At 71.2% G+C, this 92,543-nt stretch carries 75 protein-coding genes, 1 pseudogene and 2 riboswitches; of the genes and pseudogenes, 44 read left to right on the forward strand and 32 right to left on the reverse strand.

The features are described 5' to 3' along the window. Positions 1 to 308 precede the first annotated feature (308 nt). Both FE633_RS19310 and FE633_RS19315 read left to right on the forward strand, forming a co-directional pair. Positions 309 to 1,628, forward strand: coding sequence for an ATP-binding protein (locus tag FE633_RS19310; protein ID WP_138046426.1), 1,320 nt, complete (start codon positions 309 to 311; stop codon positions 1,626 to 1,628). Continuing rightward, positions 1,625 to 2,395: a LuxR C-terminal-related transcriptional regulator gene (locus FE633_RS19315; RefSeq protein WP_138046427.1), complete on the forward strand. Its 771-nt coding sequence runs from the start codon at positions 1,625 to 1,627 to the stop codon at positions 2,393 to 2,395. The genes FE633_RS19310 and FE633_RS19315 overlap by 4 nt, the downstream gene beginning before the upstream one ends. Positions 2,396 to 2,402: 7 nt before the next feature. Here FE633_RS19315 and FE633_RS19320 read toward each other — a convergent pair whose 3' ends face one another. Further along, positions 2,403 to 3,227: an L-histidine N(alpha)-methyltransferase gene (locus FE633_RS19320; protein WP_138046428.1), complete on the reverse strand. Its 825-nt coding sequence runs from the start codon at positions 3,225 to 3,227 to the stop codon at positions 2,403 to 2,405. Between the two features lie 28 nt (positions 3,228 to 3,255). Between FE633_RS19320 and pdxR the strand changes: the two genes are divergently transcribed. Then, positions 3,256 to 4,824, forward strand: a complete 1,569-nt coding sequence (pdxR, locus tag FE633_RS19325) for a MocR-like pyridoxine biosynthesis transcription factor PdxR (RefSeq protein ID WP_138046429.1) — start codon at positions 3,256 to 3,258, stop codon at positions 4,822 to 4,824. Between the two features lie 154 nt (positions 4,825 to 4,978). Here the strand turns inward: pdxR and FE633_RS19330 are convergent, their stop codons facing one another. Continuing rightward, the gene (locus tag FE633_RS19330) at positions 4,979 to 6,034 is read right to left on the reverse strand and encodes a C40 family peptidase (RefSeq protein WP_138046430.1); all 1,056 of its coding nucleotides are present in this window, start codon (positions 6,032 to 6,034) and stop codon (positions 4,979 to 4,981) included. Between the two features lie 424 nt (positions 6,035 to 6,458). Between FE633_RS19330 and FE633_RS19335 the strand changes: the two genes are divergently transcribed. Next, positions 6,459 to 6,812, forward strand: a complete 354-nt coding sequence (locus FE633_RS19335; RefSeq protein WP_138046431.1) for a hypothetical protein — start codon at positions 6,459 to 6,461, stop codon at positions 6,810 to 6,812. A 96-nt stretch (positions 6,813 to 6,908) separates the two neighbouring features. Here the strand turns inward: FE633_RS19335 and FE633_RS19340 are convergent, their stop codons facing one another. Then, the gene (locus FE633_RS19340; RefSeq protein WP_138046432.1) at positions 6,909 to 8,069 is read right to left on the reverse strand and encodes a C40 family peptidase; all 1,161 of its coding nucleotides are present in this window, start codon (positions 8,067 to 8,069) and stop codon (positions 6,909 to 6,911) included. Between the two features lie 7 nt (positions 8,070 to 8,076). Continuing rightward, positions 8,077 to 8,249: riboswitch (cyclic di-AMP (ydaO/yuaA leader) on the reverse strand. Positions 8,250 to 8,737: 488 nt separating this feature from the next. On the opposite strand from FE633_RS19340, the gene pcrA reads away from it, so the two are divergent. Then, a complete protein-coding gene (gene pcrA / locus FE633_RS19345) occupies positions 8,738 to 11,224 on the forward strand; it encodes a DNA helicase PcrA (RefSeq protein ID WP_138046433.1) in 2,487 nt (828 codons plus the stop codon). A 99-nt stretch (positions 11,225 to 11,323) separates the two neighbouring features. On the opposite strand, the gene FE633_RS19350 is transcribed toward pcrA, so the two are convergent. Together FE633_RS19350 and FE633_RS19355 are read right to left on the reverse strand one after the other, a co-directional pair. Then, complete coding sequence (locus FE633_RS19350; protein WP_246113710.1) at positions 11,324 to 12,922, reverse strand: M23 family metallopeptidase; 1,599 nt, start codon at positions 12,920 to 12,922, stop codon at positions 11,324 to 11,326. A 226-nt stretch (positions 12,923 to 13,148) separates the two neighbouring features. After that, a complete protein-coding gene (locus FE633_RS19355) occupies positions 13,149 to 14,060 on the reverse strand; it encodes an esterase/lipase family protein (RefSeq protein WP_138046435.1) in 912 nt (303 codons plus the stop codon). Between the two features lie 481 nt (positions 14,061 to 14,541). Here FE633_RS19355 and icmB point away from each other — a divergent pair, with 481 nt between their 5' ends. Continuing rightward, on the forward strand, positions 14,542 to 14,958 hold the full coding sequence (gene icmB, locus FE633_RS19360; RefSeq protein WP_138046536.1) for a coenzyme B12-dependent isobutyryl CoA mutase small subunit: 417 nt from the start codon (positions 14,542 to 14,544) through the stop codon (positions 14,956 to 14,958). A gap of 343 nt (positions 14,959 to 15,301) precedes the next feature. On the opposite strand, the gene FE633_RS19365 is transcribed toward icmB, so the two are convergent. Together FE633_RS19365 and FE633_RS19370 are read right to left on the reverse strand one after the other, a co-directional pair. Then, positions 15,302 to 16,924 (reverse strand): DUF5691 domain-containing protein, encoded by a 1,623-nt coding sequence (locus FE633_RS19365; RefSeq protein ID WP_138046436.1) that lies wholly within the window; start codon positions 16,922 to 16,924, stop codon positions 15,302 to 15,304. A 74-nt stretch (positions 16,925 to 16,998) separates the two neighbouring features. Beyond that, positions 16,999 to 18,351 (reverse strand): SWIM zinc finger family protein, encoded by a 1,353-nt coding sequence (locus FE633_RS19370; protein WP_138046437.1) that lies wholly within the window; start codon positions 18,349 to 18,351, stop codon positions 16,999 to 17,001. Between the two features lie 144 nt (positions 18,352 to 18,495). Here FE633_RS19370 and FE633_RS19375 point away from each other — a divergent pair, with 144 nt between their 5' ends. The 7 genes from FE633_RS19375 (at position 18,496) to sucD (ending at position 29,391) form a co-directional block, all read left to right on the forward strand. Further along, on the forward strand, positions 18,496 to 19,686 hold the full coding sequence (locus FE633_RS19375) for an ATP-binding protein (protein WP_138046438.1): 1,191 nt from the start codon (positions 18,496 to 18,498) through the stop codon (positions 19,684 to 19,686). Further along, positions 19,683 to 22,148 (forward strand): DUF5682 family protein, encoded by a 2,466-nt coding sequence (locus FE633_RS19380; protein ID WP_246113711.1) that lies wholly within the window; start codon positions 19,683 to 19,685, stop codon positions 22,146 to 22,148. The genes FE633_RS19375 and FE633_RS19380 overlap by 4 nt, the downstream gene beginning before the upstream one ends. A gap of 14 nt (positions 22,149 to 22,162) precedes the next feature. Further along, on the forward strand, positions 22,163 to 23,368 hold the full coding sequence (locus FE633_RS19385) for a VWA domain-containing protein (protein ID WP_138046538.1): 1,206 nt from the start codon (positions 22,163 to 22,165) through the stop codon (positions 23,366 to 23,368). Positions 23,369 to 23,625: 257 nt separating this feature from the next. Continuing rightward, on the forward strand, positions 23,626 to 24,651 hold the full coding sequence (locus tag FE633_RS19390; protein WP_171060027.1) for a hypothetical protein: 1,026 nt from the start codon (positions 23,626 to 23,628) through the stop codon (positions 24,649 to 24,651). Positions 24,652 to 24,901: 250 nt separating this feature from the next. Further along, positions 24,902 to 26,770 (forward strand): hypothetical protein, encoded by a 1,869-nt coding sequence (locus FE633_RS19395; RefSeq protein WP_138046440.1) that lies wholly within the window; start codon positions 24,902 to 24,904, stop codon positions 26,768 to 26,770. Between the two features lie 535 nt (positions 26,771 to 27,305). Then, on the forward strand, positions 27,306 to 28,484 hold the full coding sequence (sucC, locus tag FE633_RS19400; RefSeq protein ID WP_138046441.1) for an ADP-forming succinate--CoA ligase subunit beta: 1,179 nt from the start codon (positions 27,306 to 27,308) through the stop codon (positions 28,482 to 28,484). A gap of 22 nt (positions 28,485 to 28,506) precedes the next feature. Further along, positions 28,507 to 29,391 (forward strand): succinate--CoA ligase subunit alpha, encoded by an 885-nt coding sequence (sucD, locus tag FE633_RS19405; RefSeq protein ID WP_138046442.1) that lies wholly within the window; start codon positions 28,507 to 28,509, stop codon positions 29,389 to 29,391. A 61-nt stretch (positions 29,392 to 29,452) separates the two neighbouring features. On the opposite strand, the gene FE633_RS19410 is transcribed toward sucD, so the two are convergent. Continuing rightward, positions 29,453 to 30,769, reverse strand: coding sequence for a helix-turn-helix domain-containing protein (locus tag FE633_RS19410; RefSeq protein WP_138046443.1), 1,317 nt, complete (start codon positions 30,767 to 30,769; stop codon positions 29,453 to 29,455). Between the two features lie 69 nt (positions 30,770 to 30,838). Here FE633_RS19410 and FE633_RS19415 point away from each other — a divergent pair, with 69 nt between their 5' ends. After that, positions 30,839 to 32,545, forward strand: coding sequence for a cell division protein PerM (locus FE633_RS19415; RefSeq protein ID WP_138046444.1), 1,707 nt, complete (start codon positions 30,839 to 30,841; stop codon positions 32,543 to 32,545). Positions 32,546 to 32,598: 53 nt separating this feature from the next. On the opposite strand, the gene FE633_RS19420 is transcribed toward FE633_RS19415, so the two are convergent. Both FE633_RS19420 and FE633_RS19425 read right to left on the reverse strand, forming a co-directional pair. Further along, complete coding sequence (locus FE633_RS19420; RefSeq protein ID WP_138046445.1) at positions 32,599 to 33,585, reverse strand: aldo/keto reductase; 987 nt, start codon at positions 33,583 to 33,585, stop codon at positions 32,599 to 32,601. A gap of 306 nt (positions 33,586 to 33,891) precedes the next feature. Then, positions 33,892 to 34,866 (reverse strand): hypothetical protein, encoded by a 975-nt coding sequence (locus FE633_RS19425; protein WP_171060028.1) that lies wholly within the window; start codon positions 34,864 to 34,866, stop codon positions 33,892 to 33,894. A 422-nt stretch (positions 34,867 to 35,288) separates the two neighbouring features. Between FE633_RS19425 and purN the strand changes: the two genes are divergently transcribed. Next, on the forward strand, positions 35,289 to 35,912 hold the full coding sequence (purN, locus tag FE633_RS19435) for a phosphoribosylglycinamide formyltransferase (RefSeq protein WP_138046447.1): 624 nt from the start codon (positions 35,289 to 35,291) through the stop codon (positions 35,910 to 35,912). Further along, positions 35,909 to 37,471 carry a bifunctional phosphoribosylaminoimidazolecarboxamide formyltransferase/IMP cyclohydrolase gene (gene purH, locus FE633_RS19440; RefSeq protein ID WP_138046448.1) on the forward strand — a complete coding sequence of 521 codons (1,563 nt, stop codon included), beginning with the start codon at positions 35,909 to 35,911 and terminating at the stop codon, positions 37,469 to 37,471. The genes purN and purH overlap by 4 nt, the downstream gene beginning before the upstream one ends. 110 nt (positions 37,472 to 37,581) lie before the next feature. Here purH and FE633_RS19445 read toward each other — a convergent pair whose 3' ends face one another. The 7 genes from FE633_RS19445 to FE633_RS19470 form a co-directional block, all read right to left on the reverse strand. After that, complete coding sequence (locus tag FE633_RS19445) at positions 37,582 to 39,405, reverse strand: protein kinase domain-containing protein (RefSeq protein WP_246113713.1); 1,824 nt, start codon at positions 39,403 to 39,405, stop codon at positions 37,582 to 37,584. Between the two features lie 182 nt (positions 39,406 to 39,587). After that, positions 39,588 to 39,992 (reverse strand): peptidase inhibitor family I36 protein, encoded by a 405-nt coding sequence (locus tag FE633_RS19450; protein WP_138046449.1) that lies wholly within the window; start codon positions 39,990 to 39,992, stop codon positions 39,588 to 39,590. Positions 39,993 to 40,176: 184 nt separating this feature from the next. After that, positions 40,177 to 41,553, reverse strand: a complete 1,377-nt coding sequence (locus FE633_RS19455) for a serine/threonine-protein kinase (RefSeq protein ID WP_138046450.1) — start codon at positions 41,551 to 41,553, stop codon at positions 40,177 to 40,179. Next, entirely contained in the window at positions 41,550 to 42,290 is a 741-nt protein-coding gene (locus FE633_RS19460; RefSeq protein WP_138046451.1) for an FHA domain-containing protein, read from the reverse strand. The genes FE633_RS19455 and FE633_RS19460 overlap by 4 nt, the downstream gene beginning before the upstream one ends. Before the next feature lie 137 nt (positions 42,291 to 42,427). Then, positions 42,428 to 44,122: a protein kinase domain-containing protein gene (locus FE633_RS19465; protein WP_246113714.1), complete on the reverse strand. Its 1,695-nt coding sequence runs from the start codon at positions 44,120 to 44,122 to the stop codon at positions 42,428 to 42,430. Continuing rightward, positions 44,119 to 44,865, reverse strand: a complete 747-nt coding sequence (locus FE633_RS48445; RefSeq protein WP_246113715.1) for an FHA domain-containing protein — start codon at positions 44,863 to 44,865, stop codon at positions 44,119 to 44,121. The genes FE633_RS19465 and FE633_RS48445 overlap by 4 nt, the downstream gene beginning before the upstream one ends. Before the next feature lie 135 nt (positions 44,866 to 45,000). Then, entirely contained in the window at positions 45,001 to 45,645 is a 645-nt protein-coding gene (locus FE633_RS19470) for a hypothetical protein (RefSeq protein ID WP_138046453.1), read from the reverse strand. 277 nt (positions 45,646 to 45,922) lie between these two features. Here FE633_RS19470 and FE633_RS19475 point away from each other — a divergent pair, with 277 nt between their 5' ends. The 8 genes from FE633_RS19475 to FE633_RS19510 all read left to right on the forward strand — a co-directional run bounded on the left by FE633_RS19475 (position 45,923) and on the right by FE633_RS19510 (position 54,945). Beyond that, positions 45,923 to 46,777 (forward strand): bifunctional methylenetetrahydrofolate dehydrogenase/methenyltetrahydrofolate cyclohydrolase, encoded by an 855-nt coding sequence (locus tag FE633_RS19475; RefSeq protein ID WP_119100592.1) that lies wholly within the window; start codon positions 45,923 to 45,925, stop codon positions 46,775 to 46,777. A gap of 451 nt (positions 46,778 to 47,228) precedes the next feature. Continuing rightward, on the forward strand, positions 47,229 to 47,882 hold the full coding sequence (locus tag FE633_RS19480; protein WP_246113716.1) for a DUF3017 domain-containing protein: 654 nt from the start codon (positions 47,229 to 47,231) through the stop codon (positions 47,880 to 47,882). Between the two features lie 367 nt (positions 47,883 to 48,249). After that, a complete protein-coding gene (locus FE633_RS19485) occupies positions 48,250 to 49,110 on the forward strand; it encodes a helix-turn-helix domain-containing protein (protein WP_138046454.1) in 861 nt (286 codons plus the stop codon). Continuing rightward, on the forward strand, positions 49,107 to 49,895 hold the full coding sequence (locus FE633_RS19490; protein ID WP_171060030.1) for a helix-turn-helix domain-containing protein: 789 nt from the start codon (positions 49,107 to 49,109) through the stop codon (positions 49,893 to 49,895). Before FE633_RS19485 ends, FE633_RS19490 begins: the two co-directional genes overlap by 4 nt. Positions 49,896 to 50,147: 252 nt before the next feature. Beyond that, positions 50,148 to 50,732: a helix-turn-helix domain-containing protein gene (locus tag FE633_RS19495; protein WP_138046456.1), complete on the forward strand. Its 585-nt coding sequence runs from the start codon at positions 50,148 to 50,150 to the stop codon at positions 50,730 to 50,732. A 396-nt stretch (positions 50,733 to 51,128) separates the two neighbouring features. Beyond that, positions 51,129 to 52,463 (forward strand): helix-turn-helix domain-containing protein, encoded by a 1,335-nt coding sequence (locus FE633_RS19500; protein ID WP_138046457.1) that lies wholly within the window; start codon positions 51,129 to 51,131, stop codon positions 52,461 to 52,463. 950 nt (positions 52,464 to 53,413) lie between these two features. After that, positions 53,414 to 54,403 carry a malate dehydrogenase gene (locus tag FE633_RS19505; RefSeq protein ID WP_138046458.1) on the forward strand — a complete coding sequence of 330 codons (990 nt, stop codon included), beginning with the start codon at positions 53,414 to 53,416 and terminating at the stop codon, positions 54,401 to 54,403. 209 nt (positions 54,404 to 54,612) lie between these two features. Next, positions 54,613 to 54,945 (forward strand): hypothetical protein, encoded by a 333-nt coding sequence (locus tag FE633_RS19510; RefSeq protein WP_138046459.1) that lies wholly within the window; start codon positions 54,613 to 54,615, stop codon positions 54,943 to 54,945. Between the two features lie 9 nt (positions 54,946 to 54,954). Here FE633_RS19510 and FE633_RS19515 read toward each other — a convergent pair whose 3' ends face one another. Further along, entirely contained in the window at positions 54,955 to 55,842 is an 888-nt protein-coding gene (locus tag FE633_RS19515) for a bifunctional helix-turn-helix transcriptional regulator/GNAT family N-acetyltransferase (protein WP_138046460.1), read from the reverse strand. A gap of 219 nt (positions 55,843 to 56,061) precedes the next feature. Between FE633_RS19515 and FE633_RS19520 the strand changes: the two genes are divergently transcribed. The 5 genes from FE633_RS19520 to FE633_RS19540 all read left to right on the forward strand — a co-directional run bounded on the left by FE633_RS19520 (position 56,062) and on the right by FE633_RS19540 (position 63,419). Beyond that, a complete protein-coding gene (locus tag FE633_RS19520; RefSeq protein WP_138046461.1) occupies positions 56,062 to 57,582 on the forward strand; it encodes an aldehyde dehydrogenase family protein in 1,521 nt (506 codons plus the stop codon). Between the two features lie 144 nt (positions 57,583 to 57,726). Then, positions 57,727 to 59,256, forward strand: coding sequence for a GMC family oxidoreductase (locus tag FE633_RS19525; RefSeq protein ID WP_138046462.1), 1,530 nt, complete (start codon positions 57,727 to 57,729; stop codon positions 59,254 to 59,256). Next, entirely contained in the window at positions 59,256 to 60,482 is a 1,227-nt protein-coding gene (locus FE633_RS19530) for a quaternary amine ABC transporter ATP-binding protein (RefSeq protein WP_138046463.1), read from the forward strand. The genes FE633_RS19525 and FE633_RS19530 overlap by 1 nt, the downstream gene beginning before the upstream one ends. Beyond that, entirely contained in the window at positions 60,482 to 62,458 is a 1,977-nt protein-coding gene (locus FE633_RS19535; protein WP_138046464.1) for an ABC transporter permease, read from the forward strand. The genes FE633_RS19530 and FE633_RS19535 overlap by 1 nt, the downstream gene beginning before the upstream one ends. 1 nt (position 62,459) lies before the next feature. Continuing rightward, positions 62,460 to 63,419 (forward strand): ABC transporter substrate-binding protein, encoded by a 960-nt coding sequence (locus FE633_RS19540; RefSeq protein ID WP_138046465.1) that lies wholly within the window; start codon positions 62,460 to 62,462, stop codon positions 63,417 to 63,419. A 33-nt stretch (positions 63,420 to 63,452) separates the two neighbouring features. Here FE633_RS19540 and FE633_RS19545 read toward each other — a convergent pair whose 3' ends face one another. The 3 genes from FE633_RS19545 to FE633_RS19555 are packed head-to-tail and all read right to left on the reverse strand — an operon-like array spanning position 63,453 to position 65,121. Further along, positions 63,453 to 64,175 carry an isocitrate lyase/PEP mutase family protein gene (locus tag FE633_RS19545; protein ID WP_171060031.1) on the reverse strand — a complete coding sequence of 241 codons (723 nt, stop codon included), beginning with the start codon at positions 64,173 to 64,175 and terminating at the stop codon, positions 63,453 to 63,455. Then, positions 64,169 to 64,615: a carboxymuconolactone decarboxylase family protein gene (locus FE633_RS19550; protein ID WP_138046466.1), complete on the reverse strand. Its 447-nt coding sequence runs from the start codon at positions 64,613 to 64,615 to the stop codon at positions 64,169 to 64,171. The genes FE633_RS19545 and FE633_RS19550 overlap by 7 nt, the downstream gene beginning before the upstream one ends. Next, complete coding sequence (locus FE633_RS19555; protein WP_138046467.1) at positions 64,612 to 65,121, reverse strand: carboxymuconolactone decarboxylase family protein; 510 nt, start codon at positions 65,119 to 65,121, stop codon at positions 64,612 to 64,614. Before FE633_RS19555 ends, FE633_RS19550 begins: the two co-directional genes overlap by 4 nt. Positions 65,122 to 65,168: 47 nt before the next feature. On the opposite strand from FE633_RS19555, the gene FE633_RS19560 reads away from it, so the two are divergent. From FE633_RS19560 to FE633_RS19570, 3 genes are all read left to right on the forward strand, one after another. Continuing rightward, positions 65,169 to 66,665, forward strand: coding sequence for an aminotransferase-like domain-containing protein (locus tag FE633_RS19560; protein WP_138046468.1), 1,497 nt, complete (start codon positions 65,169 to 65,171; stop codon positions 66,663 to 66,665). A 157-nt stretch (positions 66,666 to 66,822) separates the two neighbouring features. Continuing rightward, on the forward strand, positions 66,823 to 67,200 hold the full coding sequence (locus FE633_RS19565; protein ID WP_138046469.1) for a hypothetical protein: 378 nt from the start codon (positions 66,823 to 66,825) through the stop codon (positions 67,198 to 67,200). 21 nt (positions 67,201 to 67,221) lie between these two features. Further along, complete coding sequence (locus FE633_RS19570; RefSeq protein WP_138046470.1) at positions 67,222 to 68,442, forward strand: glutathionylspermidine synthase family protein; 1,221 nt, start codon at positions 67,222 to 67,224, stop codon at positions 68,440 to 68,442. A gap of 16 nt (positions 68,443 to 68,458) precedes the next feature. Here FE633_RS19570 and rocD read toward each other — a convergent pair whose 3' ends face one another. Beyond that, on the reverse strand, positions 68,459 to 69,664 hold the full coding sequence (gene rocD, locus FE633_RS19575; protein WP_138046471.1) for an ornithine--oxo-acid transaminase: 1,206 nt from the start codon (positions 69,662 to 69,664) through the stop codon (positions 68,459 to 68,461). Positions 69,665 to 69,795: 131 nt separating this feature from the next. Beyond that, a riboswitch (ZMP/ZTP riboswitch) is annotated at positions 69,796 to 69,883 on the forward strand. A 32-nt stretch (positions 69,884 to 69,915) separates the two neighbouring features. On the opposite strand from rocD, the gene FE633_RS19580 reads away from it, so the two are divergent. Next, complete coding sequence (locus FE633_RS19580) at positions 69,916 to 71,370, forward strand: glycine hydroxymethyltransferase (RefSeq protein ID WP_138046472.1); 1,455 nt, start codon at positions 69,916 to 69,918, stop codon at positions 71,368 to 71,370. Between the two features lie 263 nt (positions 71,371 to 71,633). On the opposite strand, the gene FE633_RS19585 is transcribed toward FE633_RS19580, so the two are convergent. From FE633_RS19585 to FE633_RS19595, 3 genes are all read right to left on the reverse strand, one after another. After that, the gene (locus FE633_RS19585) at positions 71,634 to 72,356 is read right to left on the reverse strand and encodes a hypothetical protein (protein WP_138046473.1); all 723 of its coding nucleotides are present in this window, start codon (positions 72,354 to 72,356) and stop codon (positions 71,634 to 71,636) included. Between the two features lie 149 nt (positions 72,357 to 72,505). Next, the gene (locus FE633_RS19590; RefSeq protein WP_246113717.1) at positions 72,506 to 73,423 is read right to left on the reverse strand and encodes a hypothetical protein; all 918 of its coding nucleotides are present in this window, start codon (positions 73,421 to 73,423) and stop codon (positions 72,506 to 72,508) included. Next, positions 73,416 to 74,018 carry an RNA polymerase sigma factor gene (locus tag FE633_RS19595; RefSeq protein ID WP_171060032.1) on the reverse strand — a complete coding sequence of 201 codons (603 nt, stop codon included), beginning with the start codon at positions 74,016 to 74,018 and terminating at the stop codon, positions 73,416 to 73,418. The genes FE633_RS19590 and FE633_RS19595 overlap by 8 nt, the downstream gene beginning before the upstream one ends. A gap of 99 nt (positions 74,019 to 74,117) precedes the next feature. Between FE633_RS19595 and trpS the strand changes: the two genes are divergently transcribed. The 3 genes from trpS (at position 74,118) to FE633_RS19610 (ending at position 77,167) form a co-directional block, all read left to right on the forward strand. Further along, positions 74,118 to 75,131 (forward strand): tryptophan--tRNA ligase, encoded by a 1,014-nt coding sequence (gene trpS / locus FE633_RS19600; RefSeq protein ID WP_138046474.1) that lies wholly within the window; start codon positions 74,118 to 74,120, stop codon positions 75,129 to 75,131. Positions 75,132 to 75,315: 184 nt separating this feature from the next. Next, positions 75,316 to 75,900 (forward strand): 2'-5' RNA ligase family protein, encoded by a 585-nt coding sequence (locus FE633_RS19605; RefSeq protein WP_138046475.1) that lies wholly within the window; start codon positions 75,316 to 75,318, stop codon positions 75,898 to 75,900. Positions 75,901 to 75,964: 64 nt separating this feature from the next. Beyond that, positions 75,965 to 77,167 carry a hypothetical protein gene (locus FE633_RS19610; RefSeq protein WP_138046476.1) on the forward strand — a complete coding sequence of 401 codons (1,203 nt, stop codon included), beginning with the start codon at positions 75,965 to 75,967 and terminating at the stop codon, positions 77,165 to 77,167. A gap of 29 nt (positions 77,168 to 77,196) precedes the next feature. On the opposite strand, the gene dprE2 is transcribed toward FE633_RS19610, so the two are convergent. Beyond that, positions 77,197 to 77,952, reverse strand: coding sequence for a decaprenylphospho-beta-D-erythro-pentofuranosid-2-ulose 2-reductase (gene dprE2 / locus FE633_RS19615; protein ID WP_138046477.1), 756 nt, complete (start codon positions 77,950 to 77,952; stop codon positions 77,197 to 77,199). 132 nt (positions 77,953 to 78,084) lie between these two features. Continuing rightward, complete coding sequence (dprE1, locus tag FE633_RS19620; RefSeq protein WP_138046478.1) at positions 78,085 to 79,470, reverse strand: decaprenylphosphoryl-beta-D-ribose oxidase; 1,386 nt, start codon at positions 79,468 to 79,470, stop codon at positions 78,085 to 78,087. A 142-nt stretch (positions 79,471 to 79,612) separates the two neighbouring features. Between dprE1 and FE633_RS19625 the strand changes: the two genes are divergently transcribed. The 4 genes and pseudogenes from FE633_RS19625 to FE633_RS19640 form a co-directional block, all read left to right on the forward strand. Beyond that, positions 79,613 to 80,128 carry a phosphatase PAP2 family protein gene (locus FE633_RS19625; RefSeq protein ID WP_138046479.1) on the forward strand — a complete coding sequence of 172 codons (516 nt, stop codon included), beginning with the start codon at positions 79,613 to 79,615 and terminating at the stop codon, positions 80,126 to 80,128. Next, complete coding sequence (locus FE633_RS19630; protein ID WP_138046480.1) at positions 80,121 to 81,059, forward strand: decaprenyl-phosphate phosphoribosyltransferase; 939 nt, start codon at positions 80,121 to 80,123, stop codon at positions 81,057 to 81,059. Before FE633_RS19625 ends, FE633_RS19630 begins: the two co-directional genes overlap by 8 nt. 48 nt (positions 81,060 to 81,107) lie before the next feature. Continuing rightward, on the forward strand, positions 81,108 to 81,557 hold the full coding sequence (locus FE633_RS19635; protein ID WP_138046481.1) for a GtrA family protein: 450 nt from the start codon (positions 81,108 to 81,110) through the stop codon (positions 81,555 to 81,557). Continuing rightward, positions 81,545 to 82,421, forward strand: a pseudogene (locus tag FE633_RS19640) (YihY/virulence factor BrkB family protein); the annotation flags it as partial. The gene FE633_RS19635 and the pseudogene FE633_RS19640, both read left to right, overlap by 13 nt. Positions 82,422 to 82,610: 189 nt before the next feature. On the opposite strand, the gene FE633_RS19645 reads toward FE633_RS19640, so the two are convergent. Beyond that, positions 82,611 to 83,918, reverse strand: coding sequence for a D-alanyl-D-alanine carboxypeptidase family protein (locus FE633_RS19645; protein WP_246113719.1), 1,308 nt, complete (start codon positions 83,916 to 83,918; stop codon positions 82,611 to 82,613). A 91-nt stretch (positions 83,919 to 84,009) separates the two neighbouring features. Between FE633_RS19645 and FE633_RS48450 the strand changes: the two genes are divergently transcribed. The 3 genes from FE633_RS48450 to FE633_RS19655 all read left to right on the forward strand — a co-directional run bounded on the left by FE633_RS48450 (position 84,010) and on the right by FE633_RS19655 (position 86,257). Next, a complete protein-coding gene (locus FE633_RS48450) occupies positions 84,010 to 84,252 on the forward strand; it encodes an SCO4848 family membrane protein (protein WP_246113720.1) in 243 nt (80 codons plus the stop codon). 14 nt (positions 84,253 to 84,266) lie between these two features. After that, complete coding sequence (locus FE633_RS19650) at positions 84,267 to 85,616, forward strand: metallophosphoesterase (protein WP_138046482.1); 1,350 nt, start codon at positions 84,267 to 84,269, stop codon at positions 85,614 to 85,616. A gap of 230 nt (positions 85,617 to 85,846) precedes the next feature. Continuing rightward, complete coding sequence (locus tag FE633_RS19655) at positions 85,847 to 86,257, forward strand: ATP-binding protein (RefSeq protein ID WP_138046483.1); 411 nt, start codon at positions 85,847 to 85,849, stop codon at positions 86,255 to 86,257. A gap of 46 nt (positions 86,258 to 86,303) precedes the next feature. Here FE633_RS19655 and FE633_RS19660 read toward each other — a convergent pair whose 3' ends face one another. Continuing rightward, positions 86,304 to 87,758, reverse strand: coding sequence for a sensor histidine kinase (locus tag FE633_RS19660; protein ID WP_138046484.1), 1,455 nt, complete (start codon positions 87,756 to 87,758; stop codon positions 86,304 to 86,306). Continuing rightward, positions 87,755 to 88,444 carry a response regulator transcription factor gene (locus tag FE633_RS19665; RefSeq protein WP_138046485.1) on the reverse strand — a complete coding sequence of 230 codons (690 nt, stop codon included), beginning with the start codon at positions 88,442 to 88,444 and terminating at the stop codon, positions 87,755 to 87,757. Before FE633_RS19665 ends, FE633_RS19660 begins: the two co-directional genes overlap by 4 nt. A gap of 170 nt (positions 88,445 to 88,614) precedes the next feature. On the opposite strand from FE633_RS19665, the gene FE633_RS19670 reads away from it, so the two are divergent. Further along, on the forward strand, positions 88,615 to 91,092 hold the full coding sequence (locus FE633_RS19670) for an MMPL family transporter (protein WP_138046546.1): 2,478 nt from the start codon (positions 88,615 to 88,617) through the stop codon (positions 91,090 to 91,092). A gap of 74 nt (positions 91,093 to 91,166) precedes the next feature. Here the strand turns inward: FE633_RS19670 and FE633_RS19675 are convergent, their stop codons facing one another. Continuing rightward, the gene (locus tag FE633_RS19675; protein WP_138046547.1) at positions 91,167 to 91,898 is read right to left on the reverse strand and encodes a TetR/AcrR family transcriptional regulator; all 732 of its coding nucleotides are present in this window, start codon (positions 91,896 to 91,898) and stop codon (positions 91,167 to 91,169) included. Between the two features lie 115 nt (positions 91,899 to 92,013). Next, the gene (locus tag FE633_RS19680) at positions 92,014 to 92,520 is read right to left on the reverse strand and encodes a thiol-disulfide oxidoreductase DCC family protein (RefSeq protein ID WP_138046486.1); all 507 of its coding nucleotides are present in this window, start codon (positions 92,518 to 92,520) and stop codon (positions 92,014 to 92,016) included. Positions 92,521 to 92,543: the final 23 nt, after the last annotated feature.

Here is a 92,543-nt window from a genome sequence, read left to right on the forward strand (position 1 = left end):
GCGGCGGCAGGGGCGCCGGCGGCGGGTGTGGTGTCCCGCGGCTCGGCGGCCGGGGCCTCGCCGAGGCCCGTGCCGCGGCGCCGGCCGGAGCCGGGTTCCGGACCCGTCGCGGCGTCCTGCTGATCTGTCATGTGTCCATGGTGACGGCCCCGACGGCTCGGCGGCAGTCGGGACGACCCTGGCCGAACCCTGAAATCGCCCCCGACGTCGAGGAGCGTTCGGCGATCAAATCGATGTCCCATCGATGTCCATCGGCGTTCCCCTCGACGTTCATTCGAAGATCAGGGGAGTCTCGGGGGTCGACCCTGATGCCCGGGGGCGCCCGGCGTGTGAACATCGATGGCATGCCGGAAGCCGCAGCCCTGCCCGTCGAGACCCCGCGGCCGCCGCGCAAGCTCTACCGCAGCAGCGACGGACGCTTGCTCGGTGGCGTCGCGCGGGGGCTCGCCGGACATCTCGGGCTGCCCGTGGCCTGGGTGCGGGTGGTCTTCGTCGGGCTGTTCCTGGCGGACGGGCTCGGGGCGTTGCTGTATGCCTCGTTCTGGTTCTTCGTGCCGCTCGGCGTCGGAGGCGTGGACGCCGGGCGCCCCCCTGCCATCGTCGCCGAGGTCGCGGCCGACGGCCGCCGCAAACTCGTCGCCCGCAAGCCCGACAAGGGCCAGATCGTCGCGCTGCTCGCGATGGTCGTGATCGCCATGGTCTTCGTCGGCAACGTGGACCTGAGCGGCGGGGCCAAGGCGTATCTCTGGCCCGCCGTTCTGGTCGGCGCGGGTGTCGCCCTGGTCTGGCGCCAGGCGGACAACGCGCGGCGTGCCCGCTGGGTGGAGGTGGGCCGCCGCCGGCGCACCCTGAACCTGGCCCGCTCGGCGGCCGGAGTCCTCCTGGTCACGGCGGGGGTCTCCGGGATATTCGTCCTGCAGGGTTCCGCCGCCCACCTCGGCTCGGTGCTGCAGGCGGCGCTCGCCGTCCTGGTGGGCATCGCGCTGCTCGCCGGCCCCTATCTCGTACGCATGACCCAGGACCTGTCCGAGGAGCGGTTGATGCGTATCCGCGCCCAGGAGCGGGCCGAGGTGGCCGCCCATGTCCACGACTCGGTCCTGCACACCCTGACCCTGATCCAGAGGAACGCGGAGAACGCGAGCGAGGTGCGCCGCCTCGCCCGCGCCCAGGAACGCGACCTGCGCTCCTGGCTCTACAAACCGGAGGGCACCGGCAAGGACGAGGCCGACGAACCGGACACCCTCGCCGAAGCGGTCCGGCGCAGCGCGGCGGAGGTGGAGGACAAGCACGGGGTGCCCATCGAGGTTGTCGTCGTCGGCGACTGCCCGCTCGACGACAGAATCGGCGCCCAGATGCAGGCCGCGAGGGAAGCGATGGTCAACGCGGCCAAGTACGGTGGCGAGGGCGGCGCGGTACAGGTCTACGCCGAAGTCGAGGGCAAGTCGGTCTTCGTGTCCGTCCGGGACCGAGGCCCCGGCTTCGATCTGGATTCCATACCCGCCGACCGCATGGGCGTCAGAGAATCGATCATCGGCCGCATGGAGCGCAACGGCGGCACGGCCCGACTGCGCGCGGTGCCGGACGGCGGCACGGAGGTCGAGCTGGAGATGGAGAGGGCGGAGACATGAGCGACGCGAACGGGGCGAGCGAGCCGGTGGAGTCGGCCGAGCCCGCGGGCGGCACGCCTGCCGGCAGCACGCCTGTCGGTGGCACGCCTGCCGGCGGAGCGGTCGAGCGCCGGGTCAGGGTGGTCCTCGTCGACGACCACCGCATGTTCCGTACGGGGGTCCAGGCCGAGATCGGGCAGACCGAACGGACGGGTGTCGAGGTGGTCGGAGAGGCCGCCGACGTCGACCAAGCGGTCTCCGTCATCACGGCCACACGGCCCGAGGTCGTCCTCCTGGACGTGCACCTCCCGGGCGGCGGCGGTGTCGAAGTCCTGCGCCGCTGCGCCCCCTTGATGGCGGACGCCGAGCGGCCCGTACGTTTCCTCGCGCTGTCCGTCTCCGACGCCGCCGAGGATGTCATCGGCGTGATCCGGGGCGGCGCCCGTGGCTACGTCACGAAGACCATCACCGGCACGGACCTGGTCGACTCCGTCTTCCGCGTCCAGGACGGCGACGCGGTTTTCTCCCCGCGCCTGGCCGGCTTCGTTCTCGACGCCTTCGCCTCCACCGACGCCCCACCCGTGGACGAGGACCTCGACCGCCTCACCCAGCGCGAGCGCGAGGTCCTCCGCCTCATCGCCCGCGGCTACGCCTACAAGGAGATCGCCAAGCAGCTGTTCATCTCCGTCAAGACCGTCGAATCCCATGTCTCGGCGGTACTTCGCAAGCTCCAGCTGTCGAACCGGCACGAGCTCACCCGCTGGGCCACGGCACGACGGCTGGTGTGACTGTTCGTCACGCCGGGTTCACCGCCACCGCCTTGAAGAACGTGTAGTGGAACGTGCCGTCCTCGGATGCCGTGCGGTGCAGGTCCGCGATGCCCCGATCCCAGTCCGTGGGGGTGATGAGGTCGGCCTCCAGGGCCTCCTCGCGCACGGACTCGATCATGGCGGTGAACGTGTTGCGGGTGAAGCCGTTGACCAGGGCGGGGCGGGAACGGTCGGCGTAGACCGTGCGGGGGCGGACCGTCACGTCGTCGTATCCGGCGCCGGTGATGAGGGGGTGCAGCTCGCGGCCGATCAGGGCGTTTCCGCCCGATGCCGCCTGGAGTTGGACCTGGCAGTCGATGGCGGCGTGGGCGTACGGGCTGTCGGGGTGGAAGAACGCCGAACCGTGGTCGCCCTCGATGACGGTGAGGGTGCCGCCGGGGCGGAGGACGCGGCGGAGGGCGGTCAGCGCCTGGCGCGGGGCGGCCAGGTGCTCCAGGACGAAGCAGACGAAGAGGTGATCGAACTCGGCGTCCGCGAAGGGGAGTTCGAAGAGGTTCGCCTGGTGCCACGTCACGCGGGCCTCGGGGAACTGGGCCGTGACGCGGGCGCGGGCCTGGGCGAGTGAGGCGGCCGAGATGTCCACCGCCGTGAAGTGCGTCTTCGGGCTGGCTTCGACCAGGTGGACCGTCTGGGCGCCCACTCCGCAGCCGACCTCCAGGACCTTGCTGCCCGCGGGGTAGGCCGTGTCGGCGTGGAGCAGTTGCGCCAGGGTGTCGGCCTGGTCGCCGAGGCGGCGGGACTCGTGGGCGGAGTAGCCGTGGACGTAGTCGATGGGTGTGGTGGTGGTCATGGGGTGAGCCTTGTCCGAGAATGGTCCGATGGACAGGTCCAATGAGGTTGTCCTCGACGGGTCCATAGCCGGAGGTCCGGTGGGTGAGGCCTCGTCCGCCGGCTCGGACTTCCTGCAGCTGGACATACGGGACGCGCCGCTCGGCGGGCGGGCCGACTGGCTCGCGGGGCAGTTGCGGCGCGCGATAGCCGACGGGCGGCTGCCGCTCGGAAGCCGGCTTCCGGCGACACGTGTGCTCGCCGCCGAGTTGCGGGTGTCGCGCGGGGTGGTGACCGAGGCGTATCAGCGGCTCTCGGAGGACGGGCATGTGGTGGGGCGGGGGCGCCAGGGGACGGTGGTGGTGGCCGGGCCTGTGGTGGCCGGGCCTGTGGGCGCCGGGCCGGTGGGTTCCGGGCCGGCGGGCGCCGGGCCTGTGGAGGCTGAGGCAAGCCGGCGACTGGCACCTCAACGGCCCGGATCCACCGACCTGTTCGGCCTTCCCCCGGGTGAGGATGTCTTCGACCTGATCCGGACCGCGCCCGCGCGCATCGATCTGTCGCCCGGCGTACCGGATCTGGCGGCGTTTCCGCGGGCGGCGTGGTTGCGGGCCGAGCGTGAGGTGTTGGGGGAGCTGACGGCCGGTGGGTTCGGGTACGGGGATCCGCGCGGGACCGTGGAGTTGCGGCGGGCCGTCGCGCATTGGCTGGGGCGGAATCGCGGGATCAGGGTCGATCCCGAGGAGGTGCTGATCGTCGCGGGGACCGCGCAGGCGCTCGCGCTGGTGGGCGGTGTACTGCGGGAGGAGGGGGCCGGGGAGATCGCCGTGGAGGATCCGGGGTCGCTGGGGATCCGCCAGCACTTGGGGAACCTCGGGCTTCGTACGCCGCCTGTGGCGGTCGACGGCGACGGCGTGCTCGTATCCGAACTGGCCGATCACCGGGCGGTGTTGCTGACACCGGCTCATCAGTTTCCGACCGGGGTCGTGCTCGGGGGCGCGCGGCGCCGGGAGTTGATGCGGTGGGCCGAGGCGGGCGGCCTGGTCGTCGAGGACGATTACGACGCCGAGCACCGTTACGACCGGTCGCCCGTACCCGCGCTGCGGTCGATGGTGCCGGAACGGGTCTGCTACATGGGGAGCGTGTCGAAGCTGCTCGCGCCCGCGCTGCGTATGGGGTGGGTGGTGGCGCCGCGGCGGTACCGGGACGCGCTGGTGGCGGCGAAGCGGTTCGCGGATCTCGGCAATGCGGTGTTGCCGCAGCTCGTGCTGGCTCGGCTGATGGAGTCGGGGGAGCTGGAGCGGCATCTGCGACTGCTGCGGCGGCGTCATCGGCGGCGTCGGGACGCCATGATCGCGGCGATACGGGCGCACCTGCCGGGGGCGGTCGTACACGGCGCGGCGGCCGGGCTGCATCTCCTGGTTACGTTCGAGGGCGACGAGAGGGACACGGATCTCGCCGGTGCGTCGCTGGCCCGTGGCGTCAAGGTGCACCCGCTCTCGTGGCACCGCCAGCGGCCGGACGGCCCACCGGGACTGCTCCTGGGCTACGCGGCGACCCCGGCATCGGCGATCGAGGACGGCGTGGCGATGGTGGGCGAGGCCCTGCGCGAGCTCCGCTGACCCGCGCCCCTTCAGGGGCGCGGGGAACTGCGTGACCAGCCACAACAGGCCCGCAGCCGACATACGAACCCCGAGGCCTGGGGGCGCAGCCCCCTGTTTCGGGAAGGGGGTGGGGTTGGGGAAAGAAAACCCCACCCCACCCCGCTGCACCCGCTCACACCACCCGGGTCGCCCCGGCGAACGGCATCTCGTCCAGCGGAGCCACCCGCACCGGCGCCGAAGGATTGGGCGCGTGGATCATCTGCCCGTTGCCCACATAGAGCCCCACATGGCTGATGCCCGAGTAGAAGAACACCAGGTCCCCGGGCTGGAGCCGGGACCGGGAGACGCGTGTGCCGGAGTCGATCTGGGCGTACGTCGTCCGGGGCAGGGAGATGCCAGCGGAGCGGTACGCGGCCTGCGTCAGCCCCGAGCAGTCGAAGGCGTCCGGCCCGGTGGCGCCCCACACATACGGACTGCCGAGTTTCTCGTACGCGTACGAGATCGCGGCGGCGGCACGCGAGTTGGGCGCCGCCGTGGTCGAGCCCGGGTCGTGCGGGGCCGACCCGGAACGCGAGGCGCGCGCCGTGGTGGCGTCGTCCGCCCCGATCCGCGCCCGCTCCTCCGCCGTCAACCGGGAGAGCAGATGCCGGGCCTCGCCCAGTTTCCCGGTGACCGCGGTCTTGTGCCGCCTCAGATCCGCCTGCTGGGACTTGAGCGAGGCGAGTTCGACCTGCGCGGCCCCGCGCAACTGCTCGATCTCGCGCAGCTCCTTGCGTACGCGCGAGACGGTCGTCGCCTGCCGGCTCCCGGCGCGCTCGGCGAACGCGGCCCCGTCCAGGTACTGATCGGGATCCGACGACAGCATGAGCCGCAACGCGGGGTCGAGGCCTCCGTCCCGGTACTGCGCCGCGGCCACCGAACCCAGGGCGTCCCGCTCGGAGTTGAGCCGCTCCGTCCTGCGCGCGGCCTCGTCCTGAAGGGAGTCCAGCCGTCGCTCCGTCTTGGCGGCCTTCTCCTTCGACCCGTTGTACTTGTCGGTGGCGACCTCCGCCTCCTGGTACAACTTGTCGACCTTCGCTTTCACCTGATCCGGCGTCAGCTGCGGCTCCGCGTGCCCCGCCCCGTCGAAGGAGGTCGCGCTCGCCGCGCCCGCGAGCGCGATCGTGAAGGCTGTGCGGGTCGTACCCCCGGCCAATGAGCGCTGTCTCGGCTTGCGGTGCGCTGCCACCTGGACTCCACGTCCTTCCGTACGACCGCCGAGGCGTGGATACGTCCCCGGCGGCGGCCCGAGGGCCGGTCACACGTCCGGCGGCGGCCCGCACAGGGGGAGCGGGCCGCCGCCGGACCTTTCTCGGCGGTGGTGTCCGGCTGCCGCCCTGGTCCGGGCGGTGGGTGGGAAGCCGGTCACCTGGTGAAGGACGCTAAACCTGAGAGTGAGGGGTTGGTAACGCCATGTACGGAACTGGCGGGAGCGAGTCGCGCAGTGAACGTTCGCGACCGTGATCCTGGCCTGCCGCCGGCGAGTTGACGAGGAGCGGTGACCGATGCGGCCGTTGTGCAAGCGGGGCAGGCGCGGTGCTGGTATGGGCCCGCCGAGGGAGGCGGGGGGCCGTGCGAGGCGGCCTCAGAGCCTCCGATTAGGCTCCGGCGTCATGGACGTACTCATCCATCTCTTCGTGGCGCTGCACATCATCGGCATCGCCTCACTCCTCGGAGGCTTCCTCACCCAGATGAAGGCGATGGGTGAGGGAACGGCCCGCTTCAGCCCGGCGATGCTTCACGGCGCCCTGACCATGCTGGTCACCGGCGTCGTCCTGGTGGGCCTCAACCAGGCCGACGACCAGCCCGTCAACAACATCAAGATCGGCGTGAAGCTGGCGCTGCTGATCGTGATTCTCGGGCTCGTGTACGTGAAGCGGGACGAGGAGACGGTGGAGAAGGGGTTGTTCGGGTTGGTGGGCGGCCTGACCATCGCGAACATCTTCATCGCGGTTCTCTGGACCTGACAGGGACCTGAAAGCGGCCGCCCTCGCCGGGGCCAGGGCGTCACCAGGTGATGCCCACGCGCGCGTGCCGCATGAAAGCCCGCACGCGCGCGTGGCTCACGCCGGGCGGACGACGCTGTGGATCGGCATGTAGTAGATCGACTCCTCGCGGACGTACGCCCCCGGCTTCGGGGCGTGGACCATCATGCCGTCGCCCTTGTAGATGCCGACGTGGCTGATGTCGTCGTAGAAGAAGATCAGGTCGCCGGGCTGGGCGTTGGCGACCGATACCGTCGTGCCGGCGTTGACCTGGTCCCAGGTGGTGCGCGGGAGGGTGACGCCGGCGGCCTTCCAGGCGGCCTGCGTGAGACCGGAGCAGTCGTAGGAGTCGGGGCCGGTCGCGCCCCAGACGTACGGCTTGCCGGTCTGGGCCTCGGCGAAGGCGAGCGCCTTCTCGCCCTTGGAGGTGGAGGTCGAGGTCGAGGTGCCGGTCCCCGCGGTGCTGCCCGAGCCGGAGGTGCTCGTGGAGTCCTGCTGGGCCTGCTGCTCCTGGCGCTGCCTCTCCTCCTCCGCAGCGGCCTGCTGCCGCGCCAGCTCCTCCGCCTTGCGCCGGGCCTCCTCCTGCTTCTTCCTCTCGATCTCCGCGAGCCGCGCCTTCTCCTCGGCGGTCAGCTGGGAGAGCAGCTCGCGCGCCTCGGCGAGCTTCCGCTGGACCTCCGCCTTGGAGCTCTTCAGGGTGCTCTGCGTCTTGGTGAGCGTCTCCAGGCTCTCCGCGGCCTCCTGACGCTTCTTCGTCGTCGCGGCCTGCTGCGTGGTGTAGTCGTCGACTGCCTGCTTCTGGCGGCTGGTCAGCCGGTCCATCAGCTGGGTCTGGTCGAAGTAGTCCTGCGGGTCGTCCGCGAGCAGCATGGTCGCGGTACCGGGGGTGGAGGCGCCGGTGCGGTACTGCGCGGACGCGAACTCACCGAGTTCCTCGCGCGCTTCGTTGAGCTTCTGCGTGCGCTCGGCCACGTCGTCCAGGAGGGTGTCGACGCGCTTGCGCTGCTTTGTGGTCTTCTCCTTGGCCCCGTTGTACTTCTCTGTGGCGGTCTCCGCCTGCTGGTAGAGGTCGTCCACCTTCTTCTGGACCTCGTCGAGGCTGGGCCTCGGCTCCGCGGCGGGCGCGGCGTTCGCCGACTGCGAGAGCAGGGCCACCGAGGTGAGGGCGGCGGTGGCCAGGGCAGGGGTCCGTATGCCCATGGGACTACTGGGGGTCCGCAATTTGCGGTGCGACGCCACGAGGGCGACTCCTTCCGTCGTCCGCTTACCGAGTTAGCTGTCGGGTTCGGGCGGGTGCTCCGGAAGGTTTGCCCTACGGTCCTTGCTCCCCCAAGGGAGTTGGACCGATTCACCCCAAGGTCGTTGGGTCCCCGGCTCCGTCGGCCCACAAGGGCGTACCGGACTCAGCGGAGGCCGCACGGCCCGGCGACGTTCGCCGGTGGGTGTCGAGCGGCCCACTGGAAAGTTAGCCAACGGGTGTGGCTCCTGTGAAGGTTGGTGAGCGAATTGCCCGATACGTTTTCGTGACCTTTTCCTCAACCGAAGCTCTTCGAGGTCAATCCGGAAGGGTCTGAGGCCAGTTGTCCTGGCTGACGGAGTTCTCCCGATTTCGGGGCACTGGTGCCGAGTCGGCCGGCCCGGGGCGGCCTCGGCGTCGATGCGCGCGCCCAGGGGGGCGCATGGTACCTACGGTACTTATGGTGCAACCTGTGCGCCGCGCCCGCCCTCCCCGGTGGCCGCAAGATCCGCGTACGAGCTCTCTACCCCGTTCGTCGCCGAACGTAACAGAACGGCGATGGAGGGTGAGGGGGCTCTGGGGATCGGATCAGGGAGATCGGCTCCGGTTTCTGGTGGAGTTCTCAGGGGGGCGGCGAGGTGTCAGTGGGGGAGCCTAGACTCGGAGAGCGATGAGCAGCCTCTTTGATGACAGCTTCCTGGCGGACCTCAAGCCCTCGCAGGCCCACGAGGAAGAGCCCCCGCCGCCGCCCGAGGACGAGGCGCCGGAGCCGGTTCCGGACGACCTGTTCGGCGGCCGCTTCGACGTGCCGCCGAGCCGGGACGAGTACTACCGCGACGGCGCCCCGCGGCCGCACGTCGACGCCGCGGCGCTCCTGGAGGGGCTGAACGAGAACCAGCGCGCGGCCGTCGTGCACTCCGGCGCGCCCCTGCTCATCGTGGCCGGCGCCGGCTCCGGGAAGACCCGTGTGCTCACGCACCGGATCGCCTATCTGCTGGGCGAGCGGCAGGTGCACCCGGGCCAGATCCTCGCGATCACCTTCACCAACAAGGCCGCCGGTGAGATGAAGGAGCGCGTCGAGCAGCTCGTCGGCCCGCGTGCCCACGCGATGTGGGTGATGACCTTCCACAGCGCGTGCGTCCGCATCCTGCGCAGGGAGTCGAAGAAGCTGGGCTTCACCTCGTCGTTCTCCATCTACGACGCCGCCGACTCGAAGCGCCTCATGGCCCTGGTCTGCCGCGATCTGGACCTCGACCCGAAGCGCTTCCCGCCCAAGTCCTTCAGCGCCAAGATCTCGAACCTGAAGAACGAGCTGATCGACGAGGAGGACTTCGCGAGCCAGGCGGCCGACGGCTTCGAGAAGACCCTCGCCCAGGCGTACGCGCTCTACCAGTCGCGGCTGCGCGAGGCGAACGCCCTCGACTTCGACGACCTGATCATGACGACGGTCAACCTCCTGCGCGCCTTCCCGGACGTCGCCGAGCACTACCGCCGCCGCTTCCGCCACGTCCTCGTGGACGAGTACCAGGACACGAACCACGCGCAGTACGCCCTCGTACGGGAACTCGTCGGCACCTCCGAGCACCCCGTGGACGTCCCGCCCAGCGAGCACGACGTCCCGCCCGCCGAACTGTGCGTCGTCGGTGACGCCGACCAGTCCATCTACGCCTTCCGCGGCGCGACCATCCGCAACATCCTCCAGTTCGAGGAGGACTACCCGGACGCGACGACGATCCTCCTGGAGCAGAACTACCGCTCCACACAGACGATCCTGAGCGCCGCCAACGCGGTCATCGAGCGCAACGAGAGCCGCCGCCCCAAGAACCTGTGGACCAACGCGGGCGCGGGCGCGCAGATCACCGGCTACGTCGCCGACACGGAGCACGACGAGGCGCAGTTCGTCGCCGAGGAGATCGACCGGCTGACGGACTCCGGTGACGCGAAGGCGGGCGACGTCGCCGTCTTCTACCGGACGAACGCGCAGTCCCGTGTCTTCGAAGAGATCTTCATCCGCGTCGGCCTGCCCTACAAGGTCGTCGGCGGCGTCCGCTTCTACGAGCGCAAGGAGGTCCGGGACGTCCTCGCGTACTTGAGGGTGCTGTCCAACGCCGAGGACTCCGTCCCCCTGCGCCGCATCCTGAACGTACCGAAGCGCGGCATCGGCGAGCGCGCCGAGGCGATGATCGACGCTCTCGCGTCGCGGGAGAAGATCAGCTTCTCGCAGGCGCTGCGCCGCGTCGACGAGGCGTACGGCATGGCGGCCCGCTCCACGAACGCCGTCAAGCGGTTCAACACGCTGATGGAGGACCTGCGGACCATCGTGGACTCGGGCGCCGGTCCGGCCACGGTCCTGGAGGCGGTGCTCGAACGCACCGGCTATCTCGCCGAGTTGCAGGCCTCGACGGACCCGCAGGACGAGACCCGCATCGAGAACCTCCAGGAACTCGCCGCCGTGGCCATGGAGTTCGAGCAGGAGCGCGCGGAGGGAGAGGCAGGCACGCTGTCCGACTTCCTGGAGCAGGTCGCGCTCGTCGCCGACTCCGACCAGATCCCGGACGAGGAGGAGGACGGCTCCGGCGTCATCACGCTCATGACCCTCCACACCGCCAAGGGCCTCGAATTTCCCGTGGTGTTCCTGACCGGCATGGAGGACGGCGTCTTCCCGCACATGCGCGCGCTCGGCCAGACCAAGGAACTGGAGGAGGAGCGGCGGCTCGCGTACGTCGGCATCACACGCGCGCGGGAGCGGCTGTACCTGACGCGGTCGACGATGCGCAGTGCCTGGGGGCAGCCCTCGTACAACCCGCCGTCCCGCTTCCTGGAGGAGATCCCGGACACGCATCTGGAGTGGAAGCGGACGGCATCCATGGGGTCGATGTCCGCCGGCCCGGTGGCCGGGGTGGCGGCCTCCCTCTCGTCCTCCCGCTCCCGGTCGGCGGCCTCGGGCGCGTCCGGCTTCGCGACGCGGCGCGGCGGCGCCACGGAGAAGCCGGTGGTATCGCTGGCGGTGGGTGACCGGGTCACACACGACCAGTTCGGGCTCGGCACCGTGGTCGGCGTGAAGGGCACAGGGGCGAACGCGGAGGCGACGATCGACTTCGGGGAACCGAAGCCGAAGCGGCTTCTTCTGCGGTACGCGCCGGTGGAGAAGCTCTAGCAGCGAGGGCCTCTAGCAGCGAGGGCTCCAGCCCGTTACAGGGGGCTATGGGCGGGGCCCCGGGGACGGGCACCGCGGCAACGGACGCGTACGCGTTGCCTAATTCGGGTTCAAGCCGTGGCTGCGCAGCCACGGCAGCGGGTCGATCGCGTCGCCGCCGCCCGGATGTACCTCGAAGTGGAGATGCGGGCCGGTCGAGTTGCCGGAGTTGCCCGAGAACGCGATCGGGTCGCCGGCCTTCACGGCCGTCCCGGAAGCGACCTTGTAGCTGGAGAGGTGGCAGTACCAGGTCTCCGTGCCGTCCTTGGCGGTCACGACCGCCATGTTCCCGTACGCGCTGTTCCACTCCGTACGGATCGTGCCGTCGGTCGCGGCCATCACGGTCGTGCCGTACGAGACGGGGAAGTCTATGCCGGTGTGTACCGACATCCAGTTGATGCCGGACTGGCCGTAGTAGGCGCTGAGTCCCTTCTGGGCGACCGGCAGCGCGAACTTCGGACGCAGCCGCTCCTTGCGGGCCGCCTCGGCCGCCGCCCTCTTCTTCTCGGCCTCCTGCTGGGCCTTGAGGTCGATACGTTCCTGCGTGCGGCTCGCGCGGTCGGCGAAGTCGTCCGCTCCCGCGGAGAGGCTTTCGAGCTGGGTGTCCAGTTTGTTGTTGGCAGCCGACGGCTTGACGGCGCTCGCGTCGGGCGCGGCGGTCGTCTGCGGGGCCTCGCTCTCGCTTCCGGCGCCCACGGACGCGGCCGCGATCCCGGCCACCCCCACCACACACGCGGAGGGCACGACGACCGTCAGCAGCGCGGAACGCTTGGGCGGAGTGCGGCGACGGGAACGGGCGGCTCCACGGCCTGCGCTGCGGGACGCCGAACGTGGGGCCGGGGCGACGATGGTGGCGGCGACGGGGCTGAGCTCCTCGACCCCTTCGACGCCGTCGAGCGGCGGGAAATCGTCGTGCGTGCCGGTGCCCATGTCGGTGCCTGGGCCGACGCTGGTGCCGGTGTCCGGGTCGTCGGAGGGGATGAAGTCGCCCTCGGCGGCCATCGGTTCGTCGTACCCGATGTGCTCGAAGGTGGCTGTGGCCTGCTGGTCGTAGGACTCGTGCTGGTCGTAGGACTCGTGCGGCTGGTGGTCGCCGTCTGAGTTCCACGCCGTCGCGTCGTACGCGCCCGTTTCGAAAGTCTGCGTGCTCCACTGCTGGTTCTGGTCGACCGGCTCGGCCTGGTGCCAGGCGTTCGCGTCCCACTGGCCGGTGGCTTCGGGGCCGACGGCCTGGCTCGGGATCTCGGCGAGCTGCTGGTACCCGGTGGCCTCAGGCCAGATCCCCGTCGTCTCATAGCTGCCGGTGTCGTACGCCGAGAGGTGCTGGGCCGTGTACGGGTCGTAGTGCGGCGTCTGGTGGTGTCCGCCGAGTGTCTCGTGGGAACCGGTGGACCACTGCGTGGCGTCGTACGAACCGGTGCCGCCGCCCGGCAGGTCGCCGAAGAGGGGGTCCGTCTCGAAGGCTGTGGTCGCGTAGGTGCCCGTCGCGTCGTAGGCGCCCGTGGCGGTCGCGTCAAAACCCGTGGCGGAGTAGGCGTCGTACGTGGTGAAGTCGCCGTACTGGGATCCCTGTTGACCATAGGACGCGTAGTGCGCCGAGGCCGCATCGGGAGCCGGAGTCGGGGGAGTTGCGGTCCCCGACGGGTGACGGTCGTTCACCAACTTCTCTTTCGCCTCGACGACAGGGGCTGGCAGAGCAGTGCGGTGACTGTACCCGGCAGTACGCGGGCGCGACAATCTTCGGCAGGTTTCCCCCGCGCAGGAAACGGGCATTCGACCGTCTTTCGGCGGACTGCGGACGCGGCTTTGGCCTGGCGTTCGACGAGTGTTCGAAGGATCGGAGACGCTCCGAAACGCTCGGAGGCGGTCCCGACGTCGGGGGCGTCTACGCCACGGTCAGGCCGTTGGCGTGTGCGGCTGTGCGGGCTCCTGGCACCTCGGCTTCGAGTGCCTGCCGTATGCCCGCCGCGACGGCCGGATGCACGGGCAGCGCGAGATGGCCGATCCCGCTCACGCGAACGTTCTGCGCGAGCAGGTCGGGGTGCTCGATACAGGCGGTCTCCAGCGGGTCCATCAACTGGTCGAGGTCGCTCCAAAAGCTCACAAACCGGGTTCGGCAGTGCGGCGCGCGCTCACGCAGCTCCTCGATCACGGCGGATCCGGGCCGCATCTGCCGCACGATCGGGTGCGCGTTCATCATCGGCACGACAGCGGTGCCCGAGTGCGGTGTGCCGAGCGTGACGAGCGTCCGTACGCGGACGTCACCTCCCAGGCGCTGTACGTAGTAGCGCGCGATCAGTCCGCCGAGGCTGTGCCCGACGATGTCCACCTCGTGCCGGCCGGTGCGCTCGCAGATCTCCTCGATGTGCCGGCCGAGCAGTTCGGCCGCGGTGCGTATGTCGCAGGTCAGCGGTGAGTAGTTGAGCGACTCGACCTGCTGCCTGCCGTGCTGGGCCAGCGAGCGGCGCAGCAGCACGAACACAGAGCGGTTGTCTATGAACCCGTGCAGCAGTACGACAGGGGGATGGACCGGGAGGGGCAGGCGGGAGGCATCGGACTCGCCGCCGGAGTCGTGGGCGCTGTCGTCGGGGCCGGGCCCGGTGCCGGTGCGGGTGCCGGGGGCGGGTGATCGCTGCTCCTGGATGATGCCTGAGGGGTAGAGGAGCAGATGTCCCGCGAGGATCGCGATCTCCAGGGCCGTCGCCTTCAGGAGATTCAGAGAGAGTCCGGCCAGTCTGCTGGGGAGCAGACGCTGGCACAGCGGCAGAAAGGGCAACACTGCCCTGGTGACCTTCATGGCCGACCTCCCGTCGGCGCACGGAAGGACGCCTCTGTCCCCCGTGTGCCCTCATAGGAAACCGTCAACGAGTGAAAACGACGCCGCACAGGCGGCGTGTATGACGCCGGTGCGGCGACCTCGTGGCAGCTCCCTCTGCGCCCGGTCCGGCTGCGGCCCTTGTGTCGCAGGATGCGGGATCGGTGCGCTGCGAACGTGTCCCACTGTGTGATTTCCCCCTCGGTATCCACCGCGAAACTGCCGGTTGAGGGATGCTGGCGATAACGTTCGTTCACTTCCCCGGCCGGCGCGGTGCGGGGTGCCTGTGCCGCTGGGGCACACCTGAGGTGGAGCGGCCGCGACGCGTCGACCAGCTGAGCCGACGAGTCGCTGCCATCGCCGTGGGGTGCTATCAGTCGTTACAAGCCGGTACAGGTCGATACAGATCTCTGCAGATCGGTTCTCTGCAGACCGGGGCAGTCGGTTCATGGAGGCAGCAGTGATGGGTGTGGCAGCCGGTCCGATCCGAGTGGTGGTGGCCAAGCCGGGGCTTGACGGCCATGATCGCGGGGCCAAGGTGATCGCGCGGGCGCTGCGCGATGCGGGTATGGAGGTCATCTACACGGGCCTTCACCAGACGCCCGAGCAGATCGTCGACACCGCGATCCAGGAGGACGCCGACGCGATCGGGCTCTCCATTCTCTCCGGCGCCCACAACACGCTTTTCGCCGCCGTCATCGCACTCCTCAAGGAGCGCGACGCCGAGGACATCAAGGTCTTCGGCGGCGGCATCATTCCCGAGGCGGACATTCCGCCCCTCAAGGAGAAGGGCGTCGCGGAGATCTTCACACCTGGCGCGACGACGGCGTCGATCGTGTCCTGGGTACGTGCGAATGTGCGGCAGCCGGCCGAGGCGTAGGGCTCCGCCGGTGGGGTGGGTTTTCCCTTCCCCAACCCCACCCCTTCCCGAAACCGGGGGCTGCGCCCCCAGGCCCCCGACCCCGGTCGCACCTCGGCTGCGGGCCGTCCGTGGCTGATCGCGCAGTTCCCCGCGCCCCTGGCTGGGGGGCTGCGCCCCCCCCAGGCCCCGGTTCGTCTTTCGGCTGCGGGTCGGCTGTGGCTGGTCGCGCAGTTCCCCGCGCCCCTAAAGGGCGCGCCCCACTCGCCCTCAATCACCCAGCGACCCCCTGAAGGGGGCACCCCCACGCTCGTCTCAGGAAACCCGTACCGACTCACCCACCCACCGACAGCGGAGCGCACCGTCACGGGTCCGACAGTTCGGACTGCATCGCCGCGCGCAAGCGCAGCGTGCTGACGAGGCGTTGGAAGGACTCCGCCCAGTAGCCCCCGGCACCGGGCGACGCGTTCTCGGGTTCGTCGGGGACGGCCGTGAGGGCCTCCAGGCGGACCGCCTCCGACGGATCGAGGCAGCGCTCGGCCAGCCCCATGACTCCGCTGAAACTCCACGGATAACTCCCCGCGTCCCGCGCGATATTGAGCGCGTCCACAACAGCCCGCCCCAGAGGCGGAGCCCACGGCACCGCGCACACCCCGAGCAACTGGAACGCCTCGGACAACCCGTGCACCGCGATGAACCCCGCCACCCACTCGGCCCGCTCCTCGCCCCCCAACGTGCCGAGCAACTTCGCCCGCTCGGCCAGCGACACCGCCCCCGGCCCCCCGGCCTCGGGCGCGGTGGGGGCACCCAGCAGTGCCCTGGACCAAGAAGGATCACGCTGCCGCACCGCCGCCCGGCACCACGCGGCATGCAGCTCATCCTGCCAGTCGTCCGCCACGGGCAGCGCCACGATCTCCTCGGGCGTACGCCCCCCGAACCGCCGCGACCAGGTCCCCAGCGGTGCCGCCTCCACCAACTGGCCCAGCCACCAGGACCGTTCACCCCGCCCCGCCGGAGCCTTGGCCACCACCCCGTCGCGCTCCATGCCCGCATCGCACTCGGGTGGGGCCTCGACCGCGATGGTCGGCGTGCCGCTCGTGTGGTCGACGGCAACGCAGGAGCCGGCCCGGTCCGCCATCCGCCCGGCAAGGGCCGACCCCGGCAGGGCGGACAGCAACTCCGCCGCCGTGGCCCGCACATTGCGGCTGCGGTCGGCCAACGCCTGTTCCAGGAACGGCTCGTCCGCCGCGCACAGCCCCGTCCGCAGCGAGTCGAGGAACATCAGCCGGTCCTCGGCCCGCTCCGTCGCCCACGTCGTGGCGAGCAGCTCACGCGCGGCCGCCGCGTCACGCGCCCGTATCGCCGCGAGGAGCGCCACCCGCTCGGCGAACAGCCCCTCCTGCCACAACTGCCCGATCCGTTCCCGTTCTCCGGCGCCGGGCAGCGCGGCCCCGCCACCCGGTGTCGAACGCAGCGCGAACCGCCAGTCAGCGTTCAGCCGCGCCAGCCACAGCGCACGCGGTCCCGCGAACGCCAGCGCCGCCGGCCGCAGATCCGTACGCCCCCGGGCGGCGTCCAGGAGCGCGGGCAGCGCTTCCGGGGGTGCCGCGAATCCGCGCCGGTTCGCCATCGTGAGCCACTGCGGCAGCAACTCCATGAGATCGGGCGTCGCCCCTCTGCGGCCGCCGCTTCCGGCGCCGGGCCGGTCGGTGAGCAGCATCGACAGCCTGCGTGCCGCCGCGGGCGGCAGCGTCGGCCGCGGGTCCTCCACCGCCGGCGCCAGTCGCGTCGCCGCCCGTCCTGGCCGCAACCCGGCCCGCCGGCGCACCGTCTGCACGGCTGCCGCGTCGAGCAGTGCCCCCGGCGCTTCCCGCCCGGGCGCCATCCCCGGAGGCGTCCGCCGCTCGGTCCCGAGCAGCGCCACGGTCACGAGCTCCTCCCAGGAGCTTCCGGTGGGCGCATCCGTGGGAGTGAGGGGCCGGTTCATGCGCGTCCCTTCCGTACGGAATCGATGTAGCTCGATGGTGGGGAGGGCGGGAGGAGAGAACGAGCGCTGGGGCGTCAGCACAGCGTCACCGCCTCCCCGGGGCCCTCCGGCCAGGCCGCGAGCGGAGTGAATCCGCGGTGTCCGCACTCTCCGAAGACCGTGACCGGAGTGCCTCCGGACAGGGAGACCAGGCGCCACAGCCCGGAGCGGGACTGGGCGGCAGTGGTGAGGGGGAGCGCCGAGTCGCCGTCCGCATCGGCGAGTTGCCAGGAATCGCCGTCCGGGGTCGGTATGACCCGGCCCAGAGTCACCGGGTGGGAATCCAGCCACGGGTCGTGTCGAAGGGCCTCGCCGTACAGGGCCGCCGCCCGCGCCACACTCACCCCGGGCGGCCGAAGCGCCACCGGTGCCGGAGGCGCGAACTGCTCGCCCAGCGCCGCCCGCAGTTGACCCTCGCCCGGATACGCGGACACCTCCGCGTCCAGGACCAGTCCCACGGGCAGCGCCAGTTCGGGTGCGCGGCCGGCGGCCCCGTACGACAGGAGCAGCACGCTGCGCCCCGACTCCGCCCCGTACAACCAGATGCGGCGCGTCGTGAGGCGGCTGTCCCCCGTGTCGTACTGGGCGAGGACCAGCCAGCGGTCGCGCACCGGCGGGCCGTCCGCCGGGCCGGACAGCCCGATCCGTGAACGGACCGTCGCGCCGAGTCCCTCCGGCAGCCGCTCACGGCGCAGCCAGCCCTGGTCGAGGAGATGGAGCAGGGCGCACTCCTCGAGCAGCCGCACCGGCCAGCCCGGACCGGAGGACGGGATCGCCCCCAACTCCCGCACCCGTGCGGCCAGCCCCGGCGCCTGGGCGTCGACCATCCGGGCAGCCGTCTCCTCCCACAGCCCGTACCCCGCCTGCTCGGCCGCCGCCAGACCACCGCGCAGCAGGTCGGTCAGCCGCTGCTCCAGCTCCGCCGCGCCCGCCGTGATCCGCTCGGCCCGCCGCTCCGCTCGGCGCCGCGCCGCCTCCGGATCACCCGTCGAAGCACCGGACGCCCCGCTCGTCGTCCGCTTCTCCTCCGCGCGCTTCCTTCTGCCCTCCATCCACTGCTCGGCCCAGTCCGGCGCCTGCCCCCGCGGCACCGTCCCGTCCTCGCCCGCCCAGAGCAGCAGCAGTCCCAACGCGTGCTTGCACGGGAACTTGCGGCTCGGGCAACTGCACTTGTACGCGGGCCCGGTCGAGTCCGCGATGTCGATGACCGTCTGATACGGCTTGCTGCCGCTTCCCCTGCACAGCCCCCACACCGTCCCCTCGTCAGAACTGCCCGCCTCCGACCACGGCCCCGCCGCGCCGAGTTTGCTTCCCGCTTTGCGTGACGCGGCGTCAGGCGCCAGTGCAAGCACCTGATCCGCAGTCCAGCGCACCCCCTGCTGAGTCATGCCATCGAAGGTAGATCCCACCACTGACAATCGACCGCCACGACCGCGTTTGCGCAGGTCAGAGCGCATTGTCAGTGGCGTGGTGCACGGTGGACACCAGATCCGAACCGGCCGACACCGGCCGAGCTGGAGGGGGACTTAGCCATGCCTGTTTCCGTTGACCAGACGTCCGTCGACCCGACCCGGAATCAGTCCGCGCCCGCGAACACGATCGCGAGCCCGGGTACGGCCGCGCAGGCGCACGCGGGAGAGAAGGACGAGGCGCTGCGGCCGCACGCCGAGGACGCGTTCGCCGCCGAGCTCGCGGCGCTGGCCACGCAGGACGACCGCCCGCGCCCGGCCCGCTGGCGGATGTCGCCGTGGGCCGTCGCGACCTATCTGCTCGGCGGCACACTGCCGGACGGCACAGTGATCACTCCGAAGTACGTGGGACCGCGCCGCATCGTCGAGGTCGCCGTCACCACGCTCGCGACCGACCGGGCGCTGCTCCTGCTCGGCGTGCCCGGCACGGCGAAGACATGGGTGTCCGAGCACCTGGCCGCGGCGGTCAGCGGTGACTCGACCCTGCTCGTGCAGGGCACGGCCGGCACGCCGGAGGAGGCGATCCGGTACGGCTGGAACTACGCGCAGTTGCTCGCGCACGGCCCGAGCCGCGACGCGCTGGTGCCGAGTCCGGTCATGCGCGCCATGTCGGAAGGGATGACGGCGCGCGTCGAGGAGCTGACCCGTATCCCCGCCGACGTACAGGACACGCTCATCACGATCCTGTCGGAAAAGACCCTGCCGATACCGGAACTGGGCCAGGAGGTGCAGGCCGTACGCGGCTTCAACCTCATCGCCACCGCGAACGACCGCGACCGCGGGGTCAACGACCTGTCCAGCGCCCTGCGCCGCCGCTTCAACACGGTGGTGCTGCCGCTGCCGGAGAGCGCCGACGCCGAGGTCGCCATCGTCTCGCGCCGGGTCGACCAGATGGGCCGCTCCCTCGACCTGCCGACCGCGCCGGACGGCATCGACGAGATCCGCCGGGTCGTCACCGTCTTCCGTGAGCTGCGCGACGGCGTCACCGCGGACGGACGTACGAAGCTGAAGTCACCCAGCGGCACGCTGTCGACCGCGGAGGCCATCTCCGTCGTCACCAACGGGCTCGCCCTGGCCGCCCACTTCGGGGACGGCGTCCTGCGCGCGAGTGACGTCGCCGCGGGCATTCTCGGCGCCGTCGTCCGCGATCCGGCGGCCGACCGCGTCATCTGGCAGGAGTACCTGGAGGCGGTCGTCCGCGAGCGCGACGGCTGGAAGGACTTCTACCGGGCCTGCCGCGAGGTGAGCGCATGAGCGGATTCCCGCCGGAGGCGGCAGCGCCGGAGCCGACTCACGTGGCGGACAGCCGCGGGACGCACAGCGGCGGGCCCCTGCTGCTCGGCGTGCGGCATCACGGGCCCGGTTCGGCGCGGGCCGTGCGAGCGGCGCTCCAGGCGGCGCGCCCTCGGGTGGTGCTCGTCGAAGGGCCGCCCGAGGCCGACGCGTTGATCGCGCTGGCCGCCGACGAGGACATGCGGCCACCCGTCGCGCTCCTCGCGCATGTGGTGGACCAGCCGGGGCGGTCGGCGTTCTGGCCGCTGGCCGAGTTCTCACCCGAGTGGGTAGCCATCCGCTGGGCTCTGGAGCACGACGTTCCGGCCCGCTTCATCGACCTTCCGGCCACGCACACATTGGCGTGGGGGAGGGAGGACGAGGCACCGGACGCGTCCGCCACACCGAGCGGACCGGAGGACGCGGCGGAAGCCCCCGGCGAGCCCTCGCCCGACGAAGCCCTCCGGATCGATCCCCTCGCCGTACTCGCCGAGACCGCCGGATACGACGACCCCGAGCGGTGGTGGGAGGACGTGATCGAGCACCGGGGGGTCCAGGACGGGGACACGTTCGGGCCGTTCGAGGTGCTCGGTGAGGCCATGGGGGCGTTGCGGGAGGCGTACGGGAGCGGGGGACATGACCGGGACCTCGTGCGGGAGGCGTATATGCGGCTCCAAGTGCGGGCAGCGCAGCGGGAGTTCGGTGACGACGTGGCCGTGGTGTGCGGGGCCTGGCATGTGCCCGCGTTGCGGAGAAAGGCGACCGTCGCGGCCGACCGTGCCCTGCTCAGAGGGCTGCCCAAGGCAAAGGTCGACATGACATGGGTGCCCTGGACGCACCGGCGGCTCTCACGGATCAGCGGTTACGGCGCGGGGATCGACTCGCCCGGCTGGTACGGGCACTTGTTCAGCGCCCCCGACCGCCCGATCGAGCGCTGGATGACGAAGGTGGCCGGGCTGCTGCGCGACGAGGACCGGATCATTTCGTCCGCGCACGTCATCGAGGCGGTACGGCTCGCCGACACGCTCGCCGCGATGCGTGGCCGACCGCTGCCGGGACTGACCGAGACCACCGACGCCGTACGGGCCGTGATGTGCGAGGGCTCGGACGTGCCGCTGACGCTGGTGCATGACCGGCTCGTCGTCGGCGATGTACTGGGCGAGGTTCCCGCGTCGGCGCCCGCGGTGCCGTTGCAGCGTGACCTCGCCCGGCTCCAGCGGCGGCTGAGGCTCAAACCCGAGGCGCCGGAGCGGGAGCTGGAGCTCGACCTGCGCAAGGAGAACGACGCCGAGCGCAGCAGGCTGCTGCACCGGCTGCGGCTCCTGGGCATCGAGTGGGGTGCGCCCGCCGAGTCGCGCGGGAGCACCGGTACGTTCCGGGAAACCTGGCGACTGTGCTGGGAACCGGAGTTGGCGGTGCGGGTCGCCGAGGCCGGGGTGTGGGGCACCACGGTGCTCGCCGCCGCGACCGCGAAGGCCGAGGCGGACGCCGTCGCCGCACGCGCCCTGGCCGATGTCACGGCCTTGGCCGAGCGCTGCCTGCTGGCCGAACTCCCGGATGCCCTCCCCGTGGTGATGCGGATCCTCGCCGACCGCGCGGCCCTCGACGCGGATGTGGGCCACCTCGCCCAGGCCCTGCCCGCCCTGGTCCGCTCGCTGCGCTACGGCGACGTACGCGGCACGGGGACGCATGCGCTGGCCGAGGTCGCCGCGGGGCTCGCCGAGCGTGTCTTCGTCGGCCTGCCCCCGGCATGCGCCGCCCTCGACGCGGAGGCGGCCGAGGAGATGCGGGGACATGTCGACGCGGTGCACGGGGCGGTGGGGTTGCTGGGAGAGGTCACCACGGCGGCCTTGCCGGCCGGCGAGGCCGACGGCGCGGGTGCCGCGGGGCCCCGCTCCGGCATACGCGCCCGTTGGCACACCGTGCTGCGTACGCTCGCCACGCGCGACACGATCCCCGGAGTCATTCGCGGGCGGGCCGTCCGACTGCTCCTGGACGACGGGGAGCTGGCGCAGGACGAGGCCGCGCGGCTCATGGGGCTGGTGCTCTCGCCGGGGACGGCGCCCGGGGACGCGGCGGCGTGGATCGAGGGGTTCGTCGGCGGGGGCTCCGGTGGCGGGATGCTGCTCGTGCACGACGAGCGGCTGCTCGGGCTGGTCGACGCGTGGCTGACGGGGGTACCGGCGGACGCGTTCACCGATGTGCTGCCGCTGCTGCGGCGCACGTTCTCGGTATACGAGCCCGGCGTGCGCCGCACCCTCGGCGAACTGGTGCGGCGCGGGCCGGGCGTGCGGGGGAGCGCCGCGCCCACCTCCGCCGCACCGGGCTTCGACCCCGAACTCGACACCGAGCGCGCGGACGCCGTCCTCCCGGTGCTGCACCTGTTGCTGGGCCTGGACGAGCGGACCGCCACCGTCGACAACGACCTTGTGGGGGTGTCCTGATGAGCACGAACCCGATGAGCACGGAAGTGACGGGCAGGGACGGTGCGACCGACGCGTCCGGCGCCTCCGACGAGCGACTTCGGCGCTGGCGGTTGGTGCTCGGTGGGGAGGAGGCGGACGGTACCGGGTGTGCGCTGGGTGGGCGTGACGCAGGGATGGACGGGGCACTGGGGGCGTTGTACGGGTCCGGGGGCGGCAAGGCTCGGGCGGGGAAGGAGCGGTCGGCGGGGCTGGGGGCTTCCGCGCCGTCCGTTGCCCGGTGGCTGGGGGACATACGGACGTACTTCCCGTCGTCCGTCGTCCAGGTCATGCAGCGGGACGCCATCGACCGGCTCGGGTTGTCCACGCTGTTGCTGGAGCCGGAGATGCTGGAGGCGGTGGAGGCCGACGTCCACCTGGTCGGCACGTTGCTGTCGCTGAACAAGGCGATGCCCGAGACGACCAAGGAGACGGCACGGGCTGTCGTACGCAAGGTGGTCGAGGACCTGGAGAAGCGGCTCGCGACCCGCACACGGGCCACGCTCACCGGAGCCCTCGACCGCAGCGCGCGCATCAGCCGGCCGCGCCACCACGACATCGACTGGAACCGCACGATCTCGGCCAACCTCAAGCACTACCTGCCCGAGTACCGGACGATCGTTCCGGAGCGGCTCATCGGCTACGGCCGCGCGTCCCAGTCGGTGAAGAAGGAGGTCATCCTCTGCATAGACCAGTCGGGCTCGATGGCGGCGTCCGTCGTCTACGCGTCGGTCTTCGGGGCCGTACTGGCCTCGATGCGCTCCATCAGCACGCGGCTCGTCGTCTTCGACACGGCCGTCGTCGACCTCACCGACCAGCTCGACGACCCGGTCGACGTCCTCTTCGGCACCCAGCTCGGCGGTGGCACGGACATCAACAGGGCGCTCGCGTACTGCCAGTCGCAGATCACCCGCCCCGCCGACACCGTGGTCGTCCTCATCAGCGACCTCTACGAGGGAGGCATACGGAACGAGATGCTGAAGCGGGTCGCGGCGATGAAGGCGTCCGGGGTGCAGTTCGTGACGCTGCTCGCGCTGTCCGACGAGGGGGCGCCCGCATACGACCGTGAGCATGCGGCAGCGCTCGCGGCGCTGGACGCACCGGCGTTCGCCTGTACGCCCGACCTCTTCCCGGAGGTGATGGCAGCGGCGATCGAGAAGCGCCCGCTTCCCATACCGGACTCGGGGAGCCCGGGCCAGTAAAAGGGGGGGAATGAGGGGGTCGTCCATGCAAAACCGGACATGACTACCCAACGGTAACAGGGGACTTGCGCAACCTCGGGAGTCCCGTGGAGGATCGTCGCGTCTTCAACGGTGCGCTGTGTTCCGCCATCGTTCTGCCTCGTCCCGCCGCACGGGAGGCTCACCCCGCTTTGACCCTGTCAGCCGCACTGCCCGGTGCCGCTTTGCGCGTGACGCGTAAGGCGGCTGGGCGGCGTGCGCTTCAAGTGGGGTTGCTCTTGGGCGGCTTGTTCGTGCTGGGGCTGCTGTGCGGGGAGCGGGCGTACGCGGCGGACGGTGTCACACCCGATGTGAGGCCGGCGGAGGTGGTCCGGTCCGTGCAGGGTTCGGCCCAGCGTGCGGTGACTCGTTCGGCCGGAAAGGTCACGCGGGACGTGGAGGACGCGGAGAAGGCGAAGAGCGTCCACGGCGCCGAAGGCGCGGAATCGGCGGTGTCGAACCCGAGGGCCACCGGACTCAACGGCCCGGGCGATGCCCTGCCCGAACTCGCGCCCGAACTCGCGCCCGCGCCCGAGTCCCAGTCAGAGTCCGGTGCTGAGGCGCCGTCACCCCCCAGCGCCGTTGACGCTGTCGACTCCAAGAGCTCCGTGGGCTCGGTCGGCTCCGTGGATCCCGAGGGTTTCGTCCACGAGGCGACCGCCTCGGTGACCGGCGGAGTCCAGCGCGTCGTACGCCCGGCCACCGAGCGGGTCGTACGGCCCATTGGTGACGTGGTGGATCAGGCCGCGGGTGGGTTTGCCGAGCCGCCCGCGTCGTCGTGGTGGCCGCCCGAGTCCGAACTCCCCGCCTTTCCCCGCTTTCCGTACCTGCCGGGGCTGCCCGCTCTGCCCGCTTTCCCGGGCCAGGCACTGCCGGTCGGTTCGACGCCGCAGCAGCCCGGTGGGCTGGCGGAGGAGCACGCGCAGACCGGGCTCGACGCCGGGGAGAAGCCCGGCAACGAGAGCATGGGCGCGTACGGGCCGCAGTTCACCGGCGGCCACACGGCGCCGGATGCCGACGTGCGCGACAACGACGAGCGCGCGCGGGGCGCGCAGGCGCCCGTGCGACCGGCGCCCAACGGTGACTCCAAGGGTGCGTTGAGGCATGGTTCCGCGACCGACAACGGTTCGTCGCGGCACGGCGATGCGCAGGCCGTCACGTACAAGGACCTGGCACAGCCGAGGCTCGTGCCCGGTACCGCCGCGGCAGTGACCGTGGCCGAGACCCGGGACAGGCACCGGGACATTCCCGTATTCCCCGGCTAGGACAGCCCTTCCCCCGCTGACCTGCCGCGCGGGGGCGGAACAGGTCTGCCCGTCGTCCGGACGTCCCTCAGACCTCCGGACGCAAGCCAACGGGATCTGGCCGGAGCCGTTGCCGTCACACCGGTCCCCACTCCCCGGACCGGTACGAATCGGCACCGCATCCGACACCGGAAGCCCCCACTCCCGAAGTCCTGAAGTCCCGAAGTCCCGAACTCCGAAGCCTCGGTATCCCGAAGGATCTGACGCACGTATGCACAAGAACATTCGCCGTTCCATTGTCATAGCCGCCGGTGTCACCGGTGCGTGGGCGCTCGGCTCCGCCGTCGCCAGCGCTGACGAACTGCCCAACTCGAACGCCTCCGTACCCGATGCCTCCCTGTCCGTGGACGACGCGGCCGGCACGGTCGACGCCGTCCAGGGGGACGTCTCCACCGTCACGGACACGGTCGCCGACGTCACGGGTGGCACGACCGCCAAGGCGCGGAACACCGCCACCGGTGCGACCGCCAAGGCCGAGTCGACCGTCGCCGCGACGACGCAGACGGCCGACCGGGCCCGCCAGTACGTCGAGGGTGAGGTGCCCACTCACCAGGTCGCGCGGGCGCGGACCGCCGCGCAGACCGCTCCGTCCTCGGTAGCCGCGGCCGCCCAGGAGGCCAAGTCCAAGGTCGATGCCGAGTCCAAGGGCAAGGCCCAGGCCCAGGCCGCGGCCCGGGCAGGGGCGACGGGCGCGGTGTCCGACGCCGGCAGCCCTCAGGACGAGGTCGACTACCTCTTCGGTCCGCTGTCGGCGTTCGCTCCGGAGCTGGAGCAGGCGCTCGCCGCGGCGGAGACGAAGCTCACGGCCTCCCAGCGCGCCGCGGCGGGCGTACCGTCCGGTGCCCAGGCCAAGGTCCAGCAGACGGTCGCCACCGCCCGGCAGACCGCGAACGGCGCCCCCGCCCAGGCGCGGGCCACCGCCGCCGGCGTCGCGGACGAGCTCCCGGGCAGGGTCGCCGGGGCCAAGGGCCGAGCCCACGACACCGTCACCGCCGCTCACAGCCAGGCGCAGACGACCGTCGCCACCGCTCACGGCCGGGCACAGACGACCATCGCCACCGCTCAAGGCCAGGCCTGGACGACTGTCAGCGCCGCTCACGGCCAGGCGCGGGCCACCGCCGCCGGCATCCCCTCCACCGTCCAGTCCACCGTCCAGGGCATCCAGGGGACCGCCGCTCCGGTCGTCGACGAGACCGCCGTCTCCGTGCTGCCGCCCGTCGCCCGAAATGCCGTCCACGGCGTCGTGCCCGTCGCCGATCAGTCCGTCCAGGGCGCCGTGCCCGTCGCGGATCACGCCGCGGGTACCGCGACCGCGCTGGGCTACGGAGTCGCGGGCGACGTACAGGCGTACGCCGGCGGTGTCGTCTCCGAGACCGCCCCCTACGCGCACGGCGTCGTCGGCGACGTGGCTCCCTACGCGACCGGAGTCGTGGGTCAGCTCACCGACGAGACCGCCGCGTCCGTGCTGCCGCCCGTCGCCGGCACCGCTGTGGACGGCGTGCTGCCGGTCGCCGGGCAGGCCGTGGGCGACGCGGGCACGCTCGCGGACGGTGTCGTCGGCGACGTGCGGCCCTTCGCGGGCGGAGTGGCCGCCGAGGTTCCGCCGCTCGCTCACGGAGTGGCCGGGCAGGTCGCCCCCTTCGCGCAGGGGGCCGTCGGGCAGGTGCCGCCGTTCGCCGAGGGTGTCGTGGGCCAGGTGCAGCCGGTGGCGGCGGACGTCGTCGGCCAGGTGCAGCCGGTCGTGGAGGCCGTCGTCGGCTATGCCCAGCCCGTCGCGCAGGGCGTCGGTGGCAGTGCCACGACGTCGGCGTACGGCGTCGCGGGCGATGTGCGGCCCTTCGCGTACGGCGTGGCCGGCGAGGTCTCCCCGTTCGCGGGCGGGGTCTCCGACCAGGTCACGCCGTTCGCGGGTGGGGTCGCCGGGCAGGTCGCGCCCTTCGCGCAGGACCTGACCGGGACCGTCGGGACGGCCGGCGGCCCGTTGGCCGGCAACGCGGCGGGCGGTGTCCAGGGCGTCGCCGAGTCCGTCACCCCGAGCTACCTGGCGGGCCACCTGTCGGGTTCCACGTACGGCGTCTGACGGCGTCTGAGGGCATCCGACGACGTCTGCCGCCGTCTGCGTCCGCCGCCGTCTGATGTCGACTGACTGACCGCCGCACGCGCCGCCCGCCGGCGCGGCCCTCGGCCGCCCCTGCAGCCGGCCCGTACGGCGACCGACCGACCCCGCAGGGCCCAGGATCCGGACAACCGAAAGCCATCGGTCCGTCCGGCCGAAACCTGCGGAAAGGGCCGGAGGGTCCTCATTGGGGTGGGGACCGTCCGCCCTGCACCCCCGAGGGGCTTTTCGCGCGCTCCTCGAGGGTTGTCCAAGGGGCCTCACCAGGCAAACCCCAGCCTGGTGAGGCCCTGACCTGACGAAATCTGTGACCGTAATCACCGCTCAGGTGTGATCTGCGATTTACGACCCTGCCGCGAGCGGAGATAACCTGCGAGACGGACATGCCGCGTGCCGGCCACCGTGCCCACGCCCTCCTTGTGACCGCGCAGTCACGTTGCCCTCGCGGCACGCCCACGCAGACAACGAACCGCGAGATACCTGATAGGGACGGACGCGCGTGGACCTGTTCGAGTACCAGGCGAGGGACCTCTTCGCCAAGCACGGTGTACCGGTGCTGGCCGGTGAAGTCATCGACACGCCTGAGGGGGCGCGCGCGGCGACCGAGCGTCTTGGCGGCAAGTCCGTCGTCAAGGCCCAGGTCAAGGTGGGTGGCCGCGGCAAGGCCGGCGGCGTGAAGCTGGCTTCCAGCCCGGACGAGGCCGTCGCCCGAGCGACGGACATCCTCGGCATGGACATCAAGGGCCACACGGTCCACAAGGTGATGATCGCCGAGACGGCTCCGGAGATCCTCGAGGAGTACTACGTCTCGTACCTCCTCGACCGTACGAACCGCACCTTCCTCGCCATGGCGTCCGTACAGGGCGGCATGGACATCGAGGAGGTCGCCGAGAAGACCCCCGAGGCCCTCGCGAAGGTCCCGGTCGACTCCAACGAGGGTGTGTCGATCGAGAAGGCCCGCGAGATCGTCGCCCAGGCGAAGTTCCCGGCCGAGGTCGCCGAGAAGGTCGCCGAGGTGCTGGTGACCCTGTGGAAGACCTTCGTCGCCGAGGACGCGCTCCTCGTCGAGGTCAACCCGCTCGCCAAGGTCGCCTCCGGCGACATCCTGGCCCTCGACGGCAAGGTGTCCCTGGACGCCAACGCCGACTTCCGCCAGCCGGAGCACGAGGCTCTGGAGGACAAGGAAGCGGCCGACCCGCTCGAAGCCGCCGCCAAGGTCAAGAACCTCAACTACGTCAAGCTCGACGGCGAGGTCGGCATCATCGGCAACGGCGCGGGTCTCGTCATGAGCACCCTCGACGTCGTCGCGTACGCCGGTGAGGCGCACGGCGGCGTCAAGCCCGCCAACTTCCTCGACATCGGTGGCGGCGCCTCGGCGCAGGTCATGGCGGACGGCCTGGAGATCATCCTGGGCGACCCGGCCGTCAAGTCGGTCTTCGTCAACGTCTTCGGCGGCATCACCGCCTGTGACGAGGTCGCCAACGGCATCGTCCAGGCGCTGCAGCTGCTCGCCGACAAGGGCGAGGAAGTCACCAAGCCCCTGGTCGTCCGCCTCGACGGCAACAACGCGGACCTGGGTCGCAAGATCCTGTCGGACGCCAACCACCCGCTCGTGCAGCGCGTGGACACCATGGACGGCGCGGCCGACAAGGCCGCCGAGCTGGCCGCGGCCAAGTAAGGGACGAGGGAAAACCACAGCCATGGCTATCTTCCTCAACAAGGACAGCAAGGTCATTGTCCAGGGCATGACCGGCGCCACAGGCATGAAGCACACCAAGCTCATGCTGGCCGACGGCACGAACATCGTCGGTGGTGTGAACCCGCGCAAGGCGGGCACCTCCGTCGAGATCGACGGCAACGAGATCCCCGTCTTCGGCACGGTCGCCGAGGCCATGGAGAAGACGGGCGCCAACGTCTCCGTCCTCTTCGTGCCGCCGGCCTTCGCCAAGGCCGCCGTCGTCGAGGCCATCGACGCCGAGATCCCGCTCGCGGTCGTCATCACCGAGGGCATCGCCGTCCACGACTCCGCCGCCTTCTGGGCGTACGCGAAGTCGAAGGGCAACAAGACGCGGATCATCGGCCCGAACTGCCCGGGTCTGATCACCCCCGGCCAGTCGAACGCCGGCATCATCCCGGGCGACATCACGAAGCCGGGCCGCATCGGCCTGGTCTCGAAGTCCGGCACGCTGACCTACCAGATGATGTACGAGCTCCGTGACATCGGCTTCTCCTCGGCCGTCGGCATCGGTGGCGACCCCGTCATCGGTACGACGCACATCGACGCGCTCGCCGCGTTCGAGGCCGACCCCGACACCGACCTGATCGTCATGATCGGTGAGATCGGCGGCGACGCCGAGGAGCGTGCGGCCGACTTCATCAAGGCCAACGTGACGAAGCCGGTCGTCGGCTACGTCGCCGGCTTCACCGCGCCCGAGGGCAAGACGATGGGCCACGCCGGCGCCATCGTCTCCGGTTCCTCCGGCACGGCCGCGGCGAAGAAGGAGGCCCTCGAGGCCGCCGGTGTCAAGGTCGGCAAGACGCCGACCGAGACGGCGAAGCTGGCGCGGGCGCTGCTCGCGGGCTGACGTTCCCTCAGCTGAAAGTCAGGTGGGCCCACCCCTTGCCGGGGTGGGCCCACCTTGCGTTTCAGCGAGCTTCCGGGGTCAGTCTCCCGGGGCCGCTCATGCTTTGTGCCTTGAGCTTCTTGCGTAGCTCCACCTGGTGTGGCGAGAGCGGGCCCGGAGCCGCGGGTGGGGGTACGCCGTGCACGGACTGGACCGGGGACATCGGAGGCTCGTAGTGGTCCTGTGCCGTGAGGAGCGTGAGCCCCGTCGAGCCGATGAGCACGGCCGTGAGGGCGATGGCCGCGCGGGTCCAGAGGCCGGCGCGGTGCTCGCTGTCCGCGCGTACGACGCCGGGTTTCGTGGTGACCCGCAGCCGCTCCCCGCCAGCGAGTTGGTTGAGCCGTTGCCGCAGCGCGTGCGGATCCGCCAGCTCCGGGAAGTGGCCGGTGAGGGCCTCGCGCGCGTGCAGCAGCCGGTTCGCCGCCGCGCGTGTGGTCGCCTCCGTCTCGGCCGCGGTCTCCGGCAGGCCGACGCCGAGGCCGTCGTGGAGGAGCAGCGTGCGCCGGTACGGGGCCGGCAGACGCAGCAGTACGGAGAGCAGGTGGCGGTCGGCCGGGGTGGCGGGCGGCGGCTGCGGGTGCCGGTACCGGAGTCGTAGCCGGTGCTGGGGCGCCGTCGCGTACTCGTACGCCGCCGCCCGCGCCCATCCCGCCGGGTCCGGGTCTGCCGCCACCTCGGGCCAGCGCTGCCAGGCCAGTTGGAACGCCCGCTCCACGGACTCGCACGCCAGATCGCGGCGACCGGTGAGGAGATACGCCTGCCGTACGAGGGTGGGGGCGCAGAACGTGTAGAGCGCGTCGAAGGCTTGAGTGGGCGTCAGGGTGGGTTCGGGGTCGGGTTGAGGGGCGGGGTCCGGGTTGGGGCTTGGGATGTGGTTGCGGTTGGGCTTCGACTTGGACTTGGCCTTGGACCTGGCTTGGGGCTTGGGGATGGGGTTGCTGTTGCGGTCGGGCTTGGGCTTGGGGCTGGACTTGGCCTTGGGGTTCGGGGGGTTGGGGTTCGGGGGGTTGGGGCGTTCGAGGGTGTCCGTGGCCGACCCGCTCTCTGCCTTTGCTCTCGTCCCGGCCGGGGCTGCGGCCGAGGACGGGGTCGAGGACGGGGACGCGGACGCGGTGGTGTCCCCCCGCAGCAGCTTTGTGTACGCCACTCTCTCGCGCGCCCGCGGTGTGGCTCGGCCGGTTTCCCAGGACCGTACTGTCTTGCGGGTCACGCCCAGCCTGGCGGCGACCTGACCCCGGCTCAGGGAGCTTGCCCTGCGCAGGCGACGACGGTCCTTGGGGGGCGGCAGCGAGTCGGCAGCACTCTGCGTCACTGTGCACTCCTCCGTACGTAAAGTCATATGACCGTATATTGAGCGACACGTCCCAAGTTCGCCTGTTGCGCCGGGAAAGCAGGTGTCGTTGGGAGCATGGCGGTCGTGACCCATATGACCGACCGCAGACGGACGTTGCCGCCCCAGCTCAGCCAGTTGCGCGACCGGTCACCCCGACTGGCCGTCGGCCTCATGGAGGGCGTGGTCGCGGCGGGGATCGGGCTCGGCTCGTTCGCCATGCTGGGCATGCTCCTGTGGATCAGCTCGCCCTACCCCGACAGTGGTCCCGGCGGTGCGCTCCATGTCGCCGCGGCGCTGTGGCTGCTCGCGCACGGCGCGGAACTCCTCCGCACCGACACGCTCTCCGGCGTTCCCGCACCCGTCGGTGTGACTCCTCTGCTCCTGTTCGCGCTGCCGGCGTGGCTGCTCCATCGGGCGGCGCGCGACGCGGCGGAGTGGGATGTGGCGGGCGGGGGCGCGGTGGGCGGGGGCGCGGTGGCAAGAGGCCGGGAAGAGAGCGTTGTGTCCGCCGTCCGTGGCGCGTGGGGCGGCGTGGTGGCGGGCTACGTGACGGTCTGTGCGGCGGCCGCCGGGTACGCCTCGGGCGGGGAGTTGCGCCCATCGTGGTGGACGGTCGCCGTATGGCCTCCGCTGCTCGCCGTGGTCGCCGCGGGGGCCGGCGTGTGGACGGCGTACGGGTGCCCGCGCGAGCCCTTGCCGCCACTCGTGCGCCGTGTCCTCGACGCTCTCCCCGCCGGCGTACGCCGTCTTGCCGCCAACGGAGTTCTCGCGGCGGTCGTGCGCGCCGCGGGGGCCGGGGCGGCGGTGCTCGTCGGAGGCGGGGCCGTGCTGGTGGGGGTGTCGCTGGGGTGGCACGGCGGGGCGGTGCGTGAATCGTTCCCGCAGCTCACCGAGGGGTGGTCGGGGAGGTTCGCCGTACTGTTCCTGGCTCTGGCGCTGCTGCCGAACGCGGCCGTGTGGGGCGCGGCGTACGCGCTCGGACCGGGCTTCGTCCTCGGCACCGGTCACGCGACGGGACCGCTGTTGTCGTCCCCCGAGCCCATGCTGCCGCCCTTTCCGCTGCTGGCGGCGGTACCGGGGGCGGGGCCGGGCACGCCGTTGAACTGGGCGGCGGGGGTGGTGCCGCTGGCCGCTGGGGTGGTGGTGGCGTGGTTTGCCGTGACGGCGGCCACGGTGGCCACCCGGGCGACGGCGGCGACCCCGGCGACGGTGGCGACCTCGGCGACGGTGGCGACCTCGGCGACGGTGGCACCCGCACGCGTGGATGCCTGGTCGCTCTTGAGGACAGCCGGGACCGTGGTGCTCGCGGCCGGCCTGTGCGGGCTCGGCTTCTCGGCCCTCGCCGCACTGGCCGGTGGGCCCCTCGGGGTGGCCGCGCTGGCGGCCTTCGGCCCCGTCTGGTGGCAGACGGGGCCTGCGGCGGCGGGCTGGGTCGCGGGGGTGGGGGTGCCGGTGGCGGTCGGGCTACGGGCCTGGCGTGTGCGTGAGCCAGGCGGATGGAAGCGCTGGGTCGGGCGGTGCCGGACGTGCTTGCCCTCACCCAAGTCCTGCTTCTCGTGGCTACGGTCGGCCTCGCCCAAGGCCTGGTTCTCCTGGGTACGGTTGCCCTCGCCCAAAGCCCGGTTCTCGTGGGTACGGCTGCCCCGTCGGCGTCAGCGCCGGGAGCCTCCGTCCACCGTGCCCGACGGGTCCGGATTCGAGCCGTACGACTTCCTGCCCTCTGACTCCTTCAACTCCGCCGAGGACGCCGACCCCCCGGAGCCCCCGAAAAAATCTGCCTGACGGCTGCCTGGCCGGCTGCCTGACGGCGCCTCAAGTCGCTGTGCCGCCTCCGTTCAGTGGGCGGTGTCCAGCTTCTCCCGCTGTTCCGGCGTCAGTTCCAGGTCCAGGGCCTCCAGGTTCTCGTTCAGCTGGCTCAGCGAGGAGCAGCCGACCAGGGGGATGGACGGGACGTCGGCGTCGATCAGCCAGGAGAGGACGACCTGGTTGACGGTGGCGCCGGTCTCTTGGGCCACCGAGTGGAGCGCGGTCAGGCGGGTCGGAGTGCCCGCGTGGTCGAAGGCCGGGTCGAGGGGTTTGTCCTCGCGGACGTAACTTCCCTTCAGCAGCGGGGTGTAGGCCACGAGCGTGAGGGACGGCTCGGCGCGCAGATAGCTGAGCAGGTCGCCGCCGGTCACGCCCTGGTCGCCGTCCGGCGAGAGCTGGCCCGGCAGGTCCGCGCGCCTGCGCAGATAGCTGTGCTGGTACTGGAGGACCTCGTAACCCGGCAGACCGGCAGCGGCGGCGAGGCTGCGGGCCCGCTCGAGGCGCCACGTCCAGTGGTTGCTCGCGCCGAGGAGACCGACGGTGCCTTCGGCGACGAGTTCCGCGAAGCCCTCCACGGTCTCCTGCAGGGGGACGTTCGGGTCCTCGATGTGGGCGTACAGGAGATCCAGTTTCGATACGCCGAGGCGCTCCCGGCTGCCTTCCGCCGCCGCGCGGATGGCTTTGGCGGACAGGCCCTCCGGGTTGTCGATGTAGCCGGTGCCGGGGGCGAGGGGGCGTGCGCCCAGTTTCGTCGCGATGACGATCTCGTCGCCGATGCCGCGGCTGCGGCGCCAGCGGCCGAGCAGGGCTTCGCTTTCGCCGCCCTGGGTGCCGTTGATCCAGAACGCGTAGTTGTCGGAGGTGTCGATGAAGGTGCCGCCCGCCTCGACGAAGCGGTCGAGGATGGCGAACGACGTCTCCTCGTCGGTGACAGTGCCGAACAGCATCGCGCCGAGGCTGAGAACGCTCACCTCGCGGCGGGTCTTCGGGTCCGAACCGATCGTGCGGTAGCGCATACGGATGTCCTCCCGTTCCGGCCCGCCAAGTGGCGGGGGCTGAGCGCGACTATGGAAGTTGAAGCGCTCTCCAAGTCAATGACGTCGCTGCCGCCGGCCTCCGGCCTGCTGCTGGGTGGGTGAGGGCGCGCCCCTTTAGGGGCGCGGGGAACTGCGCGACCGGCCACGGACGGCCCGCAGCCGAAATACGAACCGGGGGGCCTGGGGGCGCAGCCCTCAGCCCCAGGGGCGCGGGGAACTGCGCGACCAGCCACAACGCACCCGCAGCCGAGGCAACGACCGATGCTGGACCCCGCGGCGGAGCCGTCAGCGCGTGCCCAGCAGGTTTCGCAGCTCCTCCGGCAGGAGATGGTCGCAGGATTCCTTCGCCGTGTTCGTGAGGGCGTCGTTCACGCACGTGTAGTAGTCGCGGTAGACGAGCTGAGCGGTGAACGTGGCCGCGACCATGATGAGGGCGAGTGACGCCGTGACCAGGCCGCTGATCGCCGCCGTGGTCTGGGGCCTGGCGCCGGAGGCGGGCGCCGGGGTGTCCGGGTCCGGTGTGCGGGGCTTGGCGCGCAGGGCACTGCTGCCCCAGTACAGGGCCAGCGCGCCGAGCAGCAGCGCCACGTACGGCCAGCTGAAGAGCGCGAAGAAGAACGCCCACATGCCGGAGAGCAGCGCGTACCGCGCACGGCGCTGGGCCGGGTCCGCCGGGTCCCAGCGCAGACCCGCACCGGGGCCGCCGCCGGGTCCTTCCGGACCGCCCTGCCCGCCGGGTCCGCCCGGCCCGCCCGAGGAGCCGGGCCGGTCACCGAAGCCGCCGCCCTGCGCGGGTCCCGGCTGCCGGTCGCTCCACTGGCTGCCCCACGGGGAGGGGTCGCCGTCACCCTGCCCGTCGTCCGACCCCTGCCCGTTCGCGGGCCGTCGCGGCTGCCACGGCCGGTCGGGCGTGCCCTCCGGAGGTGGGGCGAAGGGGTTGTCGTCCGCGGGGGCGCCGGGAGGCTGCGGCGACGAGGCACCGTCCTCGGGCCCGGAGCCGCCGCTCTCGGGTGCCGAACTCTCACCCTCGCGCGGTGGCGTGGCCGACGAGGAAGGCTGCCGCTCACGCAGCACCAGCCCTTCCCGTACGCCGCCCTGCCCGGATACGGACCCGGCAGGGTGGCCGGACGCGAAGGACGGGAGGAACGTCGGGACGTGGGACGGGTCGAGCGCACGCCGCCCCACTCCTCCCGCGGCCCCCGAGGGGCCGGAGGCGGTGGAGGGGAGGAGTCGGAGGAGTCGGAGGCTGCGGTCCGGCATCAGGTGTGCGTCTTCCCCTTGGTGGATCGGTCTGGGTGGATCGGTCTGAGTGGATCGGGTCTCGGTGGGTCGGGTCTGGTGGGCGAGCCTCGCCTGCGCGGGCTCGATGGATCTGGCTGGCAGGATCAAATCGGTGGAGCCGGCCGGTGGAGCGGGCCGTGGTACGGGCGGACGTCGTGTCCGAGTTTCGTCCCCGTCCCTGGTCAACGTCCCATGTGCGGAAGGCGTTCCCCTGCGCGAAGTGAGTTCCCCGGGCGGATCCTCTCCAGACGCTACCTTCCAGCCAAGCCCCCGTCCCGTGAGGGCCGCCCTGTGTGCCGGTATCGTTGCTGACGGTCGGCCGCTTCGTAGACTTCCCCGTATCAGGGGGCGCGAAGCATTCGTACGACCCTACAAACGCTCTCCCGAGAAAGGGCCCCGCTGTGGCCAAGCGCCTCGTCGTGCTGGTCTCCGGATCAGGTACGAACTTGCAGGCTCTCCTCGATGCGATCGCCATGCGCGGGACGGCCGTCTACGGGGCTGAGATCGTCGCGGTCGGCGCGGACCGCACGGGCATCGAGGGCCTGGCGCGCGCCGAGCGCGCGGGTGTGCCCACCTTCGTATGCCGCGTGAAGGACTACGCGAGCCGGGACGAGTGGGACACGGCGCTGACCGAGGCCACGGCGGCGTACGAGCCGGATCTCGTCATCTCGGCCGGGTTCATGAAGATCGTGGGCAAGGAGTTCCTGGCCCGCTTCGGCGGCCGGTTCGTCAACACCCACCCCGCGCTGCTGCCCAGCTTCCCGGGTGCGCACGGCGTTCGTGACGCCCTCGCGCACGGAGTGAAGGTCACCGGGTGCACCGTCCACTTCGTCGACGACGGCGTCGACACCGGCCCGATCATCGCCCAGGGCGTGGTCGAGGTCCGGGACGAGGACTACGAGGACGAGGGGGGCGCTCTGCATGAGCGCATCAAGGAAGTCGAGCGAAGGCTGCTCGTCGAGGTCGTGGGGCGGCTCGCCCGCAACGGCTATCGCATTGAGGGACGAAAGGTAGTTATCCCGTGACCGCCGAAGGTACGCAGCGCCCGATCAGGCGCGCGCTCATCAGCGTCTACGACAAGACCGGGCTCGAAGACCTCGCCCGCGGACTGCATGAGGCCGGCGTTGAGCTCGTCTCCACCGGCTCCACCGCCGCGAAGATCGCCGCGGCCGGCGTCCCGGTCACCAAGGTCGAGGAGCTCACCGGCTTCCCCGAGTGCCTGGACGGCCGGGTCAAGACCCTGCACCCGAAGGTGCACGCCGGCATCCTCGCGGACCTGCGACTCGACGACCACCGGCAGCAGCTCGACGAGCTGGGCGTGGAGCCCTTCCAGCTCGTCGTCGTGAACCTCTACCCCTTCCGCGAGACCGTCGCCTCGGGCGCGTCCCCGGACGAGTGCGTCGAGCAGATCGACATCGGTGGTCCCTCGATGGTCCGCGCCGCCGCCAAGAACCACCCGTCGGTCGCGGTCGTCACCAGCCCCGCCCGGTACGCCGACGTCCTGGCCGCGGCCAAGGGCGGCGGCTTCGACCTGGCGACGCGCAAGCGGCTCGCCGCCGAGGCCTTCCAGCACACGGCCGCGTACGACGTCGCCGTCGCCTCCTGGTTCGCGAGCCAGTACGCACCCCTCGACGACTCGAACTTCCCCGATTTCATCGGTGCCACCTTCGAGCGCCGCAGCACCCTGCGTTACGGCGAGAACCCGCATCAGGGTGCGGCGCTGTACGTCGACGGCACAGGCGGCCTCGCGGACGCCGAGCAGCTGCACGGCAAGGAGATGTCGTACAACAACTACACGGACACGGACGCCGCGCGCCGTGCCGCGTACGACCACGACGAGCCCTGCGTCGCGATCATCAAGCACGCCAACCCCTGCGGTATCGCGATCGGCGCGGACGTCGCCGAGGCGCACCGCAAGGCGCACGCCTGCGACCCGCTGTCGGCGTTCGGCGGCGTGATCGCGGTCAACCGCCCGGTCTCGAAGGAGATGGCCGAGCAGGTCGCCGAGATCTTCACCGAGGTCATCGTCGCGCCCGGCTACGAGGACGGCGCCCTCGAAGCCCTCACCAAGAAGAAGAACATCCGCGTACTCCGCGCAGCCCAGGGGCCGACGGCCGACGTCGAGGTCAAGCAGATCGACGGCGGCCGTCTCCTCCAGGTCGCCGACCGCCTCCAGGCCGACGGCGACAACCCCGCGTCCTGGACCCTCGCCACGGGTGAGGCGCTGTCGCCTGCCGAACTGGACGACCTGGCCTTCGCCTGGAAGGCCTGCCGCGCGGTCAAGTCCAACGCCATCCTCCTCGCCAAGGACGGCGCCTCGGTCGGCGTGGGAATGGGGCAGGTCAACCGTGTGGACTCCTGCAAGCTGGCCATTGAGCGGGCCGGCGCCGAGCGGGCCCGTGGTGCGTTCGCCGCGTCGGACGCGTTCTTCCCGTTCCCGGACAACATCGACGTCCTGAGCGCCGCCGGCGTGAAGGCCATCGTTCAGCCCGGCGGTTCGGTCCGCGACGAACTGGTCGTCGAGGCCGCGGAGAAGGCGGGTATCACGATGTATTTCACGGGGACGCGGCACTTCTTCCACTGAGGTCCGCTGAGTCGCTACTGGGGTTCCATCGGGATTCCACCGGGGTCGCCCGGCCGGTGCGCGCTCGCGCACGGCCGGGCTTCCTTGTGCGGCGTCACGTCATGCCGGCGTCACGTCGAACCGCGCAGCGCCGCCCAGGTGTTGGGGCCGACGACGCCGTCGGCGTCCAAGCCCTTGTCGCTCTGGAACTGCTGGACCGCGGAGACGGTGTCCTTGCCGAACTTACCGTCCACCCCCGCCTTTCCGAGGCTGTAGCCGCGTTGGGTCAGCATGCACTGCACCTGCACCACCCGCTGGTTCTTGTCGCCGCGACGCGTGAGTTCGGTGCCGGAGTAGTACGTGCACTGCGAGATCCACGCCGGTGGGGCCGGCTCGGCCGTGGTCTTGGTCGGAGCGGGGCTCGGAGCTGCGCCGCCGTCTCCTCCGCTTCCGCCACTGCCGCCGGACGTGGCGGTCGCGGTGTGCGAGGGAGTGCGCTGAGCACGGCCTGTGCCGTCTGAGGTCCCGGCTCCGGCGGAACCTTTCTCCTTTTCCGCCTCCTCCTGCTCCTCCCGCTTACCGCTGGGCGAGGGCGAGTCGCGGTCGGAGGCGCCGGGCAGCGGTGGCCGTGCCGCGTCGTCTTGGGCAGTGCTTCCGACGGCCGTCGGAGACGAGGAGGCCGTGTCCTCGGAGGACGGACGGGTGAGCAGAAAGGCGCTCGCGGCAACGACACACACGGCGATGCCCGCGGCGACCGCCAAGTACGCCTTCTTTCTGCGGCGCGCGGTGGCCGGAGAACTGCCCGTTGGAGCACTGTCGGGTGGGGCGCCGCCAGGCGGCGTCGGCGGTTCGTACGCGCCCGGGGGCGTCTGTGGTCCTGGTCCGTACGCGCCCGGCGGTGTGGCCGGCCCGAAGGCGGGGCCGGGAGCGGGGGCGGCCACCCGGTGCGTGGGCGTGCGGAGTTGGCCGGTCTGCTGGGCGGAGGCCTGTCGCAGTACCTCGCAGGCCTCGCGCCGGGCGAGCAGCCGGGAGTCGAGCGGTTCCTGCCACGACGTCGTACGAGGGTGTACCGCGGCCGCGTCGATCAGCTGTCGCGGTGTGGGCCGGCCGGAGGGGTCCTTGGCCAGGCAGGCGGAGAGCAGGGTGGCCAACGAGGCGTCCGCCGCCGAGAGTTCGCCCATGAGCTCGGCTTTCGGCTCCTCGAACGCCACGCGGTGCATGACGTCCACGCCGGTGCCACTGCCGAACGGGGCGTGCCCTGTCGTGGCGTAGATGAGCGTGCACGCCAGCGAGAACACGTCCGAGGCGGTGTCGCAGCGTCCCTCCCGCAGATACTCGGGAGACATGAAGGCGGGGGTGCCGACCCGGTTGCCGGTGATGGTGATCGAGCTGCTGTCCACGGCCTGTGAGATGCCGAAGTCGATCACGTGCGCGCCCTGGCCGGACACGATCACGTTGGACGGCTTGAGGTCCCGGTGCACGATCCCGGCGGCGGCCAGCGCCGACAGGGCCCGGCCGAGTTCCCCCACCAGCCGCCACGCTCCGGCGGGTTCCAGCACGCCGCAGTCGCGTACGGCGTCCGTCAGGCTGAGCCCGGGTAAGTACTGCGTGGCCATCCACAGCAGCTCATCCTGGAACCCCGTGCCCAGCAGCTCCGGCGCGTACGGTGCGCCGACCCGCTCGTGCACGGCGGCCTCGCGCTCGAACCGCCGCCGGAACTGGGGGTCTTCGGCGTACTCGGGCCTGATCACCTTGACCGCGGCGAGCCCGGGGCTGTCGTCGGCGGGCCGCGCCAGATACACCCGGCCCATGCCACCACTGCCGAGCACGCCGAGCGGTACGTACGGGCCGATGCGCCCCGGATCCACGGACCGCATCGGAGCCGCCCCCACCTGCTCCAGCGTGGCGTTCCCGGTGGCCGGTAAGTGCGGTGGCGTCGGCCGCTCGTCTGACATGGGTCCCCCGAGTGCTCTGCTGTCTCAACGTGCCCTTTCGACACCCCCAGTTGACACGAGGCTATCGCGGTCTCGTAGGTCTCGCCGTCGTCTCGGGCCAACAGCGGCTCCGCGGTCTGCGGGATGTACGCACGGAAGGCCGCGTCCCTCCCGGGGCGCGGCCTGCCGTGTGTGGGCTTGTCTCAGCAGCTCGAGACCCACTCGTGGGAACGGAGCTTGTACGTGCCCGCGAGGTTGCCCTTCTGGCCCATCCTGGTGCAGCCCTTGCGGGTCTCGTAGTTGGCGCCGCTGTAGTAGACCACTGACTTGCCGCTGGTGCCGTTGTTGAAGACGGACCTCACGTTCTTGTCCGCGGACCACGAGCACCTGACGGCGCCGTTCCGCCAGTCCGGGTCGAACCCGTCCCAGGTACACCGGTCTCCGGTGCCGTCGTCTCCCGTGTAGAAGCAGATGGATCCCGACGGGCAGCTGTAGGCGGCGGCCGCCGCCTGTGCCGGTGCGGCGGCGACGCCGAGGCCCAGGCCGGCGAAGATCGTCGCTCCGGCGAAGAGACTGGCCTTGGTGCGCAGTGCTCGTACTCGCTTCATGAATCCTCCTGGTCGATGCTGCTGGAGGGGTGTCTGGTGCCTTCCCCCGGCTGAGCGGCGCCGTCCCCCGTGGCGGCGTCGGCACTACTGTGGAGGGGGCGAGGAGCGAGCGGTACCTAGAACGTTCCAGGGTATCGACCCCCGAAGTCACCTGTGCGGCAAGACAGTTCGCACGGTCACTCGGTCACTCGCGGGTGCGCAGCGCACGCCAGGTGTTCGGGCCGACGATTCCGTCCGCGTCCAGTCCGGCCCGCTTCTGGAGGGTGACGACGGCCCCGTGGGTCAGAGGGCCGAAGTCGCCGTCCACCTCGCCGACTTCGGTGATGCCGTGCAGGTACTTCAGCAGGCACTGGGCCTCCCTGACCTGGCTGCCTCCGTCGCCCCGCTTGATGGTGAAGTCCCATGTGCCGTTCCAGCCCGCCGTGTAGCCGCGGCCGTGGGTGTCGTCCTCGTACACCGCGGGCTTCTCGCAGCTGGGCGGCGCCGCGGCTGTCCGGTCCGTATCCCGCAGGGTGTACGTCGCCGTCGCCGCCCCCAGCGCCGCCATCGCGAAAAAGGCGGTGGCCAGGACGGGACGCCGCCACCGGCGGGGCCGCAGTCGCGGCAGGCGGGCCGAACGGGCGGTGCCCGCGGCCTGTTCCACCCGGCGCACCAGCGAGGCGGTGTCGTGTGCGGCGCGCTCATCGTGTGTACGGGCCAGACAGTCCGTGATGATCTCCCGCCAGTCCGGCGGCAGTTCGGGGGGCAGGCGTAGCTCCTCGGCGCCGCGCGCGTACCGTACCGCCGCGTCGCAACGGGCCTCGATCGTGCCGCCGGGCAGGGGCAGAGAACCCGCGAGGACCACGTGGGCCAGCACGCCGAAGGCCCAGATGTCGGCGGTCGGGCGGACCTGCTGGCCGCGTTCGCCGATCTCGGACCAGAGGAGCTCCGGTGGCGTGTAGTCGGGGGTGGCGAAGGCGAGCGTGTAGGCGTGGGTGCCTTCCAGCTCGGCGGCCATGTTGAAGTCGGCGAGGCGGGCCGAACCGTCCTTCATCAGCAGGACGTTGGCGGGCTTGAGGTCGCCGTGCACCCAGCCCGCGTGGTGCAGCTGGTGCAGGCCCTCGCAGACCTGGGCCAGCAGGGCGGGCCCGGACTCCGGGGTGGGGGACCGGTCCAGCAGCGCTGCCAGAGAGCCCTCCGCCCGCTCCAGTACGAGGACGGTGGCGCCGTCGAGTTCGGGGTGGTCCGGGTCGTCGACCGTCAGTGTCTCGTACATCCGGATCAGCCGTGGAGAGCGCAGCCGCTGCAGTAACTTCTGTTCGCGGTGGGCCAGTTCACGCAGGTGGTGGAGTTGGCGCGGGGTGCGGGTGCCGGTCGGCAGGAACTTCAGGGCCGCGTGCCGGGGGAGTGGATCGGCGCCGCCACCGTCCGCGGTCTCCTCGTGGGCGGTCTCCTCGTCGGTGCCGGTGCGCCTGGCCGCGTAGACGCTGCCGAACGCGCCGGACGCGAGGTGCTCGCGCACCTCCCAGACGCCCACCCGGTAGCCCTTCGGCACGGGCACGGCGTGGCGGTCCCCATTCACTGCGCCACCTCGCTCTGGGCTGCCGCCAGGACGACGAGATCGTCTTCCTGTACAAGGTCGAAGCGCAGGGCGAGCGAGACCAGCGACTCCTTCTTGCCGTACAGGCGTGGGCCGGGCTCCGCGGTGTCCGTGGAGGGTCTCAGGCGTAACTTGACCGCCAGATAGTCGATGTTCCAGTAGACCGAGGAGCGGGTCACCGTGGGCCAGACGGCCCGCAGGCGCTCCACGGTCTCGTCGACGGTGGGCAGCGGGGCGTGCGGTGCGCCGCGCAGCCGGGGCTCGCAGAGGGCGGCCAGCACGGCGAAGTACCGCTTGGTGCGGTCGAGGCAGAACGCCGGGGCCGTGGTGGCGCCGGAGTGCCCGAGGCGGGCGGCGCTGCGATAGGTGTGGCGGGGCGCCCAGACGTCGAAGCTGAGCAGATCGCCCGCCGCGGGCAGCACCACGCGCGAGAACTCGAACGAAACGGGCGCGTCCAGACGGCCCGGTGTGACCTTGATGTGCTCGCCCGCGCCCTCCGGATTCTCGACCACGTAGGTCTGGTCCTGGCTGAGGTTGCTCAGTATCCAGAAGGCCCGGTGCGCGGTGATCTCACCCGCGACCCTGGACACTCCTTCGTGGGCGATCGCCAGACCGCCTTCCTGCACGGCCCTGCCGAACGTGAGCTTCTCGCCCGCCGAGAGCCGGATCTGGTCGGCTGATCCGGTACCGCACGGCGGCATCACGATGATGCTGTACATGGAGTCGTCCCCTGCCCCTGTGCCAACGAGAGGCAGGATAAGGGGAGTTACAGGGGACATGTCACATCGGTACGACGGGAAACAGCCCAAGGGGTGGCCCCCGGACGGCGGCGAGCGGTACCTCAGAACTCTCAGGGTCACTTTTTCGCGGCCGGCGTGTACTCCTTGAGGTAGTGAGCGACGCGGTCGGCGTAGTCGCGGTACTTCGGGGGAACACCGGCCGCGTCGTTCACTTTCTCGTACGACGTCCGGTACGCGGCCGCGATGAGAACCTGCCGGTCACCGCCCAGCGCGGAGTCCAGGCGCGGCGCGATCCAGCACAGATACCGGCTCATGGCCGGGATGGACTCGGAGGGGGAGAAGGGGGGTTGAGGGATCGTCTTCTCGGGTTTGCCGTCGGACCGCATCCACCAGCGCAGCACACGCGGGGTCCAACGGGCGATCCCGTACTCGTCCATGGCGGGGTCGGAGAGGTCCGGGTCGAAGTCGCTCTCCACCTTCAGCATGGCGGCGATCAGCGACGGCGTGACCTCCTCCTGCACACAGTCGTGGGCGGAGTTGACGATGAGCGGCCGGTAGGCGACGGGGACGCCCTTGTCCGTACGGAGCTCGGCGGCGCCGTACGCCGCGGGCGCGACCTTCGCGGTGCCCGGGTCCTTCCCGTCGTCGGAACCGTCGTCCGCCAGCATGCCGTAGCCGAGGGTGGCGAGAGCGGTGGTGGTGGCGGCCGTGGCGGCCGCGGCGCCCAGGATCACACCGGTCCGGCGTCCGCGTCTGAGCGGGAACAGGCGCGGCAGGCGTGGGGAGCGGGCGGTCCCGGCGACCGTCCCGACCCGCCGCAGCAGTGTTTCCCCGCTGATCCGCTCCTGGTGCGTACGGGCCAGACAGTGCCGTACGATCTCCCGCCACTCATCCGGGAGTTCGGGGGAGAGGCGGAGCTCTTCGGTGCCGCGCGCGTAGCGCGCCGCCGCGTCCCGGCGGGCCGAGGGCGTGCCGCCGGGCAAGGGGAAGGTGTCCGTGAGGACGAGGTGGGCCAGCACGCCGAAGGCCCACACGTCGGCCGAGGGACGGATCTGCCGGCCGCGCTCGCCGATCTCGGCCCAGAGCAGCTCGGGCGGGGTGTAGTCGGGCGTGGAGAAGGCGGGCGTGTAGGCGTGGGTTCCCTCGAGTTCGGCGGCCATGTTGAAGTCGGCGAGGCGGGCCGAACCGTCCTTCATCAGCAGGACGTTGGCGGGCTTGAGGTCGCCGTGCACCCAGCCCGCCCGGTGCAGCTGGACCAGGCCCTCGCAGATCTGCGCGAGCAGCGCGGGACCGTGCTTCGGCCGGTGGTTCCCGGAGAGCAGCGTGGTCAGAGAGGTCGCGGCCCGTTCCAGTACGAGGACGGTGGCGCCGTCGAGCTCCGGCTGCCCGGGGTCGTCGACCGTCAGCGTCTCGTACATCCGGATCAGCCGCGGGGCGGTGCGCAGCCTGCTCAGCAACTCCAGCTCCCGCTCGGCGAGGTCACGCAGATGCGCGAGCCGGCGGGGGGTGTGCGTGCCGGTCGGCAGGAACTTCAGGGCGGCTGTCTTCGGGAGTTCACGGGCGGCCGTCTTGGGGAGCTCGCGGGCGGTTGTCCTGGGGAGTTTCCCGTCGGGTGTTTTGGGGGGTTCCTGGTCGTTCGTCTCCGGGAGTCCTCGGTCGGTCGTCTTCGGGGGCTTCGCGGCCGGCCCCTCCGGGACGCGTCGCGCCGCGTACACGCTGCCGAACGCCCCCGTCGCGATCGGCTCGCGCACTTCCCAGGAGCCGACGCGGTATCCGCGAGGGACGGACACCGCGTACGCGCCGTCGCTCACCGCACGGCTCGGCTCGGGGAGTTGCCGAGGACGATGAGATCGTCCTCCCGTACGAGGTCGAAGCGGAGCGCGAGGGAGACGAGGGACTCCTTCTTGCCGTTCAGTCGCGGGCCCGGATCCGCCGTGTCGGGGCCTGGCTTGAGGCGCAGCTTCACCGCGAGGTAGTCGATGTTCCAGTGCACGGCGGCCGGGCTCGCGGCCGGCCAGCCGGGACGCAGCCGTTCCACGACCTGGTCGACGGTGGGCAGCGGGGCGTGCGGTGCGCCGCGCAGGCGGGGCTCGCACAGAGCGGCGAGGACCGCGAAGTACCGCTTGGTGTGGTCGACCGAGAAGGCGGGTGCGGTGGTCGCGCCGTCGAGTCCGCCGGAAGAGTTCAGGTAGTCGTGGCGGGGTGCCCACACCTCGAGCGGCAGCAGGTCGCCCGCCGCCGGGAGCACGATCCGGGAGAACTCGAAGGGGACCGGCGCGTCGAGGCGGCCCGGTGCGACCTTGATGTGCTCGCCCGCGCCCTCCGGGTTCTCCACGACGTACGTCTGGTGGGCGGAGAGGTTGCTCAGTATCCAGAAGGCGCCCTGGGCCGTGATCTCCCCGGCTTTCCGGGAGACCCCCTCGTGTGCGATCGCAAGCCCGTTGTCGGCCTCCGAGCGGCCGAAGGCGAGACGTTCCCCGGGGGCGAGTTTGATCTGGTGTGCGCCGTGCTGGTCGTCCGTCGTGCGTGGGGGCACCACGATGATGCTGTACAAGGTCGTTCTCCCCGTCCCGTGCGCAGCTGTGGAATCAGGGTAGAGCGACGCACCAGGGCCGTGTCCAACCTTTGCGGGGTAGACACGGCCCTTGGCGTGATTGACGTGATGTACGCGAACGTGCTGCCGGTCGGCTCAGTAGCGCGGGCGGTTGAACCAGGCCGAGGCGGCGCCGTTGACCATCGAGGCGAGGATGATGCCGGCGATGGCGAGCGAGATGAGTCCGCCGAAGGTGGCGGAACCGTTCGCACCGTTCACCATGTTGACGATGCCGCCGAGGATCATCAGCGCCGCGTACACGATCGTGGTGATACGGATGCCGCTGCCACCGCTCTTGAACTTGACGCCCAGGAAGATGGAGAGGGCACCCAGGCCCACCAGGAGCGCCGCGAAGAAGAAGCCGAGTCCGGCGAGCGTGTCGGTGTCGTCACCGCTGCCCACGCCGTTGGACACGTCCTGCACGGCGCCGACGGCGATGCCCGCGATGATGCCGAACAGGAGCTGGAAGCCCGCGAGGATGAACAGCAGGACGCGCGAGGTCTTCATCAGACCCGGCATCTCCATCGGCATCGAGTTGGGAGCGCCACCCGGGTAGCCGGGGTACGCCGGCGGCTGGCCCGGAGCGCCCTGCGGATAGCCGTAGCCGGGCTGCTGGGGCGGGGCGCCCTGCGGGTAGCCGTAGCCGGGCTGCTGGGGCGGGCCCTGGGGAGGCTGGGCCGGGTAACCCGGCTGCTGGCCCTGCGGCGCGCCGTAGGGGTTGTTCGGGTCGCCAAAGCTCATGGCGTCTTTCCTCCGTTGCATGGTGCGGGGACGACGCGGCACATTTCGGAGGAAAGTTCTACAGATGCGGTTCGTCCCCCCGGTACTGCCCCGCGGCACTGTGACGTTCATCGTCCTTAACGCGCCTCTTATTTGTCCAGCCGGATGCCGCATGTGTTGTGCAAGTGCAACATCACTGATCATGGATGGATACGAGTGATCATGTGGGATGGGAGTTGCGGAGTCCGCAGGGTGACCGGATTGGAACCGGGAGCCGGTCATCCGCGAGGATGGGGTCATGACCGCCCAGATTCTCGATGGCAAGGCCACCGCAGCCGCGATCAAGTCCGATCTGACCGCCCGCGTGGCGGCCCTGAAGGAGAAGGGCGTCACGCCCGGCCTGGGAACCGTCCTGGTGGGCGACGACCCGGGCAGCCAGAAGTACGTCGCGGGCAAGCACCGCGACTGCGCCCAGGTCGGCATCGCCTCCATCCAGCGGGAACTGCCCGTGACCGCCACGCAGGAGGAGATCGAGGCGGTCGTCCGCGAGCTCAACGAAGATCCGGGCTGCACCGGTTACATCGTCCAGCTGCCGCTGCCCAGGGGTATCGACGAGAACCGCATCCTGGAGCTGATGGACCCGGACAAGGACGCGGACGGCCTGCACCCGATGAACCTCGGCCGTCTCGTACTCAACGAGCCGGCACCGCTGCCCTGCACGCCCAACGGTGTCCTCACTCTCCTCCGCCAGTACGGCGTGGAGATCAAGGGAGCCGAGGTGGTGGTCGTGGGCCGGGGCGTGACGATCGGCCGCCCGATGCCGCTGCTGCTGACCCGGCGCAGCGAGAACGCGACGGTGACGCAGTGCCACACCGGCACGCGTGATCTGTCCTCCCACTTGAAGCGGGCCGACATCATCATCGCCGCGGCGGGCTCCGCCCACCTGGTCCGGCCCGAGGACGTGAAGCCGGGCGCGGCCGTCCTCGACGTCGGCGTCTCGCGCAGCGCCGAGGGCAAGATCGTCGGTGACGTCCACCCCGGCGTCGCCGAAGTCGCCGCGTGGATCTCGCCGAACCCCGGCGGCGTCGGCCCGATGACCCGGGCGCAGCTGCTCGTCAACGTGGTCGAGGCGGCGGAACGCAGTGTCGGCTGAGGACACCCCGAAGCGGGGCACCGACTCGTCGCCCGAGCCGACGCGATCCCAGGGGATGGGACCGCGCGCGGGGAAGGCGCGGGACTCGAATCCGGGGGCTGTGGAGGGCCGGGACTTGAAGCCGGGGGGCGCGGAGGAGCGGGACTCGAAGCCGGGGGGCGCGGAGGCGCGGTCTCAGGGCGGGGAGTCAGGCGCCGCGGCGAAGCCGCACGGCACGCGGTCGCGGACGGATGGCACGCAGCCACGCGCCGACTCGTCTCCCGAGTCGGCACGGTCTCAGACCACGCGGTCGCGAACCGGGAAGTCGCAGGGCACGGAGTCTGCAGGCACGGTGTCGCGCGCCGGGAAGCCGCTTGGTACGGAGTCTGCAGGCACGGTGTCGCGGGGCGCGGGGCCAGAGGGCACGGAGTCGCGGTTGCGTGGTGCGCAGGCGGAAGACGTGGAGCCGGGTGTGGCGAAGTCGCAGGGCACGGGACCGCAAGGCCCTGAGGGGCGGTCGGGACGTGTGGAGTCCCGTGCGACGGAGGCGCAGGGCATCGAGCCGCGTGCTGCCGAGCCGCAAGGCGTGGAGGGCCGGGCTGCCAAGGGGCACGGCGGGGAAACGCACGCGGCGCCGGACACGTCGGCTGCGGGCGCGCATGCGCATCGGGACGACGGTGAAGAGCCTGTTGTGCGGGACCCCGTCAGCGCGCCCGGCCCCGACGGGCAGCCGCAGCGCACGACGCGCCGTTTCCCCCGGATCACCCGGGACACCGCACGCCCCGAGGGCGGCGGCCGTGCCGCGTCCGGGGCCGCGCCCGCACCGGCCCGGCAATGGCCGATGCTCACGGTGGTCGCGGCCGTCGGACTCGGCTTGCTGCTCACCGCGCTCGGCGTCTTCCGGTACGGCACGCTGCTGATCGGGACCGGGCTGCTCGCCGGCGGCGTGCTGCGCTGGACGCTGCCCGGCGTGGGCATGCTCGCGGTCCGCTCCCGCTTCACCGACCTCGTCACCTACGGCATCCTGGGCGTGACCATCGTGCTGCTCGCGATGATGGCCCAGCCCAACCCGTGGCTGGAGATCCCGTTCCTGGACGACACGCTGCACTTCACGATCAGGACGTGACGGAGGCCCGCACTCTCCCCCGAGCTGATGAGTGCGGACCTCCGCGTCGTGCCGCCGGACAGGTGAACCTGTGTCGTCGGCGGTTGTCGTGGGCGGCTGTTCGGTCCGCCGCCCGGTACGTCATCGACCCTGCGTGACCAGGTACGACAACGGCCACAGTCATCGCGGGAGTTGGGAGTGGGTGGCACGCCCCGCACTCTGACGTGCTGGGAAGTCCCGTCCCATGACAACGCCGTGGGACGGGGGACGCCGTCCCAGTTGGGTAACGTGGACGCTCGGTACGCAACCGCATTGCCCCTGTCCGGACGTCCTCCGGACTGACCGAACTTCATACAGGTACGCGCCAAGGGATCACGGGGGTGACGACATGGCGCGCTGGAAGGAACTGTCCGACTCGCTTGACCAGCGGGAACGGCAACTCGTCGTCCAGCTGCGGCGGTTGAAGGACCGCAGCGGACTGAGTCTGGCCGCTCTCGCGGCGAAGACCACGTACAGCTCCTCGTCATGGGAGCGCTGGCTCAACGGGAAGAACCCCGTTCCCCGCGGGGCCGTGACGGAACTCGCGCGGGTGTGCGGCACGGAGCCGACGCGGCTGCTGGTGCTGCACGAGGTGGCGGAGGGAGCCCGCGGAGCGGCTGCCGGTGCTGGTGCCGGTGCTGGTGCCGGGCCCACCGTCACGCCGGCCACCCGCTCGGCCGTCGGGCCCGGGACCACCGGATTGACCGCCGGACCGAGCATCATGCCGGACGCCCGGCCGACCGCTCGCGCGACCGCCCGCCCGACCGACCGGCCGAGTGCTCACCGCCCACGCCCGCGCCCACGCGCCCGCCTCGTACTCGGCGCGGCCGCGTCCCTGCTCGTCGCGTTCGGTGCGGGCATGATCACCGGTCTGTCCTGGCAGGGCGACGGCTCGGGCGGGCAGCAGCCCGCGCCCACCGCCGACGCATACCGGCGCGGGCAGGCGTACGACTGCGACATCTCCCGCAAGGACGGCGGACTGTACGCCGGGCACAGCGTCTCCCGGGAGGTGCTGCTCGACCTGAACAGCACCGGCTGGGACGTCGTCGAGGCGCAGTGCCTGCTGCGCCGGCACGGCTTCGACCCGGGTGGCACCGACGGCGTCTACGGCGAGCGGACCAAACGCGCGGCCACCGCGTTCCAGAAGAAGCGGGAGATCGGCGTGGACGGCATCGTCGGCCCCGACACCTGGCGGGAGCTGCGCAAGTGACCCCGGAAGTACGCCAGCTCATCGCGGGGCTGCGGCAGTTACGGGAATCGGCCGGCCTGAGCCTCACCCGGCTCGCCGAACGCACTCCCTACAGCAAGTCCTCCTGGGCCCGCTATCTCAACGGCGAGAAGCCCGTGCCGTACGACGCCGTCGTGGCGTTGTGTCAGATCGCGGGCGAGCGGCCCGAACGGCTGCTCGCACTGTGGGAGTTGGCCGACGCGGAGTGGAGCGGGCGCGCACGGCACGCGCCCGAGTCGGTGGACGTGGGGCACGACGGCGGTCGTGCGCGTCGGGTCCTGTTCGCAGTGGGCGCGTTCGCGTCCGTGGGCCTCGCCGCCGCCGTGTGCGCCGCGGTTCTCCTCCTGCCGGACGAATCCGCGGACTCCGCGTCGCCCCCGCCGACGTACGCACCCGGCTGCACGGGCCCCGAATGCGACGGTGAGGACCCCGTCGCCATGGGCTGCGGCGGACAGTCCATGGTGACCTCGGCCGCCGAACGCACCCTCCCCGGAGGGCGGCGCGTGGAGTTGCGCTACGGCAAGGTGTGCCGCGCCGTGTGGGCACGAGGGTCGCGGCTGAGGATCGGCGACCGGATCGAACTGACCCGGCCCGGGACCCGCCCCAAGGCCGTACAGGCCTCCGACCGGACCGACACCCTGGGATATCTCGCCACGCCGATGATGGCAGCGGACGGTCCGGACGGCCCGGGCGCGTCGGACGGTCCGGGCGGGGCGCGCGTCTGCCTGGTGCCTGTCAAGGGCGACCGGGTCTGCTTCGGAGCGTGATCCGGGGAAGCCCCTTTTCAGGAGCGGCGCCCGTCCACTCCCCCGAGTACGGACGGACGCCGCTTGGGATCAAGAGTCATGGACGCGCCAACGGCGGTTCAACACCTGTCAGTTCCCTGTGGCACGGAAGTGACAGTTCCGGTACGTCGCGGCCATCGTGCGACGAGTCCCTCAACGATCTCCGGAGGGGGAACCGAACCGCGGCCGACGCCGTCCCTGGGGGCAGAGCGGAGGAAGCCGAGGAGGAGAACGATGGGCGCCTGGCAGCCGCTGCCGGCGGATCTTCCGCCGGAGGTGGAGCACTTCGTGGAACAGCTGCGGCTGCTCAAGGACCGCACCGGGCTCAGTCTGGTCGCCCTGGGCGCGCGGACCGCGTACAGCAAGTCCTCCTGGCAGCGCTACCTCAACGCGACGCAGCCACCGCCCCGGCAGGCGGTCGTCGCCCTGTGCCGGGTCGTCGGCGAGGACGCCGAACGCTTCGTTGTGCGCTGGGAACTGGCCGTACGGGCGTGGCCGCGCCCGACGGAACCGACGGCGAGCGTGCCCGCCGCCGGGGTCGCCGGGGCCGCCGGGGTCGCCGGGGCTTCCGCGAACGGGTCCGTCGGGGGGAGGGGCGCCGCGGGGAGTGCCGCCGAGCGCGGGACCGGCGGTGGGGCAGGGGGCGACGACGACTACGAGGAGGCGCCGACGGTCCCGTGGTGGGACCTGCTGGCCGACGAGCCGGACCCTCCCCGGGCCTCTGCCCCGGCCCCCTCCCACCGCCTGTTGCTCTACGCCGTGCTCATCGTTTTCGCCCTCCTCCTGACAGCGTTGGCGGGTGCCGTCACCCTGACGTGACGTCTCCTGCCCGAGTCGTTTGGTGACACAGATGGCACGAGTGACCTACGAGACCGCGCATGTGTTCCCCTTGTGTCGATGTATCGACAAGTTCGAGGATGTGGTCCGATCGCGTTCGACATCAGGGATAACGTGGGCAATCGGGACGGTCCGGGACGTCCCGTGCGCGGACCAGGGGGGCTCCGAACAGCCGCACGGGATATCGGTGGAACACTGGACCGCAGACCAGCGGGCGTGCAACGGTGCATGCCCACGGCCTGAATGCTCCTGTGCGCCCCCGGCCGGGGAACTGAGATCCTTGATGGGCGCATCCCCCTGGGTAGCCAGAACGGGGACTTGGCGGAGGGGCGCCACGCGCTGGGAAAATCAAGCACGTACGGGGGAAGAGGGGGAGCAATGCCTCGTTGGAGGGCCTTGCCGGACGAACTCGATCCGCAGGTCAGAGAGTTCGCCAGCCAGCTGCGCCGACTTGTCGACCGCAGTGGGCTGAGCATCGCTGCCGTGGCCGACCGTACCGGTTACAGCAAGACGTCGTGGGAGCGGTATCTGAACGGCCGGCTGCTCGCGCCCAAGGGCGCGATCGTGGCGCTGGCCGAAGTGACGGGTACCAACCCGGTCCATCTGACCACGATGTGGGAGCTGGCCGAGCGGGCGTGGAGCCGCTCGGAGATGCGTCACGACATGACCATGGAGGCGATACGGATCTCCCAGGCGCGCGCCGCGCTGGGGGAGTTCGGGCCCACACCGGCCAAGGGGGGCGGCCGGGACGGGAAGCAGGCGCGCAAGGGGGGTGGCGCGACGGCCGCGCCCAGGCCCGGGGCGGCCGGGTCGGCCGGAGTGGCACCGTCGGTGCCGGCACAGAGCCCGCCGCCGGGTGAGGAACGGCTGCCGTCCGGCGGGCGGGGCGGGGCGCATCGGGGCGGCTCTCACGGTTCGCCGCGGGGCGGGGGCTCGTCCGGGTCCTCCGGTTCGTCCGACGTTGCTTCGCCGGGGGGCTCTTCGGCGTCCGACCAGGCTGCGCGTGGCGGTGGTTGGGGGGTTCCCAGGCCTCCGGGGTGGTCCGGAGGCGCCGGGGGTTCGGCGGGGCTCTCCGCTCAGCCGGGTGTCTCCGGGCTTCCCGGTTCTCCCGGTTCTCCTGGATCCTCGGGGTACTCCGCGCCGTCCGGTCCCTCAGGGCCTTCCGGTCCGGCCGGTGGGCCGCCCGAGGACGCGCGCCCCCGCCGTTCGTCCGGTTCACCCGACGCGCAGCGGCGGAAGCGGCGGCTCACGATGTTCCTCGCGGGCGTCGTCGGCGTGCTCGTGGTGGTCGCGGCCGCCATGTTCCTGACCGACTCCGGCGGGGACGGCGGCGACGAAGCGAAGCCGAGCCCGACCCCGTCCGTCAGCAAGGACCTGCCGGCCGGCGTCCAGTGCAGCGGCAAGGACTGCACGGGCGAGGACCCGGAGAACATGGGCTGCGGCGGCGAGTTGGCGAAGACCACCAACAGCGTCACCGTCGGCACGGCCGTCGTCGAGGTCCGCTACAGCAAGACCTGTTCGGCCGCCTGGGGCCGCATCACGCAGGCCGCGGTCGGAGACGAGGTCGAGATCACGGCGAGCGGCGCGGCCGCGCAGACCGGCAAGGTCGATACCGACACCGACGCGTACACCCCGATGGTGGCCGTGAAGGACGCCGGCGACGCAAAGGCATGCGTAACGCTGAAGTCGGGCCAGAAGGGCTGCACGCGGTAAATCCGGCGGAAGAGCGGAAGAACGGCGCGCGGTGAACCCGCGTGAGGGACCGCGCGCGGCGAATCCGGCGGAAGGCCCGCGCGCGGCAGATGCGCCGGAACGGTCGCGCACACGGCGCGCGGGCGGGGGAAGGGCCGCGCCCGGTGGATCCGCCGGAAGGACGGCACGCCGTGGATCCGGCGGAGCGGCCGCACGCGGGAGATGCGGCGGAACGCTCGCGCACGGGGGAACCGGCGTAGGCACCGTGCGGGGGAGATCCGACGTCGGCGCCGCGCCTGATGGATCCGCCGGAAGGACGGCACGCGGTGGATCTCGCGGCGGGGCCGCGCGCGGGGGATGCGCGGGAACGGTCGCGCGCGGGAGACACGGCGGAACAGTCGCACGCGGCGGATACGGGGGAGGGTCGCGCAGGGGGATCCGGCGGAGGGACCGCGCGCGGTAGAAGCCGGTGGAAGGCCCGCGCGCGGCAGATGTGGCGGAACGGCCGCTCACGGGGGGATCCGGTCTTTGGCGGGGCTCGTGGGAGCAGATGGGAACGGGCTTCCGGGCCCGGCGCCGTGCGGGCGGAACCAATTCCGGTGAGGGAGGAATGGCTGTCCCACTCCGGGGCAGGTGCACCGTACCCCCACGGGAGTCCGGCGCCGTCCGGGAGGAGTCCCAGCCCCTCCCGGCCCCCGGCACCCCCACCCGGCGGCCGCTGTCGTCCCTCTCTCCCGGACCGGCGGCCGCCTCTTGGTGGGGCCTGTGGGGCGGGCCACACCGGCCCGGCCGTCCGGCCCGCCGGATGCGCGATAGCCTGACCGCTGGATCTCTCTTGACGCCAAGAGATCGATCATCCGTACCCGTGATCGATCAGCGCGGCGAACGAGCGCCGGTCACCAGCCGGCGCAGGGGATCCCGCACCCCGGGGCAGGGACGCCCCAACCGCCAGCTGTCATACGGAGAACGCCATGACCCGCACTCCCGTGAACGTCACCGTCACCGGCGCGGCCGGCCAGATCGGTTACGCCCTGCTCTTCCGCATCGCCTCCGGCCAGTTGCTCGGCGCGGACGTGCCGGTCAAGCTGCGCCTCCTGGAGATCACCCCGGCGCTGAAGGCTGCCGAGGGTACGGCGATGGAACTCGACGACTGCGCCTTCCCCCTCCTCCAGGGCATCGAGATCTCGGACGACCCGAACGTCGCCTTCGACGGCACGAACGTAGCCCTCCTGGTCGGCGCCCGCCCGCGTACGAAGGGCATGGAGCGCGGCGACCTGCTGGAGGCCAACGGCGGCATCTTCAAGCCGCAGGGCAAGGCCATCAACGACCACGCGGCGGACGACATCAAGGTCCTGGTCGTCGGCAACCCGGCGAACACCAACGCGCTCATCGCGCAGGCCGCCGCCCCGGACGTACCGGCCGAGCGCTTCACCGCGATGACCCGGCTGGACCACAACCGCGCGCTGACGCAGCTCGCGAAGAAGACGGGTTCGACGGTCGCCGACATCAAGCGCCTGACGATCTGGGGCAACCACTCGGCCACCCAGTACCCCGACATCTTCCACGCCACGGTCGCCGGCAAGAACGCCGCCGAGACGGTCAACGACGAGAAGTGGCTGGCCGAGGAGTTCATCCCGACGGTCGCCAAGCGCGGCGCGGCGATCATCGAGGCCCGCGGCGCCTCCTCCGCGGCGTCCGCCGCGAACGCCGCCATCGACCACGTCCACACGTGGGTCAACGGCACGGCGGACGGCGACTGGGCCTCCATGGGCATCCCGTCCGACGGCTCGTACGGCGTCCCCGAGGGCCTCATCTCCTCCTTCCCCGTCACCACCAAGGACGGCAAGTACGAGATCGTCCAGGGCCTGGAGATCAACGACTTCTCCCGCTCCCGCATCGACGCCTCCGTCAAGGAGCTCGAGGAGGAGCGCGAGGCGGTGCGCGGGCTCGGCCTCATCTGAGCCGACCGCTGCCCCGTATTGAGCAACCGCAATTGAGCGAGCCCGTACTCCGCGAGCCCGTACGGCCACCCGGCCGTGCGGGCTCGCGCGCTGTCCCCACGTACAACGAGTGCCCGGAACCGGCCGCCGACTGAGCCGCAGACCGAGTCCGGCTCAGAAGCAGCTCAACTCCCTTGATCGGCAGGAGCATGCACGTCGATCATGGGCCCATGTTCGGACGATCCCAGCAACCAGACCTGAACGTCCTCGTCCTCCGGGACGCCGATGTCATCGCCGCCCGGGTGCGCTGGGCGCTCGACGAGGCCTCGCCCGAGGAGCGGCCGGGCCTGGAGCGTGCCGCCGCCCTCGTCGAGCAGGCCGCGGCGGCAGAGGACGCCGACCTGTTCGCCCGCTGGGTCCACGAACGCCTCGCCGCGGCGGGGTACGAGGGAGCTCCCGACTCGGTACAGGCGATCAAGGTGCTGCGTGAGGCGGCGCCGGGGCTGAGCCTGAAGTCGGCGGTGCAACTGGCCAAGCACGCGGCGGCGCCGTCGCGGCGGTAGTACTGGTCCTCAGCGCGCGAGCCGCTTCTCGAACCAGTACGCGGCGTACACGTTGGCGTCGTACCGAGGGATCTCGGCGTATCCGCATGCCCGGTACATGGCCTGCGCCTCGGTGAGGGAGGCGTGCGTGTCGAGGCGCACGATCTCGTAGCCGCGCTCCGTGGCCTGCCGTTCCAGCTCGTCGAGCAGACGCCTGGCGAGGCCGAGGCGACGGGCGTCCGGGTGCACCCACACGTGCCGGATCTCGCCGACGCCGGCTTCGAGCCGGCGCAGCGCCCCGCACCCCACGGGACGCGCTTCCTCGTACGCGACGAGAAAGGCGCCGGTGTCCCCCGACACCTCATGCGGTCGTACGAGGGACGCCGGGTCGAAGCCTTCGGGGAACCGTTCGTCGATGTCGGCGGCGTAGGCGTCGAGGCAGGCGCGGGCGTCGGGTGCGGCCCCGTCGACGACGTCGACGCTGATCGCGGCGAGCCGCAGCAGCCGCTGGGCGGAGCCGAGGGCCTCGGTCAACTGTCCCCGCTGGGGCGGCGTAAGCCCCCTGAGCAGGCCCTCGGCGAGGTGGTTGGCGCGTCGGTTCTGCTCCTTCACCTCGACCTGCCCGGCCGGAGTGAGTTCCGCGACCCGCTGCCGGGTGTCCTTCGGATGCACGGTGATGCGTACGAGCCCCTGGGCCTCCAGCGCACGGGCCATCCGGCTCAGGTATCCCGCATCCAGCCCGAGCCGGACGCGCAGCTCCCGCAGTGAGACCCCGTCCCCGATCTCGAACAGCAACCGCGCCTCACCGAGCGGCCGGTCCTGGCCCAGATAGTGGTCGTCGAGCGCGCCGATGCGCCGGGTGAAGTAGCGATTGAAACGACGCAGGGTCGTCACATGCTCCGCTGACACTGGCTCCATATTTCTTTGACCTTAGTCAAGGGCCGGGGAGGCTGTCGATGCCCCGGGCAGCCCTTCGGCGGTCGGCGCGGGCTGAGCGGCTCACTTGCAGTGACTCAGCGCACTTTCAGCCACGGATTGTGCATGTACCGACGGTTAGGGGGCAGGGGCACTCCGCCCCAGGAGTGCCACGGGGTGTGACACGGGGGCACGGATCAGGAACGGAAGGCAACACCGATCATGGCGGGACCAGCGGAACGACAGGCGCAGCAGACCATTCACGTGGGCGGGGAGTGGCTCGAAGCCGTTGCCGGGGCCACACGGGAGATCCTCGACCCGGCGGATGCCAAGCCGCTCGCCGTGGTCGCGGAGGGTGACGGGCAGGACGCGGACGCGGCCGTCGCCGCGGCCCGCCGGGCCTTCGACGAAGGACCCTGGCCCCGCACCCCCGTCGCCGAGCGCGCCGCCCTCCTGCGCCGCGTCGCCGACCTCCTCGTACGCGACCGGGAGCGGCTCGGACTCCTCGAGAGCCGCGACGCGGGCAAAACGGTCGAAGAGGGGCGCGTGGACATCGACTGTGTCGCCGACGCCTTCCGGTACTTCGCCGACCTCGTCGTCGGAGAGGGCGGGGGACGGGTCGTCGATGCCGGGTCCGATGACATTCACAGCGTCGTCGTGCACGAACCCGTCGGCGTGTGCGCCATGATCACGCCGTGGAACTATCCGCTGCTCCAGGCGAGTTGGAAGGTCGCGCCCGCGCTCGCCGCGGGCAACACGTTCGTCATCAAGCCGAGTGAGATCACTCCGCTGACCACGATCGCCCTCGTGGAGCTGCTCGTCGAGGCCGGGCTGCCCGACGGTGTCGCCAACATCGTGACCGGGCCCGGGCATTCGGTCGGCGCCCGGTTCGCCGAGCACCCGGGGGTCGACCTCGTGTCCTTCACCGGCGGCCTCATCAGCGGGGTCAAGGTCGCGCAGGCCGCCGCCGTCACCGTGAAGAAGGTCGCCCTCGAACTCGGCGGCAAGAACCCCAACGTCGTCTTCGCCGACGCCTGCGCCACGGAGGAAGGCTTCGACACCGCCGTCGACCAGGCCCTCAACGCCGCCTTCATCCACAGCGGCCAGGTGTGCTCCGCCGGCGGACGCCTCATCGTCGAGGAGTCCGTACGCGAACGCTTCGTCGCCGAAATCGCCCGCCGGGCAGAGAGGATCAAGCTCGGCCGTGGCACCGAGGACGGTGTCGAGTGCGGGCCGCTCGTCTCCGAGCAGCAGCGGGAGAAGACCGAGGCATACGTGGCCTCCGCCCTGGCGGAGGGCGCCATGCTGCGGGCCGGCGGGAAGCGGCCCGAGCCGTCCGATGTACGGCCCGCCACCGGCTACTTCTACGAGCCGACCGTCCTCGACCGGTGCCACCGCGGGATGAAGGTCGTACGCGAGGAGGTCTTCGGGCCCGTCCTGACCGTCGAGACCTTCCGTACCGAGGACGAGGCCGTCGAGCTCGCCAACGACACCGAGTACGGGCTCGCGGGCGCCGTCTGGACCGCCGACGCGGGCCGCGCCCGGCGCGTGGCCGGACGACTGCGGCACGGCACCGTGTGGATCAACGACTTCCACCCCTATCTCCCGCAGGCGGAGTGGGGCGGCTTCGGCAAGAGCGGCGTCGGGCGGGAGCTCGGACCCGCGGGTCTTGCCGAGTACCGCGAGACCAAGCACGTGTACCAGAACCTCGCGCCCCAGCCGGTGCGGTGGTTCGCCGGCTGACCACCGGATCCGGCCGGCCACCCGGTCCGGCCGGCGCTGCCTGGTCCGGCCGGACCGATCCGGCTGAGCCCTGCGCGAGACCACGTCCCCCCGTCCCCCCTCCCCAAGCGCAGCACCTTGCACGACCCAGAGGAGCAGCTCCCCATGCCTGACCAAGAGCACACGTACGATTACGTCGTCATCGGCGGCGGTACCGCAGGCTCTGTCATCGCATCCCGCCTGACCGAGAACCCCGACGTCACCGTCGCCGTCATCGAGGGCGGCCCCAGCGACGTCGACCGCGAGGACGTCCTGACCCTGCGCCGCTGGATGGGCCTGCTCGGCGGGGACTTGGACTACGACTATCCGACGACCGAGCAGCCGCGCGGCAACTCGCACATCCGGCACAGCCGCGCCCGTGTCCTCGGCGGCTGCTCCTCGCACAACACGCTCATCGCGTTCAAGCCGCTGCCGTCCGACTGGGACGAGTGGGAGGCGGCGGGCGCCAAGGGCTGGGGCGCGGTGCCGATGGAGGCGTACTACGCCCGGCTGCGCAACAACGTCGTAGCCGTGGACGAGAAGGACCGGAACGCGATCGCCCGCGACTTCGTCGACGCCGCCCAGGCCGCTCTGGGCGTGCCACGCGTCGAGGGCTTCAACAAGAAGCCGTTCAACGAAGGCGTCGGCTTCTTCGATCTCGCGTACCACCCGGAGAACAACAAGCGCTCGAGCGCGTCGGTCGCGTATCTGCATCCCGTCATGGACGAGCGGCCCAACCTCCGCATTTTCCTGGAGACCTGGGCGTACAAGCTGGAGCTCGACGGGACGCGCGCGCAGGGCGTGCACGTCCGCACGAAGGACGGGGACGAGATCCTCGTACGCGCGAAGAGCGAAGTCCTGCTGTGCGCGGGCGCGGTGGACTCGCCCCGGCTGCTCCTCCACTCCGGTGTCGGGCCCAGGGAGGACCTGGAGCGCCTCGGTATCCCCGTCGTGCACGATCTTCCCGGTGTCGGCGAGAACCTGCTCGACCACCCCGAATCGGTCATCGTGTGGGAGACGAACGGGCCGATCCCCGAGAACTCGGCGATGGACTCCGACGCCGGCCTTTTCGTGCGCCGTGATCCCCGGCACGCGGGCCCGGACCTGATGTTCCACTTCTACCAAGTCCCGTTCACGGACAACCCGGAACGGCTCGGCTACGAACGCCCCGCGCACGGTGTCTCGATGACCCCCAACATCCCCAAACCCCGCAGCCGCGGACGGCTGTACCTGACCAGCGCCGACCCGGCCGAGAAACCCGCCCTCGACTTCCGCTACTTCACGGACGACGAGGACTACGACGGCCGCACTCTCGTGGACGGCATCCGCATCGCCCGTGAGATCGCCAAGTCGGAGCCGTTGGCGGGGTGGTTGAAGCGCGAGGTGTGCCCCGGCCCCGACGTGACGGGGGACGAGGAGCTCAGCGAGTACGCGCGGAAGGTGGCGCACACCGTGTACCACCCCGCGGGTACCTGCCGTATGGGCGCCCCGGACGACCGACTCGCGGTCGTCGACCCCGAGTTGAAGATCCGAGGACTCGACGGCATCCGCATCGCCGACGCGTCCGTTTTCCCGACGATGACCGCCGTGAACCCGATGATCGGGGTGCTCATGGTCGGTGAGAAATGTGTTGACCTGATGGGTGGTACCGCGTGATGACGACTACATCGACTGCTTCCTCTTCTTCCTCCTCCGCTTCCTCTTCTTCTTCCTCGTCCGGCGGCGTCGGTAAGGCCGGCTCGCCGGTCTTCGCCGTCGACGGCCTGTGGAAGGTCTTCGGGCCGAAGGCCGAGCGCATACCCGGCGACTCGGGGCTCACCGACCTCGGCCCCGCCGAGCTGCGGGCCCGCACCGGCTGCACGGCCGCCGTCCGGGACGTGGGCTTCGAGGTCCGCAAGGGCGAGGTCTTCGTCGTCATGGGCCTGTCCGGCTCGGGCAAGTCCACGCTCGTACGCTGTCTCACGCGCCTCATCGAGCCGACCGCGGGGAGCATCTCGATCGACGGCGAGGACGTACGCGCGATGGACAAGGCGCGCCTGCGTGAACTGCGCCGGCACCGCGCCTCGATGGTCTTCCAGCACTTCGGACTGCTGCCGCACCGGTCGGTGCTCGACAACATCGCGTACGGCCTGGAGATCCAGGGTGTGGGCAAGGCGGAGCGCCGGAAGAAGGCGACCGAGTTCGTCGCCAAGGTCGGCCTGGAAGGCATGGAGCAGCGCAAGCCCGGACAGCTGTCGGGCGGCCAGCAGCAGCGGGTCGGTCTCGCGCGGGCGCTGGCCGTCGACCCCGAAGTCCTGCTGTTCGACGAGCCGTTCAGCGCGCTCGACCCGCTGATCCGGCGCGATATGCAGGAGGAGGTCATCCGGCTCCACCGCGAGGAGGGCCGCACGATGATCTTCATCACCCACGACCTGAACGAAGCCCTGCGCCTGGGCGACCGCATCGCCCTCATGCGCGACGGTCGCATCGTCCAGCTCGGCACGCCCGAGGAGATCGTCGGCTCGCCCGCCGACGACTACGTCCGCGAGTTCGTCCGGGACGTGCCGCGCGAGCAGGTCATGACGGTACGCAAGGCCATGCGGGCCGCGTCCGGGGACGAGGCCGACCGCGGTCCCGCCGTGGCGCCGGACACGACCGTCTCGGAGGCCATCGAGACGGTGGCGCGCACCGGAAGCCCGGCACGGGTGGTGGACGAGGGCCGATGCCTCGGCGTCGTCGACTCCCAGGCGCTGCTCGGGGTGGTGGCGGGCACGGGCCGGCCCGCCGACGGTACGGGAGAGCCCGCCGACGCCGTCCCCGACGCCGTCCCCGGTGCCGATGCCGATGACGGTGCCGATGCGGAGAGTCGTGACGCACGGTCCGCCGGTGAGGGGGTGGCCTGATGGCTGCCACCACCACGGCCGTTCCCGCCACCGGCGCGGCGGGCCTGGTCAGAAGCGTGGTCAGGCACCGCGCCTTCGCCAAGCTCCTGCTGCTCGCCGTCGTGGCGGCGGTCCTCATACCCGTCGTCAACGCGCGCTGGGCGAGCGGTACATGGCCTCACGCCCTGACCGTCGACGTCTCCGACCCGCTCAGCAAGACGAGCGACTGGATCATCGACAACCGTGACAGCCATCCGCTCTTCCTCTACTTCTTCGGCCACGTCTCCAACGTCGTCGTCCTCTCCGTCCGTGCCGTCTACGTCGTCCTGCTCGCGGCCGGCTGGGCGGGCGTCACGGCCGGGGCGGCGCTGATCGCCTGGCGGGTGGCCGGAGTGCGGCTGGCGATCGGTACGGCCGTCGCGTTCCTGGTCAGCGGGCTGCTCAACATGTGGGTGCCCGCCATGCAGACGCTCGCGCTCATGGTGGTCGCGGTCCTCGCGTCCGTCGTACTCGGCGCGCTGCTCGGCCTCGCGGCGGGGCTCTCCGACCGTACGTACCGCGGCTTGCGCCCCGTACTCGACACCATGCAGGTCCTCCCGGCCTTCGCATACCTCCTGCCGGTCGTGCTGATCTTCGGCATCGGCGTCCCGGCGGCGGTGATCGCGACCGTCGTCTACGCGGCCCCGCCGATGGCCCGGCTCACCGCGCTCGGCCTGCGCGGCGCCGACGGCGGCGTGATGGAGGCCGTCGAGTCCATGGGCACCACCGCTCGGCAGCGACTGCTGACCGCCCGCCTCCCGCTCGCCCGCAAGGAACTCCTCCTCGGCCTCAACCAGACGATCATGATGGCCCTGTCGATGGCCGTCATCGCGTCCATCGTCGGCGCGGCCGGCCTCGGCGACCGCGTCTACCAGGCGCTCGCCTCGGTCGACGTCGGCGCCGCCCTCGCGGCCAGCATCCCGATCGTGCTGCTCGCGATCGTCCTGGACCGGGTGACGGGCGCGGCGGGGGAGCGGCTCGGAGACTCCGGATCTTCCGCCTCGTCTGCCAAGTCCGCCCTCCTGTGGTGGGGTTGCGTGGCGGTCGGCGCCGTCGCCGTAGCACTCGCGGGACGTTTTACTGACCGGCTCAACTGGCCCCAGGACTGGGTCGTGAACATCGCCGAGCCGGTGAACCGCGCGGTCGACTGGATGACCGCCCACCTCTACTCCGGCGTCCCCTACGTGGGCGGCACCGCCGACTGGGCGGGCCACTTCACCACCTGGGTCCTGGACCCGATGCGGGACGGCCTGCAGGGGCTGCCCTGGTGGTCGGTCCTGCTGATCGTCGCCACGCTCGCCTGGCTCATCGGCACCTGGCGCACGGCCCTCACCGCCGTCCTCGCGATGGCCGCGATCGGCGTGCTCGGTGTGTGGAAGCCCTCGCTCGACACGCTCTCGCAGGTACTGGCGGCCGTGGCGGTCACGCTGGTCGTGGGCTTCGCCATCGGCGTCGCCGCCGCGCGCAGCGAGCGCCTCGAACGGCTGCTGCGCCCGGTGCTGGACGTGTTCCAGACGATGCCGCAGTTCGTGTACCTGATCCCCGTCGTCGCCCTCTTCGGCGTCGGCCGCGCCCCGGCCGTCGCCGCCGCCGTCGTCTACGCCCTCCCCGCCGTCGTACGCATCACCACGCAGGGGCTGCGCCAGGTGAACCCGGCGGCGATGGAGTCCTCGCGCTCGCTGGGCGCCACGAACTGGCAGCAACTGCGGCAGGTACAGCTGCCACTGGCCCGCCCGGCGCTGCTCCTCGCCGTGAACCAGGGCGTCGTCCTGGTCCTCGCCGTCGTCATCATCGGCGGTCTGGTCGGCGGCGGCGCACTCGGCTACGACGTCGTGTTCGGGCTCGCCCAGGGCGATCTGGCCACCGGCCTCGTCGCGGGCGCGGCGATCGTCTGCCTCGGCCTGATGCTCGACCGGGTGACGCAGCCGACGGAACGACGTACGAGGAAGGGGGCCTGAGATGCGTAGGAAGATGCTCTCGGCCATTGCCGGTGTGTCCTCCCTGCTGGTGCTGACCGGCTGCGGGGCCGCCGACATGACCAAGCAGGCCTCGCCCTTCGCGGGCGTGGCGGGCTCCAAGACCGTCACCCTGTCCGTGCAGTCGTGGGTGGGCGCCCAGGCCAACGTGGCCGTCGCGCAGTACCTGCTGGAGCACGAGCTCGGCTATCGCGTGGACACCGTCCAGGTCGACGAGGTCCCCGCGTGGGACGCGCTCAGCCAGGGGCGGATCGACGCGATCCTGGAGGACTGGGGCCACCCGGACCAGGAGGAGCGGTACGTCAAGGACAAGAAGACGATCGCGCCTGGGGGCGAGCTCGGGGTCACCGGGCACATCGGCTGGTTCGTCCCGACGTACTTCGCCAAGCAGCACCCCGACGTCACGAACTGGAAGAACCTCAACAAGTACGCGGACCAGTTCCGTACGGCGGAGAGCGGCGGCAAGGGACAGCTGCTGGACGGCTCGCCCTCGTACGTGACCAACGACAAGGCGCTGGTGTCGAACCTGAACCTGGACTACCAGGTGGTGTTCGCGGGTTCGGAGGCGGCGCAGATCACCCAGATCAGGCAGTTCGCGAAGGAGAAGAAGCCTTTCCTCACGTACTGGTACAAACCGCAGTGGCTCTTCGAGAAGGTCCCCATGACGGAGGTGAAACTGCCCGCGTACAAGGAGGGCTGTGACGCCGACCCGGAGAAGGTCGCCTGCGCGTATCCGCACACCCCGCTGCAGAAGTACCTCAACTCGGACTTCGCCCGCGGTGGCGGCAAGGCGGCCGCCTTCCTGAAGAACTTCAAGTGGACGCTCGAGGACCAGAACGAGGTCTCCCTGATGATCGCCGACCAGAAGCTCACTCCCGAGGAGGCGGCGAAGAAGTGGGTGGGCAGCCACGAGTCGACGTGGAAGGCGTGGCTGCCCAAGTGACGCCCGGCGCGCGGCGCCTGACACCTTCGGCTGTCAGGCGTCGCGCAGCGCTCGGGCGAAGCCGGCCAGTTCCTCGGCCGCCCACCGCTGCATGCGCGGGCCGAACGTCACCCGCATCGCCGCGAGTTCGCCCAGCTCCTCCAGCGAGGCGCCGTCGGGCCACGCGTACACGTTGATCGGGACCTGGATCCCGGCCCGCAGCAGCGGAAGGACGTCGAGCGGCGCTCCGATCGGATACACGCATTCGGCGCCCGCCGCCACGTACAAGGCGGCCCGCTCGATGGCCCGTTCGGGGTCGGCGTCCCCGCACGAGAACGTGTCGACGCGTGCGTTGACGAACAACGCGTCGCCCGCGACGGCCCGCACCTCCGCGAGCCAGTCGGCATGCTCCTGGGGGTCCTTGAGGACCCCCGCCCGGGAGTCCTCAAGGTTGCAGCCGACGGCGCCCGTCCCGAGGAGCCGCTCCACCAGCTCCTTGGGCGCGAGCCCGTAGCCGTCCTCGACGTCCGCCGACACCGGCACGTCGACGGACCGCACGACGCGGGCCACTGCCGCGAACATCTCGTCGGCGGGCGTGGCCCCGTCCTCGTACCCGAGAGAGGCGGCGATCCCGGCGCTGGGCGTCGCGAGCGCCGGGAACCCGGCGGCCTCGAAGGCCCGAGCGCTGATGGCGTCCCACGGGCCGGGCAGGACCACCGGATCGCCCGGTGCACGGTCCTGGTGCAGCGTGCGGAAGATCTCGACCTTGCTCACCATGTGGAGCCCCCCGGTGGGATGCGCCGGCTGACCATCAGCCGGTTCCATCCGTTGATCACGGTGATCAGCCCGATGAGATGGGCGAGTTCGGCGTCGTCGAAGTGCCGCGCCGCCCGCTCGTACACCTCGTCCGGCACGAAGCCTTCCGTGAGCACCGTGACCGCTTCGGTCAGCGCGAGCGCGGCCCGCTCGCGCTCGCTGTAGAGGTCCTCCGCCTCCTCCCAGGCGTTCAGAAGTTCGACCTGTTTCTCGGCCACACCGTGCTTGCGGGCCAGTTCGAGGTGCATGTCGAGGCAGAACGCGCAGTGGTTGAGCTGCGAGGCGCGGATCTGCACCAGCTCGGCGAGCCCGGGGTCGCCCAGGCCCTTCTTCGCGGCGGCGCTCAGCGCGGACATGGCCTTGCCGACCTCGGGGTCGAGGAGCTTCGTACGAGCCGTCACTTGCGCGCGCCCGCCTGGTAGTGCCCCGCGACCATGCGGCAGGTCACGCCGAACCGGTTCCACGCGTTGATCACCGTGATCGCGGCGATCAGCTGCGCCAGCTCGGCCTCGTCGAAGCACTTGGCGGCCGCGTCGTACACCTCGTCCGGCACGAAGCCGTCCGTGAGGACCGTGACCGCCTCGGTCAGCGCGAGCGCCGCGAGTTCCTTCTCCGTGTAGAAGTGCCGCGACTCGTCCCACGCGCTGAGCTGGATGATCCGCTCGACGCTCTCGCCCGCCGCGAGCGCGTCCTTGGAGTGCATGTCGACGCAGAAGGCGCAGTGGTTGATCTGCGACGCGCGGATCTTCACCAGTTCCAGGAGCGTGGGGTCGACGCCCCGCCGGGCCGCCGTGTCGAGCCTGATCATCGCCTTGTAGACGTCGGGCGCGAGCTCGGCCCACGCGAGACGGGGGGTGTGTTCGGGGACGTACGAGGTGTCCTTGGCCGCGTTGTTCGTCGTCGTCATGACTTCGACCCTACGGCCGGAGTAGCCCAGGTATATGGTCCATTTCCATGGCGAAAACCTGGGCCACTCTGGGCGTCGATCTGCATCTCGACCTGAGCGGCGCCCGTCCGCGCCGAGGACTCACGGACGCCTTGCGCGAGGCCGTGCGGGGCGGACGTCTCGCACCGGGGACGCGGCTGCCGTCGTCGCGGTCGCTCGCCGCCGATCTGGGCATCGCGCGCAACACCGTCGCCGACGCGTACGCCGATCTCGTCGCCGAGGGCTGGCTCACCGCGCGCCAGGGTTCGGGCACGCGGGTCGCACCGCGGGCCGTGGCGGCCGCACCGGATTCGGCAACGGCGCCCAGGACGCCGCGCCCGCCCCGCGGGCCGAAGCACAACCTCGAACCCGGCAACCCCGACCTCGCCTCCTTCCCCCGAGCCGAGTGGCTCAAGTCGGCCCGCCGCGCCCTGTCCGCGGCACCCCACGACGCCCTCGGCTACGGCGACCCACGGGGCCGCGTCGAACTCCGCACCGCACTCGCCGCCTACCTCGCCCGCGCCCGCGGCGTACGCACCGACCCTGACCGCATCGTCATCTGCTCCGGCTTCGTGCACGGCCTGCGGCTGCTCGGTGCCGTGCTGCGGCAACGAGGGCTGCGCTCGCTCGCCGTGGAGTCGTACGGGCTCGATCTGCACTGGCAGGTGGCGGAGGCGGCGGGGTTGCGGACGGTACCGCTGCCGTTCGACGAACGCGGCACGTGCACCGGAGACTTGGCGGGAGCGGGAGCGGGAGCGGGAGCGGGAGCAGGAGCAGGAGCAGGAGCGGCGGGGCAGCCCGCGCCCGCGGCGACGGGTGCGCGCGCGGACGCCCTGGCCGGCGTACGGGCGGTCCTGCTCACGCCCTCGCACCAGTTCCCGATGGGCGTGCTGTTGCAGCCCGACCGGCGGGCCGCCGTCGTGGACTGGGCGCGGCGGACCGGCGGGCTGATCCTGGAGGACGACTACGACGGGGAGTTCCGTTACGACCGCCAGCCGGTGGGCGCGCTCCAGGGCCTCGACCCCGACCGCGTCGTGTACGTGGGCACCGCGAGCAAGTCCCTGGCGCCGGGGCTACGGCTCGGCTGGCTGGTCCTGCCGCCTTCGCTGGTCCCGGAGGTCCTGGCGGCGAAGGGCACCACGGACTGGTCGTGCGGGGTCCTGGACCAGCTCACCCTGGCGGAGTTCATCGCCTCGGGTGCCTACGACCGTCACGTCCGCGCGTCCCGCCTCCGCTATCGCCGCCGTCGTGACCAACTCGTCGCGGCGCTCGCCTCCCGCGCCCCGTCGGTACGCGCCACCGGCATCGCGGCCGGCCTCCACGCCGTACTCCAACTCCCGCCCGGCACCGAGCAGTCGGTGGTCCAGGCGGCGACGTGGCAGGGTCTGTTGCTGCACGGCCTGGCCCGCTACCGCCACGCGGACGCCGCCACCGAGCCGTCGGACGCCCTGGTCGTGGGCTACGGGACACCCGCGGACCACGCCTGGTCGGGGGCGCTGGACGCCCTGTGCAGAGTGCTCCCCTGAGGCATGCCATCAGGGAAGGCCGTCAGGACAGACCGTCAGGACAGGCCCTCAGGACAGACCCTCTTGACAGGCCCTGGGCCCCGATTGCGGCAGCCGGGACCATGATCTATAGGCTGGTGGCGAGAAGTTGATGGTGAACGGTCACGGGGGAGCGGACATGGCGGACTCACGACGGCAACTGCGTTCGGGCACGGTGGTACTCGGCGGTATGGGGCTGCTGGCGGCGGCACTCACGGCCTGCTCGTCGGAACCCGACAAACGCTGCGTCGACCGGGACAGCTACACCCTCGACAAGGGCTACAAGGTCGTCTCCGACAAGAACTGCAAGACGACCGGCTCCAGCAGCCGCAAGAGCCGCAAGATCTCCTCCGACATCGACGCCTGGTACTACGGCGGCGAGGAGAGCAAGGGCTGGGTCGACGGCGGCTCCTTCACCAAGTCCTCCGACGGCTCGGGCAGCTCCGGCGGTTCGAGCAGCGGAGGCGTGGACCGCGGCGGCTTCGGCAGCGGCGACGGCGGCAGCTCCGGCGGCTGAGACCCTGAGACAGCAACCGCCATGGAACGCCGCGTCATCGACCCCCGCCCCGGCTGGCAGCAGACCGTCGAGGAGCAGGGCCTCGTCTATCCGCTGACCCGCTACCCGGACAACTCCCTGCGCCCGTACTGGGACGAGTCGGCCTACTACGTCTTCTCGCTGCCCGAGGTCGAGGCGCTGGAGGAGGTCGTCGAGGAACTCCATCGCATGTGCCTGGCCGCCGCCGCGCACATCGTCGAGCAGGACCGCTTCGCGGACCTCGGCATCACCGACCCCCACCTCGTCGAACTCGTCGCGGAGGCCTGGCACCGCCGCGCCGAACTCCCGTCCTTCTACGGCCGGTTCGACCTCCGCTACGACGGCACCGGCCCCGCGAAACTCCTGGAGTACAACGCCGATACGCCGACCTCGCTGGTCGAGGCCGCCAGCCCTCAGTGGTTCTGGATGGAGGACCGCTTCCCCGGCGCCGACCAGTGGAACTCCCTCCACGAACGCCTCGTCGACGCCTGGAAGAAGCAGTCCGCCCTCCTCCCGCCGGGCAGCCCTCTCTACTTCGCGCACTCGGCCGCCGACGAACTCGGCGAGGACCTGATGACCGTCGCGTATCTGAAGGAGACCGCGGAACAGGCCGGCCTGGACACCGACTGGATCTCCATGGAGGAGATCGGCTGGGACCGCCTCTCCGGCCGCTTCGTCGACCAGCAACTCCGCTTCATCCGCAGCTGCTTCAAGCTCTACCCGTGGGAGTGGCTGACCACCGACCGCTTCGGCGAGCACGTCCTGGACACCCTCGACAACGGCGGCGGCACGGGCACGACGATGTGGATCGAGCCCGCCTGGAAGATGCTCCTCTCCAACAAGGCCCTCCTCGCCATCCTGTGGGAGCTCTATCCGGATCACCCGAACCTCCTCCCCGCCTATCTCGACGGCCCACGGGAGCTGGCGACCACGACGGGTTACGTAGCCAAGCCCCTCCTCGGCCGCGAGGGCGCGGGGGTGACCGTGCACGAGCCGGGCACCGCCCCCGTCATCGACGAGGCAAAGCAGGGCTCAATACCGTCAGGCACACGCGAAGAGCCCTGCTGCTACCAGGAGTTGGCTCCACTCCCTTCCTTCGACGGCAACCGTGTCGTCCTCGGCACCTGGGTCGTCGAGAACGAGTCGGCCGGTCTCGGCATCCGCGAGTCCTCCGGACTGGTCACGGACGAGTACGCCCGCTTTCTGCCGCACGTGATCCTTTGAGGCCTCCGGGGCCGGCTCAGTCATGGAGTACGGCCCCGAGCTGGGCGAGCCCCCAGTCCAGGTCCTCCTCGCTGATCACCAGCGGCGGAGAGATCCGGATCGTGACGCCGTGGGAGTCCTTGACCAGCACACCCCGGTCCATCAGCTTCTCGGAGACCTCCCGGCCCGTCCCGTACGCCGGGGCGATGTCGACCCCCGCCCACAGACCTCGCCCGCGCACCTGCGTCACCCTGCCCGTATCGCACATCCGCCCCAGCTCACGGTGCAGCCGCTCACCCAGCTCCGCCGCCCGCGCCTGGAACTCGCCGGACCGCAGCATGGCGATGACCTCCAGCGCCACCGCGCAGGCCAGCGGATTCCCCCCGAACGTCGAACCGTGCTCGCCCGGCCGGAACACGCCCAGCACCTCCGCCGACGAGACCACCGCCGACACCGGCACCACGCCGCCCCCGAGCGCCTTGCCCAGCACATACATGTCCGGCACCACGCCCTCGTGCTCACACGCGAACGTGCGCCCCGTCCGGCCCAGCCCCGACTGGATCTCGTCCGCCACGAACAGCACGTTCCGCTCGCGCGTCAACTCCCGTACGCCCGCGAGATAACCGGCCGGCGGCACCAGCACCCCCGCCTCGCCCTGGATCGGCTCCAGCAGCACGGCGACCGCGTTCTCCGTGAGCGCTTCGCGCATCGCGGTCAGATCCCCGTACGGCACGATCTCGAAGCCCGGTGTGTACGGCCCGAAGTCCGCCCGCGCCTCCGCGTCCGTGGAGAAGCTGATGATCGTCGTCGTACGCCCGTGGAAGTTGTCGGAAGCCACGACGATCTTCGCCATCCGGTCGGGCACGCCCTTGACCCGGTACCCCCACTTCCGCGCGGTCTTCACGGCCGACTCGACCGCCTCCGCACCCGTGTTCATCGGCAGTACCGTCTCCATGCCGCACAGCTCGGCCAGTTCGGTGCAGAAGGCGGCGAACCGGTCGTGATGGAACGCCCGCGACGTCAGCGTCACCCGCTCCAGCTGCGCCCGGGCCGCGTCGATCAGCCGGCGGTTGCCGTGTCCGAAATTGAGCGCCGAGTATCCGGCCAGCAGATCGAGAAAGCGGCGCCCCTCGACATCCGTCATCCAGGCCCCGTCCGCCGTGGCCACGACGACAGGCAGCGGGTGGTACGTGTGCGCGCTGTGCGCCTCGGCCGAGGCGATCAGCCGCTCCGTAGCGGTCACGGGATCTCCTTTTCTCACGGCACCGGGCGGTTGCGGCCCCTCACCCCTATCGTCGCTCGCATGGTGGACCGGGCGATATCGATCCGCTGCCACCGCCGCGTGGCAGGCCATCCGGCGCGCCCGGTAGGCTGCTGGCGGGCCGTGACTGGCGCGCTGGGATGGGACCAACCATCGGGGAGCGGCCCGAGCAAACATGTGCCGTGCGCCTGGGCCGTACCGTGAACGCTGAACGCCACGTCCGGAGGTCCCCCATGTCTGCCAACTCTGCGCCTGTCTCCACCGAATCCACCGCCTTCCGCAGCGCCCTCGACGTGATCCGCGCCGTCGAGCCCCGTGTGGCCGACGCCATCGGCCAGGAGATCGCCGACCAGCGCGAGATGCTCAAGCTGATCGCCTCCGAGAACTATGCGTCTCCGGCCACCCTCCTTGCCATGGGCAACTGGTTCAGCGACAAGTACGCCGAAGGCACCATCGGCCGCCGCTTCTACGCCGGCTGTCGCAACGTCGACACCGTCGAAGCCCTCGCCGCCGAGCACGCCCGGGAACTCTTCGGCGCCCGCCACGCCTACGCGCAGCCGCACTCCGGCATCGACGCCAACCTCGTCGCCTTCTGGGCCGTCCTCGCCCAGCGCGTCGAGGCCCCCGCCCTGGAGCGGGCCGGCGTCCGCAACGTCAACGACCTCTCCGAGGCCGACTGGGCCGAGCTGCGCCAGGCCTTCGGCAACCAGCGCATGCTCGGCATGTCCCTGGACGCCGGCGGCCACCTCACCCACGGCTTCCGCCCCAACATCTCCGGCAAGATGTTCGACCAGCGCTCCTACGGCACCGACCCCGCCACCGGTCTCATCGACTACGAGGCCCTGCGTGTCTCCGCTCGCGAGTTCAAGCCCCTGATCATCGTCGCCGGCTACTCGGCGTACCCCCGCCTGGTGAACTTCCGGATCATGCGGGAGATCGCCGACGAGGTCGGCGCGACGCTGATGGTCGACATGGCGCACTTCGCCGGTCTCGTCGCCGGCAAGGTCCTCACCGGCGACTTCGACCCCGTCCCGCACGCCCAGATCGTCACCACGACCACGCACAAGTCGCTGCGCGGCCCGCGCGGCGGCATGGTCCTGTGCGACGACTCCCTCAAGGACCAGGTCGACCGCGGCTGCCCGATGGTCCTCGGTGGCCCCCTTCCGCATGTCATGGCCGCCAAGGCCGTCGCGCTCGCCGAGGCCCGCCGTCCCGAGTTCCGCGACTACGCGCAGGCCGTCGTCGACAACTCCCGCGCCCTCGCCGAGGGCCTGATGCGGCGCGGCGCCACGCTGGTAACCGGCGGCTCCGACAACCACCTCAACCTGATCGATGTCGCCTCCTCCTACGGCCTCACCGGCCGCCAGGCCGAGACCGCCCTGCTCGACTCGGGCATCGTCACCAACCGCAACGCCATCCCCGCCGACCCCAACGGCGCCTGGTACACCTCCGGCATCCGCATCGGCACGCCGGCCCTCACCACGCGTGGCCTGGGCACCGCCGAGATGGACGAGATCGCCTCCCTGATCGACCGGGTCCTCACCACCGCCGAGCCCGGCACCACCGCGAAGGGCACCCCCTCCAAGGCCCAGCACATCCTGGACCCGAAGATCGCGGACGAGATCTCCCACCGGGCCACCGACCTGCTGGCCGGCTTCCCGCTCTACCCGGAGATCGACCTCGGCTGAGGCGCCAGCCGCCGACTGAGCCACGGCGCCGGCTGCCGCCTCGCCCCGATCTCGCCCAGCGGGCCCGGCTCCCGGCCTCGCCCAGCGGGCCCCGTGCCCGGCCCCGGCTCCCGGTCCTCGGACCGGGAGCCGGGGATGTGGCGTGGCCGAGACGGACGCGGCGGTCGGCCATGTGTGCGCTGGACACACGCCACAGCCGGGCAGACACCCCGAAACCCCTCACGGGTCCCGCTCCCCGCATGCGCTCGTCAGCACATCCCGCCTCAGACGTCCCTCAGCTCTTGCCGAGGACCGGCTTCCCGTTTCCGCCACCACCCCAGCGGCCCCGCCCCCGACAGCCGCACGGCGACCGGCCGCAGCATCAGTGCCAGCGTGGCTCCGGCCGCCAGCCCCGGTATCGCCCACCACCAGTCGGTCCCGCCGCCCGCTCCCGCGGCGGGCGTTCCTGCCGGCGCGGCGGCAGAGATGTCGCCCGAGGGCTGCTCGGGCCCCGAATCCGGGTTCGTCCCCTTGGGGTGCTTGCTCATGACGCCGAGATCGGTGAGCAGGGCCCGGAGCTCGTCCGGGTTCTTCGCCTGGTGCCAGATCTCCTGCGAAGGCTCCGACGTACCAAGATCCATTTTGAGCTGTGTGAGGATCCAGACGCTCCGGGATCCGGCCACGTCGGGATGGATCATGTCCACTCGCCAGGGGGTGACGTCATGGATCATCCACGTGACATTGATATGGCGGCCTATGAAGTCAGGCTCCGGCGGCTTCTCCTTCGAGTTGTCGAGGGCCCGGCCCGGATCGGCAAGCAGAAGGTCGCTCAGACGCATGTACTCCTGCTCGCTGTTGTACAGCGACGCCGTCTCCCCGCTGTTGGGCGAGACCAGCAGCACACTCGTCGGCCCACCCGCCACCGCGGCCGGCGCCCCCGCCACCAGCAGAGCGAGCGTGGCCGCCAACGCCCCGGCTGCCGCCGCAAGTTCACGAACGCTTCGCATCGGACCCCCAGTCGGTGCCGGGTGCGGCCCGTCCGCACCTCGTCACTTCTGGTACACCGCTCGACCCGTCGAGGTTCCCACTCGGTCCTCGCCAGTTCGGACCGATCCACGCGCCACCGGTTCCGCCGGCTTCACGGTCTCCCGCTACTTCACGGACTCCGCTGCTTCACGGACTCCGCGATCTCCAGCGCCCGCGGCTGTGACGCCACTCCCTCAAGCCGCAGCGTCACCTCACTCCGCTGCGTCCACAGCAGCGTCGGCCCCGCCGTGCGGACCGTCTTGGCGTACTCGCGGCCCCGGTCGTCGACCAGGGCGAGTTCCAGGCGGTGGGGCTCGGCGAACCACAGGCCATGGTCGCCGCTCACCGTGACCGCTTTGTACGGTGCCGTCGTCGACTTCCAGAAGAGCGGTGAGAGCTTCGCCCGGAACTGGTCGAGCCGTATCGTCTCGCCGTCCCCGCCGCGCCAGCACACCGAAAGGACCCGGCGGCCACCCGACACCTGCGCGGCCGTCGGCCGCCCCAACTCCCGTGGCAGCAGCGGTTCGAACCCCGCCTTCCGTGCCGCGTCGGCCACGCTGAGGCCCTCCTCGCAGCCCGGCACCGGAGACGGTGAAGGGGGCGGCGCCGACGGGTCGTACCGCACCTCGACCCCGAAGAAGTCGAACCAGTCGATGACCGCGGCCCGCACCGGAGGCGTGAGCACCAGCACCGTCAGCAGCCCGCACAGCGCCGCGGTCAGCGAGCGTCGGCGCAGCCGCGCCCACCGCCGCACCGCCCGAACCCGGACCCGGGCGCGGGGCTCCGGCGGCTCGGCCACAGGGACCGGCACCCGCTCGGCGAGTATCTGCTCAAGCACCCGCTCGACCATCGACTCGGTCCCGCTCGCACCTGGCGGATCCAACGACCGCCCGAGCGCGCGCAGTTCCTCGGGCAGCCGGGAGGTGCCCACGCTCCGGCGCTCGCCGCCGCCTCCGGACGGCCGACGCGCACCCCCGGGCTCGCGGGACTCCCCGGGCGCACGACCGCCCGAAGACTCCGCGCCCTCGTTCTCGTACGACTCACTCATGCTCATCACCTCCTTCCCGCGGCTGGAAATCCGGCAGCAACCGCTCCAGCTTGCGCAACGCACGATTGAGCCGGGACTTGACCGTCCCGCGTGGCCAGCCCAGGGCCTGGGCCGTTTCCGGCTCGTCCATCTCCAGCAGATAGCGGTAGGTGACGACCAGCCGATGCTCCTCGCTCAGCTCTTCCAGCGCGCCCAGCAGGGCCACGCGGCGCTCTGTCTCCAGCGCGGCGACAGCCGGGTCCGCCGATTCCCGTATCAGCGGATCGGGCCCGACCAGTGCCGCCTCCCGATCGGCCAGCGTCCGTCGGCGGCCCGCCGCCCGCACTGTGTTCCTCGTCTCATTGGCGACGATCGACAGCAGCCACGGCCGGAACGCCGTGCCGTCCCGAAAGCGCTCCAGGGAGCAGTACGCCTTGAAGAAGGCCTGCTGCACCACGTCCTCCGCGTCCGCACCCGCTCCGAGCGCGCGGGCCGCCCTGAGCGCGATGCCCGTGTGGGCGCGCACCAGGTAGGCGTAGGCCTCCGGCTCTCCGGCGCGTACGCGTGCGATCACCGCGGCCTCATCGACGATGCGGTCCCCCTCCCGCGTTTTCACACTCTTGCTACACCGCCGGAGGCCGATCGGTTCCCACCTGTGTCACTTCTGTTTCCGACCAGTTCCGGAGCGGGCCCCGGCACCTGAGAGAATGAGGCCATGGCCTCTGATCGACCTCGCGTGCTCTCCGGAATCCAGCCCACCGCAGGCTCGTTCCACCTCGGCAACTACCTCGGCGCCGTCCGTCAGTGGGTGGCCCTGCAGGAGACCCACGACGCGTTCTACATGGTCGTCGACCTGCATGCGATCACCCTTCCGCAGGACCCCGCCGAGCTGCGCTCCAACACCCGGCTCGCCGCGGCCCAGCTGCTGGCCGCCGGCCTCGACCCGGAGCGTTGCACGCTCTTCGTCCAGAGCCATGTGCCCGAGCACGCGCAGCTCGCCTGGATCATGAACTGTCTCACCGGCTTCGGTGAGGCCTCGCGCATGACCCAGTTCAAGGACAAGTCCGCCAGGCAGGGGACGGAGCGCGCCTCCGTCGGCCTCTTCACGTACCCGATCCTGCAGGTCGCGGACATCCTGCTGTACCGGGCCAACGAGGTCCCGGTCGGTGAGGACCAGCGCCAGCACATCGAGCTCACGCGTGACCTCGCCGAGCGCTTCAACGGCCGCTTCGGACAGACGTTCACGGTCCCGGCGCCGTACATCCTCAAGGAGACGGCGAAGATCTACGATCTTCAGGACCCGTCGATCAAGATGAGCAAGTCGGCCTCGACTCCGAAGGGCCTCATCAACCTCCTCGACGAGCCCAGAGCCACCGCCAAGAAGGTCAAGAGCGCGGTCACCGACACCGAGACCGTCATCAGGTATGACACGGAGCACAAGCCGGGTATCAGCAATCTGCTGACCATCTACTCGACCCTCACCGGCACCGGTATCACGGAACTGGAGCAGAAGTACGCGGGCAAGGGCTACGGTGCGCTCAAGACGGACCTCGCCGAGGTCATGGTCGACTTCGTGACGCCGTTCCGGGAGCGCACTCAGCAGTATCTGGACGACCCGGAGACGCTCGACTCGATTCTGGCCAAGGGCGCGGAGAAGGCGCGTGCCGTCGCCGCGGAGACGCTCTCCCAGGCGTACGACCGGGTGGGCTTCCTGCCCGCCAAGCACTGACCCGGACACTGATACCGGCATCGGCCCCGACCGCCGTACAGTCGTAGGCCGTACGGAAACAGGGACACACAGGACCGACCGCCATCCCTGCCCGCCAGGAACGCGCGGAGACGCCAGAACGCCACAGCGGCACAACGTCAGAACACGACAACGCCAGAACACCACAACGACGACAGGAGACGACGTGGGGACCGTAACGATCGGTGTGTCGATCGCGGTCCCGGAGCCACACGGCAGCCTGCTCCAGGAGCGGCGCGCGGGCTTCGGCGACCCCGCGGCTTCCGGCATCCCCACCCACGTCACGCTGCTGCCGCCGACAGAGGTCGACGACTCGGCGCTGCCCGCGATCGAGGCGCATCTCGCCGAGGTCGCGGCCGCCGGGCGGTCCTTCCCGATGCGGCTGTCCGGCACGGGAACGTTCCGTCCGCTGTCGCCCGTCGTGTTCGTGCAGGTCGTCGAGGGGGCCGAGGCCTGCACCTGGCTGCAGAAGCAGGTCCGGGACGCGTCCGGGCCCGTGGCACGCGAACTGCAGTTCCCGTACCACCCGCATGTGACGGTGGCGCACGGCATCGACGACGAGGCGATGGACCGGGCGTTCGAGGAGCTGTCCGAGTACGAGGCCGAGTGGCCGTGCACCGGTTTCGCGCTGTACGAGCAGGGCGCCGACGGGGTGTGGCGCAGGCTGCGCGACTTCGTGTTCGGAGGCACGGTCGTGCCCCCGCAGGCCGGCGCGTCCGCGGACCGCGACACCACGCTGCCCGCTCGCTGAGGACACGCTCGCTGAGGACTCGCGCGCCCGGGGAGCACCGGCGGAGCGGACGACGAGGGGGATCATGCGCAGGATCACCGTCACGCTCGCCGTGCTCGCCCTCGCGGCGGCCGGGTGCGCGGGCAAGGGAGGGCAGGAGGGGCAGGGGAGCCAGAAGGGGCAGGAGAGCCAGTCGGGGCAGACAGACCCGTCAGGCGGAGGCGGCGGTTCCTCCTCCGGGCCGGCCTGGACGTACGACGAGATCTTCGACTCCCAGGGCCTGTCGGACGTGGTCGCGCTCGCCGAGGACGACATCTGGGTCGCGGGGGCCACGGAGGGGACCTCCGACGGTTTCCTGCTCCGCTACGACGGCAAGCGCTGGCAGCGGCAGCCCATGCCGACGACGCTCGGGGAGAGCGTCCACGAGCCGCGTCTGGACCCTCTGGGCTCCGGGGAGGTGCTGCTGACGGCCGGCCGGCCGGATCAGAGCGCGTCGCGGATGGCTCACTGGGACGGCACCCGCTGGTCCGCGGTGCCGGAGCTCCCCGACGGCCGCCCCGTGGCCGACCTGAAGGCCTTCAGCGCCGACGACATCTGGGTGCTCAGCCGCGACTCGCGGATCCTGCACTGGGACGGCACCCGGTGGACCACGTCCGCGCTGCCCGCGACCGCCGCCTCGCTCGACGGCAGCGCCTCCGACGACCTGTGGGCCGTCGGCTACCGCGACGGCGAGTCCGAGGAGAGCGGTCACGAGACCGCCCAGCCCGCCGCTCTGCACTGGGACGGCCGCGCCTGGACGGTGACGCCGACGCCGGAGTACCGCTTTCCGGACCCGGTGCCGCCCGAGCCCACCGCCACCCTCGACGAGGTCCTCGTCCTCGCGAAGGACGACGTGCGGGCGTACGGCACGCACACCTTCAACCATGGCGAGGTCGACGCCGAGCCGCAGGACGAGGCCGTACGCCTGCGCTGGGACGGCTCGCGCTGGAGCAGGCAGCCGGACGCGGAGAGGGACTGCGCCACACGCGTTCCCGTGGCGCGCGACGGTACGCGAGGACTCTTCCTGGACGGCAACCGCTACCTCGCCGAGGACGGCGCGTGCACGAAGATCAAGCGCCCCAGGCTGCCCAACACCGGCGGAGTCAGGCCCAGTTCGCAGCAGTCGCTCTGGCTGTCGGCGGTGGAGCCGGTCCCGGGCACCGACAAGGTGCTCGGTGTGGGCCACGTCCAGGTCAACCAGAGCGGCAACCCCATGGCGAAGTCCGTGATCGTCAGCCTGAAGCGCTGACCGACGCCCAGGCCCCGGGCCGCCAGGACCTAGACCGGCAGCCGCCGGAACACCGCTCGCGGTACGTGGCGCAGCGCCGACATGACGACCCGGAGCGTGCCGGGCACCCATACCGTCTCGGAGCGCCGCCGCAGGCCCGTCTCGATGGCCGTGGCAACCGCCTCGGGAGTGGTCGCGAGCGGGGCGGCCGGCAGACCCGCGGTCATCTTCGAGTGGACGAAGCCGGGGCGTACGACCATCACATGGACGCCCGTTCCGTGCAGTGCGTCGCCCAGGCCCTGCGCGAAGGCGTCGAGGCCCGCCTTGCTGGATCCGTAGATGAAGTTGGCGCGGCGGGCCCGCTCGCCGGCGACCGAGGAGAGCACCACCAGGGAGCCGTGCCCCTGCGTCTGCAGGGACTTGGCGCAGATCAGACCGGCCGAGACCGCGCCCGTGTAGTTGGTCTGCGCGACACGCACCGCCGCCCCCGGCTCGTTCTCGTCGCGGGCCTGGTCGCCCAGCATGCCGAACGCGAGCAGCACCATGTCGATGTCCCCCTCGGCGAAGACCTTGCCGAGCGCGGCCTCGTGGGCGTCGGAGTCGAGCGCGTCGAAGGCGACGGTACGTACGTCCGCGCCCAGGTCGCGCAGTCCGGAGGCGGCCGTCTCCAGTGCGGGCGACGGGCGGCCCGCGAGCCACACGGTGCGGGTGCGGCGGGCGATCAGGCGGCGCGCGGTGGCGAGCGCGATCTCGGACGTGCCGCCGAGGACGAGGAGGGACTGGGGGGTTCCGAAGGCGTCCTTCATGAAACCGAACTCCTATAGAGGTGGGTCGGGAAACCAAACTCACGAGGCGGCCGAGCGGGCGCCCGCGCCGCCGGGCCCGCTCACCGGCCGGAGGCGCCGGGCCCGCTCACCGGCCGGAGGCGCCGGGCCCGCTCACAACCCCAGACGCCGGGCCAGATCCGAGGTGAAGACTCCGGTCGGGTCCAACTCGCCCCGCAGTGCCCGGAACTCGTCGAGCCGTGGATACATCGAGGCGAGCAGCGCGGGCCGCAGCCGGGCGTCCTTCGCGAGATAGACCCGTCCGTCGGCCGCGGCGACCTCCTCGTCCAGCTCGTCCAGGAAACCGCCGAGCTCCGGCAGGTTGGCCGGGATGTCGAGGGCGAGGGTCCAGCCGGGCATCGGGAAGGAGAGCCAGCCCGGGTCGCCGTCCCCGAACCGCTTCAGGACGGCGAGGAAGGAGGGACAGCGGCGCCGCGAGATCCGGTGCACGATCCGGCGCAGGGCGTCCTCCTGGCCGTATCCGACGACGAACTGGTACTGCACGAAACCGCCCCGCCCGTAGACGCGGTTCCAGTGCGGGACGCCGTCCAGCGGGTGGAAGAAGGCAGAGATCCGCTGCAGCTCACCGGTACGCGCGCGGGGTGCCTTCCGGTACCAGAGCTCGTTGAAGAGACCCACCGTCGTGCGGCCCAGCAGGCCCTCCGGGACGAAGGCGGGCGCGGCGGGGAAGCGGCCCGGACGGAAGGCCAGTGGGTCCCTACGCGCGCGCGTGCGGTCGGGCAGTGCGTCCAGGGGGGCGTGGTCCCCGCGTGTCAGCACCGAGCGCCCCATGGACCGGCCGCGGGCCAGGAGATCGATCCAGGCGACGGAGTAGCGATAGCGGTGGTCGGTGGCCGTGAGGCGGGCCATCAAGTCGTCCAGGTCCGTGGCGCGTTCGGTGTCGACCGACATCAGCGAGGTCTCGACGGGCTGAAGCCGGACGGTCGCCGTGAGAATGACGCCGGTCAGGCCCATGCCGCCCGCGGTGGCGTCGAACAGGGGGGTGCCACGGCTCACCGTAAGGATCTCACCGTCGGCGGTCAGCAGCTCCAGCGACAACACATGGCGGGTGAACGACCCGGACACGTGGTGGTTCTTGCCGTGGATGTCGGCGCCGATCGCCCCGCCGACCGTCACATAGCGGGTGCCGGGCGTCACCGGCACGAACCAGCCGAGCGGCAGCAGGACTTCCATCAGCCGGTGCAGGCTGACTCCGGCGTCGCACAGAACCGTGCCGCCGTCGGCGTCGATCGTGTGAACCCGGTCCAGCCCGGTCATGTCGAGCACGGTCCCGCCCGCGTTCTGCGCCGCGTCCCCGTACGCCCGTCCCAGCCCTCGTGCGATGCCTCCGCGGGCCCCGCACGACCGGACGGCCGCCACGGCCTCCTCGTACGTACGGGGGCGGACCAGACGGGCGGCCGTGGGGGCGGTGCGGCCCCAGCCGGTCACGGGTACGGGGCCGGTACCGGAAACGGCGGTGTACGGGGAGTCGACAGGCATACCGGCGACCGTATCGCCCCTATATGCGCCTTTGTTTACGAAGTGAGTGAAATATCCCGCCTCTCCCCGAAATGGGTGATTAATTGGATGTCGCCCAGTATTGCCGTAATTCTTCGACGGTGGCCGTGAACAGTGAATCCACATGGACGACCTCGACGACATGGACCGCCGGCTGCTGACGGCCCTCCACGACTGCGGTACGGACCCACGCGTCGCGGCCGCCGCCCGCGCCCTGTCCTGGGCGGGAGAACACGGCACACTGTGGCTCGCGGCCGGGGTCGCGGGCGCCGCGGTGGATCGTGAGCGGCGCGGTGCCTGGCTGCGCGGCACGGCTCTCACCGCGGGCGCGCACGTCGTCAGCATGGCCGTGAAGCGGCTCGTGCGCCGCCCGCGCCCCGCGCACGTCGAGCCCCTGGTGCGCACCGCCGGCCGGCACTCCTTCCCCAGTTCGCACGCCACATCTGCGGCGGCGGCCACCGTGGCCTATGGCGCACTGGGCGTGCGCGTGGTGGCGCCGCTGGCCGCCGCGATGTGCGTCTCGCGGCTGGTCGTCGGCGTCCACTATCCCTCGGACGTGGCGGCCGGCGCGGCCCTCGGCGGGCTCATGGCCGGGCTCGGGACCCGCTGGATGCTGACGGGTGGCGGCGACCATGTCTGAAACGGCACTCCTGGAGAGAATGCCGCAGCGGCCGCCCTCCTCGCGGAAATACGGCCTCCTCAGGGGCCTGATCAGGACGGCCCGTCCCAGGCAGTGGGTCAAGAACGTCCTCGTGGTCGCCGCGCCCGCGGCGGCGGGCGAGCTCTTCTCACGCCATGTGATCATCCAAGTCGCGCTCGTCTTCGTCCTGTTCACGGCCTGCGCCGCCGCCGTCTACCTGGTCAACGACGCGCGGGACGCGGACGCCGACCGCGCCCATCCGGTCAAGTGCCACCGTCCGGTCGCCGCCGGACAGGTGCCCGTCCCTGTCGCGTACGCCGTCGGGGGAGTCCTCGCCGTCGTCGCCCCGACCGCCGCCACCTTCCTGTGCTCGCCCCTCGCCTCGGCCCTGCTGATCGCCTACCTGGGCATGCAACTGGCGTACTGCGTCAGCCTCAAGCACGTCCTCGTCATCGATCTCGCCGTAGTGACCACCGGGTTCCTGATGCGCGCGATGATCGGCGGGCTCGCGCTCGGCATTCCGCTGTCGCGCTGGTTCCTGATCACGACCGGCTTCGGCGCGCTGTTCATGGTCTCCGCCAAGCGTTACTCCGAGGCCGTACAGATGGCCGGGAAATCGGGCGCCACGCGCGCGTTGCTCACGGAATACACCGTGGGCTACCTCCGGTTCGTCTGGCAGCTCGCGGCCGGCGTCGCGGTCCTCGCCTACTGCCTGTGGGCCATGGAAGAGGGCGGTGTGCCGCACACCAGCGTGCTGCCCTGGCGGCAGCTGTCGATGGTCGCCTTCATTCTCGCGATCCTGCGGTACGCGGTCTTCGCCGACCGGGGCACGGCGGGCGAACCCGAGGACGTCGTGCTGCGCGACCGCGCGCTGGCGCTGATCGGCATGGTCTGGCTCGCGATGTACGGCCTGGCCGTGGCCAACTGGTGAGCCACGAGCCGGAGGCCGACCAATGAGCCACGAGCCCGGGGCGGACTCGTGAGCCACGTACGGCGCCCGGCGGCCGGGGAGCTGCTCGGCTTCGCGACCGCCGGGCTCCTCGCGTACGCCGCCGACCTCGCCCTCTTCGTGTGGCTGCGTGGCCCCGTGGGCGTGGACCCACTGACCGCTAAGGCGCTGTCATTCGTGGCGGGTTGCTCGGTCGCGTACGCGGGCAACGCGCTCGGCACCTACCGGCACACCAGTGCACGTGGACTGCGGCAGTACGGGATCTTCTTCGCGGTGAACATCGCGGGCGCCCTCGTGCAGCTGCTGTGTCTCGCCGTCAGTCACTATGGCCTCGGGTTCACCTCGCAGCGCGCGGACACGATCTCGGGCGCCGGAGTCGGTATGGCGCTGGCTACAGTCCTGCGGTTCTGGGGTACCCGCTCCTTGGTCTTCCGACAGGAGGGCCGTAACGAGGGCAGAATCGGATCATGGACTGGCTGAAGAAGCTCCCTGGCATAGGGCCGGTCGTCGCGCGTCTGATGACCACACACGCGTGGCGCTCGTACGAGCGTCTGGACCGGGTGAAGTGGGCGCGGCTCTCGGCGGCGATGACCTTCATCAGCTTCGTCGCGCTCTTCCCGCTGATCACCGTCGCCGCCGCGGTGACCGCCGCGACCCTCGACAAGAAGCGGCAGCACCAGCTCGAGGACAAGATCGCCGACCAGATCCCTGGCATCTCCGACCAGTTGGACATCAACGGCCTGGTGGAGAACGCCGGCACCGTCGGCATCATCGCGGGTGCGGTCCTGCTGTTCATCGGCATCGGCTGGGTCGGCTCCATGCGCGAATGCCTGCGGGCGGTGTGGGAGCTGCCCGACCCCGACGAGAACCCCGTCCTGCGCAAGGCCAAGGACGCCGGGGTGCTCGTCGGGCTCGGCGGCGCCGTGCTCGTCACGCTCGCCGCGTCCACCGTCGCGTCGACGATGGTCGGCTGGACGGCCCGGCAGCTCGGCATCGACGAGACCGGCTGGAGTGGCGCCCTGCTGCAGGCCGCCGCGTTCGCCATCGCCGTCCTCGCCGACTTCTCGCTCCTCCTGTACGTCCTGACGCTGCTGCCCGGCGTCGAGCCGCCCCGCCGCCGTCTGATCACCGCCGCGCTGATCGGGGCCGTCGGGTTCGAGCTGCTGAAGCTGCTGCTCAGCGGCTATATAAGCGGCGTCGCCTCGAAGAACATGTACGGCGCCTTCGGGGTGCCCGTCGCGCTGCTGCTGTGGATCAACTTCACCGCGAAGCTCGTGCTCTTCTGCGCCGCCTGGACGGCGACGGGGGAGAACGGCACCACCGAAGAGGCCGGTGATTCGGAAGACACGGAGGGCCCCGAGGAGTCCCTGGAAGGCCTCGAGGAGCCCTCGCAGGAAACCGAAACCGAAGCCGAGGCCGAGGCCGAAGCTGAAGCCCACGCCGACGAAGCCCACGCTGACGAAGCCGACGATGCCCACGCCGCCGAAGCCGACGATGGGGACGCCGGCGAAGCCGACGCCCAGCGAAAGCATGTCAGGGGCGCGGGCGACGGCGCATCAGGTCGGGCAGCGGCCAGCGGCGGTTGACGAGGAACGCCCCGGCCGCGAGGAGCACGAGAAGACCGCCGGTGATCGCCAGCGCGATGCCGATACCGCTCGAACCCGCCTCCTTCTTCGAAGCGGCGACGGACTTCTCACCGGTACCGGATCCCCCCGCCTGGCCGGAGGCGCCCGCACCCGGCTGCGAGCCCGTGTCCGCGCCCTTCGGAGGCACCAGCTCACCCACCGGCTCGACCTTGCCCGACGCCTGGAAGCCCCAGTCGAGGAGGCGGGCGGTCTCCTTGTAGACCTCGTTGCTCTCCTCCTTCTCGGGGTTCATGACCGTGACGAGCAACACCTTGCCGTCGCGTTCGGCGACACCGGTGAAGGTGGAGCCCGCGTTCGAGGTATTGCCGTTCTTCACACCCGCGATGCCCTTGTAGACGTCGAGGTCGTAGGCACCCGTCAGCAGCCGGTTGGTGTTCTGGATCTCGAAGGACTTGCGGGTCTTCTTGCCCTTCTTGTTCTTCTTGGTCTCGCCCGGGAACTGGGCGCGTACCGTCGAGCAGTACTCCCGGAAGTCCTTCTTCTGCAGGCCGGAGCGGGCGAACAGGGTCAGGTCGTACGCCGATGACACCTGGCCCGTCTCGTCGTAGCCGTCCGGGCTGACCACGTGCGTGTCGAGGGCCTGGAGCTCCTCGGCGTGCGCGTTCATGTCCTTGACCGTCTGGTCGACGCCGCCGTTCATCGCGGACAGGACGTGGACGGCGTCGTTGCCGGAGCGAAGGAAGACGCCGAGCCACAGGTCGTGGACCGTGTACGTCTCGTTCTCCTTTATGCCGACCATGCTGGAGTTGATGCCGATGCCCGCCAGGTCGGAGGGCACGACCTTGTGCTTCTCGGTCCGGTCGAACTTCGGCAGCACGGTGTCCGCGAACAACATCTTCAGGGTGCTCGCGGGGGCCAGCCGCCAGTGCGCGTTGTGCGAGGCCAGGACGTCCCCGGACTCGGCGTCCGCGACGATCCAGGAACGGGCGCTCAGCTCCTTCGGAAGGACCGGGGCGCCGGCGCCGAGGTTCGCCTGGGTACCGGCCTTGCCGAGCTGGGCGCCGCCCACGGCCGACATGTTCGCCGGGGGTGTGGCGCTCGGCTTGGCCGACCTGCTCGGCTTGGTCGTGGCCTTGGGGCTCGGCGTTCCGTCCGCGAAGGCGGGCGCGGTGGCGGTCGCGGTGAGCGGCAAGGACAACAAGGCGGCGGAAGTGACCAGCAAGGACGACTTGGTGGTCTTTTTCATGGCGGACACGGTCGAGAACGTACATGGCTCCGGCCGGGAAGTCCCACCGCCCTCCCCACCCCGGAGGCGGCGCCCGATCGACGGCAGAGATACTGAGCGTATGAAGCTCAGCCGTTCCGTGTCCTGGTTCCTGCTCGCCTTCGGGGTGTGGAGCTGGGTCATCTGGATCACTTTCGTCAAGAACCTGTGGAAGGACGGGAGCGGGCTCGCGTTCGACGACGCGGGCGATCCGACCGGGTACTTCTGGGTGCACCTGACGCTCGCCGTTGTCTCCTTTGTCCTTGGGACGGTCATCGGGGTCATCGGGTTGCGCGGTATTCGCGCCATGCGCCACACGTCATAACGGGGAGCCACCGCGTGGTCATCGTCTTTCTTCTGGTCGCCGTGGCCGTCCTGGCCGCCTTCGGTGGAATGCACTGGTACGTGTGGCGTCGTCTGGTGCGCGATACGACGGCCCGGGCGGGGCTCGCGCGGCGTGCGGGCACGGTGGTGTTCGTCGCCGGGCCGCTGATCATGTTCGCGGCGATCGCCACCGAGCGGGCGGGCGCGCCGTTCTGGCTCCAGCAGCTGCTGGGCTGGCCGGGCTTCCTGTGGATGGCGCTGACGATCTACCTCTTGCTGGGCGTGCTGGTGGGGGAGGTGGTGCGGCCGGTTCTGCGGCGGGTCGTCGAGCGGCGTGCGGTGCCCAGGACACTGGACGATCGCGGATCGGTGGAGATCGCCGCGCCCGCCGCGGTTGTGGGGGCGGGGGCCGCGGGCACGCCCGACAGTGGTCCACAGGATCCTGCGACGCCTGACGCCGATGCGGAGAACGCCGGGGCCTCCGACGGCGATTCGGAGGCCCCGGCGGCTTCGGATGGACCGCCGGCCACGCCCAGTGGCCCCTCGCGGCGTCTCTTCGTGTCCCGTGTCGTGGGCGGGGCCGCAGCGGCCGCCGCTCTGGGGACGGTCGGATACGGGACGTACGGGGTGCTGCGCGGGCCGAAGGTGAAGCGGGTGACCGTTCCGCTGGCCAAACTGCCGCGGGCCGCGCACGGGTTCCGGATCGCCGTGGTCAGTGATGTTCACTTGGGGCCGTTGCTCGGGCCCGGGTTCGCCCAGAAGGTCGTCGACACCGTCAACTCGACCCAGCCCGACCTCATCGCGGTCGTGGGTGACCTCGTCGACGGCACGGTGGAGGACCTCGGGCCCGCCGCCGCACCGCTCGCTCAACTGCGGGCGCGGCACGGTGCGTTCTTCGTCACCGGCAATCACGAGTACTTCTCCGGTGCCGAGCAGTGGGTCGAGCACGTACGCGAACTCGGCCTGACGCCGCTGGAGAACGACCGGACGGAGCTGGCCGGCTTCGACCTCGCCGGTGTCAACGACGTGGCGGGCGAGGACGAGGGACAGGGGCCCGACTTCGCGAAGGCGCTGGGCGACCGGGACCGGGCCCGCGCGTGCGTGCTGCTCGCCCACCAGCCCGTGCAGATCCACGAGGCCGTGGACCACGGCGTGGACCTCCAGCTCTCCGGCCACACCCACGGCGGCCAGCTCTGGCCCGGCAACTTCATCGCGGGCCTCGCCAATCCGACCCTGGCGGGTCTGGAGCGCTACGGCGACACCCAGCTGTACGTCACCCGTGGCGCGGGTGCCTGGGGCCCGCCCACGCGCGTGGGCGCACCGTCCGACATCACGGTCGTACAGCTGGCCTCCCGGCAGGCCTGAGGCAAGGTCTCGGCTTCACCGCTGCGTCGCCGCTGGATTCCGGCCAGCCGGCACAAGGCGCACAGGGCCGTACGAGGGTCGACTTGCGACGGTATCGACGCCTTTCCCGGCTGTGGAGCCTCTTCTGGATTTGACGCGTTCACGCGGGGTTGACGATTGCAGGCGTGATGCGGTGCGTTCACTCCACCCAGCATGATGTGACGGAGGCGTGTGCTGGAGGGGGAGCAAACGTGTTGAGACGCAACGCCTTCCGCCTGCCCCGGCATCCGGCCTCGGTCGCGATCGCCCGGCGCCGGGTGCGGGACCATCTGGCGGACTGGGGGCACAGTGGGGACGGAACGGCACTCGAGGACGCCGTCCTGCTCGTCTCCGAGCTGGCGACAAACGTGGTACGTCACGGACGGCCCCAGGAGCGGGAGTTCGAGGTCGCGGTGACCGCGCTCGCCGACGGCTCGTGCTTCATCGAGGTCTCCGACGCGAGCTCCGTCCAGCCGAGCCCGCGGCCGATCGAGGATGCCGGAGAGGAGGGAGCGGAGTCCGGGCGCGGCCTGCACCTCGTCGAGCACCTCACGGCGGCCTGGGGCGTGTGGGGCCGGGGCAGAGACGGCAAGACCGTGTGGGCGCTCGTACCGGCGGGCTAGGGCCTGTCCGAAGGATCAGGGCCCAGCCACCCGAGGGGCCAGACGGTCAGTCGTACGTCCGCGTCGGCAGCGTCACCGTCACTGCCAGCCCCTTGCCCGGAGCCGTCCGCACCGCCACCTCGCCCCCGTGCGCGGCCACCACGCCCTGCACGATCGCCATTCCCAGACCGCTGCCCGCGCCGCCGCCCGCCCGGAAGAACCGGTCGAAGATCCGCGCCGCGTCCTCCTCCGCCAGCCCTGGGCCCTCGTCCGCGACACACAGCCGTACGGTCCCGTCCTGGCGTTCCAGACCGAGGGTGACCGGCACGTCGGCCGGCGTGTGCGTCCGTATGTTCCCGACGAGATTGCCCAGGACCTGGCGCAGCCCCGACTCGTCGGCGTGCACGAGAAGGGCACCGTCGGCGTCCACCGAGACCGGGCGGTCGGGCTGCTGGGCCCGCAGATCCTCCGCCGCGTCGCGAACGAGACGGCTCAAGTCGACGTTCTTGAAGCGCAGTTCGGGCCGCTGGTCGAGGCGCGCCAGGGTGAGCAGCTCGTCGACGAGCCGGCCCATGCGGTCGACCTCCCCGTTCATCCGGTCCCAGGCTCGCTTGCGCTCGGCCGGATCGCTCAGCATCCCCTTGTCGTACAGCTGGAGATAGCCGCGGATCGCCGACAGCGGCGTACGCAGCTCGTGCGAGGCGTCGCCGACGAAGCGGCGCAGCTGGGCCGCGCTGCGCTCGCGCGTGCGGTACGCCGATTCGACCTGCTGCAGCATCGAGTTGAGGGCGACCCGCAGCTGCTCGACCTCCTCGGTCGGGTGCCGGCTGGAGGGCACGCGGCGGGTCAGATCCCCCTCGGCGATCGCCGACGAGGTCTCCACCATGTCCTCCAGGGGGCGCATCCGGCGGCTGACGCTGATCATCGTCAGCACGGCGAGCAGCGCGAGCAGCAGTGTGCCGACGGCGAGGTCGAGCTTGAGTGCCTTGCGGATGACCTCGTGCACGGAGCCGGTCGACGTGGCCATCAGCACCGTCGTGCCGTCGGCCAGGGACGCCGCGGTGACCCGGAACGGGGTGCCCTTGACCGTGACGTCGTGCGGTTCCTCGTCGGCGGCGAGGGCGGCCGGGTCGTCCACCGCGGCGGCGAGCGCGCGCTGGTCGTCGGTGGGCGCGAAACCGCCGAGGGTCAGCGGGCGTCCCCGAGCGTCCAGCGCCGTGAAGACGGCGTCCCGTGCCGGTGCGTCGGCATCGCGGCCGGAGGACTCCGACGCGAACTTGTCGCTCAGCGCCGTCAGCGCGCTCAGCGAGTCGATCTGCTCGATGGTGAGCCGGGTGCCGCCGATCGAGTCGCGGGTCCGGGTCAGATCCGTGTCGATGCCGTCGAGCAGGTAGGCGCGCATGCCCATCAGGCTCGCCGCGGTCGCCACGACGATGCCGAGCGCCAGCAGGGCCACGTTCGCCAGTGCCAGCCCGCCGCGCAGCGAATGGATGCCATGGCGGTGACGGTGGCGGATGCTCATGCGAGCCCGTACCCCACACCCCGGCGGGTCGTGATCACGGGCGCGCCGAGAGCGTCGAGCTTGCGCCGCAGATAGCTGATGTAGGTCTCCACGACGGTCGACTCGGCCGAGTGCTCGTACTGCCAGACGTGGCGCAGGAGTTGCTCCTTGGGCACGATCTGCCCGCCGTTGCGCACCAGGAAGCGCAGCAGCGCGTACTCGGTCGGGGTGAGCTCCACCGTGCGGCCCGCGCGGCGCACCGAGTACGTCGTCTCGTCCAGCTCCAGGTCGCCGTAGCGCAGGGGCGGCCGTTGGGGGAGGACGTCGTCCGATCGCGTGCGGCGCAGGACCGCGGTGATCCGGGCGACGACCTCGTCGATGTTGAACGGCTTGGTGATGTAGTCGTCGCCGAAGCCGAGCGCGCCGACGATCTCCGCGGGCGCGTCCCGCGCGGTCAGGAACACCAGGGCCAGATCCGGTCGCCCGACGCGCAGTTCGCGGCCGAGCGTCCGGCCGTCGCCGTCCGGCAGCATCACGTCGAGGAGCGCGGCGTCGGGACGCGTGCGCTCGGCGAGCGTCAGCGCCTGGCGGACGGTGCCCGCCGTCATCACCTCGAAGCGGTGGTAGCGCAGGGCGATGGCGAGGACGTCCGCGATGCTCGGCTCGTCCTCGACCACCAGGACCGTGGCTCCTTCGTGAGCGGTCATGGCCCCAGTATCGGCGCGGGCAGCGGCCGTTGGGGCCGCCCTTCGCATTGGAGTTCCTTGAGAGTCATGGCCGTGCCGTGTCCACGCCCGTGCGGCGCCCCCGATGCTGAGCCGCAGGACCTGGGGGACCAACCGACGGACCGACTAAGGAGCGTTGAGGCGTGACGACATTGGCACGGTGGTGCTATCGGCACCGGCTGGTGGTCCTGTTGCTGTGGCTGGGGGCGCTGTTCGGGCTGGGCTTCGCGGGATCCACCGCGGGCACGAACTACGCGGACACCTTCTCCCTTCCGAACACGGACTCCACGCGCGCGTACGACCTGATGAAGAAGGCCTTTCCCGAGAGGTCGGGCGACACCGACACGGTGGTGTGGAAGGTCGACGACGGAACCGTACGGGACGAGTCCGTACGCTCCCGGATCGAGCCCGCGCTCGCCGCGATCGGCGAGATGAAGGGCGTGGGCGAGGTCACCAACCCGTACACCGCGCGGGGCGGGGCCCAGATCAGCGAGAACGGGAAGATCGCCTACGCCCAGGTCACCTTCGCCGAGCAGGCGAACTCCGTACCCAAGGAACTGGTGCAGGACGTCGTCGACACGGCACAGGACGCGCAACGAGGCGGCTTGCGGGTCGAGTTGGGCGGCCAGGCGATCACACGCATCCAGGAGCCGCCCACCGGCACCGCCGAGCTGGTCGGCATCGCCGCGGCGGCGGTCGTGTTGTTCCTGGCCTTCGGATCGCTCTTCGCGATGCTGGTGCCGATCGTCATCGCGGTCTTCGGCGTCGGCACGGGGCTGCTCTCCACCCAGCTGCTCAGCCATGTCACGAACGTCCCCGAACTCGCCTCGCTGCTCGCCACGCTGATCGGACTCGGAGTCGGCATCGACTACGCGCTGTTCATCGTCACCCGGCACCGGCGCGGCATCCTGCGGGGCATGAAGCCGGAGGAGGCGGCGGTCGCGGCCCTCAACACCTCCGGCCGGGCGGTGCTGTTCGCGGGCGGCACGGTGTGCATCGCGCTCGCCGGAATGCTCGTGATGAACCTGCGTTTCCTGAACGGTGTGGTCATCGGCACCTCGCTCACGGTCGTACTGAGCGTGCTCGCGGCGGTCACCCTGCTGCCCGCGCTGCTCGGCCTCCTCGGCACTCGGGTGCTCAGCCGCAGGCAGCGGCGCAGGCTCGCCGCCACAGGGCCGGAACGGGAGCAGGCGAGCGGTCTCGCGGTGCGCTGGTCCTCGAACGTCCAGAAGCGCCCGCGCTCGATCGCCACCCTCGCGGTCGTGGTGATGGCCGTGCTCGCGCTCCCCGTGCTGTCGCTGCGGCTCGGCGCCACCGACCAGGGCAACCACGAGGCGTCGTCGACGACCCGGCAGGCGTACGACCTGCTCGCCGAGGGCTTCGGGCCCGGCTTCAACGGCCCGCTCCAGGTGGTCACGGACGGCGGCGACGCGGAAGGACTCGTCTCGCGCATCCGGTCGACCGAGGGCGTCGCGCAGGTCGCGGCGGCTCCGGCCGTGCGGGGCGTCACGGTGATCCAGGTCGTGCCCACCACCTCACCGCAGTCCGAGCAGACGGACCGGCTCATCGACACCCTGCGGGACGAGGTGATCCCGGACTCCGGCGCGCCTGCCCATGTCGGCGGCGTGACGGCCGTGTCCAAGGACTTCGCGACCGTGACCGGAGACCGGTTGCCGTACTTCATCGCGGCGATCATCGGACTCGGCTTCCTGCTTCTGCTGGTCGCCTTCCGCTCCCTCGTGGTGCCGCTGACGGCCGCGGTGATGAACCTGATCGCGGCCGCGGCCTCGTTCGGCGTACTCGTCGCGGTCTTCCAGTACGGCTGGGGCCTGGATCTGTTCGGCCTGGGCAAGGAGGGGCCGATCAACGCCTACCTGCCGGTCATCATGCTGTCGCTGCTCTTCGGGCTCTCGATGGACTACCAGGTGTTCCTGGTGAGCCGGATGCACGAGGAGTGGGTACACACGCGGGACAACGCGCGCGCCGTGCGTGTGGGCCTCGCCGAGACCAGCCGCGTCATCAACAGCGCCGCTCTGATCATGGTCTGTGTCTTCCTCGCCTTCGTGCTGAGCGGCGACCCCGAAGCCGCGATGGCGGGCATCGGCCTCGCCGCGGCGGTCGCGCTCGACGCGTTCATCCTCCGTACGGCACTGGTGCCGGCCGCGATGCACCTCCTGGGGATCTCCAACTGGTGGCTGCCCGGGTGGCTGGAGAAGCGGCTGCCCCATCTGGCGGTGGAGCCCCGGGAGGAACGGGAGGAAGAGGAAGCGGAGGCACGCGCGGAGGTGCCGCACGCACGCGTGCCGGACGGCGGTGTCCACGCGCGCGTGCCTCTCGACAAGGGCGGTGAGGCGGGCGGCTCCGTGGTACACGGCTTCGTCCGCAGCGCGGACGGGCAGCCGGTCGGGGGTGCCGTGCTGAACCTGCTCACCCAGGGAGGCCGCCGGCTGGACCGCGTGACGTCGCTGGCCGACGGCTCGTACATCGTCGCGGTGCCGTTCCCGGGGACGTTCCTGCTCGCGGCGACGGCTCCTTCGTACGCCGCCCGCGCGAGGCAGGTGACCGTGTCCGACGATCCGCTGGTGTACGACGTGGAGCTGGAGGCCGATGAGGTGGACGCGGTGAACTGAGGGGCGGTCGGTGAGAGGGGCGCCCGCTGCGGAGGCGGGCGCCCCTCGCGCTTGCCCTCGCACTTGCCCTTGCGCTACTCCTCGCGCGCGCCGAAGCGCTTGCCCCTGCCCCTGTCCTTGCCCCTGTCCTTGTCCTTGTCTCTGCTCTGATTCTTGTCCTGGGACGACGCCGCCGGGTCGGGGAGGGCTTTCGTCATCCCCGGCAGGAAGTCCGTGAAGAGGTCATGCACCTCGCGAACCAGCGGGCGCAGTACGCGGAAACGGGCCAGAGAGACGCCCAGGGCGGTGAGGCGGGCGCCGCGTTCGGCGAGGCGGTAGCTGCGCTCGCGGCCCTCGGTGCGGTCGAAGATCCAGTACAGAACGAGCCCCATCTGGGAGAGCCACAGCAACTCCGGCAGGACGTCCCGCAGTTCCTCCGGCACCTTCGCCTTGGAGCCCACGAGCACCTCGCGGCAGACGCCGATGGCCTCGGTGCGCGCGTGTTCCGACTCGGGCGAGAACGGGCTGAGCGGGCTGTCCGGGTCGGCGGCGTTCTTGAAGAACTGCACCGCGAACTCGTGGTACGGCGTCGCCACATCCAGCCACGCCTTCAACACCCCGGCGATCCGGGCTTCCAGATCGGTCTCCCGGTCCAGGACCGTCCGGATGGCCACCCGGTGGTCGGCGGCCATCCGGTCGTAGAAGCCCTGGATCAGATGCTCCTTGCCGGCGAAGTAGTAGTACGCGTTGCCGACGGACACCCCGGCTTCCGTGGCGATGGCCCGCATGGTCGTCTTGTCGTAACCCCGCTCCTGGAACAGGCGCATCGCCGTCTCCAGGATCAGGGCCCGGGTCTGCTCGCTCTTGGCGGGGGTACGGGACTCGTCGGCGGGGCCGTCCTGGCTCGCACTACTGTCTTTCGCTGCTGCCACGGGAACGAGCCTAACCAGTGGAACAGGCGCCGTTGTCGCAGCCGGGGGCGTTGTAGACCCAGCCCCAGCTCGGGTCGTACACCCACCCGTCGCCACGGCTGTAGGTGCCGCCGCCCCACCGGGCCCCACGCCACTGGGCGCCGCGCCACTTCGCGGCGGCGAGCACCACGCCCCGCGCCAGCCTCGCCCCGGCCGGAGTGCTCAGCCGATGGGCTGTCGGCCGGTGCTCGGAGAGCGCCCACAGGGTGACGATCCAGGCCGCGGCGCCCCGGTAGACCTGGCCCGCGTCGCCGACGACGGTGATCTCGTCGAGGGTGGCCCCGTGGTCGAGCCCGGGATAGCGGCGCCGGGCGGCCTCCGACCCGGCCGGCACCAGTTCGAGGGGCACCAACTGCCGCTGCCGTACGAGCCAGTTACGCAGGAATGTACAGAGCGAGCACTCGGCGTCGTACAGGACCGTGAGCCCGCGGACCGGGACGCGCGCGGCGTCCCGGTCCGCGGCGGCTGCCGTGGCCATCGGGGTCACGCCCCGGCCGCCGG

It is taken from the genome of Streptomyces montanus, from assembly GCF_005786655.1.
Classification (GTDB): domain Bacteria; phylum Actinomycetota; class Actinomycetes; order Streptomycetales; family Streptomycetaceae; genus Streptomyces; species Streptomyces sporangiiformans.

Coding starts and splice junctions, on each gene's coding strand:
- FE633_RS19310 (WP_138046426.1), top strand. CDS start 309: ATGCCCGGGGGCGCCCGGCGTGTGAACATCGATGGCATGCCGGAAGCC.
- FE633_RS19315 (WP_138046427.1), top strand. CDS start 1,625: ATGAGCGACGCGAACGGGGCGAGCGAGCCGGTGGAGTCGGCCGAGCCC.
- FE633_RS19320 (WP_138046428.1), bottom strand. CDS start 3,227: ATGACCACCACCACACCCATCGACTACGTCCACGGCTACTCCGCCCAC.
- pdxR (WP_138046429.1), top strand. CDS start 3,256: ATGGACAGGTCCAATGAGGTTGTCCTCGACGGGTCCATAGCCGGAGGT.
- FE633_RS19335 (WP_138046431.1), top strand. CDS start 6,459: ATGGACGTACTCATCCATCTCTTCGTGGCGCTGCACATCATCGGCATC.
- pcrA (WP_138046433.1), top strand. CDS start 8,738: ATGAGCAGCCTCTTTGATGACAGCTTCCTGGCGGACCTCAAGCCCTCG.
- FE633_RS19355 (WP_138046435.1), bottom strand. CDS start 14,060: ATGAAGGTCACCAGGGCAGTGTTGCCCTTTCTGCCGCTGTGCCAGCGT.
- icmB (WP_138046536.1), top strand. CDS start 14,542: ATGGGTGTGGCAGCCGGTCCGATCCGAGTGGTGGTGGCCAAGCCGGGG.
- FE633_RS19365 (WP_138046436.1), bottom strand. CDS start 16,924: ATGAACCGGCCCCTCACTCCCACGGATGCGCCCACCGGAAGCTCCTGG.
- FE633_RS19370 (WP_138046437.1), bottom strand. CDS start 18,351: ATGACTCAGCAGGGGGTGCGCTGGACTGCGGATCAGGTGCTTGCACTG.
- FE633_RS19375 (WP_138046438.1), top strand. CDS start 18,496: ATGCCTGTTTCCGTTGACCAGACGTCCGTCGACCCGACCCGGAATCAG.
- FE633_RS19380 (WP_246113711.1), top strand. CDS start 19,683: ATGAGCGGATTCCCGCCGGAGGCGGCAGCGCCGGAGCCGACTCACGTG.
- FE633_RS19385 (WP_138046538.1), top strand. CDS start 22,163: ATGAGCACGGAAGTGACGGGCAGGGACGGTGCGACCGACGCGTCCGGC.
- FE633_RS19395 (WP_138046440.1), top strand. CDS start 24,902: ATGCACAAGAACATTCGCCGTTCCATTGTCATAGCCGCCGGTGTCACC.
- sucD (WP_138046442.1), top strand. CDS start 28,507: ATGGCTATCTTCCTCAACAAGGACAGCAAGGTCATTGTCCAGGGCATG.
- FE633_RS19410 (WP_138046443.1), bottom strand. CDS start 30,769: ATGACTTTACGTACGGAGGAGTGCACAGTGACGCAGAGTGCTGCCGAC.
- FE633_RS19415 (WP_138046444.1), top strand. CDS start 30,839: ATGGCGGTCGTGACCCATATGACCGACCGCAGACGGACGTTGCCGCCC.
- FE633_RS19420 (WP_138046445.1), bottom strand. CDS start 33,585: ATGCGCTACCGCACGATCGGTTCGGACCCGAAGACCCGCCGCGAGGTG.
- FE633_RS19425 (WP_171060028.1), bottom strand. CDS start 34,866: ATGCCGGACCGCAGCCTCCGACTCCTCCGACTCCTCCCCTCCACCGCC.
- FE633_RS19445 (WP_246113713.1), bottom strand. CDS start 39,405: ATGTCAGACGAGCGGCCGACGCCACCGCACTTACCGGCCACCGGGAAC.
- FE633_RS19450 (WP_138046449.1), bottom strand. CDS start 39,992: ATGAAGCGAGTACGAGCACTGCGCACCAAGGCCAGTCTCTTCGCCGGA.
- FE633_RS19460 (WP_138046451.1), bottom strand. CDS start 42,290: ATGTACAGCATCATCGTGATGCCGCCGTGCGGTACCGGATCAGCCGAC.
- FE633_RS19470 (WP_138046453.1), bottom strand. CDS start 45,645: ATGAGCTTTGGCGACCCGAACAACCCCTACGGCGCGCCGCAGGGCCAG.
- FE633_RS19475 (WP_119100592.1), top strand. CDS start 45,923: ATGACCGCCCAGATTCTCGATGGCAAGGCCACCGCAGCCGCGATCAAG.
- FE633_RS19485 (WP_138046454.1), top strand. CDS start 48,250: ATGGCGCGCTGGAAGGAACTGTCCGACTCGCTTGACCAGCGGGAACGG.
- FE633_RS19495 (WP_138046456.1), top strand. CDS start 50,148: ATGGGCGCCTGGCAGCCGCTGCCGGCGGATCTTCCGCCGGAGGTGGAG.
- FE633_RS19500 (WP_138046457.1), top strand. CDS start 51,129: ATGCCTCGTTGGAGGGCCTTGCCGGACGAACTCGATCCGCAGGTCAGA.
- FE633_RS19505 (WP_138046458.1), top strand. CDS start 53,414: ATGACCCGCACTCCCGTGAACGTCACCGTCACCGGCGCGGCCGGCCAG.
- FE633_RS19510 (WP_138046459.1), top strand. CDS start 54,613: ATGTTCGGACGATCCCAGCAACCAGACCTGAACGTCCTCGTCCTCCGG.
- FE633_RS19515 (WP_138046460.1), bottom strand. CDS start 55,842: ATGGAGCCAGTGTCAGCGGAGCATGTGACGACCCTGCGTCGTTTCAAT.
- FE633_RS19520 (WP_138046461.1), top strand. CDS start 56,062: ATGGCGGGACCAGCGGAACGACAGGCGCAGCAGACCATTCACGTGGGC.
- FE633_RS19525 (WP_138046462.1), top strand. CDS start 57,727: ATGCCTGACCAAGAGCACACGTACGATTACGTCGTCATCGGCGGCGGT.
- FE633_RS19530 (WP_138046463.1), top strand. CDS start 59,256: ATGACGACTACATCGACTGCTTCCTCTTCTTCCTCCTCCGCTTCCTCT.
- FE633_RS19535 (WP_138046464.1), top strand. CDS start 60,482: ATGGCTGCCACCACCACGGCCGTTCCCGCCACCGGCGCGGCGGGCCTG.
- FE633_RS19540 (WP_138046465.1), top strand. CDS start 62,460: ATGCGTAGGAAGATGCTCTCGGCCATTGCCGGTGTGTCCTCCCTGCTG.
- FE633_RS19545 (WP_171060031.1), bottom strand. CDS start 64,175: ATGGTGAGCAAGGTCGAGATCTTCCGCACGCTGCACCAGGACCGTGCA.
- FE633_RS19555 (WP_138046467.1), bottom strand. CDS start 65,121: ATGACGACGACGAACAACGCGGCCAAGGACACCTCGTACGTCCCCGAA.
- FE633_RS19560 (WP_138046468.1), top strand. CDS start 65,169: ATGGCGAAAACCTGGGCCACTCTGGGCGTCGATCTGCATCTCGACCTG.
- FE633_RS19565 (WP_138046469.1), top strand. CDS start 66,823: ATGGCGGACTCACGACGGCAACTGCGTTCGGGCACGGTGGTACTCGGC.
- FE633_RS19570 (WP_138046470.1), top strand. CDS start 67,222: ATGGAACGCCGCGTCATCGACCCCCGCCCCGGCTGGCAGCAGACCGTC.
- FE633_RS19580 (WP_138046472.1), top strand. CDS start 69,916: ATGTCTGCCAACTCTGCGCCTGTCTCCACCGAATCCACCGCCTTCCGC.
- FE633_RS19585 (WP_138046473.1), bottom strand. CDS start 72,356: ATGCGAAGCGTTCGTGAACTTGCGGCGGCAGCCGGGGCGTTGGCGGCC.
- FE633_RS19590 (WP_246113717.1), bottom strand. CDS start 73,423: ATGAGTGAGTCGTACGAGAACGAGGGCGCGGAGTCTTCGGGCGGTCGT.
- trpS (WP_138046474.1), top strand. CDS start 74,118: ATGGCCTCTGATCGACCTCGCGTGCTCTCCGGAATCCAGCCCACCGCA.
- FE633_RS19610 (WP_138046476.1), top strand. CDS start 75,965: ATGCGCAGGATCACCGTCACGCTCGCCGTGCTCGCCCTCGCGGCGGCC.
- dprE2 (WP_138046477.1), bottom strand. CDS start 77,952: ATGAAGGACGCCTTCGGAACCCCCCAGTCCCTCCTCGTCCTCGGCGGC.
- dprE1 (WP_138046478.1), bottom strand. CDS start 79,470: ATGCCTGTCGACTCCCCGTACACCGCCGTTTCCGGTACCGGCCCCGTA.
- FE633_RS19625 (WP_138046479.1), top strand. CDS start 79,613: ATGGACGACCTCGACGACATGGACCGCCGGCTGCTGACGGCCCTCCAC.
- FE633_RS19630 (WP_138046480.1), top strand. CDS start 80,121: ATGTCTGAAACGGCACTCCTGGAGAGAATGCCGCAGCGGCCGCCCTCC.
- FE633_RS48450 (WP_246113720.1), top strand. CDS start 84,010: ATGAAGCTCAGCCGTTCCGTGTCCTGGTTCCTGCTCGCCTTCGGGGTG.
- FE633_RS19660 (WP_138046484.1), bottom strand. CDS start 87,758: ATGAGCATCCGCCACCGTCACCGCCATGGCATCCATTCGCTGCGCGGC.
- FE633_RS19665 (WP_138046485.1), bottom strand. CDS start 88,444: ATGACCGCTCACGAAGGAGCCACGGTCCTGGTGGTCGAGGACGAGCCG.
- FE633_RS19675 (WP_138046547.1), bottom strand. CDS start 91,898: ATGCGCCTGTTCCAGGAGCGGGGTTACGACAAGACGACCATGCGGGCC.
- FE633_RS19680 (WP_138046486.1), bottom strand. CDS start 92,520: ATGGCCACGGCAGCCGCCGCGGACCGGGACGCCGCGCGCGTCCCGGTC.